Raw genomic sequence first — 115,343 nt, forward strand, 5'->3', positions numbered from 1 at the left:
CAAATGGCATTTTTGTGTTGGCGCCGTAAACGGAGGATGACGAGGCGTAAACGAGATGACGACAGCCGCTGTTGCGGCAGCCCTCGAGCACGTTGAGAAAGCCCACCAGATTGGAATCGACATAGGCGTGCGGCTGCTCGATCGAGTAGCGAACGCCGGCCTGCGCCGCCAGATGCACGACCTCGGTGAAACGATGCCGCGCAAACAGCGCCGCCATCGTCTCGCGGTCGGCAAGATCGGCCTCGACGAAGGAGAAACGAGGGTCGCCCTGCAACAGCGCCAGGCGCGCCCGCTTCAGCGCCGGATCGTAATAGGCGTTGAGATTGTCGAGCCCGACGACGGACCGGCCTTCGCCCAGGAGCTGCCGGGCGACGTGAAAGCCGATGAAGCCGGCGGCCCCGGTGACCAAAATCGCCTGATCCGTCATCCTGTTCCCCGGAGATCCCCTCGCCCGATCCTGTTTAGCCGTCCGTTCGAGGGGGTCGCAATAGGGCCCGCGGCCTGAGCGCTCCATAACGCCCCCCACGAGGGCTCACGAGGACCTCTCACGACGGCTATTGCAAGATCGGCGCCAAAACCATACCAAAGCGGCCGAATTCGGCGCTCGCGTCGGGTTGCCTCAAATCATCGCAAACCCAGTTCATGCGGGCGAGATGCGCCGAATCCTGCTGTCGACGGCCAAAATCCTGATTTCCGTGGCGCTGCTCTATCTGGCGCTGCGCAAGGTCGATCTGTCCGAATTGTTTTCGCGCTTCACCGTGACCAGCCTGTTCTGGATCGGCGCCGCGATCGCCATCACTTTCCTGCAGATCTTCGTCGGCGTGCTGCGCTGGCGCGAGATCAGCGCCGTCTGCGGCGCGCCGCTCGAGCTCGGCCGCGCCATGCGCTACAACGTGATCGGCTCTTTCTTCAACCAGACCCTGCCGTCGGCGATCGGCGGCGACGCGGTCCGGCTGTGGCTGGTCGCGCGCGCCGGCGCCGGCTGGCGTGCGGCGACCTACTCGATCTTCGTCGACCGCGCGATCGGCTTGATCGCGCTCGCGATTCTCATCGTCGCGAGCCTGCCCTGGAGCTACACTCTCATCACCGATCCGCACGGGCGCTCGGCGCTGCTGCTCATCGATCTCCTGGCGCTCGCCGGCGGCCTCGGCTTCCTGGTTTTCGGCGCGCTGAAATGGCGCTGGCTGAAGACTTGGTGGGCCACGCATCACATTCACGCCTGTGCCGTGATCGCGAACCGCGTGATCTTCAGCCGCAGCCGCGGACCGATCATCGCGGTCCTGTCGGTGCTCGTTCACGTGCTCGCCGTCGTCATCGCCTGGTGCGTCGTACAGTCGATCGCGGCCCCGGTCCGCTTCAGCGACGTCTTCCTGCTGGTGCCGCCCGTGATGCTGATCACGATGATGCCGATCTCGATCGCCGGCTGGGGCGTGCGTGAAGCCACGATGGGCCTCGCGTTCGGCTTCGCCGGACTTGCGGCCAACGAGGGCGTCAACGTCTCGCTGCTGTTCGGCGCCGTGTCCTTCATCGTCGGCGCGTTCGGCGGCCTGGTCTGGATCCTCAGCGCGGAGAAAGCCGCGCAGGGGTCGGCGCCGATCGGAGTGCCGGAGTGACGACCCTCGTCGCGGGTCCGGACCTTGCGGCCGGACTGGTGCTGTTTGCGCTTGCGCCGGCCGTGCTGGCCGCACTGATCTCGGCCTGCATCACCTGGCAGAGCATGCCGCTGCTGCAGCGTTACGCGTTGGCGCGTCCGAACGCACGCTCGTCACACAGGATACCGACCCCGCAGGGTGCGGGCATCGCGGTCGTCGCGGCCACGCTGCTGGTGGCTGCGTGCTGGGCGTACGGCGCGATTCCCCTGCCCCTGATCGTCTCCGCCGTCCTGATCGCGACGGTCGGGCTCGTCGATGACATCAGGCCCCTGCCCGTGCTGCTCCGCCTCGTGCTGCAGGCGGGAGCCGTGGCCGCCGTCGTCTTCACGACACCGGAGACGCTGCGCATCGTGCCGGCCGTGCCTCTCGCGCTGGAGCGCGGCCTCATCCTGCTCGCCGGAATCTGGTTCGTGAACCTCGTCAATTTCATGGACGGGCTCGACCTCATGACCGTGGCGGAGGTGGTGCCTGTCACGGCCGCGCTCGGACTGTTCGGATGGTATGGCGACCTCTCGCCGTCAGCGGCGCTGCTCGCCACCGCGCTGTGCGGGGCCATGCTCGGCTTTGTGCCGTTCAACAAGCCTGTCGCAAAAGTGTTCCTGGGCGATGTCGGCAGCCTGCCGATCGGCCTTTTGCTCGGCTGGTGCCTGCTGGAGCTCGCCTGGCACGGACAGCCCGCCGCGGCGCTGCTGCTGCCGGCTTATTATCTTTCGGATTCCACCATCACGCTGTTTCGGCGCATCGCGCGGCGCGAACCATTCTGGTCGGCGCACCGCACGCACTTCTATCAGCGCGCCACCGACAACGGCTTCACGGTCAAGCAGGTGACCGCCGAGGTGTTCGCGCTCAATCTCGTGTTGGCCTTGCTTGCCGTCGTCAGTGTTCGCGCCGGCTCGATGCCGGTCACGATCGTCTCCCTGTTCGCAGGCGCGGCCGCAGTCGCCTTCGTGCTGCGGCGGTTCGCGCGCCCTCAGGCGTCCTGAGCCGCCAGCGCCAGCCGCAGCCCCTCGTCGAGGGAGACCTCCGGCTGCCAGCCGGTCGCGAGCGCCTTGGAGATGTTGAGCTCGAGCGAGCCGATCAGGCTGTCATGCGTATCCTGCCGGCCCATCACGCTGAGCAGCGTGCTGAGCACGCCCGACGGCACGCCGAACAGCCGCCGCCCCTTGCCGGACGCTTCGGCCAGCCGCGTGATGAATTCGGGCGTCGAGACCTGCTCCCTGTCGGCGACGAGGAAGATCTCGAAATTGCTGACGGGATCGGGATGGCCGAGCCGGTGCAGGATGAACGACGACAGGTTCTGCACGGCAAGGAAGGCGCGCTGGTTGCGGATCGCGGCAAAGGGCAGCGGCACCCCGAGATGGACCGCGCGCGTCAGCAGCGCGAAATTGCCCTTGGCGCCCGCGCCATAGACCAGCGGCGGCCGGATCACCGAGATATTCATGTCGTTGTCGCGCGCCAGCGTCCTCAAGCCCGCCTCGGCCGCAGCCTTGGACATGCCGTAGAGGCCGCGCGGCGTCAGGATGTCGTCCTCGCTGAACGGCGGGCGGCCCTCATTGCTGCGGCCGTGCACGAGAACGGTGCTTACGAAGATGAACTGGCGCACGCCGGCCGTCGCCGCGCAGCGCGCCAGATGCAGCGTGCCGGCGATATTGACGTTGCGGTAGAGCTGGACCGCGTGCTCCTCGTTCTTGTGATGCACGCGCGCGGCGAGATGGACGACGACGTCGACGCCTTCCAGCGCGGCCTGCCAATCGGTCTCCGGACCGATCGTCTCGATCACGACCTCGTCGTCGACACCTTGCGGGCTGCGGACCGCGCGGCGGACCGACCATCCCTCGCGCGCCAGCGCAGGGGCGACGTGACGGCCGACGAAACCACTCGCCCCCGTCACCAGCACGACCGGCTTCTTCTCGCTCATCGTTGCTCCGAAAGGTGCGGGGTGCGCAGCAATTCGTCGATCACGCCGGCATAGGCGTTCATCGCCGTCGTCCGGTCGAATCGCGCCGCCGTCTTCACCGCGCGCGCCGCAATCGCATCGTCGTCGGAACGGGACGCCGTGCGGATCGCCGCGGCGAGCTGATCGGCGCGGCCCGGCGTCACGACCCAGCCAAGCCCGTTCTCCACCACCGTCAAGGCCGCCTCGGCCTCCGGCTCGGAGACCAGCAGCACGGGACGGCCGACCGCCAGCAGATTGTAGAACCGGCTCGGCACCGACACCCCCGCCACGTCCTTCCGGTACGGAATGATCCAGAGATTGGCCGCCGCCAGGAACGCCTCGAGCTCGGTATCCGCGACGCGCGCCACAAAGGAGACATTGGAGAGGTTTGCTTCGGCCTGCAACTGCTTCAACCGCTCGAATCCGATGCCCCAGCCGGACAGCAGGAAGTGAATGTCGGCCTCGTCCTTTAGAAGCCGCGCCGCCTCGAACACGATCTCCGGATCATGGGTGAAACCGAGATTGCCCGACAGGCCGACGATGAAGCGCGCGGAAAATCCTTTGCGGAACGGGTTGTCCGAATTGACCGGCCGCGGCGCGGGCACGAGCGTCGCCCAGTTCGGGATGAAGCGGATCTTGTTCCGCGTCATTCCGGCATAGCTCAGCAACGGCCGCTCCGCATCGCGGCCGATGGTGATGACGGCATTGAGCGCGCGGAACATCAGGCTGTTGACAGCGCGCATCGTTCGCGTCACGAGCGAGCCCGGCTTCAGCAGGCCCGCCATCACCAGCACGTCGGGAAACAGATCGTGCATGATCAGCGCCGAGCGCGCGCCCTTGAACCTGGCTGCCGCCGCCACCGCGTAAGGCAGCATGAACGGGGCGGTGACCGTGAGCACGACGTCACCTCGCCTCAGCTCCCGCATCAACGCGACGAACGTGCGCGCCGCGAACAGCAGTTCCGACAGCCCGCGCCGCACCAGCGCCGCCTTGCCCGCCATACGGTTCTTGATTGCGATCACGCGCGGCTTGCCCGGTCCGGTCTGCGAGGCCGGCGATGCGCTCGGCCAGCCCGAGAGCACGACGACCTCGTGCTCGATGGCGAGACGGCATGCGATCTCGGCCATGATCGCGGCCGTCGTGCTCGTATCCGGCGGATAATGCTGGCTCGCGACGACGATCTTGCCTCGAGGCTGCATGGTCAGGCCGCGGTCGACCCGAATTCGGGCACCGCATCCTTCAGGATGGTCCTGATGGTGGCGCGATCGTCGCGCGCGATCGCCTGCTCCAGCGCCACGATCCATTTGCGCAGCGTCTGCATCGGCGGCTCGTTCGGCTGCGCGGCCATGATGCCGGCAACGCCGATCTCGCGGGTCGGCTCCTCGGTGGCGAACAGGATCTCGTGCAGGCGCTCGCCCGGCCGCATGCCGGTGAACACGATCTCGATGTCGTAGCCGGGCTGCAGTCCGGAAAGGCGGATCATGCGCTCGGCGAGATCGACGATCTTCACCGGCTGGCCCATGTTGAGCACGTAGACCGAGACGTCGGGACGGTGCGTTCCGAGCGCATGCGTGGCCGCGGTGATGACGAGATCGCAGGCTTCGCGGATGGTCATGAAGTAGCGGACCATGTCGGGATGCGTCACCGTCACCGGGCCGCCGGCCTCGATCTGGGCCTTGAATTTCGGAACCACCGAGCCGTTCGAGGCCAGCACGTTGCCGAACCGGACCGAGATCAGCCGCATCGGAGACCTGGCGCCGCCGCTATCTGCCGCAAGGTCGTGATCCAGCGCCTGGCAGTACATCTCCGCGAAGCGCTTGGTCAGGCCGAGCATCGACACCGGCTCGATCGCCTTGTCGGTCGAAATCATCACCATGGCTTCGGCGCCGGCGGCAACGGCGGCATCCGCGACGTTGATCGAGCCGAAAATGTTGGTCTTGACGCCCTCGCTCCAGTCACGCTCGAGGATCGGCACGTGCTTGAGCGCAGCGGCGTGGAACACGATGTCCGGCTTGAACCCGGCCATCAGGCGCATGATGCGCTCACGGTCGCGGATGTCGGCGATCCGCCCCTCGACCTCGGCGGCGGCGCCTCGCGCGGCAAGCGCCTCCGTGATGGCATAGAGCGCGGGCTCGGAGTTTTCCACGATCAGGAGCCGCGCGGCGCCGAAGGCGACGACGCGCTCGCAGATCTCTGACCCGATCGAGCCGCCGCCGCCGGTGACGATCACCGCCTTGCCGTTGATCAGCGCTTCCAGGCGCGCATAGTCGATCGTCTCGCTCGGCCGCAGCAGGAGGTCCTCGACCGCGACGGCGGTGAGCCGCGGCGCATCGCCGCTCTCGAGCGAGGGCATCCGGTTGACGATCACACCCAGCTTGCGCGCCCGCATCAGGATCGATTCCGGACGCGCTTCCGGCTCGAATGCCGACGGCGTCATGACGAGGCGCGCGATCGGCTTGTTGCGCTTGGCGAAGTCGGCGACGACGTCCTCGACGTCGTCGAAGCCGCCGAGCACCGGCACGTTGCGGATGAACTGACCTCGATCCGAGATCGACGGCGACAGCACGCCGACCGGCCAGATGCGCTTGATCGCGCCGCTCTCGATGCCGCGCAGGAGCACCTCCGCATCCGCGGCGCGACCGATCAGCAGCGTCGGCGCGGCCTCCTCGCCCCTGGCGTGACGCCGCACCCGCGTGTAGCGGAAGTAGCGGTAGGTCATGCGCAACGCGCTGAGGAAGGAGATCTCGAGGAACCAATAGAGGACGATCGTCACCTTGCCGAGGAAGAAGGCGCCGCGGACGTTGGGGGCGACGAAGATGTAGTCGAGTATGAGCAGGGCGACCGTCAGCACGGTCGCGACGCGGATGATGTTCAGCGCGTCAGGCAGCGAGATGAAGCGCCATTTCGTCGTGGTCAGGTTGAAGATGAAGAACACGACCACGCTGAAGGCGAGGAAGTAGGGCAGGATCTGGAACAGCAGCGGCAGCCGGTCGTAGAAGCCATCGCCACCCTCGAATCGCAGATAGAAGGCGGCAAAAAGCGCCGCCGCGGTCGCCAGCAGGTCGTGGAGCGCGATCAGGAAATTGCGCAAGGTGAGATGCGAAAGACGCGTCATCCGCCGACCGATGAAAACCCAGTTAGGTGCAACCTGACCGCGCTGATAGCCCATCTGGACAGGACTTGCCAGCCGCGCGGCCGCTCAGGAACCGGCTTCCCCCATCTTCGCCTGGGGCTGTTGTGCCCGGAGCACCATGCCGCCGGCAACGCCGACCCCGATGACGTACATCCAGCCCTCGTGGAAGTCGAACAGATGGGAGTTGAACAGCGAGGTGAAGACGTTCTGCACCACCACCAGGAGCCCGATCCAGTTCGCGAGCCCGTCGCCGCGAAACAACCGCAGGTGCAGGATCCAGATCGCGTAGAGAACGGCGATGCCGATCAAGCCCCATTGCACGGCAACGTTGAGCGTCTGGTTATGCGGGTTGCCGATCACCTCGGCTGAGGCCTGGTACAGACCGCCGGGCGTCGCGACCCGTTCGAACAATCCGCGCGTCGAGCCGGTGCCGTGTCCCTTGATCGGCGCCTCCGCGAAGAAGCCGAGCGACTTCCGCCAGAATTCGAGCCGCAGGCCGAGCGAGGTCGGCTCGCCCTTTTCGACATAGCGCGTGTAGTCGTCGGAAAACCTGTCGGCCGTATGGCGCAAATACGGCGAGGCCTGCCAGGCGAGGACGGCAACGGCGAGCAAACCGGCGGAGATGAGTGCGATGCTGCGCCCTTTGAGATGCAGCAGCGCGAACACGCCGAACATGATCGGGATGGTGACGAGCGCGGTACGTGACACCACCACGAAGGTCATGTTGATGAAGAATCCCAGTGCCAGTGCCGTCAGCAGCCCGGCCAGCCAGTATCGCTTCTCACGCAGCAGCATCACGATCGGATAGGCGAGCGCGACCGCGCACAGCGCGAATTCCTGGCTCTGGTCGATGTAATTCTTGACGAAGATGCCGCGCTCGGCCGGATCGGTCTTGAGCGCGAGGTTCGGATAGAAGGCGACCAACCAGGACATCACCGACAACAGAGCGCAGGACACCAGGAAGGCGACGAATATCCAGCGGCCGCGCGGCGAACGCTCGAAATGATAGAGCAGCACCGGCAGCACCAGCAGCTTCATGGTCGGATTGACCGCATGGAAGCGCGCGCCCCAGGCCGCGTCCGACCACAGCGTCCCCACCAGCGCGAGCAGCACCAGCGCAATCGGAGCAAGACAGATCGGACGCTTCAGGGATTGCAGGAACGCGCGGACGTCGAGGAACGGCACCATGCAGAGCAGCATCAGCACGTTGAAGATGCCCGCCAGCGAGGTCGACCAGGGCAGCGAGGCCGCGGTCAGGATCGCAAATATATCGACGGTCTCGCGCCAGGCCGCCGGGCTGCGCAGGCGGCGAAGCATCATCTCGCCGGTCGTCTCGCGTGCCAGTGCCGTCACTTGCCCCCTCCCCGGGCGCGATGGACCAGCGCCGTCGTGCTGAAGCCCTGGAGGATGTCGACGAGCACGACCGTTCCACCCGCTTGCTCGACGACCTCGTGGCCGACCACCTGCCCCCGGGTGTAATCGCCCCCCTTCACCAGCACCCCGGGCTTGATCCGCGTGATCAGATCGATCGGCGTGTCCTCCTCGAAGATGACGACGAGATCGACAGCCTCCAGCGCGGCGAGCACCTCGGCACGCGCGCGCTCGTCCTGGACCGGCCGCTCGGCGCCCTTGAGCCGCCGTACCGAAGCGTCGCTGTTGAGCCCGACGATCAAGCGGTCGCAAGCGGCGCGCGCCGCAGTCAGCACCTTGACGTGGCCGGGATGCAGGATGTCGAAGCAGCCATTGGTGAAGCCGACGCGCTGCCCTTGCTTTTGCCATTCGGCGAGGTGCGCATCAAGGGCAGCCGGCTCGAGCACGATCTTCTCTTCGGCCGCCAGCGTGGCATGCGGCAGGATCTTTCGGCGCAACTCGGCCGCACTCACGCTTGCGGTGCCCTGCTTGCCGACGGCAACGGCTGCAGCGGCATTGGCCATGCGCAATGCCGTATCCCAATCCGCGCCGGTCGCAAGCGCGACCGCGAGCGCGGCAGCGACGGTGTCACCAGCGCCGGAGACGTCGCGCACCTTGACCGGGAAAGCCGGAACGTGAACCGCTGCGCCATTGCGCGGCACCAGCGTCATGCCGTGCTCGCCTTGGGTGACCAGGATCGCCTCGCAATCGGCGAGCCGCATCACGTCCTCACTGGCATCGACGATGCTCTGTGGCGTGTCGGCGCGGCTGCGCGTTGCTTCCGAGAATTCCTTGCGGTTGGGCGTGAGCAGCGTGGCGCCACGATAGATCGCCCAGTTCAGGCTCTTGGGATCCACGATTACGGGCTTGCCGAGCTTACGCGCGGCGTCGATGGTGTGGCGGATGACGCGCGCCGTCAGCACGCCCTTGGCGTAGTCCGAGAGCAGCACGATGTCGGCGCGCGCGATCTGCGGCAGGATCGCCTCGATCAGCTTCGTCTCGATGTCATCGGACGGAGGCGCCGCCTGCTCCCAATCCGCGCGCAGCATATGCGTGGAAAAATGTTCGGAGACGAAGCGGACTTTTCGCGTGGTCGGCCGCGTGGGGTCGCGCACCAGCACGTTCTCGACGCCGGTAAGCTCATCCAGCGCCGCCTCGAGCCGTGCACCGGCATCGTCCTCGCCGACGAGGCCGACGAAGATACAGCGTGCACCCAGCGAGGCGACGTTGCGCGCGACATTGCCGGCGCCGCCGATATGGATCTCGCTGCGCTGGGCCAGGATGACGGGCGTCGGCGCTTCCGGCGAGATCCGCGACACCTCGCCATAGACGAACTCGTCCAGCATGATGTCGCCGATGCACAGCACCGTGCGGACTGAGATGGCCTTCGCGAGGGCGTCGAAATCGAGAATGGGCGTCGGCATGGTGAAATGGCCTCAGCGGAAGCGGTCGGGCCGGTCGAGGTAATCCCCGACATAGGCCTTCACCGCATCCTCGAGCGTCGTGAAGCCGCCGTTATAGCCGGCGCGGTGGAGGCGATCGACCTCGCTCTGGGTGAAGTACTGGTAGGCCCCGCGGATCTGCTCGGGCATGTCGATATATTCGATGTTGGGCCTAGTGCCGAGCGCCGCATAGGCCGCCAACATCAGATCCCTGAAGCTGCGCGCCTCGCCGGTTCCGACATTGAAGAGTCCGGACACCGATGGTGTCGCAAGCAGCCACATCACGACGCGCACGACGTCGTCGACATAGATGAAATCGCGGCGCTGATCGCCGTCGGCAATGCCCTCGCGGTGCGACTTGAACAATTGCACGACGCGGCCTGCCTTGACGTCGTCGAAGCGCCGCGCCAGCACGCTCATCATCGAGCCCTTGTGATATTCGTTGGGGCCGAACACGTTGAAGAATTTCAGGCCCACCCATTGCGGCGGGAGCATCTCGCCGCGCGCGGCACGTTCGGCGACCGCGAGATCGAACATGTGCTTGCTCCAGCCGTAGAGATTCATCGGCCGCAGTTTCTTCAGCGCCGGCAGCGAGCCGTCGTCGTCAAAACCCGCCTCGCCGTCGCCATAGGTCGCCGCCGAGGAAGCATAGATGAAGGGCACCGCGCTCGCCGCGCACCAATCGAGAAGGCGCATCGACAGGCGGAAATTGGTCTCGAACACGAGGTCGCCGTCGGTCGCGGTGGTCGCGGAAATCGCCCCGAGATGGATCACGGCGTCCAGCTTGCGGCCTTTCAGCCAGTCCATCAGTTCAGCGGGCGGGACGATATCCACAAGCTGGCGCTTGGCGAGGTTCCGCCACTTCCCTTCGTTACCCAGGACATCGCAGACCACGACGTCACTGCGGCCGGCGTCATTGAGCGCGGCCACGACATTCGACCCGATAAAACCGGCCCCGCCGGTCACCAGCAACATTCAGAAATCCCTGCCCGATCTTTGCGGCCCGGTCCTGCCCTAGCGCATGAGCCGCCAAAGTGTAAGCGGTTTTGGGATTGAACGGTCTGCCGGCTTTACCTGCCGGCCCGGAGCGGCTACCGAACCGCCATAATCGGATCGCCGCGGCCCCATTAACAGATGAACAAAGATTCGCAATTTAGTGGAGATGCCGATCGGGACGACACACGCCCGATCCTGATCATTCCCTACATGTGGATCGGTGACTTCGTGCGGAATCACACCGTGGTCCGCGTCCTGAAGGAGCGCTGGCCCAACCGGCCGGTCGATCTCCTCACCACATCCCTGTGCGCCCCGCTGGTCGATTACATGCCCGGCGTGCGCGAGGGGATCGTGTGGGACCTGCCCCGCGGCCGCCTCGCCATCGCCCGCCAGTTCGCCCTGGGGAAACTTCTGCGCGAGCGGAACTACGGCACGGCCCTGGTGCTGCCCCGGACCTGGAAGGCGGCCATTGCGCCGGCGCTGGCCGGTATCCCTGAACGGGTCGGCTTCGTCGGCGAATTCCGGTTCGGCCTGCTCAACCGCTGGCGCTGGGGCGAGAAGAAGCTGCCCCGCTTCATCGACAAGAATGCCGTCCTCGCCCAGCCCGATGGCGCGCCCCTGCCTCCGGAATGGCCGGTGCCGCAATTGCGGGTCCCTGCCGAAGACATCGCCCGCTGGCGACAGGCCAACGGCCTCGGCGCGGGAGCAGCCGTGGCGCTGGCGCCCGGCTCGGTCGGCGTGTCAAAGCGCTGGACCTACTATCCGGAGGCCGCTCGGCTGCTGGTCGAGCGCGGCTTCGAGGTCTGGGTAGTCGGCGGCCCCGGGGAAAAGGGGCTGGCGCAGGAGATCGTCGCCGCTGGTGGCTCCGGGAACGCTGGCGGCCCGGGGACCGCGGGCGGCCCTGGGGTACGCGACCTCACCGGCACCGATTTGCGCAACGGCGTGCTCGCTATGGCCGCCGCCGGCGTCGCCATCTCCAACGATTCCGGCCTGATGCACATCGCGGCTGCGCTGGGCACGCCCACCATGGGCATCTTCGGCCCGACCAGCCCCTATCTCTGGGCCCCCCTCAACGGCCTCGCCGCCACTGTGGTGCAGGACAAGGAAGTGCTGTCCTGCCAGCCCTGCCAGAGCACGATCTGCAAGATGAACGACCACCGCTGCATGCGGAATATCGCGGCGAGCGAGGTGGTGGGGATTGCGCAGCGGGTGTTGGAGACATCGCGCGCGGCGACATGAGATGCTGGTCTCTTGAGACTATCGATTTCCGCCGGTGGTTTTCCAAACGTATCGACGGGCGCCAAGATTCGAGCCGCCGCGCCGGCATCCAAGCCGTTGATTTCACTACGACCTTCTACTGTGCATGGGGTTGTTTTCGCTAAATTTGCGTAGGTCCGCGACGCCAAGCCTCACAGCAGCGGGCGATAGACCTCGCCGATCCGCGCCGCTTCCGCATCGAGGCTGAATTTTTCGAGCACCCGGGCCCGGCCCCGCTCGCCCATCGCCGTCGCGGCGTCGACATCGCGCATCAGCGGCTCCAGTGCCGCAGCCAGCGCCTCCGCATCACCCGACGGGATCAGCACGCCGCTCACGCCATCCTCGACCACCAGCTCGGCCGCGCCGGCGCGTGCGGCGACGAGCGCGCTGCCCGCCGCCATCGCCTCGATCAGCGTTAGGCCAAAACCTTCGTTGCGCGAGGTGAAGGCGTAGATCATCAGCCGCTGATACCAGCGCTGCACCGCTTCGATAGGCAGCTCGCCGGTGATGACGATGCGCGATTGCAGGCCGGCTGCTTCGATCCTTTTTTTCAGGTCATTGGCAAAGGAGGTCTGCTCGGCCGTGACCTGACCAACGATCACGGCGGTGAAATCGGGATAGCGCGGCAGCAGGCGGCACATCGCATCGACGAACACGTCCGTGCCCTTCTGCGCGCGCACGCGACCGAAGCAGCCGATGGCGTAGCGGCCCGGCAGCGCGGCCTCCGTGAACGCTGCCGCGCGATCGATCGACGGCACATAGACGTCGGTGTCGACCCCATGCGGGATCACCGTCGCCTGAACTTTCAGGAACGAAGCCGAGAGATCCGACGTCGCGATGATCGCGTCCATGCGCCGGATCAGCCAGCGCGTGATCCAGCTGTGATGCCGCTGCGCCGCCGAGGTGAACACGAGCTTCAACGGCCAGCCGAGCGCGCGCAGCACGACGCCCGCGATCATCTCGTTGTTGCGCCTCGCGTGCCAGATCAATGGCGCCTTGCGGCGCCACAGCTTCAGAAAATCGGCAACACTCAGGCGCGCGATCCCGGCCGGCGCGTGCGAGCCGAACCAGGCGGCGCGGTATAGTTTCGCCAGCCGCGGCGCCACCATCCGGTTGGTCGCGGTGACCCCGGAATAGCGCCTGTGCAGATTTGGCACGATCACTTCGAGATCGCCCGGGTGATTCGCCACGTCACGCTCCGTTTCGGAAACCCCCTATACGCAACATTAAGCATAGTGACCAGTTCAGCCACGCCGAAACCCCCTCTTCACCGCGCAAACGTTAACTTGGCGCGTTGATCGAAGACGGGTGAGATCATGACTGTGCTAGTCACCGGCGGCGCCGGCTATATCGGAAGTCATACGGTCCTCGCGCTGGCGGAAGCCGGCGAGGACGTCGTCGTGATCGACGATCTCTCCACCGGTTTCTCGGCCTATCTGCCCGAGGGCGTGCCGCTGTTCATTGGCGATGCCGGCGACGAGAACCTGCTCGAAGGCGTGATCGCGCAGCACAACATCGAGAGCATCATCCATTTCGCCGGCTCCGTCGTCGTACCGGATTCGATGCGCGATCCGCTCGGCTACTATCGCAACAATTTCACGACCGCGCGCAATCTGCTCAACGTCGCGGTCAAGCGCGGCATCAACCGCTTCATCTTCTCGTCGACCGCCGCCGTCTACGGCAATCCGGACCAGGTGCCGGTCCCCGAACACGCGCCGACGCGGCCGCTGTCGCCCTACGGCTCGTCGAAGCTGATGACCGAGATCATGCTGCACGACGTCGCCGCCGCCTACGGCATGCAGTACGTCACCCTGCGCTATTTCAACGTCGCCGGCGCCGATCCGCAGGCCCGCATCGGCCTTGCCACCGCCGGCGCCACGCATCTGCTCAAGATCGCGGTGGAAGCCGCGACCGGCCAGCGCGCCAAGATCGACGTGTTCGGCACCGACTATCCGACCCCCGACGGCAGTTGCATCCGCGACTTCATCCACGTCACGGACCTCTCGCAGGCCCATCGTTCGGCACTCACGTACCTGCGCAACGGTGGCGCCTCGACGACGCTCAATTGCGGCTACGGCCGCGGCTATTCGGTGCTGGAGACCATCGACGCCGTGCGCCGGGTGTCAGGCCGCAGCTTCGCCGTGCAATACGCCCCGCGCCGGCCCGGCGACATCATGACCATGGTCGCCGATACCAGCCGCATCCGCGGCCTGCTCGAGTGGAAGCCGCAATACGACGACCTCGAGACCATCGCCGCGCACGCCTTGGCGTGGGAGGACAAGTTGTTCCACGAGCGCCATGGCGAGCTCCGCCACGCGGCCTCGGCCTAGATTCCCTCTGAGCGCAAGCCCTTAATTGGGCTTGAAAAACTCCGCTTGAGCGGGCACAGAGGCCGTTCGATCCCTGACGCGCGGGCAGGCTTTGTCCCGTGCCGTCAATGGACTGCGGATGGCCCAGTTTCCAAAGAAAATCACCGACGATCCCTATGCGGCAATGGTCCTGGTTCGCCGCCTGGTCACGGAACAGGGGGTCGTCTATTGGCGGCGCTACCTCGTCGCCTTCGCGTTGATGGCGCTTGCCGCCGGATCGACCGCGGGCGCGACCTACGTGCTGGGCCAGGTCATCAACCAGGCCTATGTCGACAAGAACATCCCGGGCATCGCGATGTTCTCGGGCATCACGGTGATCCTGCTCTTCATCAAGGGCGTGGCGACCTACGGCCACATGGTGATCCTGACCAAGATCAGTAACGCCATCCTCGCCACCAACCAGCGGCAATTGTTCGCCAAGTTGATGCGCGAGAGCGTCGGCTTCTTCTCCGAACGGCATTCGTCCGAATTTCTGGCGCGGCTGACGGCCGGCGCAAAATCCATCACCGACGTCCTCAACATGCTGGTTAACGCGGTCGGCCGCGACCTCATGATGCTTCTCGCCATGATCGGCGTGATGGTGTGGCAGGACCCGGTGATGTCGTTCATCGGTCTCGTCGTGGTGCCGCCGGCAATGCTGGTGCTGCGCAAGCTGGTCAAGCGCATCAAGGGTCTCGCTTTCAACCAGTTCACCGGCACCGCCGACATCATGGAGACGATGCAGGAATCGCTGCAGGGCATCCGCACCGTCAAGGCGTTCACGCTGGAAGACACCATGCAGAAGCGCATCGACGAGAACATCGCGATCGTCGAGCGCAACGCCAACAAGATGGCGCGCGTCGCCAACCGCTCCAACCCGCTGATGGAGATGCTCGGGGGCTTCGCGGTCGCCGGCTGCCTGCTCTATGGTGGCTACAGCGTGGTCGCGCTCAACGCCACGCCCGGTGCGTTCTTCTCCTTCATGACCGCCTTCCTGATGGCCACCGAGCCGGCCAAGCGGCTGGCACGGCTGAACATAGACCTCAACAGCCAGCTCGTCGGCGCCCGCATGCTGCTCGAAGTCGTCGACAGCCCGGCGAGCGAGCACTCCGACGACGACAAGCCGGCGCTGAAGCTCACCGACGCGCGGATCGAGCTGCGCGACGTCAGCTTCTCCTATCGCTCGGGCGAGACCGTGCTCAACCGCATGAGCTTCGTGGCGGAGCCCGGCAAGGTCACCGCGCTGGTAGGCCCGTCCGGCGGCGGCAAGTCGACGGTGCTGGCGCTGCTGCTGCGCTTCTACGAGGTGACGCAGGGCGACATCGCGATCGACGGCCAGTCGATCGGCGCGATCTCTCGCAAATCGCTGCGGGCGCAGACCGCCTATGTCGGGCAGGACGTCTATCTGTTCCGCGACACCATCCGGAACAACATCGCGTTCGGCAAGCCGGGCGCGACCGAGAACGAAATCGTCGACGCTGCCAAGGCCGCCTGCGCGCATGACTTCATCATGGGCTTCCCGCTCGGCTACGACACGCCGGTCGGCGAGCACGGCACCCAGCTGTCGGGCGGCCAGCGCCAGCGCATCGCCGTCGCGCGCGCGCTGCTCAAGAACGCACCGATCATCCTGCTTGATGAGGCCACCGCCGCACTCGATTCCGAATCCGAACGGCAGGTGCAGGAGGCGATCGAGCATCTCTGCCAGAACCGCACCACCATCGTGATCGCGCATCGCCTGCACACCATCATGCACGCAGACAGCATCCTTGTGATCGAAGGTGGCGAAATCGTCGAGCAGGGCCGACATGACGAGCTGCTCCGTCGCGGCGGGCGCTATGCCTCATTCTTCCGCCTGCAACATCACGATGCCGGCGCTCTGGCGCCGATCAGCGCAACCGCATAGAGTTCCCTGTCAACCTCAAGAGCCGCGAGACCCGCATGAACGCCGCCTCCTACGTCATCCCGCTTCCGCCCCAGGCTTCGCTTCCCGTCGTCGGCGAAAGCGGCCGTTATCCGGTGCGCCGCATCTGGTGCGTCGGCCGCAACTATCTCGAGCACATCCGCGAGATGGGCAATGACGAGCGTGCCCCGCCGTTCTTCTTCGCCAAGCACGCCGATATGCTGGTGCCCGATGGCGCCACCATTCCCTATCCACCATTGACCAAGGATTTGCATCACGAGGTCGAGCTGATCGTCGCGATGAAGAGCGGCGGACTCAACATCCCCGCCGACAAGGCGCTGGATCACGTCTACGGCTATGCCGTCGGCATCGACCTCACCCGCCGCGACCTCCAGATCGCCTCGCGCAAGAAGGAGCGTCCCTGGGAGATCGGCAAGTCGTTCGACGGCTCCGCTCCGTGCTCCGCGATCCAGCCGGCCTCCAAGATCGGCCATCCCGCCAAGGGCAAGATCTGGCTCACGGTCAACGGCAAGGAGGCTCAGAAGGGTGACCTGACCGAGCTGATCTGGAACGTGCCCGAGATCATCTGGCAGCTCTCGCAGCAGGTGAAGCTCGCCGCCGGCGACATCATCATGACGGGCACGCCCGCCGGAGTGTCGCAGCTTCAGCCCGGCGACAAGCTCGAATGCGGCGTCGACGGCGTCGGCACGCTGAAGGTCTCGATCGGCCAACCGGAATAGGCTGCACGACATCTCGAAAATCAAAAGGCCCCGGACATTATCCGGGGCCTTTTTGATTCCGATCACATCTACCAGGCTTTTACCGGTCGATTGGCGTGGCTGGCCTGCGGCACACCACGATTGAGTGACATGTGCGAATGCACGCACAGCCAGCCATCACCTTCTCTCGAAAATACCATCGTCGCGCGACCAGGGCGCGGAAACGCGCTGCCATCGGCATGATAGCCCGTGCTCGTCCATGGCGCGATGACCGTCGCCATCATGCCGTCAGGGGATGCCAGGATCGAAACTTGCTCGAGCACGAAACGGAAGTCGCTTGTCTTGGGCCAGACGTTATTCCATTGACTCGTGACCCATTGGTCGAGGCCGGGGATGACATCGTTATGCGTGCCGAATGCAAGCACGTCGGGATGGAACAGCGGCCTCGCCGAAGCGTAGTCGACCTCGCGGACATAGCCTGCGAAGGTTTCCAGCCACCGGCGGAAGAACTGCACGATCTCGGTGTTCGCAAGCGGCAAGGAAGCCATTTCGCCGCCCGTCACCGTATTGCCGAATAGACGATGAGGCCGAGGATCAGCGCCGTCAGCGAGTACTTCAGCGTGTAGTAGACGTTGCGGTTCCACGCCTTGACCTTGCGGCTGGCGAGGTGGATCTCGTAGAGCTTGCCGAACACCTTGTTGAGCACGCCGACATTCTCGCCCTCGACGTTCTGGGTCGCCGACGCCTTGACGATGTGATGGCTGACCCAGCGGTTGATCGCGGTCATGAAGCCATACTTCATCGGGCGCTCGACGTCGCAGAACAGGATGATGCGGTTGACGTCGGTGGCGTTCTCGGCGCTATGGATGAAGGTCTCGTCGAACATGAAGGCCTCGCCGTCGCGCCAGACGCATTCGACGCCGTCGACCAGGATGCGGCACTTGTTCGAGTTCGGCGTGACCAGGCCGAGGTGATAGCGCAGCGAGCCGGCAAAGGGATCGCGGTGCGCGCCGAGCTTGCCGCCCGGCGGCAGCATCGCGAACATCGCGCCATGCACGCTCGGGATCGACTTGAGCAGCTCCACCGTCTTCGGGCACAGCGTGTTCGCCGACGGCAGGAAGTCGTCGTACCATTTCAGGTAAAACCGCTTCCAGCCGCTCTTGAAGAACGAGTAGAAGCCCCAGTCGTTGTTCTTCGCGGCCGCGCGGATGAAACCTTCGTCGAACAGACGCACGGCCTCGTCGCGGATCGTTTCCCAGTTCTCGCTGAGGGGTTTCAGCTCGGGAAACTGCTCGACCGGGATCACCGGTTTGTTCGGAACGGCAGAGCCGGCGTACATCAGCACATTGTAGGGGGCGAGGTAGGTCGAGTGATCGCCGAGCTGGCGCGCAAAGCGCAGCCGCTGCTTGCCGCGGAAGTGCACGTAAATCGTCGAGGCCGCAAGCACATAAAGGATGACAAGTTGCGGTGCAAAAAGCTGTTTCACCATTTCCCCAGCTCCCAACTGACCCAGCCGGGAACGTGATCTACCTCGGCCAGGCCCAAGCGGCAAGATATTCACCGCTGGGTTGCAATCACGCTGGGGAGAACGGCGGTGCGGAACCTGGGTTGAAACTGGCCGAAACGAGCTGAATCACGCCCGGGACAGCGCCTGGAGACCCTTGAAGGTCAGGCGCTTGGGATCCGTGACGCCGGCGAGATAGAGCCGGCGGATGAAGGCGATGACGGCGTCGCGGTCGCAATCGGTCAGCGCGACGACGGCGTCGACCGCGATCTTTTGGGCTTCCATTGGGCTCACCTCGGCCTTGCGAGTAACCCGGCCAAGACAGGCTAGGACTCACCGGTTAATCCGGCGTTAACCGTTCGGGCAGCATGGCTGATTCAGCCCGGTGCCCGTATACGCAAAACAACGCATTGCCGAGGGTGCAGCGGCTCATCGCGCAGCCATGCTCTTCTTGAGCTGGGCAAATTGCTTCTTCAGCCGCGGCACCGCAAAGTCGGTGAAGGCACGCACCTTGGGCACCGAAAGCCTGCCCTGCGGGCAGATCAAATGCGCGGGCATCTCCGGATCCTCGTCGCCGGCCAGTACGATCTCGAGCTCGCCGCGCGCGACCTGCTCCGCCACCTGGTAGGAATACATCCGCGCCACCCCGCGCCCGGCCACGGCGGAGGCCACCGCCGCATAGGTACTGTTGACGACGAGGCGCGGAGTAAACTGCACCGTCCGGGCCGCCGACGAGCCGGCCTGCGGCACAAAGGTCCAGGAGTTCGGAAGATGCGCCATCGCCACGATCTGATGCTTGGCAAGATCGCCGGGCTCGGTGATGCGCGGGTGCTGCTTGAGATAGCGCGGCGCCGCCACGACGACGCGGCTGATCTCGCCGACCCGCATCGCCACCATCGCTGAATCCGCGAGAGGCCCGATGCGGAGCGCGACATCGACGCCTTCCTCGATCAGGTTGACCGCACGGTCAAACAGCAGGAGCTTTGCCGACACCGTCGGACAGGCATCGAGAAACGCATCCAGGATCGGCCGCAGCACCATCTCGCCGGACACAACTGGTGCGGTGATCGTAAGCAGGCCTCGCGGCGCCGAGCGCGGTCCGGCGGCAATGTCGTCGGCCTCCTCCAGCTCCGCGAGTACGCGGCGGCAGATCGCGAGATAGCGCTCGCCCTCCTCGCTCAGCTTGATCGATCGCGTCGTCCGGTGCAGCAGTTCGGCGCCGACCCGCTCTTCCAGAAAAGCGATGGCGCGGCTGACCGCTGCCGGTGAGCGGCCAAGCTTGCGCCCTGCGGCCGCGAGGCTTCCCTCGTCCACCGCGAGGACGAACACATTCATCGCATCCAGACGATCCATGCCTTCCCGTCGCCCCATCAAACTCCGGTGACAAGCTAGGCGCTCGTCCCCACCGCGACAACCGCCGCCAAGGCCAGATCCGGCATTCGTTCGCGCCACGTAACAGTGTCTGCCGGACAACGTGTATTCGCAGCCGGGCCGCTGGAGCGTACCTCACACGCGGGGCCGGCCGCTGCTGGCTCAGGTTCTGAAGCCAACAACAGGAGCCCGTCATGGGTATCGAACAGAAGGTCGCCATCATCACCGGGGCATCGCAGGGCATCGGCTCCGCCCTGGTCAAGGGATTTCGTGATGGCAACTACCGCGTCGTGGCAACGGCCCGCTCCATCAAGCCGTCGGGCGACGACGATGTTCTCGCCGTCCCCGGCGACATCTCGGATAGAGCCACCGCCGAGCGCGTGATCTCGCAGGCCGTCGCCCGCTTCGGCCGGGTCGACACGCTGGTGAACAATGCCGGCATCTTCGTCGCAAAGCCGTTCACGCAGTACACGGCCGAAGACTATGCGGCGGTGATGGGGACCAATGTCGCAGGTTTCTTCAACGTCACGCAGCTCGCCATCGCCGAGATGGAAAAGCAGGGTTCTGGCCACGTCGTCCAGATCACCACCACCCTGGTCGAACAGGCGAACTCGAACGTGCCCTCGGTGCTGGCCTCGCTGAGCAAGGGCGGACTGAGCGCCGCGACCAAGTCGCTCGCGATCGAGTATGCCAAGCGCGGCATCCGCGTCAACGCGGTGTCCCCCGGCATCATCAAGTCGCCGATGCATCCGGTCGAGACGCATGCCCAGCTCAGCGCGCTGCACCCGGTCGGCCATATGGGCGAGATGTCCGACATCGTCGATGCCGTGCTCTATCTCGAGGGTGCTTCCTTCGTCACCGGCGAGATCCTGCATGTCGACGGCGGCCAGAGCGCCGGCCACTGAGCCGAGGATAAACACGATGCCCATCGTCACCATTCAAGTGACCCGCGAGGGAACGACGCCGGGAGCGGCGTCGATCACCGCGGAGGAAAAGGCCGCCCTGATCAAGGGATCGAGCCAGGTCTTGCTCGACGTGCTCGGCAAGCCGCTCGATTCCACCTTCGTCGTGATCGAGGAAGTCGACCTGGATAATTGGGGCTGGGGCGGCCTGCCCGTGCCGGAATTCCGGCGCCGCCGCGCCCAGACCGGATGATCCGCGCGCCATTGAGCGCAGGAGGATGAAATGATCAACGCAGATACGAAGCAACACATCGAGACCCGGCTGCACCCGCAGCCGGGGTCAAACTCTGGCTCAACGTCCCAAAGAACCTGGCGATATGCCGTGGCAGGATTGTCCGCGTCACTGGTCGGCCTCGGCCTCGCCCGCTTTTCCTATACCCCGCTGATCCCGGCCCTGATCGCGGCAAGATGGTTCAGCGCATCAGACGTCGTCTATCTCGGTGCGGCGAACCTTGCCGGCTATCTCGCCGGCGCGCTCGCCGCACGGGCCGTCGCTTCGCGCATCGGCGCGGTCCCTGCGCTGCGAGCGATGATGCTGCTGGCGACCCTCTCCTTCTTCGCCAGTTCGGCACCGGTGTCGTTTACCTGGTTCTTCGCCTGGCGCTTTCTGTCAGGTCTCACCGGCGGCATCATCATGGTGCTGGCGGCTTCCGTCATTCTGCCGCACACCTCACCCGCACGGCGCGGCATCGTCGGCGGCGTGATCTTTGCCGGCGTCGGCCTCGGCGTCGCAGCATCGGGCACGCTGGTGCCGCTCTTGCTGCAACAGGGCCTCCAGCAGAGCTGGTATGGCCTTGGCGCGCTCTCGGCCCTCCTCACCCTCGCGAGCTGGTGGAACTGGCCTGCTGACGCCAAGGGCAATGCGGCTCCTTCGCATCAGGCAAAGCCCCATCGAGCCTCGCCCGCCGCCCGCGCGCTGCTGGTCCAGTACGGTCTCAACGCGGTAGCGCTGGTGCCGCACATGGTTTTCATCGTCGACTTCGTGGCCCGCGGCCTTGGCCAGGGAATTGCCGCGGGATCGCACTACTGGGTGCTTTACGGCCTTGGCGCGATCGTCGGTCCGCTCGCCACCGGCCATCTCGGTGACCGGTCCGGGTTTGGACCGGCATTGCGCGCGGCCTTCCTGATCGAGGCGGCCGCTGTGTTGCTGCCGACGGTGAGCACCGCGCCGGTCTCGCTGATCGTATCAAGTGTTGTGGTCGGCGCCTTCACGCCAGGCATCGTGCCCCTGGTGCTCGGGCGCATCCACGAGCTCGTGCCGCATTCGGCCGAACAACAGCGCGCGACCTGGAGCCACGCCACTACGAGCTTTGCGCTGTTCCAGGCGGCAGCGGCCTACGGGTTCTCGTGGATCTATGCGCAGACCGGTGGCGACTATCTGGTCCTGTTCGGACTCGGCGGTGCGGCGGTGGTGCTGGCACTGGCGATCGACCTTGGCCTCGCGCTCACTACGCGCAAGGCATAGATGCAGCCCGCGGCGTGATCAGGAATATCGCATCACGCCGTCGTCGATCCGGCCGAAGCGCAAGGAGACGATGTCGAGCGCGTAGTTCTGGTACAGCCGCCACGGCTGCTTCGAGCCCTGCTTCGGCATCTTGGCCACCGAGCGCTGCACATAGCCCGAGGTGAAGTCCAGCGAGGGCTGTGCCGTGATCTCCGGGTCGTCATTATGCGGCATGCACTGGCGGAAATTGTGCCGGTCCATGTAGTTGATGAGCCGGCAGACATATTCGCAGGTGAGGTCGCATTTCAGCGTCCAGGACGCATTGGTGTAGCCGAACGCCGAGGCCATGTTGGGCACGTCGGCATACATCATGCCCTTGTAGGTCAGCGTATTGGCGAAATCGACGGCACGGCCGTCGACACTGACGTCGAGACCGCCGACGACCTGAAGCACCAGCCCGGTCGCCGTCACGACGATGTCGGCGGCCAGTTCGCTGCCATCCTTCAGGCGAATGCCGTCGCGCGTGAACGTGTCGATCTCGCTCGTGACGACGGAGGCGCGCTGCTCGCGGATCGCCGCGAACAGATCGCCGTCCGGCACCAGGCACAACCGCTGGTCCCAGGGATTGTAGCGCGGCGTGAAATGAGTGGCGACGTCGTAGTCCGGGCCGAGCGCCATCTGCACGCCCTTGAGGACCAGCTCCTTGACCTTCGCAGGACGGCGCCGGCTGAGCTGGAAGAAGAACATTCCCCACATCACGTTGCGCCAGCGGATGACATGATAGGCAAGCCGCGTCGGCAAATTACGGCGGATCTTGTTGGCGACGGGATCCTGCGCCGGACGCGACACCACATAGGTCGGCGAACGCTGCAGCATGGTGACCTGTGCCGCCTTCTTGGCGAGCTCCGGCACCAGCGTCACCGCGGTCGCGCCCGACCCGATCACCACGACGCGCTTGCCCGCGTAGTCGATGTCCTCGGTCCATTTCTGCGGATGGACGATGCGCCCGGCGAAATCGGCGGAGCCCTTGAACTCCGGCGTGTAGCCCGCCTCGTATTTGTAATAACCCGAGCACATGAAGAGGAAATTGCAGGTGAAGCGCACCAGCTCGGTCGCGCCCTCCCCCGTGATGCGTTCAGCCTCGATGGTCCAGCGTGCGTCCGGCGTCGACCACGAAGCGCGCTTGACGCGATGGCGGAAGCGGATGTGCTTCTCGATGCCGTTCTCGGCCGCGGTCTCACGCACATAGTTCAGGATCTGCGGCCCGTCTGCGATCGCCTTCGGATCGGTCCACGGCTTGAAGGAATAGCCGAGCGTGAACATGTCGCTGTCCGAACGGATGCCGGGATAGCGGAACAGGTCCCAGGTGCCGCCGATGCAGTCGCGCCCCTCCAGAATGACGTAGCTCTTGCCCGGGCACTTCTTCTGCAAATGATAGCCCGCGCCGATGCCGGACAGGCCGGCACCGACGATGAGGACGTCGAAATGTTCTTTGGCTTCGGTCATGGCGTCTCTCCCCCGGTACAGGATGGGCGGCGCCGCGCCGAATTGCAACCGTCAGGGCATGGTCGCGGCGTAGACACAGGCAGTGTCGAAGTACTCATGAAACTCGACCGCCCTGCCGTCCTTGAAGCGCCAGAAATCGACCTTCGGTGTCTCAGCGAGCTTTCCGGTCTTCTTGTTGGTCCACGCGCATTTGCCGCGCGCGACGACGGCGTCGCCTTCCGCGACGTATTCGTTCATCGTGTAGTACTGCATGCTCCAGTCGGCCAACAGTCCGTCAAAATAGCCACGCAGCTCGCTGCGATCGTCATAGCTCTTGGCAAAGGGCACCGCCGCAGCCCCACGCGGAATCGAATCAAACTTGATCTGCGGACCGATGACGTTGTCGAACCAATGGTCGACGCTTTGGCCCTTGCTCTCGCTCCACTGGCGATAGGCTTCCTTCAACAATTGAACGTTGGCTTCGCTGGACTGAGCTGCTGCCGGTTTGATGGACACCAGGTTAAGCTAATCCCACCTTACGCTCGAACTCAACGGGGCTGAGATAGCCGATGGTCGAATGACGCCGGACGGCGTTATAGAACCGCTCGATGTAGTCGAACACATCTGCTCTTGCCTCGTTCCTGGTGCGATAGGTCTTGCGCTCGGTGCGCTCGGTCTTCAACGACGAGAAGAAGCTCTCCATCGCCGCGTTGTCCCACACATTGCCGGATCGGCTCATGCTGCAAACGATCCCGCTGTCGGCCATCAGGCGCTGGAACTGTTCGCTGACGTATTGGCTGCCGCGATCGGAATGATGCATCAAAGCATCCGGGTTGCCGCGGCGCCAGACTGCCATCAACAGGGCATCGGCAACCAATTGCGCTGTCATACTAGAGCTCATCGACCAGCCGACCACACGGCGCGAGAACAGGTCGATCACGGCCGACACGTAGAGCCAGCCCTCGGCGGTCCAGATGTAGGTGAAGTCGGCGATCCACTTCTGGTTCGGCCGCTCAGCCACAAACTGACGATCCAGAAGGTTCGCCGGCACGTTCGCTATCTGCCGGTCGCCTTCGTCCTTCGGCAGGCGCCGGCGCCTTGGTCTCGCCCGCAAGGCCTGCAGGCGCATCAGCCGCTCGATTCGATGCAGGCCGCAGTCGACGCCGTCTGCCAGAAGGTCTCTCCAGACGCGCCGTGCGCCATAGGTCCGGTCGCTGGCAACGAAGCTCGCCTTGACCCTCTGGCCTACCGTCTCGTCGCTTCGGGATCTGGCGCTGGGCGATCGGTTCAGCCAGGCATGGAAGCCCGACCGCGATACGCCCATTGCTTCGCATAGCCATGCCACCGGCCAGATGGTCCGGTGCTTCGCGATGAAGCCGAACTTCATGTCGCTTCCTTCGCGAAGTAGGCAGCGGCCTTTTTTAGGATGTCCCGCTCCGCCTTCAGCTTGGTGACCTCGCGCCGCAGCCGCTCGATCTCCAATTGCTCAGGCTTCATTTGCCCGTGGCCGGGGAAGGCCTGAACGGGATCGGAGCCGAACTCCTTCACCCATTTGCGCAGCACGTTCTCATGAACCCCCAGGTCGCGGCCGGCTTGCGCCACCGACACCCCTCGTTCCCTGACAAGCTTGACCGCCTCGACCTTGAACTCTCGACTGAACTTCCGTCTCTGCATGACCACCTCCGGCTTCATGAAACACCCAATCTCGGTGTCCATCAAACCGGCAGCAGCTCAGACATCGCATTCCCTCCCTATGCATTCTGACAATGAACGTTGGAAAGCGGCCGCCCGCTGCAAAGTGGCAGGCTTGTTTCGGCTCTACCTGTAAGCGTACCACAAGGCAGACCGATAAAAAAAGACCCCGGATCGCTCCGGGGCCCTTTGTGTCGCAATTGGGTCAGGATCAATAGCGGTAATGATCCGACTTGAACGGGCCTTCCTGCTTCACGCCGATGTAGTCGGCCTGGTCCTTGCGGAGCTCGGTGAGCTTGACGCCGATCTTGGCGAGGTGAAGACGCGCGACTTTCTCGTCGAGCGACTTCGGCAGCACGTAGACTTCCTTCTTGTACTTGCCGTCCTTGTTGTTGGCGTAAAGCTCGATCTGCGCCAGCGTCTGGTTGGTGAAGGAGGCCGACATCACGAAGGACGGATGGCCCATCGCGTTGCCGAGGTTCACGAGGCGGCCTTCCGACAGCATGATGATGCGGTGCTTGTCGGGGAATTCGATCTCGTCGACCTGCGGCTTGATGTTGGTCCATTTCAGGTTACGCAGACCCGCGATCTGGATCTCGTTGTCGAAGTGACCGATGTTGCAGACGATGGCGCGATCCTTCATCGCGCGCATGTGCTCGATGGTGATGATGTCCTTGTTGCCTGTCGCGGTGACGAAGATGTCGGCACGGGGAGCCGCATCTTCCATGGTCACGACTTCGTAGCCTTCCATCGCGGCCTGCAGAGCGCAGATCGGATCGACTTCCGACACCATGACGCGGCAGCCGGCCTGGCGCAGCGAGGCGGCCGAACCCTTCCCGACGTCACCAAAGCCGGCGACCATCGCGACCTTGCCCGACATCATCACGTCGGTGCCGCGGCGGATGCCGTCGACCAGCGATTCACGGCAGCCATAGAGGTTGTCGAACTTCGACTTGGTGACGCTGTCGTTGACGTTGATGGCGGGCCACAGCAGCGTACCGGCCTTCTGCATGTCATAGAGACGATGCACGCCCGTGGTGGTCTCCTCGGAGACGCCCTTGATGCTCTCGGCAATCGCGGCGAAGTAGCCCTTCGGCTTCTCCTTGAGCTGCTTCTTCAAAAGCGCGAAGAAGACTTCCTCTTCTTCCGAACCGGGCTTGTCGAGGAAGGCGGTATCGCCCTTCTCGGCGCGCAGGCCGAGATGGACGTACATGGTGGCGTCACCGCCGTCGTCGAGGATCATGTTCGGGTGACCGCCGCCGTGCCAGTCGAACAGCTTTGCGGTGTAGTCCCAGTACTCCGCCAGCGTCTCGCCCTTGACGGCGAAGACGGGAATACCGGCGGCCGCGATCGCGGCGGCAGCATGATCCTGCGTCGAATAGATGTTGCAGGAAACCCAGCGGATATCGGCGCCGAGGGCTGCCAGCGTCTCGATCAGCACGCCGGTCTGGATCGTCATATGCAACGAGCCGGCGATGCGCGCGCCCTTCAGCGGCTGCTTCGGGCCGTACTCCTCGCGGGTGGCCATCAGGCCGGGCATCTCGGTCTCGGCCAGCGAGAGCTCCTTGCGGCCGAAATCGGCGAGCGTAATGTCCTTGACGATGTAATCGGTGAAGCCGGGCTTCGCGTTCATGGGAGGTTCCTGTTTGTTTGGGCTCGTCATTCCGGGACGCTCGTGAAACGAGCGAACCCGGAATCCGGAGGTTCGAGATTCCGGGTTCGCCGCTATCGCGGCGCCCCGGAATGACGCGAGAGAACTAGAGCGCGCGCTTGAGCTGCTCGACGAGGTCGGTCTTCTCCCAGGAGAAGCCGCCCTCGTTGTCGGGCGTGCGACCGAAATGACCGTAGGCCGAAGTGCGCGCGTAGATCGGGCGGTTGAGATCGAGATGGCTGCGGATGCCGCGGGGCGTCAGATCCATCGCTTGCGCCGCCGCCTTCTCGAGCTGGTCCTCCGACACCTTACCGGTGCCGTGGGTGTCGATGTAGATCGACAGCGGGCGCGCCACGCCAATGGCGTAGGCGAGCTGGAGCGTGCAGCGGTCGGCAAGACCGGCGGCAACGATGTTCTTGGCGACGTAGCGCGCGGCATAGGCCGCCGAGCGGTCGACCTTGGTCGGATCCTTGCCGGAGAACGCGCCACCGCCATGCGGAGCCGCGCCACCGTAGGTATCGACGATGATCTTGCGGCCGGTCAGGCCGGTATCACCATCGGGGCCACCGATGAAGAATTTGCCGGTCGGGTTGATGTGCCAGATGGTCTTCGGCGTGATCCAGTCCTTCGGCAGCGCCTCGCGCACATAGGGCTCGACGATGTCGCGGATCTGCGTGGACGAGATGTCCTCGATCAGGTGCTGGTGCGAGACCACGATCTCGCGCACGCCGACCGGCTTGCCGTTCTCGTACTGCACGGTGACCTGGCTCTTGGAGTCGGGGCCGAGCACCTTCTCCTTGCCGGAGTGACGGGCTTCGGAGATCAGGCGCAGGATCTTGTGGGCGTAGAAGATCGGCGCCGGCATCAGATCGGGCGTCTCGTTGGTGGCGTAACCGAACATGATGCCCTGGTCGCCCGCGCCCTCTTCCTTGACCTCGCCCGGCTGAAGCGCATCGACGCCCTGCGCGATGTCGGCCGACTGCGGATGCAGGAGGATCTCGATGTCGCAGGTCTTCCAATGGAAGCCTTCCTGCTCGTAGCCGATATCCTTGATCGCGCCGCGGACGACGCCCTCGATCTGCTCATTGGTCACCGACTTCGGACCGCGGGTCTCACCGGCGATCACCACCTTGTTGGTGGTCGCGAGCGTCTCGCAGGCGGCGCGGATCTGCCAGGGGTCGATGCCGGCCTTCGGCCCTTCGCGGTAGAACAGATCGACGATCTCGTCGGAAATCCGGTCGCACACCTTGTCCGGATGACCCTCGGACACGGACTCGCTGGTGAAGAGATAGGACGCGCGCATCAGTAACCCCTTGTTCCGCCACTAAGCCGGCGGGCGTTTGCGATTTTTACCTGTGAATGAAGTCAATCACGCCGGCGCGAGATGACGTAGGATTCGTCGAGAAACCAGAGCCCATTGTACTTCCGCAGCACGTCCCTGGCGGCATCCAGAGTGCGGCCGTTTTGAGTCATTTCTGTCAACCGGTCGTCCTCAATCTGAGCGACATACACCGCCGCATTCCACGCTGCAAAGGCCGTCGAGGTTCCGATAGTGCCGGTTACCTCGTTGGGCAGCGCTTCCATATCATACCTGAAGATCGAGCGGTTATCCGCATATGCATTAAAATTTAAGTCGCGGCCCAACGAGCCAAGTTCATACTTAACGGCGCGCAATAGCTCATGACGGCTCACGGCGAAAGGATTTTCTCCGGGCCAGATCGCCTGGATCATTTCCATGCCCGGATCCTGGCCATGGGAGTGGATTCCGATCAGTCGCCCTCCCGGCCGAAGCGCCTTTGCCAAGGGGGCGATGATCCGCTTGGCCCGGAAATTGACCGAGGACAGGGCCCGGTAGGGCTGGGACGCGATGACGAGGTCGAAATTGGCCTCGGTCTGGCCCGGCCGCGGAATGGTCGAATCCAGCAAGAATCGGTGATCCTCGCGATAAAGCACGAGGACCACGGGCCGTTCGTACAGCGGCATGGCGGTACGCGGGCTGATCGCGGCACGCCAGTTCTGCTCCAGGAATGGCCGGAGCTCCGCGATCTGCTGCTCGAACTCGCCTGACGAGGCGCCCCGCAGCGGCACCTCGTGCCAGACGGTCGCCGCCGCCGCGGCTGGCGATGCCGGCGTCAGCCAGGGCGCCTCCGAGTAGAACATGTTGGTGAAGACGAACACCGATGCCGGATGCTCGAAAATGCGGTCCGGCACCTTCTCCAGCGTCAGGCGCAGATCCTCCAGGCTGAGCTCCTTGCCGGCAACGTAGAACGGCATGTGGGGGTAGCGTTGGTGCGTCGCGCGCAGCACCCGCGCCAGCACCGTGCCGTCGCCGACGCCGGCGTCGAACAGGCGCAGGGCCGGTGGGCGCGGATGGATGGAGGCGAGCTCCAGCGCGACCCTGTCGGCGACCACCCGCTTTTCGCTGCAGGTGTGGACGAACAGCAGGTATTTCTGCCGGTTCTCGAAGAAGCGGAAATTGCCGCGCGGGTCGCGCTTTTCGGGCGGCACCTGAAGCCCCCGCGGCGGCGGCACTCCCCCGGCCATCGATGCCGCCATATAGGCCTGGATCCGGTCCAGCGTGTCGATGGTGATGCGCTTGCCCTCGCGCAGGCGATGCACCAGCTTCCCATCGTTCACCGCGCGCCGGCCGAACGTCGATTCCGCCATGTCCGCCTTACGGCAGAACTCGGTGATCTGGCTGAGGATTTCGTCGTTTTTCATGAGTGGGACGCGGTGGGCAGAAAAATTGGGCTTCGCCTCCTAGCAAAATCTGCCCACCAAAGGAATAGCAGCTGTCTGACTTTTCCTCGTCTGCTCACGCCAGCGTGGCCCGTGAACCCCCACGGCAAGCCGGACAACAAACAAGCGCCTTCCTTTGATGGGGACCTTCGCCATGCGCCGCCTGCTCGTCGCGCTCAGTCTGCTTGCCGCAATCCTGGGGTCGGCGCCCGCGGCCGCGCAGGCCCGCAACCAGCTCGGGCCGCTCTGCACCACCGACACGACGCCGGCCGACAAGATGATCGACGCCTGCACCAAGATCATCGCTCTGAAGGCGTTTCGGGGCGAGCAGCTTGCGACGATCCATTTCTGGCGCGCCGTCGGCTGGAACAAGAAGGGCGACTACGCGAAAGTCGTCACCGACGCCACCGAAGCGATCCGGCTCCAGCCGAGCCAGGCAGCCTACAACCTCAGGGGATCGGCCTATTACGACAAGGGCGACTACGACATCGCGATCGCAGACTTCGACGACGCGCTGAAGCTCGGACCACCCAGCGGCACCATCTTCCACAATCGGGGCAACGCCTGGCGCGGCAAGCACGACTATGCGAAGGCCATTGCCGACTACGACATGGCGATCAAGGCCGATCCGAAAGCGACGTTTTCGTTTCAGAACCGGGGCATCTCGAAACAGGCCCTCGGCGATCTCGACGGCGCGCTTGCCGATATCAACCAGGCGATCCGGCTCGATCCCTCGCTGCCGCAGCCGCTGATCAACCGCACCGCGATCTGGCGCGCCAAGGGCGATCTCGACCGCGCCATCGCCGACGGCAGCGAGGCGATCCGGCTCGCCAGGGAGAAGCCGCCAGCCAATATCATGACGCCGCCGAACAGCGTGCTGATCTCCGGCTACACCCATCGCGCGCTGGCCTTTGAAGCGAGGGGCGACTACGCAAGTGCTCGCGAGGACTACAAGGCGACGCTCGCGATCGCAGCATCCGATGCCGGCAGCAAGGCCAACCAGGCCACAGCAAAGGTGCGGCTGTCGCTGGTGACCGAGACGAGCGCGCCGATCCCCCGCGATGCGCCCTCGCCAGCGACGCAGCCGACCGCGGCGCCTACTCCACAGCAGACCGGCGCAGCGCAGCTTCCCTCACCTGCGCCAGCCCCTCGCGACACACGCGTGGCGCTGATCATCGGCAACGGCGCCTATGCGCACGTCAAGGCGCTGGCCAATCCGGCCAACGACGCACGCGCCGTCGCAAAGAGCCTGCGCGATATCGGCTTCACCGTGTCGGAAGGCATCGATCTCGACCGCGCCGCGATGCAGAAGATGACACGCGACTTCCTGCGTGAGGCCGCACGGGCGCAGGTCGCGGTGGTCTATTATGCCGGCCACGGCGTCCAGGTCGACGGCCGCAACTATCTCATTCCCATCGACGTCGAGCTCAAGCCGGGCACGGCCATGACCGAGGCGATGATCGACATGGACACGATCATGGCCGGCCTCGACGACCAGGTCCGCACCAACATTCTGATATTCGATGCCTGCCGCAACAATCCCATGGCGCCGAAGGTCGCATCCGCCGGGACCAATCGCAGCATCGAAGGCGCCTCGGGCCTCGCGGCGCCAACGAGTCTCAGCACCGGTGCGACATTGGGCGCAGGCACATTGATCGCCTTCGCCACCGCGCCGGGCCAGGTCGCGCTCGACGGTGAAGGCGCCAACTCGCCGTTCTCCGCCGCGCTGTCACGCCACCTCGGCACGCCGGGGCTGGAAGTGCAGCAGATGCTGACGCGGGTCCGGGCCGAGGTGGTCTCGAGCACGAAGAGCAAGCAGGTGCCGTGGTCGAACTCGTCGCTGCTGGGCGAGGTTTATCTGGCGGAGAAGTGAGGGGTTAAAGGTAGCCCGGATCCAGGGAAGCGACGTCCGATGCAACTGATCCCGCATGTCGCTTTGCTCATGCGGGCTACGACTGCGTCCCAACACTCAACCGTCATCGCCCGGCTTGACCGGGCGATCCAGGACGTAGAGACGGCGTGTTTCAATCGAGAAGCTGCGGCGTACTGGATTCCCCGCCTTCGCGGGGAATGACAGCAGCCGCGCGGTAACTCAGTTACCCCACACTTCCTTTGCGATCTCGACCGCAAGGCTCAGCTTCGCCCACTGCTCTTCCTCGGAAAGGACGTTGCCCTCTTCGGTCGAAGCAAAGCCGCATTGCGGCGAGAGCGCGAGCTGCTCCAGCGGGGCGAACTTGGCGGCTTCTTCCAGACGGCGCTTGATGTCGTCCTTCTTCTCGAGCTCGCCGAACTTCGAGGTGATGACGCCGACCACGACGACCTTGTTGCCCTTGGGCAGGAAGCGCAGCGGCTCGAAGCCGCCGGCACGGTCGCTGTCGTATTCGAGAAAATAGCCGTCGTAATTGGTGCCGGCGAGCATGGTCTCCGCGACCGGCTCATAGCCGCCCGAGGAAATCCAGGTCGAACGGAAATTGCCGCGGCAGACATGCGTCGTCACCACCATGTCGGCGGGCTTCTCGGCCAGCGCGTAATTGATGATGCGGGCATAGATCTGCTGGAGACCGTCCGGATTGTCGCCGCGCTCGCGCGCCTTCTGCAACTCGTCCTGCGAGCAGAGATAGGCCCACACGGTGTCGTCGAACTGGAGATAGCGGCAGCCGGCGTCGTAGAAGGCCTTGACCGCTTTCCGATAGGTCTTGCCGAGGTCTTCGTAGAAGGCCTCGAGATCGGGATAGACTTCCTTCGAGATCGCCTTGCGGCCGCCGCGGAAATGCAGCACCGCGGGCGACGGGATCGTCATCTTGGCGGTGACGTGGGCCTGGTCGGCGACCTTCTTCAGGAAGCGGAAGTGGTCCAGCATGGGGTGATCGGCGGGGAAGTCGAGCTTGTCGATCACCCGCACAGCGTCGTGCCGGGTCTCCACGCCAGCGAACTGGATGCCTGCGTCGGGATGAAACAGCTCGCAGCCGGTGAGCTTGGCCAGGAAGTCGAAATGCCACCAGGAGCGGCGGAATTCGCCGTCGGTCGCGAGCTTAAGGCCGAGCGAGGCCTGCTTGTGCACGACCTTCTCGATCTCCACGTCCTCGATCTTGCGCAGATCGTCGGCCGAGATCTCGCCCTTCTCGAGCCGGCTACGGGCTTCCTTGATCTTGGCCGGACGCAAGAGGCTGCCGACCTCGTCGGCGCGGAAGGGGGCTCTGTTTCGCTGCATGTCTTACTCCCTGGACATTTTAGTTTAGTGAGCTGCGGCCCCGGCGACGCCGAGATGGCGTTCCAGAACCGAAGGGTCGGCTTTCAGCGCGGCGCTCGTAGCGTCGTGGACGATCGTTCCGCGCTCCAATATCACAACGCGGTCGGCCAGCCCCAGAATCTTTTGGGCATTCTGTTCGACGATGATCGAGCAGATGCCGCCTGCCCGCGTGATACTGCCGATCGCCTTCAAGAGCTCCTCGACGATGATGGGAGCAAGGCCCTCGGTCGGCTCGTCCAGCAGCAGCACTTTCGGGTTGAGGGTGAGCGCGCGGCCGATCGCCAGCATCTGCTGCTCGCCGCCGGAGAGCTGGTTGCCGAAATTGCTCCGCCGCTCCTTCAGCCGCGGGAACATCTCGTAGACCTTCTCGACCGTCCATGGACCGGGCTGCGCGACCGCGGTCATGTTCTCCTCGACCGTCAGCGAGCGGAAGATGTTGCGCTCCTGCGGCACCCAGCCGATGCCGGCGCGTGCCCGCTGGTCGGGCCGGAGCGAAGTGACATCGGCGCCGGCGAGCGCCACGCTGCCGGAAAAGCGGCGGGTGACACCGACGATCGAATTGATCAGCGTGGTCTTGCCGGTGCCGTTGCGGCCCAGCAGCGCCAGCACCTGCCCCTCGGCGAGGCGCAAGGACATGTTGGGCAGCACCACCGCTTCGCCATAGCCGGCGCGCAACGCCTCGATCGCGAGCAGGTCAGACATTGACCGCCTCCTCGCCGAGATAGACGGCCTTGACCTGCGGATCGCGCGCGACCTGCTCGGGCGGGCCCTCGGTGAGCAGCCCGCCCGAAACAAGCACGGAGATGCGGTCGGCGAAGGAGAACACGAGGTCCATGTCGTGCTCGATCAAGAGCACGGTGACGTCGCGCGGCAGGCTGCCGACGACCGCAAGAATGTCGTGGCGCTCGCTCTCGGGCACGCCGGCAGCGGGCTCGTCGAGCAGCAGCACGCGCGGCTTGGCCGCGATCGCGACCGCGATCTCGAGCAGGCGCTGCTTGCCGTAGGGCAGCGTTACGGTCTGTTCGTTCATGACGTCGAGCAGATGGAAGCGCGCGAGCAGATCGGCGATCTCACCGTTGACGTCGCTGCGCGTACCCATCCGCCGCCACCAGTCGCCGCCATGGCCGAGGCGCTCGGAGACGGCAAGGCCGATGGTCTCGAGCGGCGTCAGGTCAGGATAGAGCTGGTTGATCTGGAAGGTGCGCGACAGGCCGCGCAGCACGCGCTTGTGCACGGGAAGATCGGTGATGTCCTGGCCTTCGAGCAGAATGCGGCCCGAGTTCGGCTTGAGCACACCGGTGAGCTGGTTGATCACCGTGGTCTTGCCGGCGCCGTTGGGACCGATCAGCGCGTGGCGGGCACCCTGCTCGATCTTCAAGGAGAGGTCGCGGGTGACGCGCAGGCCGCCGAACTGCTTTTCGAGGTTCTGGGTTTCGAGCGCGATGGTCATGTGTCGCTCTCCGGCACGGCGACGACCGCCTTGCGACCGGCAATCTGCTTGATGATCAGGTTCGGCACGTACAGCACCCAGCGATGCAGGCGCTGGCGCCCGACCAGCACGATCACGACCAGCACCAGGCCGATCCAGAACTGCCAATATTGCGGGGTGATCGTGGAGAACACTTCCTGGAGCATGCGGAAGATCACCGCGCCGATCAGCCCGCCGTAGAGATAACCGGTGCCGCCGATGACGAGCACCAGCATCAGATCGGCGGAGCGTTCGAAGGCGAAGACGTCGAGCGAGGCGATCGCGGTTGTCTGGGTGAACAGCGCGCCCGCGACGCCGGCATAGAATGCCGCGAGCGTATAGATCGCGATCAGGCGACGGTTGACGGGAATGCCGATCGCGGCGGCGCGCAGCGGATTGTTCTTGATTGCGCGCAGCGACAGGCCGAACGGCGAATGCACGACGCGGCGGGCGAACAGGAACAGCAGGAACAGGACGGCGAGCGAATAGAAGAAGCCGGCCTTGCCGAACATGTCGAACGGGATCGCGCCGAGGATCGGCTGCATCTCGATGCCCTGCAGGCCGTCGGTGCCGCCGGTGATGCTGGAGAAGCGTTCGGCGAGCGCTTCCAGCAGCAGCGCGATGCCGAGCGTCACCATCAAGCGGGTGAGATCGACGCCGCGGATCACCAGGAAGCTGGTGGCAAAGCCGAGCACCATCGCGGCAAGGCCGGCGACGATCAGCGCCAGCACGGGCTCGTTGACGATACCATGAAGCGCGAGCAGCCCCGCCGCATAGGCGCCGACGCCGAAGAAGGCGGCGTGGCCCAGCGAGACGATGCCGGCATAGCCGAGGATCAGATCCAGCGACATCGCAAACAGCGCCAGCCGCAGGATGTCGGTCATGATCAGATAGCGCGTGGGAAACGCGAAGCCGCAGGCCAGCACGATCAGCCAGAAGGCGACTTCGCCATAGTGCCAGCGCGCCTGGCGCTGGGCGTGATGACCGACGTCGGAGGAAGCGCTCATCGGCGAACTCAACGCGCGGCAGTGCGGCCGAACAGGCCGTTCGGGCGCCAGATCAGGATCACGATCATCATGGTGTAGATCACGAAGGGGCCCATCTTCGGCACGTAATATTTGCCGGCGACGTCGCCGATGCCGAGCAGGAGCGAGGCCAGGAACGGGCCGGTGATCGAGGACGAGCCGCCGACGGTGACCACGATCAGGAAGTAGATCATGAACTTCAGCGGGAAGTAAGGATCGAGGCCGAGTATCTCGGCGCTCAGCGCACCACCGAGGCCGGCGAGCCCGCATCCGAAGGCAAAGGTGAAGGCGAACACTTGCGGCACGTTGATGCCGAGGCCGCTTGCGGCGCGCGGGTCGTCGACGGCGGCGCGCAGGCGGCTGCCGAAGCGTGTCTTGGCCAGCACCATTTGGAGGCCGATGGTGAGCAAGCCGCAGATCACGATGATCATCAGCCGGTAGCGGCCGATACCGACCCCGAACAGATCGAACTGGCCCTGGAGCGCGGCCGGCAGGTTGATGAAGACCCGCGACGAGCCCTGGATATAGTCGACGGCGGCGACCGACATGAAGGTCAGGCCGATGGTGAACAACACCTGATCGAGATGGCTGCGCGCATAGAGGTGGCGGTAGAGCGTGCGCTCCAGCACGATGCCGATCGCGGCTGACGAGACGAAAGCGAGTGGCAGCGCTGCGAAGAACGGCCAGCCCATCCGGTTGACCAGCACCATGCAGACATAGCCGCCGGCCATGGCGAAGGCGCCGTGGGCGAGATTGACGAAGTTCATCAATCCGAGCGTGACCGCGAGCCCGCACGCCAGCACGAACAGCAACATGCCGTAAGCGACGCCATCGAACAGGTTGGTGAGGATAGAGGTCATTGAGGGTCGAAGATCATTTCAGGTGTAGCCCAGGGCCGTGCTGCGCTCCCTCTCCCGCTTGCGGGAGAGGGTTGGGGAGAGGGTGTCTCCGCAATGGGACAGTCCCCTAGTGGAAAGAAACCTCACCCGACGCTTCGCGTCGACCTCTCCCGCAGGCGGGAGAGGTGAAGCGAGCGCGTCACTTCTTGGTCTTGCCGAGATCCTTGACGGCCTCGAAGGTCTGGAACTCGACGTTGTAGAGCTCGCCGTCGACCTTCTCGACCTTGCGGATGTAGATGTTCTGCACGATGTCGCGAGTCTCGGGATCGATCGAGATCGGGCCGCGCGGGCTCTCCCACTTCTGCCCCTTCATGGCCTCGACCAGCTTGGTGCCATCGGTGTCGCCGTTCGTCTTCTTGAGCGCCTCGTAAATCAGGTGGATGCCGTCATATCCGCCCACCGCCATGAAGCCCGGACGATTGCCGAACGCCTTCTTGTAGGCAGCGACGAAATCCTTGTTCATCTGCGATGGGTGCGCTGCGGAGTAGAGATGCGCGGTGACCGTGCCGAGCACGGCGTCGCCCATGTTGTTGAGCAGGTCGTCGTCGGTGACGTCGCCCGGTCCGATCACCTTGATGCCGGCCTTGTCGAGGCCGCGCTCGGCATATTGCTTCATGAAGTTGCCGCCCTGGCCGGCCGGCACGAACACGAAGATCGCGTCCGGCTTGGCGTCCTTCATGCGCTGCAGGAACGGCGCGAAGTCGGGATTGGCGAGCGGCGTCTTGACCTCTTCCACCACCTCGCCGCCACCGGCGGTAAAATGTTGTTTGAAGAAATTGAGCGCGTCATTGCCCGGCGCGTAGTCGGAGGTCAGCGTCGCCACCTTCTTGATGCCGTTCTTCACCGCCCAGTCGCCGATGATGGTCGAGGATTGTGCCAGCGTGAAGCTGGTGCGTACGATATAGGGCGAGCGCTCGGTGATGATGGAGGTGCCGGCCGCCATCACGACCTCCGGAATCTTGGCCTGCGTCGCCAGCGGCGCCGCCGCGAGCGCGGCCGGCGTCACGCCGAAGCCTGCGATGAAGTTGACCTTGTCGTTGACGATCAACTCCTGCGCGGCGGTCTTGGTCTTGTCCGGGATCGCGGCGTCGTCCTTGAGGATGATCTCGATCTTCTTGCCGGCGACGGTGTCGCCCTTTTGCTGCATGTAAAGCTTGATCGCGTTTTCGATCTGCTTGCCGGTCGAGGCCTGGCCGCCGGTCATCGGCAGGATCAGGCCGATCTTGACGCTGTCCTCCGCCTTGGCAGGCGCAAAACCTGCAACGCCCGCGATGGCGGCTGCTGCTACGGTGCGTGAAAAAATTCTGCGTTCGAACATCAGATGTCCCTCCCCTTCATTCCTGACCTGTTGTGCGCCAGACCGAGTACCCGGTCCTTGCCGCGCTCTAACCCACGGACAAGCCATGCCGCGCGGCCACATGGCGTCCTCCGCAACCCCGTTGTCAATCGGACGTTGGGCGACCATTCGGCGCAAGCCGCGCGATCGGATTGACGGCAGGGGAGATATTTGTACGATTGTACAAATAAAATGGTCCTGTCAACAAAAAAGCTTTTCGATGCCTAGCCTAACCCTCCGCGCCATGCCGTACTCTAAGAGCGCCCGGCGGCGCCGTGGTTGGATGAATCCGCCTCTGCTTTGCAGAATTCGAACATTCGCCGGGCACGACTCAATTGAAGTCCCCGCCCCAAATCATGAATACGAACTGTATACCGTATCAACTGGCAAGAGGCGATCGACATCAAATAAGATGTATTATTATACCAATTTGTATACAGGCAAATTCGCCGCTGAATAGGCCAATTTTACTTGTTGAGGACTAGAGTGCGCCGCTGGCGCCCATTGAGCGTCCCCGTCATCCGCGCCCGGTCCAGTTCGACCCAGAAGAGGCTCATGCGTATCCGTTTGCCTTCGACCGCTGCCGTCGTTGCCTTGCTGGCCTCCAGCCTTGCGGGCTGCGGCACCGTCAACGAAAGACTCTCCGCCGGCATGGGCGACTACGTCCCGCAATGGGCCGGCGGGCTGCCGGCCGATGCCCCGCCGCGGGCGGGCACGCCGCAATACGACGCCTATATGAAAGAGCGCGAACGCAAGCGGCTGCTGCCGGCGGCGGATCGCGAGAAGGAAGAGCAGGCGCAGAAGGGCGCGACGGGGACGACGTCGGGCAGCGCGGTACGCTGAGGGGCGAATGGCGAATAGGGAGTAGCGAATATACCCCTCTTCCATTCGCTACTCGCCACTCCCCATTCGCTAATCCATGAACACCACGGTCTTGCGGCCGTTGAGGATGACGCGGTCGTCGAGATGGTAGCGGATCGCGCGGGCCAGCACGCGCCGTTCGATGTCACGGCCCTTGCGGACGAGATCCTCAGGCGTGTCGCGATGGCTGATGCGCTCGACGTCCTGGTCGATGATCGGGCCCTCGTCGAGGTCACGCGTGACGTAATGCGCGGTGGCGCCGATCAGCTTGACGCCGCGCTCGTGAGCCTGGTGATAGGGCTTTGCGCCCTTGAAGCCCGGCAGGAACGAGTGGTGGATGTTGATGCAGCGCCCCGAAAGCTTCGCCGACAGGTCGTCCGACAGGATCTGCATGTAGCGGGCGAGCACGACGAGATCGGTCTTCGTGTTATCCACGAGGTCCATGATCTGGCCCTCCTGCTCGCGCTTGGTCTCCTTGGTCACGGGCAAATGGTGGAACGGGATGTCCCCGAAATCGAGCCCGCCATAGACCTCGCGCGGATGGTTGGAGACGATCGCAGCAAGCGTCATCGGCAATTCGCCGGTGCGCCAGCGATAGAGGATGTCGACCAGGCAGTGGTCCGACTTCGACACCAGCAGCATCACCTTGCGGTGCGAGGCCCGATCGCGCATCTGCCAGTCCATGCCGAAACGCTCGGCGATCGCGGCAAAGCCGGTCTGCAGCGCCGATAGTTCCACGGCGAGATCGGCCGCGGTGAACACCACACGCATGAAGAACTTCTTGGTCTCGATGTCGTCGAACTGCTGGGCATCGAGAATGTTCTGTCCATTATGGGCCAGGAAAGTCGACACCGCCGAGACGATGCCGGGGCGATCCGGACAGGACAGGGTCAGAACATATTGATGATCGGGCATGTTGATGAACGGGCTTGGCTCTGATGAAGGTTTATGCGGCAGCTACGGAACGCGCCGCGATTTGCGCCCTGCTCTAGCACCGACGCGCCCCTTGCGCCAATCCCGGGGCTTGCTTCGACGTAAAGCGTGGAGTCAGGATGAACGGACGATTGCGATTTATCCCGGAGCATTCCCATGGCCGACCGTTTGAACGGCACCCGCATCCTGATCCTGGAAACGCGCGAGGAGGCGCAGTTTTCCAAGCTGCTGGCCGAGCAAGGCGCAGAGGTCGTGCAGTGCCCGATGTTCACCATCCACGATGCGCCGGATCCGGCCCCGGTCGAGGCCTGGATCCGCTGCGCCATCGACAAGCCGTTCGACGATCTCGTGCTGATGACCGGCGAAGGCCTGCGGCGGATCATGAAGCTCGCGCGCGCACGCGGGCTCGACGCAGCCCTCGTCGCGGCCCTCTCCGGATCGCGAAAGTTCATCCGCGGCCCGAAACCAGGTAAGGCGCTGCGCGAGGTCGGCCTCGAACCGCATCAGACCACCGAGAAACCGACCACCGAGGGCGTGATCGAGATGCTGGGCAAGCTCGACTTGAGGGGGCACCGTATCGGCCTCCAGCTCTATCCGGACAAGGACCATAGCGCACTGACCGGCGCGCTGGCCGCGCAAGGCGCCGAGGTCGATGCGGTGCTGCCTTATGCCTACGATGCCAGTGCCGCAGATGCCAACATTGTCACCGCCATCGACGAGATGGCCGAGGGGCGGATCGATTCCATCGCGCTGACCAATCTCGGCCAGGTCCGCCGCCTGATCGAGGCAGCGAAGGCGCATGGCAGTGAAGCCAAGCTGCGCGCAGGCTTCGAACGGACGTTGATTGCGTCGGTGGGCCCGGCGGTCTCGGGCGAGCTTGCCGCGCACGGCTTGCGCACCGACGTCTCCCCGGCCGATGACGCCTATTTCATGCGGCCGCTGATCTCGGCGATGGCCACGGCTCTGGCAGAGCGGAAGCCGGCGACGACCAGATAAGAGCTGAGCGCGGGAGCGGCATGCGGCGGCTCTGATTGACACGTGCGCCCTCGGCCCTACGGTGCCGGAAATGAAAAGAAACCACACGGCAGGGAATCGTCGTGACACGAGCCATCGCGCCTTGAGCACAGCCGCACGACCTTCTGCGCTCGCGCCGTTCCGCATCCGCAATTATCGCTTCCAATGGCCATCCGATCTGCTCACCTCCTGGGCGTTCGAGGTGGAGACACTCGTGCTCGGCTGGTACATTCTGGTCGAGACAGGATCGGTGCTGTTGCTCACCGTGCTTGCCTCGCTTCAGTTCGTCGGAACATTGGTCGCGCCGGTGTTCGGCATGATCGGCGACCGCATCGGCCATCGCGACCTGCTGGTCGTGATGCGTCTTGCCTATACGGTGCTGTCGTCGACCATCATGGTTCTGGCGCTGAGCGGTCATCTGTCGCCGCTGAGCGTCATGATCATCGTCGCGGTCATGGGCCTGATCCGCCCCTCTGATCTCGGCGTCCGCGGCGCGCTGCTCGCCGAGATCATGCCGGCCGAGCAGCTGGTGGGCGCCATCAGCGTTGCGCGCACGACCCAGGACAGCGCGCGCATCGCCGGAGCGCTGACGGGCGCCGGCCTGTTCGCCGTCCTCGGCATCGGCCTCGTCTATGTGGCGATCGCCTGCCTCTATTTCGTGGCCGCGCTTCTGATGCTGTGCCTGACCCGGCCCAAGAGAACCATCATCACGAGCGATCTTCCGGCCAACAGCCATGCGGTGTCGCGGCTGCTGGGAGACCTCAAGGAAGGGATCGTCTTCGCCTGGAGCGGCCCGGGAATGCGTGCGGCGCTGTGCGTCGCCTTCCTGGCCAATCTCACCGCATTTCCCTTCACCGGCGGATTGCTGCCCTATATTGCCCGGGAGATCTTTCACACCGACCAGACCGGCCTCGGTTACCTCTCCGCGAGCTTCGCCGTCGGCTCGCTGATCGGCTCCATCACGCTGAGCCTCGTCAGCGGACTGCGCATTGCCCGGCTCCTGATCGGCGCAACGCTGGCCTGGTACGCCATGCTGCTGGTGTTCGTCGAAATCAGGACCATGCCGGTAGCGATGGCCTGCCTCGTGCTCGCCGGCATCGCCCAGAGCATGTCGATGATATCGGCTGCGGTGATCCTGATGCGGACGGCCAGCGCGCATCTGCGCGGCCGCGTGATGGGCGTGCGCATGATGGTGATCTACGGCCTGCCGATCGGGTTGCTCGCCGCCGGCAGCCTGATCGACGTCATCGGCTATTCCGCGACCGGTTCGCTCTATGCCGCCGCCGGCTTCATCGCCATGCTGGCGATCGCGATCCGCTGGCGTGCCGATCTCTGGCCGGTCAACGCTCCCGCCAATGCGCGCTAGGGCGTGCACTCATGAATTGGAGATGCCGTTGACGTCCGCTCGTTGATGCGCTGCTAGGTCGGGCGTCTAGCCGTGATGGAGGGCGGGAGCGCGATTAGCGTTCTCATCACCGATAGAAGCCAAAGGCCGCTCGATGACACCGGGATCGTAGCATGTGTCCTGTATCGAACATATGTTCCCTAGTGTGCACAGCAAAAAATTACTTCGGCCGGTCGGCCCGGAAGAGGCAGCAAATTGGAGGACTCATATCGGAACAACGCCATCTTTGAGAACTTGGCCCTCTAGACGTTGAGAGGTTGCCAATGCCCCGCTACTTTTTTGATGTTGAGGATGGTCACAGGCTTTTTGATTCCACGGGCTTTGTTTGCGATGACGATGTAGCGGCCCTCATCAGAGCGAGCGTGCTCGCCGTTGGTGTTTCACTCGATAGGCCCGAGGATGATCCAGGGCGTCGCATCGCCATAATCAGCGACGATGGGCGCGAGATTGGCACCGTTCCCGTGTATTCAAGGCCCTCGTACGAAAACCCGGCCCGATGACGTGCGACTGCTAAGTAGGCGCTTGCAATTGACCGTGAAGCCAGCCGGTTGTTCGTGGGGATTTCATCGGATCTGCCAGATCGGCTTCGGCCACACGCTGGTGGACGTCCTTGCACGACGGGCACTCAAACGTCCGGATTTCGAAGCCAAATTGGCCGGGCGTAATTCGGGCGAGCACCGCTTCTTTTCGGCACGCTGGGCATAGCGTCCGAGGATAGTGGAACATTTCAAACGCCCTGTTGAGGCGGGAGCGTTACAGAACTCTCAGCCACCGTTAGTTGCCGTATTGGGACGGTGGTGACCAACTGTGGAGCTGTGCCAGGTTCAGCGCTGGTCAGTATTGCTCATCGCCAAGGCGAATTAACGTATCGTAAGTGAATTGGGTCGCCACTCGGTTCAATTTGCGCAATTTGCCTCAGCCAAGTGGTTGCCTGACAAGAAGGTAGCGCCTGTTGTTGCAATGGGCTGCACCTCTTCGGGTCTGCTAACGCGATTCTTCCTCCCACGTCGCGTTGATCAACTCGCGGACAGCATCGATGATTTGGTCCGGCCGGTAAGGTTTGGGAAAAAACCGGGCGCCTTCGGGAAGGTCACCGGCTTGCACTTTGTAATATCCAGACGTCACAACGATCCTGACAGGCGGCCAACGTTTTCGGACAATTGTCGCCAACTCCAAACCGTTGATAGAACCCGCCATATCAACGTCGGTAAATATCAGCCGGATATCGGAATGCAGTGCCAGCAGCCGAATGGCCTCGTCCGCGTTGACGGCCTCCAGGATGTCGAATCCAGCGTCGCGAAGCATCTCGACCGCATCCATGCGAACGAACGTCTCATCCTCAACGACAAGAATCCGGACAGCTTTCATGATTGATTGCATCAGGCAGAACGCTCACAAAACTCGGGTGCAGTTGCTTGGCGTTCTCGACTTGGCCCTGAAAGTTGGCTTCGGCGCCCGATGTTGCTCAGGGCGGATCGAGAGAAAACTTGATTGTAAAAAGCGCCCCTATTGGGGTGTTTCTTGAAATTTTCAACTCGCCCATCAACTGCCGGACCAGACCATTGATGACGCGGAAGCCAAGGCTGTTTCGCGGTTGATTGATGTCAAACCCTTCGGGCAATCCCATACCTTCGTCGGAAATCTCGACGATCAGATGTCCATCGATTTCCCGGGCATCCACCCGGATGACGCCAGGCCCGTCGACATAGGCATACTTGACGGCGTTGGTGACCAGCTCATTGACCAGCAACCCCAACGGAATGGCTTTGTCGGCGGAAATGATGACCGGGTCGGAATGATATTGAAGCTTGTGCTCGGGCGCGGATCGCTGCAGATTTTCGCAGAGATGACCGACAAAATCCGAGAGATCGACAAATCCGACCTTGCTGCCGCGCCATAAATGATCATGCACCTCGGCTATCGAAGAAACGCGCATGGCTGCATTTTCCAAAGCGTTCTTGACGTCCAAGGACTCTGAAGCGCGCGCCTGAACACGCAGCAAGCCAACGACCGAGGTCAGGCTGTTTTTCACCCGATGACTCATTTCCCGTGTCAGCAGAGCCTCGTGATCGCGGGCCTCTTCGAGCTTGGCATCCGCATGCTGACGCTCGATCGCAATACCCAGCAAGCCGGCGAAACCTGCAAGGAAGTCCGCATCGGCGTCGTCGAACTGGCCGGGGTCCGGACTGTCGGCTTCGAGGACGCCAAAGGGCGTGTTGCCCTCGCCCCCGCGTCTGATGAGAACGTTGATCGCACGTTTGATGCCATGATCAGCAAGGAGTTTGGGCGTCCTAAAGCGCGTCTCATCTTGCAAATGATTGGAGACGACCGATTGCCCGGTCTGAAATGCAAAGCCGGCGGGAGACTCGATATCCGCACCGAGGGACACGCGATCCACAGTACCCGCGGGCCAGCCGATGCCCGCACGCACGATCAGGCGATGATCGTCGGGGAGATATTCGAGGACTTTGGCGTATGAACACCCCAAACCTCGCGCGCTAAGTTCTGCGGCATTCTGGAGAATTTGCCGGAAATCTCGGGTCTGTAGCGCAGCGGTGCCAAACTCTCGCAGCAGAGCCTGTTGGCGACGACGATACGGAAGTTCATCCTGAGGATTGACAGGAGCATCCGAGACGGTCTGAAGGACCGGCTTCGGTTCGCTAGGCATGATGCCGCCCGTTCTGGATGGTCATTTCACCGGAAGTTGGATCATGCGAGAGCCAGCCATGCCAATCTACCTGAATAACCCAAGCTCACAACGCTTGCTGTGCCTGTTCGTTCCACGTAAGCGGATAGCGTTGTCAGGGCTCTGGAGCCGTCCACTTCTTCAAGGGCGTCCGCGCGCTAATCCCCATACCCGCGCAGCTTCTCCACATCCAGGATGGTGACGCCACCATATTCGAGCCGCAGCAGCCCCTCCTTCTCCAGCCGGTTCAGCGCGCGGTTGGCGTTCTGGCGGGACATGCCGGAGAGTGCCCCGATCTCTTCCTGGGTGATCTCCAGATGCGCGGTCGATTCCGGGTAGAGGATCGGGTTGAACAGCGAGGCGATGCCGCGGGCGAGGCGCGCGGTGGCGTCCAGCGTGCGATTGACCTCGAGCATGCCGATGAACTGCCCGAGCCGCTCGTTGAGCTGGCGCACCAGGAAGCGGTTGAAGCCGACGCTGTTCTCGAACAGCCACATGAAGGCGCTGCGTTCCATCAGCGCGACGCGGCTGTTGCGCAGCGCGACCACGTCGTAGCGGCGCGGCTCGTTCTTGAGCACGCTGCCCTCGCCGAACCAGGCCCCTGCCGTGAGACCGGCAAGGCTCGTTTCCTTGCCATCGCGCGAGACACCGCCCATCCGGGCGAGGCCAAAGACCATGCCGGCCCAATAGTCGAACGTGTCGCCGCGCATGAACACGGTCTCTCCGGTGCCATAGGACCGCTCGGTGATGCCTGCGCGAGCGACCTCGATCTCAGCCTGCGTGAGCTCACGCGACCAGGCGGCGACGCGCTTCAGTTGATCCTCTGAAATCATGATCCCGAAGCCAGACGCACCGTTTCGTCACCCAAGCCTTCTGCTGCACCGCAATAAGATCGTCTCGACAGGCCATTCGACGAAAGACGAAAGCTGCGGCCCCGAAAAACTTTGTCGCAGAATTGTCAGCCAAGAGACATTTCAAAATAGCGCTTTCCCCTATTGAGAGCCACCTCGGGCGATGCGGCTTTTGATCCCAAGCGGGAATGAGAGCGGTACGGCTCCGGTGGAGACCAACTGCTGCATGGCCTCACCGGCACGGCCGTACTAGGATCGCCCGGCAGGAACCGACGAAGAGCGCCGCTGAACGCGCCATCACCGGGAGGGATTTGTTTGGTGGCTACCAGTCTTGAAGTGCGCGGCGTGTCCTTGCGATTCGGCGGCGTCCGGGCGCTGACCGATGTCGGCTTCGCCATCAGGGAGGGCGAGCTGTTCTCGATCATCGGTCCTAACGGGGCCGGCAAGACCTCGATCGTGAACTGTATTTCCGGTCGCTACAAGCCGACCGAAGGCCAGCTGTACTACCAGGGCCGCGACATCACCGGCCTGACGCCGAATGCGCGGGCCTCGCTTGGGATTGGCCGCACCTTCCAGAACCTGGCGCTGTTCCACCACATGAGCGTGCTCGACAACGTCATGGTCGGCCGCCATCACCTGCTGAAGAACAATTTCCTCACGGGCTCGCTGTACTGGCTCACCGGCGCGCGCAAGGAGGAGCTCGATCATCGCCGCAAGGTCGAGGAGATCATCGACTTCCTCGATCTTCAGTCGGTACGTAAAGCTCCCGCTGGCACCCTCTCCTACGGCCTGCGCAAGCGCGTGGAGCTCGCCCGCGCCATGGCGCTGGAGCCGCGTCTCATCCTCCTCGACGAGCCGATGGCCGGCATGAACTTCGAGGAGAAGGAGGACATGGCCCGCTACATCGTCGATCTCAACGAGGAATTCGGGATGACGGTGGTGATGATCGAGCACGACATGGGCGTGGTGATGGACATCTCCCACCGCGTCATGGTGCTGGATTTCGGCAAGAAGATCGCCGAGGGCGATCCGGCGACCGTGCTCGCCGATCCCCACGTCAGGCGCGCCTATCTGGGCGAAGAAGACGAGGTGCTGGTCGATCCCGATGACGCGGCCCCCGCGCAGGAGAGCGCGGCATGATGGATTACGCAGGCCGCGTCGCCCAGGCCGACACCTATCCAAAAATGCTCCGGCTCAACGCCAGGGAGCACGGCAACGAGATTGCCCTGCGCGAGAAGGATCTCGGGCTCTGGCGCGTGTTCACCTGGAACGACTACCAGACGCGGGTGCGCGATTTCGCGCTCGGTCTTCTCGAAATGGGCCTTGGCCGCGGCGACGTCATCGGCATCATCGGCGACAACCGGCCGGACTGGGTCGCGGCGGAAGTGGCGACGCACGCCATCGGCGGCCTCAGCCTCGGGCTTTATCGCGACGTGCTGGATGAAGAGGCCTCCTATCTCCTCAACTATGGCGAGGCGCAGCTCGTCTTCGCCGAGGACGAGGAGCAGGTCGACAAGCTGCTTACCCTCGCCGACCGCGCGCCGAAGCTGAAGCACATCATCTATTCCGATCCGCGCGGGATGCGGAAATACAACGATCCCAGGCTGATGTCGGCGGAGAAGTTCGCGGAGCTGGGCCGCGCCCGCGCCGCGCGCGAGCCCGAGCTGTACGACAGACTGGTGGATGCCACCAAGGGCGAAGACGTCGCGATCCTCTGCACGACCTCGGGCACGACGTCGCATCCCAAGCTCGCGATGCTGGCCGCCGGCCGCGTGCTCGGCCACTGTGCGACCTATCTCACTTTCGATCCGAAGGGACCGGACGACGAATACGTCTCGGTGCTCCCGCTGCCGTGGATCATGGAGCAGGTCTACGTGCTTGGCAAAGGTCTGCTTTGCCGGATGAAGATCAACTTCGTCGAAGAGCCCGAGACGATGATGAACGACCTGCGCGAGATCGCGCCGACGTTCGTCCTGTTCGCGCCCCGCGTATGGGAATCGATCGCCGCGGACGTCCGCGCCAAGGTGATGGACGCCACGCCTCTCAAGCAAGGCCTGTTCGATCTCGGGATGAAGTCAGGCCTTGCCGCGCTCGAGCAAGGCAAGCGCTCGGGCCTTGCCGACGCCATCCTGTTCCGCGCGCTGCGCGACCGCCTCGGCTTCACCCGGCTGCGCTCGGCCGCGACCGGCGGCGCGGCGCTCGGGCCCGAGACCTTCAAGTTCTTCCAGGCCATGGGCGTGCCGCTGCGCACGCTCTATGGCCAGACCGAGCTGCTGGGGGCCTACACGCTGCACCCCGAGGGCAAGGTCGATCCTGATACCACCGGCGTGCCGATGTCCGACCAAGTCGAGATCCGCATCGACAATGCCGACGTCCATGGCGTCGGCGAGATCGTGGTGCGGCATCCCAACATGTTCCTCGGATATTACAAAAATCCCGAGGCCAGCGTCGCCGACATCAAGGACGGCTGGATGCTGTCGGGCGATGCCGGCTATTTCAACGCCAACCAGCAGCTCGTCGTCATCGACCGCATCAAGGATCTCGCCGAGACCTCGCGCGGCGAGCGCTTCTCGCCGCAGTTCATCGAGAACAAGCTGAAGTTCTCGCCCTATATCGCCGAAGCGGTGGTGCTCGGGGCCGGTCGCGACGCGCTCGCGGCGATGATCTGCATCCGCTACTCCATCATCTCGAAATGGGCGGAGAAGAGCCGCCTTTCCTTCACGACCTATAGCGATCTCGCCTCGCGGCCGGAGGTCTATGCACTGCTCCGCAAGGAGGTCGAGACCGTCAACGCCACGCTGCCGCCGGCCCAGCGCATCTCGCGCTTCCTGCTGCTCTACAAGGAACTGGACGCCGACGACGGCGAGCTCACCCGCACTCGAAAGGTTCGCCGCAGCGTCATCAACGAGAAATATGAAGGCATCATCGATGCCATCTACCGCGGCGATGCCGACATCCCCGTCGACACCGTGATCCGCTTCCAGGACGGCACCACGCAGCGCGTGCGGACGACGTTGCGCGTGGTGGATCTGGGTGGGCACGGGCACATGGCGGAGGCGGCGGAGTGAGTTTGAGCGCAAGCACCGCTGCCCTTCGCCTCTCCCGCTTGCGGGAGAGGGAGCCGACTGCCAATGCCGCCGCATCGTGCGCACCATATGCGATAGCCCTGCCGCGAGCGGGGAGAGGCGAAGGACAGCATATCACATGAACACCGCCTTTCTCATCCAGCTCCTGGTCAACGGCCTCGTGGTCGGCACGCTCTATGGCGTGGTCGCGATGTCGTTCGTGCTGATCTACAAGGCGACGCAGGTCGTCAACTTCGCGCAAGGTGAATTGCTGCTGGTCGGCGCCTGGGTGTGCTGGGCACTGCTCGCCAAATACCAGGTGCCGTTCTGGATCGGCATGCCGATGACGCTGGTGTTCATGTTCGTGTTCGGCATCGCGATTCAGGTCCTGATCCTGCGGCCGATGATCGGCGAACCCATCATCTCGGTGATCATGGTGACGATCGGCCTCTCCACCGTGCTGCAGGCGACGCTAAAATGGATGTTCGGCGTCAACCCGCAACCGTTCCCGCGGGTGTTCGAGAGCCAGTCGATCAGCCTGTTCGGGCTCCAGATCCAGACCGTCTATGTCATGAGCCTCGTGGTGTCGGTCGCCATGATGATCGGCATGGCCTGGTTCTTCCGAGCCTCCAAATACGGCCTTGCGATGCGCGCCACCGCGTTCAACCAGCAGGTGGCGCAATCGCTCGGCATCTCCGTGAAGAGCGTGTTCGCGCTGGCCTGGGCGATCTCAGCGACGGTGTCGGCCGTTGCAGGCGTCGTGGTTGCCGTGGTGAACGGCGTGTCGTCGGGCTTGGCGGCCTACGGCATCAAGGTGTTTCCGGCAGCGATCCTGGGCGGGCTCGACTCCGTCGGCGGCGCCGTGCTCGGCGGCATCATCATCGGGCTCCTGGAAAACATCGCGCAATATGTCGACAGCGAGTATCTGCACTGGGGCAATCTCTACGAGGTCGCGCCGTTCTACGTCCTCATCATCGTGCTGATGATCAAGCCCTATGGCCTGTTCGGCACCCACGACATCGAGCGGATCTGATCCATGGCCGGCCCTGCCCTCATTCCTGCTGGTGATTTCCGCACCTCCTATGCGGCCGACACCACGATCTTCCCGACCACCACGAGCCGCAACTTCGCGATTGCGGGCGTGCTGTTGCTATGCCTGGCGCCGCAGTTCTTCAGCGGCTACTGGCTCAGCGTCCTGATCCAGATCGGCATCTTTTCGATCGCGGCGCTTGGTCTCAACATCCTGGTCGGCTTCACCGGACAGATCTCGATCGGGCATGCCGCCTTCTTCCTGCTCGGCGCCTTTACCTCGGCATACATCTCCAACAACGCGCCGATCCCGGTTTTCTTCGCAATCCCGCTCGCGGGCGTCATCACCGCGCTGGTCGGACTGATCTTCGGTATCCCGGCGGCACGGCTGAAGGGGCTCTATCTCGTCATCGCGACGCTGGCCGCGCAATATATCCTGCTCGACTTCTTCTCCCGCGCCGAGTGGTTCACCGGCGGCTCGGTACCGGCGAGCGCCAATCCGTTCTCGATCTTCGGCTACACCCTTCGCGGCGACAAGCAGTATTTCTACGTCGTGCTGGCCTATGTGCTACTCTGCTACATTCTGGTCACCAATCTGATGCGCACGCGCGACGGCCGGGCGCTAGTGGCGATCCGCGACCATTATCTCTCCGCCGAGATCATGGGCATCAATCTCACGAAATATCGCACGCTGTCGTTTGGGCTGGCCGCCTTCTTCGCCGGCATCGCCGGCGCGCTCTATGCGCATTACCAGCTCGTGGTGTCGCAGGAAGGTTTCGGCATCGAGCGCTCGATCCTGTTCCTCGCCATGATCATCATCGGCGGCACCGGCTCGATCATGGGCACGCTGATGGGCACCGCGTTCGTCGTGCTGCTGCCGGAGTCCATGGAATTCCTGAGCAGCCACCTGAAGGGCGGCGCGATCGACAAGGCTCTATCGCTCAACAACAATCTCACCTTCCTGCGCGAGATCGCCATCGGGGTGATCATCATCGCCTTCCTGATGTTCGAGCCCGACGGGCTCGCGCATCGCTGGCGGCAGATCAAGGCATACTGGAAGCTCTATCCGTTCTCACATTGAGCACGGCAACTTCACTTAAAAACGATAAAAGGAGGAACGACCCATGAAGACCAAGTCCTTTTTGAGCACCGCGTCGCTCGCGCTTGTCATCGCAGCTTTTTCCGCGGGGGCACAGGCGCAGATCGCGGTTGGCCACCTCGAGGATCGCTCAGGCGGCACATCCGACGTCGGCACCCCCTATGGCCAAGCTGTTGCCGACACATTCGCCTGGGTCAACAAGAACGGCGGCGTCGGCGGCAAGCAGCTCAACGTCGACACCAACGACTATGGCTACCAGGTGCCGCGCGCGATTGCGCTCTACAAGAAGTGGTCGGCGCCGGACAGCAAGGTCGCCGCGATCATGGGTTGGGGCACCGCCGACACCGAGGCCCTGACCGGCTTCCTCGCCCAGGACAAGATCCCCGATATGTCCGGCTCCTATGCCGCGGCCCTCACCGATCCCGAAGGCGTCAGCGGCAAGGCCAAGCCCGCGCCCTATAATTTCTTCTACGGCCCGAGCTATTCGGACTCGCTGCGTGCGATGCTGATCTGGGCAGCCGAGGACTGGAAGGCCAAGGGCAAGTCCGGCAAGCCGAAATTCGTGCACATGGGCGCCAACCATCCTTATCCGAACGCGCCGAAGGCGGCGGGCGAAGCCATGGCGCAGGAACTCGGCTTCGAAGTGCTGCCGCCGCTCGTGTTCGCGCTCGCGCCGGGCGACTACAGCGCCCAGTGCCTGAGCCTGAAATCCTCGGGCGCCAACTACGCCTATCTCGGCAACACCGCGGCCTCCAACATCTCGGTGATGAAGGCGTGCAAGACCGCAGGCGTCGAAATCCAGTTCATGGGCAATGTCTGGGGCATGGACGAGAACGCCGCCAAGACGGCCGGAGACGCCGCCAACGGCGTGATCTTCCCGCTGCGCACCGCGGTGAGCTGGGGTGGCGATGCGCCCGGCATGAAGACGGTGATGGAAATCTCCAAGATGTCCGACCCCACCGGAAAGGTCTATCGCCCGGTTCACTACATCGCGGCCGTCTGTTCGGCGCTCTACATGAGGGAAGCGCTCGACTGGGCCGCCAAGAACGGCGGCGCCACCGGCGAAAACGTCCGCAAGGGATTCTATCAGAAGAAGGATTGGGTCCCGGCCGGGATGGAAGGCGTCTGCAATCCTTCGACCTGGACCGAAAAGGACCACCGCGGCACGCTGAAGGTCGACCTCTATCGCACCAAGATCACCGGTGCGACCGACGGCGACCTCAACGATCTCATGGCCAAGGGCGCGATCAAGCTCGAGAAGGTCAAGACCGTCGAGCTACCGCGCAAGGCGGAATTGCTGGGCTGGTAGCGCAAATCGGGCGTCATGGCCGGGCTTGTCCCGGCCATCCACGTCTGACCACTCGGCATGAAGAACGTGGATGCCCGGGACAAGCCCGGGCATGACGAGAGAACCAGATTGGCGGCATGACCAATGACCGAAATCATCGAAGCACCACGGTCCTCCCCAACCGCCGTGGCACCTGCCGCACTCCTCGCCGTGCGCAACATCGAGGTGGTCTATGACGACGTCATCCTGGTGCTGCGCGGCCTCAGCCTCGACGTCCCCAAGGGTGCGATCGTGGCGCTGTTGGGCGCCAACGGCGCCGGCAAGTCGACGACGCTGAAGGCGATCTCGGGGCTGCTCAAGACCGAGGACGGCGAGGTCACGCGCGGGGAGATCCTGTTCGAGGGCGAGCGGATCAACGGCATCGATCCCGACAAGATCGTCCGCCGCGGCATCTTCCAGGTGATGGAGGGCCGGCGCATCGTCTCCGACATGACGTCGCTGGAGAACCTCAAGCTCGGCGCGTTCACGCGTCGGGACCGCGAGGTCGATGCCGATCTCGACATGGTCTTCACCTATTTCCCGCGCCTGAAGGAACGCACTGGTTTGGCCGGCTATCTCTCCGGCGGCGAGCAGCAGATGCTCGCGATCGGCCGCGCGCTGATGGCGCGGCCGAAGATGATCTTGATGGACGAGCCGTCGATGGGCCTGTCGCCGCTGCTGGTGAAAGAGGTGTTCGCGATCATCCAGAAGATCAACCGCGACCTCGGCGTCACCATCCTCCTAGTCGAGCAGAACGCACGCGCCGCGCTGTCGGTGGCAAGCCACGGTTACATCATGGAGCAGGGCAAGGTCGTGCTCGACGGCACCGCTGACGAGCTGCGCGACAACGAGGACGTCAAGGAATTCTACCTCGGCGGCGCCGGCGACCAGCGCAAGAGCTTCAAGAACCTCAAGAGCTTCAAGCGGCGCAAACGGTGGCTCTAACCCAGCACCTGCTCCGCTTCCGTGACTGCGCAGAGAACATGATAGAACGACGACGCAGGAATGGTGTCGATCAGCGACTTGCCGTCGCGATCGAACTGGTCGTACCAGCCGCCCCTCACGGGATGGCTGAGATAATGCCGTTCGAGCCGCACCAGCGCCGCACGTGCCTCGTCCGCTGCGCCCGCCTCACCGGACTCGGCCTGCGCGATCCAAGCCTTCGCGATCTCGGTCTGCGGCCAAAGTCGGCGCGTGCCGCGGCGAATGTTGCCGATGTCGTCCCCCTCGTCGATCAGGCAGCCCGTGGCCTCGTCGCGATACCGGAGCGCGGTCGCAAGCAACTCGGCGCGCCGCTGACCCGTCGGGCATCCCGTGATGCGTTCGAAACCTTTCAGCAGCCAGACCCATTCCGCCTGATGGCCCGGCTCGACGCTGACAGGCTCGATCTTCGACCAGTCCTCCTCGAAATACTCCGTAAGGATGCGCTTCTGCTTATCGTAGAGATTGGCGAGGAACAGCGCGAAAAACTCGCCGGCACGGTTCTGGAACGACAGATCGTGGGTCGCGTCGAAACACGCGATCATCGCCTCGAACAGATGCATGTGCGGGTTCTGCCGGCGCGGCAGCGAAACCGGAAGGCCTTCGTGCACGCCACCATGCGGCGAACGGAGATGGCCGTCGAGGAAGGCCAGCAGCGCGTCGATCTCGGCACGAATTTGCGCGTCCTGGTCGAGCGCGTAGACCGTCGCGAGCGCGAACAGGATGAAAGCGTGGTCGTAGGCATCGCGCCGGCCGTCCAGCACCGTCCCCTCCGGCGTCAGCCGGTGCACGTAGCCGGGCCGGCCGTCGGGCGCCTTCGCTTTGCTGAGCAGATGCTCCAGCCCCTTCAGCGCGATGGCGCGCCCCTCAGGGTACCAGCCCATTTGTGCGGCCTTGGCGTAGCAATAGATCTGGCGGGCCTGCACGAACACGCGCCGCGGCGCAGCCGCATCCGCAGCGCCGTCGCGGTGCAGCCGGTCGATGAAACCGCCTGCGGCAGGATCCCAGCCGACGGCCGACCACAGTGGCAGCGCCTCCTCGATCATCCGGCGCTTCAGGCGCGCGACGACGTCCGTCGCCTCCTCCGCCGCAATGATTCCTTCGTCCGCCATCGCGTCCTCTCCGGGCCTCGCCAATGGCCGTCTGATACCCACGCCAGCGGCGGCGCGCAACGGATGCCAACACGGAAAGAACAGCCATGACCGCCCACTACGACGCCCGCGAGACGCGCGACCAAGCCGCCCGCGAGGCCGATCTGTTCTCCCGCCTGCCGGAGGTGCTGCGAGCCGCAACGGCCGCCCCGGCCTATGCCGAGCGGCTGAGAGGTATCGATCCGGCCGTCGTGACCTCCAGGGCCGCGCTGGCGGGCCTGCCGGTCTTGCGCAAGTCGGAACTGCCCGCCTTGCACAAGGCCTCTGCGCCCTTCGGAGGCTTCGTGGCGGCGGCCCCCGGTTCATTCGCCCGCCTCTTCACCTCCCCCGGCCCGATCTTCGAACCGGAGGGACGGCAGGCTGATCCGTGGCGCGGCGCGAGGGCGTTGTTCGCGGCCGGGTTCCGGCCCGATGACATCGTCCTCAACACCTTCAGCTACCATCTCACCCCGGGCGGCTTCATCTTCGACGCCTCGGCCCGCGCGCTCGGCTGTGCCGTGATCCCGGCGGGGCCCGGCAATGCCGAACAGCAATTCGAGTTGATCGAAGCCTACCGCCCGGTTGGCTACAGCGGCACGCCGGACTTTCTGAAGATATTGCTCGATGCCGCGGCCAGTTCAGGCCGCGACGTCTCCTCGATCAAACGCGCACTGGTTTCCGGCGCGGCGTTCCCGCCCTCGCTCCAGGCTGAGATCAAGGCGCGCGGCATCGACGCCTACCAGGCCTTCGGTACCGCCGATCTCGGCCTCATCGCGTTCGAGACCGAGGCACGCGAGGGCATGGTCGTGAACGAAGACCTGATCCTGGAGATCGTCAGGCCCGGCACTGGGGATCCCGTCGCGTCGGGCGACGTCGGCGAGATCGTGGTGACGTCGCTCGATCCCCACCATCCCTGGATCCGGCTCGCCCTTGGCGACCTCACCGCAGCGCTGCCGGGTCCGAGCAAGTGCGGCCGCACCAACATGCGCATCAAGGGCTGGATGGGCCGCGCCGACCAGACCACCAAGGTCAAGGGCATGTTCATCCGCCCCGAACAGATCGCCGAGATCGGCAAACGTCATTCCGCGCTCGGAAGATTACGCCTCGTCGTCACACGGCAGGGCGAGACCGATGCGATGACACTGAAAGCGGAAACGGCGGCGGCCAGCCAGGCGCTGCACGAGGAGATCGCCAGCAGCTTGCGCGCTGTGACGAAACTCGGCGGAGCCGTCGAGCTGGTCAGCCCCGGCATGCTGCCGAACGACGGCAAGGTGATCGCGGACGAGCGGTAGCATCCCCGACAGGCGCCTGAAGCCGCCGTCCCCGCTCACCGCTCCGGCGAGGCATATCGCGAAAGGCGCGCCTTCAAATCCTTGCCGACGACGGTCTCGCCGCAAACGCTGAGATGATCGAAATCCCTGTACATCAAGCAATCGCCGCTCAGCAGATTCATCGCATCGGGATTGATGATATCGAAGAACGACACGTAGTCGAAGTTCCTGCGTTGCAGGTCAACGGTGCTGCGCAAGTGCTTCTCGAGCGCCGAAAAGATACCCGCCGTCACGGGACTGACGGGATACCCCTCTCGCGCGACCTTCTTCATCCCTTCAAAGTCGGCGAAATTGAGCCTCGGTTCGACGAAGGGACCAAGCCAGATTGTCCTGGTCATCCCAGACATGGCTTGCAGATAGCCGATCGTCTGGGTGATCGCGTTATCGTTGAAATGGTACTTGCCGCCAAATTTCAGCACCTCGCCGGGCTCTTCCTGATCATTTTCGTCGAGCACGAGATGGGATCCGGAGAAATGCAGGATGACCGTCCCGACAACTTCCCGATGCGCATCCATGAATTCGCCGAATCCAATATAGGGACATTCGCGTCTCGTGTTGTCCCAAGGGCGGCAGCCAGGGTTGACCAGCCCAACGACGAACTTGCCATAGTTGTTCCTGGATAGTGCGTTGTAGATGTTCATCGCGTGGGAGTCGCCGATAACGACTGTCCCGGGTCCAAACCTCTTCGAGCAATCGACGAGCCGGCCCCAGGCGGCAGGTTCGAGCTGTGTCATCCAGAAAACGCAATTGCCATCCGTGGCCATGTCGCGCGTGAGCTCGCCCCCGGTGTCACGCATGAGCAGTTGGTAGAGACGACGCGTATCGTCTCCGCTGAAGTAAAGACCTTGCTTTTCGAATCCGTTGGTGGCGATCGCAGCGATACTGGTGCCGGCGAGAGAGAATATGCCGAGCGAGCAAGCCGCAATCAGCGCCGGCTTTCTCAGCCATTTGCGATCTCTGGCCGGCTGCTCGACCAGGCGATAGGTCAAGACGGCAAGCACGAAAGAAACCGCCGTCAGCGCAAGCGCGACACCGACACTGGGGCGATCAAAGCCGCTCAATCTGGCGAAAACCAACACCGGCTGATGCCATAGATAGGCGCTGTAGCTGACGAGCCCGATTGCGACCGGGATCCGACTTCCGAGCACCCTTCCGACCGTCGTCCGAGTGGTCGCGAACGCAATGACGAGCCAGGCTCCGACCACCGGGGTCAGAGCGCGAAAACCTGGATATTTGAATCCGCCGCGCTCAAAAAGGCCGAACGCAATAAGCCCGATGCCGACGAGGACCAAAGTGTCGAGCGTTGCGTTTGACAGCCGGGCCCGCAACTTCGTGACGGGCCACAAGGCCAGAACAGCGCCCATGAGCAGTTCCCAGAGGCGGCTCGGAATCAAATAGAAGGTGGCTTCCTTGGTTTGGGGTCCCCATTGAGCGTAGCTGATGCTCGCGACGGCGATCGCGGCGAGCAGCACTCCGGCCCACTTCCGACCGAACTTCAGAGCGCCCATCAGGAGAATGGGGAAGATCAGGTAGAACTGCTCTTCGACGCCGAGGCTCCACGTATGCAACAGCGGCTTAAGTTCGGCTATCCGGTCGAAGTAGCCGCTCTGCGACCAGAAAAATACATTCGACACGAACGCGCACACCGCGATCACGCTCTTCGAGAACTCAAGCACCTCACGCGGAAGCATGAGAACGAAAACGAGGGGGGTGCACACCAGCACGACCACGATGAGTGCCGGCAATATTCTCCGCGCACGCCTTTCGTAGAACGCCGCGAATGTAAACCTGCCCTGCTCCATCTCGGTGCTGATGATGGAGGTGATCAGATAGCCGCTGATGACGAAGAATATGTCGACACCGAGATAGCCGCCCGGCAGAGCCTTGATGCCCGCATGGAAGAGCATGACCGAGAGAACGGCGATCGCTCTAAGTCCATCTATTTCGGGGCGATATTCCACTTAGGGTCAATTCGATTTCGACAGCCGGTAATTGCCGAGATAGAGCACGTCCAGCCCCGAGCAGAAATAGGTGTGCAACGCCTCCAGCGGCGCGTTCACCGTCGGCTGCTCGTTGATGTTGAGGCTGGTATTGATCAGAACCGGCAGCGAGGTCGCTTTCGCGAAATCGCCGATCAGGCGACTGTAGAGCGGGTTGCTGTCCGCGTGGACGCTCTGGATGCGCGCGGTGTTGTCGACATGGACCACCGCAGGCATGGTCTCGGCGACCTTCTGATTGACCGGGAACGTCACTACCATGAAGGGCGCGTCGAACGTGTCCTCGAAATACTCGGCCTGGCGTTCATACAATACCGACGGACAGAACGGGCGGAATTCCTCGCGATACTTGATGGTGAGGTTGATGCGGTCCTTCATGCCGGCATGCCTGGGATCGGCCAGGATCGAGCGGTTGCCGAGCGCGCGCGGACCGTACTCCATCCGCCCCTGGAACCAGCCCACCGTCTTCTGTTCGGTCAAATCGGTGACGCAGCGCGACACGGGATCGTCGAGCAGCTCGAACCGCGCCCCGATCTTGTCGAGCGTCTCCCGTATCGTGTCGTTGGAATAGTCCGGTCCCCAGTAAGCATGGGTCAGCGGTGCGATGGCGTGGCCCGCCTCCGCGCATTTCATCATTGCGGCGCCGAGCGCCACGCCGGCATCATGCGGCACCGGTGGGACGTAGAGACGCTTCACGGACGGCTCGGCCGCAATCTCCATGTTCATCTTGCAGTTCAGCCCGACGCCGCCGGCGATGCTGACGTCACCGCAGCCGGTTTCGGCGATCGCGGAACGGATCACTTCGGTGGCGACGATCTCGAGCTGCTTCTGGCCGCTTGCGGCAATGTTGGTCAGACGCTGGTCGAGCGGCGCGCCACGCAGCCGCCGCGGCCCCAAAATCTCCTCCATCTTCTCGGTGAAGATGCGCTCCTGCCGTGTCGAGAAATCGCTGGTGAAGATCTCGGCGTCGCGCCTGCGCTTGTCGAGTTCGGGATCGAGCTCGTAATTGATGCCGTTCGGACGCAGCAGCTGGGCGAACTTGTCGAGATAGTCCGGACTGCCATAGGAGGACAGGCCCATGACCTTGTACTCGTCATTGGTCATCTGATAGCCGAGATACTGCGTCAGCATCCCGTAATAGAGACCGAGACTGTTGTTGCGTCCGAACCGCGTCAGCACGCGGAAGTCGTTGCCGCGCGCATGCGCGACGAGGCCGGAACTGGAATCGCCCGAGAAGTCGAAGCAGGCCACTGTCGCCTCCGGAAAACCGGAGCCGTAGAACGAGCTCGCGGCATGACAGAGGTGATGGTCGTAGAGCTCGATCTTCGGGCTGTGGCCGAACTGATACTTGAAATATTCGGTGAGACGCTGCGTGTAGTTGGTATAGGTCTTCAACGGCGAGCAGATCCAGTCGACGTCGCGCATGGTGATACCGGCCTGCTTCAGGCAGAAGCCGATCGCCCCGCGCGGCAGCTCGCCGCGCGCATGTTTGGCCAGCGTGAAGCGCTCCTCCTCGGCAGCAGCGATCAGCTCCCCGTCGCGCAGTAAAACCGCCGCACCGTCGTGATGCCCGTGCTTGATCCCCGAGCTGATTCCGATCACATACATGTCGCGTAGACCCCTCGGGAGCCTTCTATAGAAACCGCGGCCAATGTAAATCGGCTCGGGCCGACCGAAGCGCTTGAGGCCGGCCATTTTGGCCCGATGCCGCCGGGCGCAGGAACCTTGCATCGCCCCTGCCGCTCCCGTATTACCAACCTTGCTGCGATATGGCCTGGAATTGGCCCTTCCTGGACCCCGAAACGTGCTTGAACGTACCCTCGTCACCATCGCCGAGACCGAGACCATTGAGGAAGCCTTCCGGCGCCTGAATGCGAACATGCTCGGCATCCTGTTCGCACAGGACGCGAGCGGACGAATCGTCGGCGCAGTGACCGACGGCGACATCCGCAGGCGCATGCTCGCCGGGACCACGATCCAGGACCGGGTTGCGACCTGCATCAATCGCAACTTCGTCTCGGCCAGGGCCGGCGGTCCGCGCGAGCAGATCCTCAAATTGCTGGATCAGCGCGTGCACGTGGTGCCTATCCTCGATGGCGAAGGACGGCTGGTCGACGTGTTCAGCCGCGAGCTGTTCAACCTGTCCGAAGAGAGCGAGGTGTTCGCGCGCGCCCGCTCGCCGGTGCGGATCAGCTTCTCCGGCGGCGGCACCGACCTGACGCACTATTTCGTCGAGAATGACGGCGGCGCGGTCATCAACGCCACGATCAAGATGTACGCTCACGCGACGCTGCGGCGCCGGAGCGATTCCAGCATCCGGATCTATTCGCACGATTTCCGCAGCACGATCGAGGCCGACAATCTCGCGGAGCTTGGAACGGACGGGGACCTAGCCCTGATCAAGTCCGTCGTGCGCCTGATCAAGCCGACTTACGGGTTCGAGCTCGAGGTCTCCGCCGATTTCCCGGTCGGCTCGGGCCTCGGCGGCTCGGCGGTGGTCACATCCGCCATCATCGGCTGCTTCAACGAATTCCGCGGCGACCAGTGGGACCGCCACGAGATCGCGGAGATGGCGTTCCAGGCCGAGCGGCTGATGCTCAACATCCCCGGCGGCTGGCAGGACCAGTACGCCACCGTGTTCGGCGGCTTCAACCACATGGAGTTCTTCTCCGACCAGAACACCATCGTGCCGCTTCGCCTCGACCCCAACATCATCGCCGAGCTCGAGGAGAGCCTGGTGCTCTGCTACACCGGCTCGGGTCGCGATTCCGGCGCCATCCACCGCGACCAGAAGGCACAGCACGAGACCAGCGATGCCGTCGCCGCAGCCGCCAAGCAGAAGGAAGTGACGCGCGACATAAGGCGGCATCTCCTGCGCGGACAGCTCCTGGAATGCGGCCGGCTGATCGACGAGGCCTGGCACGCCAAGCGGAAGCTGAGCTCGAAGATCTCGTCGGACGCGATCGATGCGATCTACGATTTTGCCAAACAGCACGGCGCGGTCGGCGGCAAGCTGCTGGGCGCAGGTGGCGGCGGCTACTTCCTGTTCTTCGTGCGTCCGTTCGAGCGCTACCAGCTCATCGCCGCACTGGAACAGCAGGGGCACAGCTGTTCGCGCATCATGTTCGAAGAGAACGGGCTGCGAACGTGGAAGTCGCGTTTTCCCGCGCGATTTGCCTGACGCAGTGAGACGAGAATGTTGATGACATCGCCAAAACAGACCGCTTCAGTCCGCATCGGCAACCGCCTCCTCGGCGACGGCGAGCCCTGCTACGTCATTGCCGAGATCGGCAACAACCACAATGGCGACTTCGATCGCGCCATTGCGCTGGTCGATGCCGCGGTTGCCGCTGGGGCCGACTGCGCCAAATTCCAGATGCGCAAGCTCGACGAGGTCTATCGCGCCTCGAGCCTGTCCGGAAAGGACGACGACCTCGCGGTCGAATACACGCTCGATCTGTTGCGCCGCTTCGAGCTTCCGACGGCGCAGCAGAAGAAGATCGCCGAATATTGTGCAGCCAAGGGCATCCAGTATCTCTGCACGCCCTGGGACGCCACCAGCGTCGCCGTGCTCGAAGGTTTCGGCGTGGAGGCCTACAAGGTTGCCTCGGCCGACCTCACCAACCTGCCGCTGCTCGCGCGCCTCGCCGCCACCGGCAAGACGCTGATCGTCTCCACCGGCATGAGCACGACGGACGAGATCAAGGCCGCGGCGAAATTCCTCGACGAGCGCAACGCGAGCTACGTGCTGCTGCATTGCCAGAGCACCTATCCGGCCGCGCTCCACAACATCCATCTGCGCTTCATGGAAACGTTGCGCGAGATCCATCCGGTCGTCGGCTATTCGGGCCACGAGCGCGGCATTGCCGTCTCGACCGCCGCGGTGGCGCTCGGCGCCGTCGTGATCGAACGCCACATCACCCTCGACCGCGAGATGGAAGGTCCGGACCATGCTGCAAGCCTGGAGCCGGAGGAATTCAAGGCTCTCGTCTCGGGCATCCGCGAGGTGGAAGTCGCGCGCGGCAAGAAGCTGGCCGAGCGCGCGCTGAGCCAGGGCGAACTGATCAACCGCGAAAACCTCGCCAAGAGCCTGGTGGCCGCGCGCGACCTTTCGTCCGGCACCGTGATCTCCGAAGCCGACATCGCGGTGAAGAGCCCGGGACAGGGCCTGTCGCCGCTGAAGATGCCGGCGCTGCTCGGCCGCAAGCTGACACGGACGATGGCGGCCGACGACTATTTCTTCCAGAGCGACCTCGATGAAGGCGCCGCAAAAGCACGGCGCTATCGCTTCGACCGCCCATGGGGCGTGCCCGTGCGCTATCACGACGCCGAGCGCTTCCTGGAGATCTGCCAGCCCGACATCATCGAATTCCATCTCAGCTACAGCGACATGGAGCGCGATCCCGCGGCCTATCTGTCCGGCAGCTATGATCTCGGCTTCGTCGTGCATGCGCCCGAGCTGTTTGCCGGCTCCAAGCTGATGGATCTGGCAACGCCCGACGAGGCGCTGCGGCGCTATTCGCTGGAGCAGACCCAGGCGGTGATCGACATCACCCGCGGCCTCAAGAAGTACTTCCCCAAGACCAAGCGTCCGCCCATCGTCGCCAATATCGGCGGCTTCACCATGGACGAGCCGCTGCCGCCGGAGGCGAAGGCCGAGCGCTATCGCATCTTCGCACAGAGCCTGACCGAGCTCGACATGGAGGGCGTCGAGTTGACGCCGCAGACCATGGCGCCGTTCCCCTGGCATTTCGGTGGCCAGCGCCACCAGAACATCTTCATCTTCCCGGACGAATCCGCCGCGTTCTGCGCCAGGCATGATCTGCGCATGTGCGTCGACATCTCGCACACGAAACTCGCCGCCAATCATTTCGGCTTCGACTTCGCGCTAGGCCTCGCCCAACTCGGTCCGCACACCGCGCATCTGCATTTTGGCGACGCCAAGGGGCTCGACGGTGAGGGTCTTCAGATCGGCGAAGGCGAGATCGACTTCGACGAGATCGGAAAGGTTCTGCGCAAGCACGCGCCGACGGCCTCGTTCATTCCCGAGATCTGGCAGGGCCACAAGAACATGGGCGAAGGCTTCTGGACCGCGTTCGAGCGTCTCGAGGGACACATCTGATGGCGCGCAAGACGCTGGCCGTGATCGCCGCACGCGGCGGCTCGAAGGGCATCCCGCACAAGAACCTTCTCGATCTCTGCGGCAAGCCGCTGATCGCCTGGACGGTGGAACAGGCACGCGCGGCGCGGGGCGTCGACGTGGTCGCCGTGTCTTCCGACAGCGACCAGATCCTCGCCGCGGCCGAAGCCGCCGGCGCGGTCGGGGTGCGGCGTCCCGACGACATTTCCGGCGACCTCGCCTCCTCCGAATCCGCCTGGCTGAATGCGCTCGATGCGATCGACGCGCGGATGGGACGGTTCGAGCGCATCGTCGCGCTCCAGGCGACATCGCCGATCCGCGAACCCGGCGACATAGAGAACGCGCTTGCGACCTTCGATCGCGACCATCTCGACAGCCTGCTCTCGGTCTGCGAGGTCGAGGATTATTTCAACTGGCGGATCGGCGCGAACGGACCGGAGCCGATCAACTACGACTATCGCAACCGCCGCATGCGGCAGCAGATCGAGAAGCGCTATTTGGAGAACGGCTCGTTCTACGTCCTGATCCCATCCCTGCTGCGCGAGCAGAACAACCGCCTCGGCGGCAAGATCGGCTTCCACGTGATGGAACGTCACAAGATGTTCCAGATCGACCGCCCCGAGGACGTCAAGCTTTGTGCCGCCATCATGCGCAGTTATGGCTATGCCTGATCTCAGCGCCTTCTCGCTCAAGCACAAGATCGCGGTGGTGACCGGCGCTTCGCGCGGCATCGGCGCTGCCATCGCGACCGGCCTCCAGGATGCGGGAGCGACAGTGTTCGGCCTCAGCCGTTCCGGGACCGCGCCGCAGGGCGTGACCGCGATTGCGTGCGATCTCTCCGACGACAAGGCGATTGAAAACGCGTTCCGCACGATCGCGGCGCAAGGCGGCCGTATCGACGCACTGGTCAACGCCGCCGGCATCAGCCTTCCCCCACAGAGCACCGAGAGCGAGCTCGCGCGCTTCCGCGCCACGCTCGCGACCGACCTCACCGGCGTCTACGCCACCATCGTCGCCGCCTATCCGCTCTTGAAGAAGGCGGGCTCGGCTGCGATCGTCAACGTCACCAGCATCAATTCGATCCGCGGCTTTCCCGGCAATCCGGGCTACGTGGCGGCGAAGGCCGGACTTGCCGGGCTGACGCGCGCGCTCGCCGCCGACTATGCCGCCGACGGCATCCGGGTCAACGCGCTTGCACCGGGTTATGTGGCGACCGAGATGACCGCAAAGAGTTTTGCCGATCCTGTCATGCACGAAGAGAGACGCCGGCACACCATGCTCGGCCGCTGGGGACAGCCCGCCGACATGGTGGGCGCCGCCGTTTTCCTGACCTCGGAAGCCTCCGCCTATGTGACCGGTCAGGAGCTCTTCGTCGACGGCGGCTGGATCGCCAAGGGCCTCGCCATCAGTTCGGATAGCAAATCGTGACCACAACGCTCGAACGCATCGGCTTCATGCAGGGACGGCTGTCGACGCTGGTTGACGGCAAGATCCAGGCCTTCCCCTGGGACGAGTGGCGGGACGAATTTCCACGCGCGAAAGAACTCGGTCTGACGCGGATGGAATGGACCATCGACCAGGAACGGCTGCGTGAGAACCCATTGACGACCGAGCCGGGGCAGCAGGAGATTCTGGCGCTGTCGCAAGAGAACGGCGTGCGCATCCCGAGCCTGACCGGTGACTGCTTCATGCAGGCGCCGTTCTGGAAGGTCGACGCCGTCGTGCGCGACGCGCTCGTCGCCGACCTCGATCTCCTGATCGCCGCCTGCAGCAGCGTCGGCATCGAGTTCGTCGTGATCCCGCTGGTCGACAACGGCAAGATCGAGCACGAGAGAGAGAGCGATACGTTGAAACGCGTGCTGCTCGCACGCTCCGGGCAGCTGACAAGAAGAAACGTCAAGATCGTCTTCGAATCCGATCTGCCGCCGCGCGATCTCGCCCGGTTCATGGAGGCGTTTCCGCCGGACGTGTTCGGCATCAACTATGACAGCGGCAACAGTGCCTCGCTCGGCTATGACAGCGAAGAGGAGATCGCCGCCTACGCGCCGCGCATTCTCAACGTGCACGTGAAGGACCGTATCCGCGGCGGCACCACTGTGCCGCTCGGCACCGGAAACGCGGACCTCGCCAAGACGATCCGTCTGATCGAGCGCTCCGGCTACAGGGGCCAATACATCCTGCAGACCGCACGCGCAGCTGATGGCGACCACGCCGGCGCGCTGGCGAGATATCGCGACATGACGGTTCGCTGGATCGAGGACGCCGCGCGATGAAGCTCGAGCTGAACGATCGTGTCGCTCTCGTCACCGGCGCCAGCCGCGGGATCGGGCTTGCGATCGCGACGACGCTCGCCGCAGAAGGCGCCAAGGTCGCGCTCGCCGCGCGTGGTGCCGCGGCGCTCGACGCCGCGCGCGCGACCGTCGGGGGCATCTCCTCCGTCCACGTCGCCGACGTCACTGACCCCGCCGCTGCGAAGGCGCTGGTCGAGGGCGTCGAGACGCAATGGGGCCGGCTCGACATCCTCGTCTGCAATGTCGGCAGCGGCGCCTCCGTGCCGCCGGGCAAGGAGACCGCGGTCGAGTGGTCGCGGGTGATGGACCTCAATCTGTTTGCCGCGACCAACATGATCGAGGCTGCCCGGCCGCTGATGGCGCGCGGCAGCGGCGACCGGGCCATCGCCTGCATCTCCTCGATCGCAGGCATGGCGGCGCTTGGCGCGCCCGTCACTTACCATGCGGCGAAGGCCGCGCTGAATGCGACCGTGCGTGGCCTGGCGCGGCCTCTGGCGCTCGAAGGCATTCGCATCAATGCGGTTGCGCCGGGCAACATCCTGTCGGCGGACGGCACCTGGGCGCGCAAGCTTGCGGAAAACAGTGCCGCGGTCGAAGAAATGCTCGTACGCGACGTGGCGCTGCGCCGCCTGGGCAAGCCGGAAGAGATCGCCGACCTCGTCGCCTTTCTCGTTTCACCCCGCGCAGCATTCATCACCGGCAGCGTGATGGTCGCGGACGGCGGCCAGCTCAGAAGCTGAACAGGAGCCTTCGATGGCAGACCCCTCCTCCCGCTACGACCTCACCGGCCGGACCGCGCTCGTCACCGGCGCCGGCGGCCTGCTGGGCAAGCAGCACGTCGCAGCGCTCAGCGAAGCTGGCGCGCGCGTGGTCGTCACCGACATCGGACTGGCGCAGGCCGAAGCCGCCGTCGCGGCGCTGAAGCAGATCACGCCTTCAGCCGATCTGATCGCGCTTGAGATCAACGTCACCTCGCTCGACTCGGTGCGGGCAGCCAATGAGCAGCTTGCAAGCCGCAGCATCATCGTCGACATCCTCGTCAACAACGCCGCGATCGATCCGAAGGTGACGTCCGCGCCCGGCGTGATGCACTCCTCGCGCTTCGAGGCGTTTCCGTTGCCGCAATGGCAGACCGAAATCGCCGTCGGTCTGACCGGCGCGATGTTGTGCGCGCAGGTGTTCGGCGGCGAGATGGCCAAACGCGGTCGCGGCGTGATCCTCAACATCGCCTCGGATCTCGGCGTGATCGCGCCGGACCAGCGGCTCTACCGCCGGCCACAGGTGACGCGCGAGGAGGAACAGCCGGTGAAGCCCGTGACCTACTCCGTGATCAAGCACGGTTTGATCGGGCTGACGAAGTATCTGGCGACCTACTGGGCCGATCACGGCGTCCGCGTCAACGCGATCTCCCCCGGTGGCGTCTTCAACAACCAGGACCCCGCCTTCGTCGAACGACTGACGCGCCTGATCCCGATGGGCCGCATGGCCGACGTCGACGAATACCGCGCGGCAGTGCAGTTCCTCTGCTCGGACGCATCGAGCTACATGACCGGGCAGAATCTCGTCATGGATGGCGGGCGGAGCGTCTGGTAGCCACGCAAAGCCGACAGGAGGACGGCGAGACCGCGCTCGCCGCGCCTTCAGCCGTGGAAGGCAGCACCAGCTTCAGCCGCTACCGGGTTGCGCCTCGCTCTTGCCTTCCAGCAATTTACCAAGTCCTTCGCTGGCGACGAACACGAGCCCCGCCAGCCCGGGTATGATGAGCCGCGTCTCGGAGAAATCCGCTATGAAAAAGACGAGCCCCACATGGACCAAGCAAGCCGAACCGACCACGGCGATCGTCCGGGTCAAGGCAACCGTCCTCACGATCGCGATCGCGAGCACAGGACTGGCGATCGCCACCACGAGCTTCATGGCTTGAAGATTGCCGACCAGCTTGCTGAAGTCGCCATTGGTGACCAGGAATGATCGGTAATCCGTTCCAGGATGCATCCAGATCAGCATCTTCGGCACGGCCAGCGAGATGCCGATCAGCAACCCGAACACGACCCATTCTTTCAGTGTAGGCCATCGCCGCTCGAAAGCTGCGAGGGCCAGCAGCGAGAACGCTGACGCGAACACGACGTCGGTCCGACCGAAGCTGATGATCAGCCCCGAAATGATCGCGGCTGGATATCGCCGCGACGTCAGCAGAAAAAGCTGCCAGAACAATCCGCCCGCGATGAAGACGGGGCCCATGCGTCCCGGATACATCGCGGTCTGCGTGTAGAATGCAAAGGTCAGCAAGCAGAGCCACGATGCAGTCGGTGAAAGAAGCAACGTCGCCAGCGCGAATACTGCAAGAAACGACAGGGAATCGAATAAATAGTTCGCAATGATGTGGGTGTGGTACGTCGAGCCCCCACGCGTGTGATCGTCGCCGAATAGCTGCACATAGGCCTCGGTGATCTTGGCGAGCAACGGCCGCATGACGCCTTCGACAGCATCCATGTGGGCAAACTCTCTCTCGTGGTCGAGGCTGAACTGCATCTGCTCGCGCAGCAGGTTGGCTTCGTGCGCGGTGATGGACAGTGCGAGGCAGCAGCTCACCAGCAGCCCCAGCGTGACTGGATTGAAGAAACTGCGTCTGACCTTGTACAAGACCAGCAGCGGAACGACGGCAACGACCACGTAGAAACCTATTCCGGCATATCGCAGCAAACCGGGGAGGTATCTATCGGAGATGTTGACCCAGTACCAGGCGATGACCAGAACGTTGGAAATCACCCAAAACCCCAGCACCAGGCCGAGGGATGGAGTCTTCATCTGATCGTCAAACTTCAGCAAGCGGCCAAGACCGCCGGACCATGACAGCATTGCCCCGTGCTCCGACAATCAATTTCCTTGATCAATGCTGGAGAATGCCGGCGAGGTTCATGTGCGCAGGCCGCGAATGCTCGATACCCAGCAACGTCCGCCGATTGTCGTTGGTGCGCTGCAAGTGCAGGCTCGCGAGCGTCATTCCAGTGCAAGTGGTAACCGTAGTCCCGCGACCGCCGAACGGCTTGAGGAAGTCGAACACGCGACTGCCGAACATGTCGACGACCGATACCTCTCGCGCACCGAGCGGCGGAATCTCGCCGAAATCGCCCTCGATCTGCTCGCCGTCCTCGCGGATCAGCTTCGACGTCGGTCGCGCCGCATGAGCATATTCGGGATCGGAGGAGTGATTGATCAGCATCACGCTGCTGACGATGTCGCTGGTCGCAATGATCTTCGGATTGATCCCGGTGAACCCGACATGCGCCTTGAGCCTGCCCTCGTTCAAGGGCCGGGCAAACGCGCCGGTGCGGTAGATCGCGACGTTATCCTGATCGACATAGGTCATCGAATAGCTGGCAGGCGATGAACGGAAGCCGTCCATGCGTCCGCGCGACATTACGGCGATGACCAGGTAATCGTGCTGCGGCAGCTTGAGCGAGGCGAAAAGCCGCGACAGCTCGATCTCGACGGAGGCGCCCGGCGCGTAGTCTTCCGGAAGCTCGTAGGTCGCCCGGTACTCGCCGTCACGCGACAGGATGTGCAGTTTGAACCTGAGCTTCTTGCTGAAGCCCGAAGCGACCAGGCTGGCGAGCTCGGGAACGAGATCCTTGACCGTTTCGCGAAAATTCTTGCGCAGGCTGCCTGCGACGAGGCTGCGGAGATACCTGATGTCGACCGGACGATACCAGACAGGAATCGAAAAGCCCATGCGCGACTCGACGCCCGCGAAAGTCGGGAACATGAATCTTGGCTCGTAGGGCTTCCAGGGGCTGGACGAGAAACGTGTCACGGACGCGCCTCTAAAAATGATGCAGGCTGAACTTGCCGTTGGCAAATTCGTAATAACTGAACGGACTGGCGATGTTGGTGCCCTTGAATTCCAGGGCGAAACCTTCGGCCGCGCCGACCAGCCGTTCAGCCTCGGGGAAAAGGTCCAGCGTGCTGATCCGGACGGCGCCCATCGGCGCGATCTCCGGTATTTCACGCTGGCCTAATGCGGTGCCGTCGAGGGCCATGAGCCGCGCCGTCCCGACCGAGACGCCTTCGGACGCCATGCAGGAGTTCACCAGCACCACGCCGGACTCCTTCAGGAATCGCGTGAGATAGGACTGCATCCAGGCGGAGGTCGGGAACGGCGCTGCCGCGACCGGTTCGCGTTCGTGAGACAACGTTATCGCACCGTGCTGCGAGAAATATTGTGCGTAATAGCCGGTTGTCACCTTCCGTCCGGGACGAAGCTTGGTCTCGTGCTTCGGGACCAGCGCCATCGCGACCGTTCCCGAAACGCGCGGACACAGCTCCGACGTCTGCAATTGCATTTGTCCGTTGACGCCGAGTTCCCTGTGGAAATATCCAGCCGGCTTGCCCGCTCCATCGAAGAGCCAGACATGAGCATCTACCTCCGGATGATCCTTCATGAAAACCGAGAAGTAGTTGAACGCGCAGACTTCCGTCGTGACGGTCTCGTCGTTGCGCAGGTAGAGCACGGCGGGCGGATAGCCCCTCGCGACCGCCTCGCCAATCAGCAATTCACCGGGCATTCGACAAGACTCGGCGGGAGAGCGATGGATCGGCACAGGCCGAACCGGCCGGCGGCTTTGGACAAATCAGACGCGATGTTCTTGCCCGCTTGCTCAAACCTCGACGCGATTTCAGGGCTTGTTTACGCTGAGCCGACAGCAGAATCAACCGGGAACGGGGTCGCGTCGAGCGGCCCCAAAGAGACGGTGCGAGCATCGTGGTCATGCTCGATAGCCCCAGTCTCTGCGGCCACGTGGCAGCCGGACAATGCGTGGCAACCAGACAAGATGATGCTCCGCTTCGGTACGGATACCCGCGATCCTGCCTGCCCCTGGGATCCTTGCATTGCCGCTGCGGCTCCCGTATGACCGAATCCGGCTACGTGACCTGGTACCCGCCTGAAAACAGGCCGGAACATCGGCCATTTCCTGGATCCACACCGTGCTTCAGCGACTGCTCCTCAGCATCACTCCAATCACGGCGTCCATTCCGCCGGGGAAACGCTGACGTGCGCTGGCAAACAAAAGCGCGGGCGTTCTCGGTGCTTTCGAATATCCCCCGGGGCGGAGACCTGCACTACGCGCTGCAGCGCTACGTCACACGCCGGCTGCCGCGCCCCGAAAAGCAGGTCAGATCCATCTACACCCTCGCGCAGCGGCTGCTGGCCGTTCACGAGAAGTACAGCTTGCGGCCGCTGCGGGATTCGACTTGCTTCGAATTCGGCGCCGGACGCGATCTGATCGTTCCGCTGGCTTTCAGCGCCCACGGGGCCCGACGCTTCGTCACCGTCGACATCGAGCGCCTGGCCAAGCTGGAGTTGATCCGCTCCAACGCCGCCATCGTTTCTCGACTGAGCAGCACCGATCACCCCGAGATAAATTCCCTGGAGGACCTCGAACCTACGTGGAGGATCGACTATCGCGCACCGGCCGATGCCCGGACGACCGGCCTGCCCGCCGCCTCGATCGACTGCGCCGTCTCCGTCGAAACGCTCGAGCACATTCCCAAGCGCGACATCGCGGCAATCTTGAAGGAGCTGCGACGCATCATGCGTCCCGACGGACTGGTCCTCATGCAAATCGACTATGGCGACCATTTCAAAGGCTTCGATCCGTCCATCAGTTCATTCAACTTCCTGACATATTCCGAGGAGGATTGGGCGCCTTTCCAGTCGCGCTTCCAATACGTCAATCGTCTGCGCCACAGCGAATATCTGCAGCTGTTCAGGGAGGCAGGGTTTCAACTGCTCAGCGACCGGCCCGACCGCCGGCCGCCGGAGCAGCACATCCTCGAACGACTGGCACCATGCTTCAGAGACTTCTCCGAAGAGGATCTGTTTACACTCGGCTCGCTGATCGTCGGCCGTCCGGCCGACCTATCGATAGGACACTGAACATCGCCATCTCCCGGTTGCTTGGCCGAAGCCCATTGTAGAGATATCCCGATGTGGACGACCACATTTGTCCTGACGCTCCTGTTCTTCCTGATACAGCTCGGCACCGGATTTTCGATCCTGACCATTGCGTCGACGAAATTCATCGAGGTATGCCGGCTGACGAAGGCTCAGTTCGTCGTTCTCGGATTCACGGTTGGCGCCTCGACAACCGGCATCCTGCTCGGACTACTCTCGCTATTCGTAGACGACATCTGGCTTCAGTTCGCCGCGATGCTTGCCGTCTCCGGCTTCGGCCTTGCTTGGTCATGGCCGAACTGGCGCCCGAGCACCGGCGAGACACGCGACGCGGCCGCTTGGTGCCTCCTGGCGCTGCCGATTGCGCTCCTGACATGGTGGTGGTCCTTCGGCGCATTTTCCAGCTTTCCCTACGGGGACATCGGCGCCGATGTTCACTGGATGAAGACCGCGCAAGAGTACGCCGACAGCGGCGTCATCAATCCCTACGCGGCCCAATCCTACGTCGACCTTCGGTCCGCACTCGCAGGCTCCCTCGCTGGAACGCTGGGCCTGGATCTTCTGATATTCAGCTGGACCTATCGCTTCTTCTCGATCCTGTTCTTCCTGTTGGCGTCCTATGCCTTCGTGCAGGGCATCTATTCCACGTCTCCGCGAAAATGGATTGCCTTCTTCTTCGCCGCGACCGGCAACGCCGTCGTCTTGATGACAAACGGCAGCCTGGCGGTCGTCAGCAGTGTCGTTTTTCTCGGCGTATTGATGAGCAATTCGAAGCGGAACGCAAACGATCTGTCGACGCGATCCGTCTTGCTGCTTGCGGTTACCGCCGGCGCGACGCTTCTGCTCGCGTTCGCATTCAACAACAACACGCTCGTGCTTACGTTGCTCATCGCCGGGCTACTCGGGGTCAGGATCCTGAGCAACACCGGAAAATATGCAGGGCTTCTCTTTCTTGGTTGCGTCTGGCCGGCAACGCTGCTGCTTGCACATCGCGGTTCCTTCCTGTTCGTTCCAACCGTCCTGGCCAGTTGGCTTCTGTATCTTGCCATCGTGCGGATGATCTCCGCCTGGCCGTCCGTCAGCATCGCGGCCCTGCGATTTTTGTCCTTCACACTACCCCTGATCATTGCCGGAATTGTCGTCTGCGTTGCGGGAATGCGCTTCGGCTACTTTCCGCCGATGAGCGGCAACGACACGTTCTCCTCGATTACGGGCCTGATCCTGGGCAGACGGATCGAGGGCGGCGAAGAGCTGTTCCTGGGCTCCGGACCACAGGTCGCCACGATTGAGGTTGGCCGGGCGATGGGGCCGCTTTTCACCATCTGCATCACACTGGGCGTTGCGTGGTGGTCGATGACCCGGCCTGTCTTCCGTGGCCCCTCAGGGGCGATCGGACTTCAAAGCAAAGGCTTCGTGACACTCGTGTGGTCCTGGATTGCCGGCTGCGGCCTGATGCTCGCCGTACTCTCTGGGTTCCCTTTCCTGTATCGTATCAGCACGATCATAATGTCGCTGTTCACGATCACGGCCGTTGAGACTTTTTGCCAGTTGCTGGTCGATTTCAGCCCTTCCCGATATCGACGGGTCCTGGTTGCCGCAACCGTTACACTGCTCGCAACCGTCCTCGTGGTAGTGGTTTACGCGTTTGCCTGGCGGACCGACCTGCCTTTTGCCCGCTACCAGGCGTTCCTGCGACCGACGGAAATCGCAGGCATCGTGCTGCTCGCGATACTCGCGCTATCGACCCTGGCCCGGTCGAGGCGGGTCTACATTTATGGTCTGGTGGGGGTCGTGGGATTGGGCGTGGCGGTCGACAGGATTGGCCTCTCCGGCATTGTCAGGAGCTACAGTTACGGCGCGCTTCCCGACCGCACGGCAGTCGTTTCACACTACAACGCCGAGGATCTCGAGGTCGCTCGCTGGCTCCGCGACAATCTGCGAAAGGGAATCATTCTTTCGGACCCGTATACGATGGGCATCGTCCAGGCGGTCACGGGCGCGCCGGCCGCCTATCTGTTCTCCAATCTGGACACTGTGAACGATGCGGTCGCGAAGCGGACAAAATCGATGGTGCGCACGATGCTGCAGCCGACCGAAGGACGTCAGCGGCTTGAAGACACTTGCAGCCTGATCGCGCCTCTGGTTGGTGCAATCAATTCGGAGACATTCTTTCAGATGGGACGGGCCGATGCTTTGGGCGGAATGATGCGATCTGTCCGCACCGTAACGGCACCGCTTCCGGAAACGGGGCAACCGCCTTCCCCAGGCGCCTGGGTGGGCCCGGAACTTACGGGTGAGGAAGCCAAGTCCACGATCCAGAACATTCTGGGAACTGGGGAAGATGCCTGGCACCTCGTCGCGATCATCACGCCCCGCACGATCGCCTGGACACATCTCGCGGCCAACCAGCGCCTCAGCTATTTTCCGCCCACCGAGTCGATCGAGCCTGCGATCATCGATGCGTTGCGCGCCGGCCCGTTTCCAGTTCTGTTTGCCAACAGGCAGGCTGCCGTCGTTCGCATTCCCTGCTCGCGCTGATATGAAGTGGACCGGACATTGATCCTCGCACGGTCGCAGATTGGCGCAACGGCCCGCCAACCATCCAGTGAGAAGGGCACCTCATGCTGAGACAGGCCGCGATCCTCGTCGGTGGGCTGGGTACCCGGTTGGGTGAGCGCACGAAGCAGGTTCCAAAGCCGATGCTCGACGTCGGCGGACGGCCGTTTCTCGATACACTGATCGACGAGCTGGTGCGCTATGGCGTGTTCGATGAAATTCTCCTGCTCGCGGGCCACAAAGCGGAGATCGTCGAGACACACTACGCCGCGGCCGTCCGGGGGCGGACGCGAATCGTCGTGTCGCGCGAGACCGAGCCGCTCGGCACCGCCGGCGCGCTCGTTCATGCGCGCGATCTGCTGCACGATCGCTTTCTGCTGCTCAATGGCGATTCCATGTTCGACTTCAACCTGCTCGACCTGATCGCCCGCGCGCATGACGGGCGCGTGCACATGGCGCTGCGTGACGGCGTCGTCGGAGATCGCTACGGGCGCGTCGTGCTCGATGGTGACATGGTGCGCGATTTCATCGCCCCGGGTGCGGGCGCTACGGGCCCGGTCAATGCCGGCATCTACGTCATCGACAAATCCGTTCTCGACGACATCGCGACGCTTCCCGCTTCGCTCGAGCAGGAGATATTCCCCGGCCTTGCCAGGTCCGGCGCGCTGCGTGGCACGGCCTATCGCGGTTACTTCATCGACATCGGCATTCCCGATGACTTCGCGCGCGCCGATCGCGAATTGCGCTGGCAGCTGCGGCGGCCGGCCGTTTTCTTCGATCGCGACGGGGTGCTCAACCACGATTCCGGATACACGTTCGAGATGCACAAGCTCGAATGGATCGAGGGGGCACGCGAGGCCGTGAAAGCCGTCAACGATGCCGGCTATTTTGCCTTCGTCATCACCAATCAATCCGGCGTCGCACGCGGCTATTACGAGGAGCATCACGTGGTCTCGCTGCACCGCTGGATGGCGGACCAGATGGCGTTGATCGGCGCGCATATCGATGCATTCGAATATTGCCCTGATCACCCCGACGGAACCGTCGCGCGTTATTGCCGCATCAGCGACCGCCGCAAGCCGGCGCCGGGCATGATCACCGATCTCGTCATGCGCTTCCCCGTCGACATGACACGCAGCATGGTGATCGGGGACAAGGAAAGCGACATGGAAGCGGCGGAGGCCGCGGGCCTTGCTGGCCATTTGTTCAAGGGCGGAAATCTGGAGACGTTCGTGAAGCAACGCCTTGTCCCGGCCGGAGACGCCTAGAGTCGCGCCCAAAAGTGCTGCATCCCCGGGCATTTGGCGAAAGCCGAGCGGTGCTCTGTTGCACGCAACCGCCAGTATGCTATAGCGCCATCCTATTGCGATGACTGAGCTAATCGCGTTGGGGTCCGACATGGAAGATCTGAAGGATGCCCGCGTCCTCGTCACCGGCAGCGACGGCTTCATCGGCTCGCATGTCGTCGAGGAGCTGGTCAGGGCCGGCGCACGGGTCAAGGCGGTCGTCTATTACAACTCCTTCAACTCCTGGGGCTGGCTCGACACGATACCGGCCGAGATCATGACGTCGGTGGAGGTGGTGGCTGGCGACATCCGCGACCCCCATTTCATGATCGCGGCCGCGAGCGGCTGCACCGACGTGCTGCATCTGGCGGCGCTGATCGCCATCCCCTTCTCCTATGTCGCGCCCGATTCCTATGTCGAGACCAATGTGCGCGGCACCGTGAACGTGCTCCAGGCCGCGCGCATGGCCGGGGTGCGGCGCTTCGTTCAGACCTCGACCAGCGAGGTCTACGGCACGGCGCAGACGGTTCCGATCAAGGAGAGCCATCCGCTGGTCGGGCAGTCCCCCTACTCGGCCTCAAAAATCGCCTCCGACCAGATGGCGCTGTCATTCCAGGCTTCGTTCGACATGCCCGTCGTGGTGATCCGCCCCTTCAACACCTTTGGCCCGCGGCAATCGGCGCGGGCGGTGATCCCGACGATCATCAGCCAGGTCGCGACCGGCAAGCGCAAGATCCGCCTCGGCGCCGTCAGCCCGACGCGCGATTTCTCGTTCGTCACCGACACCGCGCGTGGCCTGATCGCGGGCCTCACCGCACCTGCGGAGCAAGTCGTCGGCCAGACCATCAATCTCGGCAGCGGGTTCGAGATTTCGGTCGGCGCGACCGCGCAGATGATCGCGGACGTCATGGGAACGGCGATCGAAATCGAGACCGACGAGGCGCGGCTGCGCCCCGCCAATAGCGAGGTCGAGCGGCTTTGGGCCGACAATTCCAAGGCACGCCAGCAGCTCGGCTGGAGGCCGGAATTCGGCGGCATCGAGGGCATGCGCCGCGGCATGGTCAAGACGGTGAACTGGTTCACCAATCCTGCAAACCTCCGCCGCTACAAGGCGGACGTGTACAATGTCTGAGCCGATGGTGGACAGTCACTTGACGAGGTCAGGCTTCGACCAAAAGACGATCGTCGATGCCGTGCGGCGTGCAGTGGGAACGCCGAACGGCATCCTCGGCCTGCACGAGCCGGTGTTCGCCGGCAACGAGATCGCCTATCTCGAAGAGTGCATCAAGAGCACCTTCGTTTCCTCAGTCGGTCCCTTCGTCGATCGGTTCGAGCGCATGCTCGAAGAGGTCACCGGCGCCAGGCGCGCGGTTGCCGTCGTCAATGGCACGGCCGCGCTGCATGCCTGCTTCATCCTCGCCGGAGTCGAGCCCGGCGACGAGGTCATTTCGCCGGCACTGACCTTCATCGCGACGACGAACGCAATCGCCTATTGCGGCGCGACCCCTCATTTCGTCGACAGCTCACTCGAAACACTCGGCATGGACGCGCGCGCGCTCGCGACGCGCCTCGATGCAATCGCACAAAAGACCGCGACCGGCACCATCAACTGCGAGACCGGCCGCCGCATCGCAGCGATCACCCCGATGCACACGTTCGGGCATCCCGTCGAGCTCGACGAGATCGCAGCACTTGCGAAGGATTGGAACATCGCGCTGGTCGAAGACGCCGCGGAATCGCTCGGATCAACCTACAAGGGCCACCCGGTCGGATCGCGGGCACGCCTTGCAGCACTCAGCTTCAACGGCAACAAGATCGTCACCACCGGCGGCGGCGGCGCCATCCTGACCAATGACGAGGAGCTTGGCCGCCGCGCCAAGCACCTGACGACGACGGCAAAGCTGCCGCATAAATGGGCCTTCGTCCACGACGAGATCGGCTTCAACTACCGCCTGCCGAACTTGAACGCGGCACTCGGCTGCGCCCAACTCGAGCAGCTCGACGGCTTCCTGGCGAACAAGCGCAAATTGGCCGCAGCCTATCAGCGCGCCTTTGCGGATGTGCCCGGCGTCCTTTTTTCGCACGAGCCGAAGGACACCACGAGCAATTACTGGCTGAATGCGATCCTGCTCGACGAGGAAAATGCCGGCCGCCGCGACGACGTCCTCGCCGCGCTCAACGACGCCGGCTTCGGCGCGCGTCCGGCCTGGACCTTGATGCACAGGCTGCCGATGTTCGCACAAAGCCCTCGCGGCCGTCTTTCCACCGCCGAAGCCATCGAACGCAGGCTGATCAACCTGCCCAGCAGCGCCAGCATCAGGTCCCGCGATGAATAATGGTGCGCGCAAGATCTGCTTCGTCACCGGCAGCCGCGCCGATTTCGGGCTGCTGGTCTGGCCGATGCGCGCGATCCGGGCAACGCCCGCACTGACACTACAACTCGTCGCCACCGGCATGCATTTCGCGCCGGAGTTCGGCTACACCTTCAACGCGATCCGCGACGAGGGATTCGAGGTCGACGCGCGCGTCGAGACGCTGCTGAGCAGCGACACCGGCGCCGGAGTCGCAAAATCCGTCGGCCTTGGTGTCATCGGCTTTGCCGATACCTTCACACGCCTACAACCGGATCTCGTCGTCGTGCTCGGCGACCGTTTCGAGATGTTTGCAGCTGCACAGGCCGCCATGTTCATGCGGCTGCCGATGGCGCATCTGTTCGGCGGTGACGTCACCGAGGGCGCGGTCGACGAATCGACCCGCCACGCCATCAGCAAGATGTCGCACCTGCATTTCACCAGCAATCAAGGCTCGACGCGACGATTGATGCAGCTTGGCGAGCATCCGTCCCGCATTCACACCATCGGCTCGGTCGGCATCGACGCCATCAAGCATCTCGATCTGATGAATCGCGACGACATCGGCGGTGCGATCGGGATGCCGCTCGGCGAACGCAATGCGCTCATCACTTTTCACCCCGTCACGGTCGAAGCCGGACGCTCGGCGGCTGAGCTGGATGAATTATTCGCGGCCCTGTCGACGCTCGATCCCGCCTTTCGTTTCGTGTTCACCCTTGCGAATGCCGACGCCGAGGGCCGCGCCTTGAACGCAGGAATCGAGGCTTTCGCGGCCAGCCGGCCGAACACGATCGCGGTCGCCTCGCTCGGGCAGCTTCGCTATCTCAGCCTGATGAGCCAGGTGGATTTGGTGATCGGCAACTCCTCGAGCGGCCTGCTCGAAGCGCCCTCCTTCGGCGTTCCCACGGTCGATATCGGCGACCGCCAGAAGGGACGCGAGCGTGCGGCCTCGGTGTTTCACGCTGCGCCCGAGCGCGGGGCCATTGCCACCGCCATTGCGGCGGGGCTCGCGCGCGGCCGTCAAGCCGCCGTCAACCCCTACGGCGACGGCGAATCCAGCCGACGATTTGCCGAGATCATCGCCGGCATCCCGGATTTCAGGCCGCTTCTGGTCAAGGGCTTTTACGAGCTTCCTCCAGGTGGGGCGCAGGCATGACCACGCACACGCTGATCATCGCGGAAGCCGGCGTCAATCACGACGGAAGCCTGGACAAGGCATTGGCCCTCGTCGAGGCGGCCGCCGACGCTGGCGCCGACATCGTCAAATTCCAGACCTTCAACGCGAAGGCATTGGCCGGCAACGCTGCGAAGAAGGCGGACTATCAGCAGCGCACGACGGCCGCTGATGAAAGTCAGCTCGCCATGCTGAAACGGCTGGAGTTGCCGCAGGCTGCGCATCACACGCTGATCGAACGTGCCAGAGAACGCGGCATCGAATTCCTGTCGACGCCGTTCGACGACGCTTCGCTCGCCTTCCTGCTGTCACTGAAGCTGCCGCGCATCAAGATCGGATCTGGCGACCTCACCAACGCGCCGCTGCTTCATGCGGCGGCGAGGGCCGGCGCGACGCTGATCCTGTCGACTGGCATGGCAACGCTCGGCGAGATCGAGGAGGCGCTGGGCGTGCTCGCCCATGGCTACGGCCCATCCTGCGGGACACCCGGCATTGCCGCCTTCCGCGCGGCGTGGCGCGATCCGGCAGCGCGCACGGCGCTCGCACAGCACGTCAGCCTGCTCCATTGCACGACTGAATATCCCTGCCCCGTAGGCGACGTGAACCTCGCTGCAATGGCGACGATGCGATCCGCGTTCCAGCTTCCGGTCGGCTATTCCGATCACACCGACGGTTTCGAGGTTTCGGTGGCCGCCGTCGCGCTCGGCGCGACGATCATCGAAAAGCACCTGACGCTCGATCGCAAGGCGCAAGGCCCCGACCACGCGGCCTCGCTGGAGCCTGACGATTTCAAGCGCATGGTCGTCGCCATCCGCAACGTCGAACGCGCGCTTGGCGACGGCGTGAAGGCGCCGAAGGACTCCGAGATCAGGAATGTCCCTGTGGCGCGCAAGAGCATCGTTGCGGCGCGCGCGCTCGAGGCCGGCGAGACCATCGGCCCCGCCGACATCACCGCCAAGCGACCGGGCACCGGCCGGCCGCCGATCGACTATTGGTCGCTGGTCGGAACGGCCGCGCCCCGCGCGCTCGAGCCTGACGATCCGCTTTAGCCTTGCGGCTTTGCCGGAACGCCGCGAAGGACGGCACCTGCCGGGCATGGAGCCGTGACCACCGATCCCATTGCGACCAGCGTGTCGTTGCCGATCACGATGTGGTCCCTGACCCGGCTGCCGAGACCGACGAAGCAGTTCTCGCCGATCTTCGCGCCGCCGCCGATCACGGTTCCAGGCGACAGATGCGTGCAATCGCCGATCCGCACGTCATGCTCGACGACGACAGCTGAATTGACGATGCAGTGATCGCCGACCCGGCTTCGCGCGTTGACGATTGCGCCCGGCATGATGACGGTGCCAGCGCCGATCGTGGCCGACGGCGAGACGATCGCACGCGGATGAACCACGGACGCCCAGCGCTTGACCTGTATTCGGCCGATCATCTGCCGGCGTGCGGGCCCCGCCTGCATCGATCCGATTCCCATCACGAAGGCGGCATTCGGATACTCTGACGCCGCGTCGTCGGTTCCGAGATAGCTGATGTCACCGAGCGTTCCGGGCTGGCGATCGAGGAAGCCGACGACCTTGAACTGGCCGGACAACAGCGCCGTCTCGCAGACCATGAAGGCGTGCTCGCCGCCGCCTATGATGATGAGATCGTCCATCGCTGCTCCCCTTCGCGGGGCAATCTTAGCGGGGGGATCGCGGGTCTCCAAACTGTTGATTCGGACCGCGAAATGCCTGGGTTAACGGGGCTGTTCAGGAGGATGCCGTTGGGGTTGACGCCGCCTCTCGCAGCCGCGATATAGCAGGCTCAGCCGTGGGCCGCCCCCAATATCTGGCGTATACGAGGCAGATTGCCATGAAATCCTGGCGTAAGGCCGTCGTTGGAACGCAGGCGACTGTGGGCGAGGCCATTGCTGCCATCGAGAGCGGAAGCATCCAGATTGCGCTCGTACTCGACGACCAGAACCGCCTGCTCGGCGTGGTCACCGACGGTGACGTGAGGCGCGGCCTGCTGCGCGGCATCCCTCTCACCGGACTTGCGACCGACATCATGAACCGTGCGGCGGTGTCGGCTCCAGCGACACTGCCACGCGAGGATCGCCTGCAGCTGATGCGGCAGAAGTCGATCAAGCAGCTTCCGCTTGTCGACGAGAGCGGCCATCTGGTCGTGGTCGAGACGCTCGACGAACTGCTCGAACCGGCACACTATCCGAACCCTGTCCTGATCATGGCAGGCGGCCTCGGCGAACGCCTGGGCGCGCTGACACGCGACCTGCCGAAGCCGATGCTCAATGTCGGCGGCCGGCCGCTGCTCGAGACCATCGTCCGCAACGTCGTGCAGCAGGGTTTTGGCAACATCTTCATCTCGGTCAACTACAAGGCCCAGATGATCAAGGACTACTTTGGCAATGGCACGGCCTTCGGCGCCAATATCCAGTACGTCCACGAAACGGAACGGCTGGGAACTGCAGGCGCGCTCGGACTCTTCCGGGCCCCGCCGGCCCTGCCCATGATCGTCACCAACGGCGACATCCTCACCACGATCAACTACGGCGCCCTCCTCGACTTCCATAACGCAACTCCGGCGGAAGCGACGATGGTGGTGCGCGAGCACAAGGTCCACGTCCCCTATGGCGTGGTTTCCACGTCGGACGGTTTTCTCGATGCCATCCGCGAGAAGCCGACCGAGAGCTGGTTCGTCAGTGCCGGCATCTACGTGATCGGCCGGTCCGTCTTCAGCCGTGTCACGCCCGGCGTCAGCATCGACATGCCGACCTTGCTGGAGCGCGTCATCGCCGACAAGGGGCGGGTTGCGGTCTATCCCATTCGCGAATACTGGCTCGATATCGGCCGCCTGGAGGATTTCGAGCAGGCGCATGCGGAGTTTCACGAGGTCTTCCCGTGACTTCGACAAAAGCCGTCGTGGTTGGTCTCGGCTCAATCGGCACGAGGCATGCGCGCGTCCTGCGCGAGCTCGGCCTCGAGGTCGCGACCGTCAGCCGCCGCGAAGGCGGCGACTACGGATCGATCACGCAGGCCGTCGCGACGGCGCATCCGGACTACGTGGTGATCGCCACCGAGACTGCGCGCCATGCGGAAGATCTGAAAGAGCTCGCGCAGGCCGGCTTCGATGGCAAAGTCCTTGTCGAAAAGCCGCTGTTCGCGACACCGATGCCTCCGCCGAAATATCCGTTTGCCCATGTCAGCGTCGGATACAATCTGCGCTTCCACCCCGTGATGACGGCGCTGGCCGAGAAACTGCGCGGGCGCGATGTGATCACGGTCGCGGCCTATGTCGGCCAGGACATCAGGGACTGGCGACCCGGCCGCGATCATCGCGCGACCGCATCCGCCACAGTCGATGCCGGAGGTGGTGTGCTGCGGGATCTCAGCCACGAACTGGACTATCTGCTGTGGCTGTTCGGTCCGTGGCATCGCGTCGCAGCGCTCGGCGGTGCGTCCGGCGCGCGCGACATCGACGTCGACGACCATCTCGACCTGCTGCTCGATATGCAGCGCGCGCCATCGGTCCACGTCCACATGGACTATCTCGACCGGCAGGGCATCCGCCGCATTCGCGTCAATGTCGACGACGACACCATCGAGGCCGATCTCGTCGGCAGCCGTCTTGCGATCAACGGCAAGGCAACGGAGATCCCCAGCGACCGCGACCAGAGCTATCGCGACATGCATGTCGCGGCGATGCGTGGCGCGAGCCCGGCCTGCTCGCTGCCCGAGGCGCTCGGCGTCGTGCATCTGATCGATGCCAGCGAGCGTGCTCTGCGCACCAAGACCTGGATATCGCCATGAGTCTCCTCTGCACCATCTGCGCACGCGGCGGCTCGAAAGGGGTCGTCGGCAAGAATGCGCGCGATCTGCTGGGCAAACCCGTGCTGGCCTGGAGCATCGCGCAGGCACGCGAGACCGGCCTGTTCGATGCAATCGCGTTCAGCAGCGATTCGGACGCGCTGCTCGACGCGGCCCTCAAGGCCGGTGCCGACATCGCGGTCAAGCGTCCCGACGAGATGGCGACCGACACAGCACCGAAGCTTCCGGCAATCCGCCACTGTCTCGAGCGGGCCATCGCGCAAACGGGCCGCACGCCGGAGATCTTCGTCGATCTCGACGTCACCTCGCCGCTCAGGCTGGCGTCCGACATCACCGGTGCGGTCGCGCTGCTGCGCGAGAGCGGCACACGCAATGTCGTTACGGGGGCACCGGCGCGACGCTCGCCCTATTTCAATCTGGTCGAGCAGCGCACCGATGGCAGCGTCGGCCTCTCCAAAACTGCCGATCCTCCAATCACCCGCCGTCAGGATGCGCCGCGCTGCTTCGACATGAACGCGTCGATCTATGTCTGGCGCGTCGCGCCGTTCCTGGAGCAGCCTGCGGTGTTCTATCCGGACACGCGCCTGTTCGAAATGCCGGAAGAACGCTCGATCGACATCGATTCCGATCTCGATTTTGCGTTGGTCGAACTGTTGCTGCGCCAACGACTACCGGCCTGAGGAGGCCCAAGCGATGACCACGAGCTTCAAGGCCCTGTTCGATCTGACCGGTCGAACCGCCGTCGTCACCGGGGGATGCGGCATCCTCGGACGCCGCTTCGCCGAAGGCCTTGCCGAGTTTGGAGCCAACGTCGCGATCGTCGATCTCGATCAGGCCGCGACCGATGCTGCGGCAGCCGACGTCGCCTCACGCCATGCCGCGCGCGCCAAAGGCTATGGCTGCGACATCACCGAGCCAAGCTCCGTCCGCAACACGGCCGAGGCGATCGAAGCGGACCTCGGACCGGTCTCGATCCTGCTCAACAACGCCGCGAGCAAGACCGGCGATGTCGACGCCTTCTTTGCACCGGTCGAAAAATTCTCGCTGGACACATGGCGAGAGATCATGGCGGTCAATCTCGACGGCATGTTCAACGTCGCGCAGGTATTTGGCGGCCAAATGGCCGAGCGTGGCTACGGCGCTATCGTGCAGACCGCCTCGATCTACGGCCTGATGGCGCCCGACCAGCGCATCTACGAAGGCTCCGAATATCTCGGCCGCGCCATCAACACGCCCGCGGTCTACACCGCGTCCAAAGCCGGCGTCATCGGCCTGACCAAGCACCTGGCGACCTACTGGGCGGCGAAGGGCGTTCGCGTCAATACCCTCACCCCCGGCGGGGTCGAGAGCGGACAGAACGAGACCTTCAAGGCGCGCTATGGTGCCCGTATCCCGCTCGGCCGCATGGCTCGCGCGGACGAGATGGTGGGGACGATGCTGTTCCTGGTGTCGGATGCTGCGTCCTACGTGACTGGGCAGAACGTCGCCGTCGACGGCGGTCTGAGCGCCTGGTAGCAAGACATCAATGATCAAGCGCCTGATCCAGAACACGGTGATTTCGGCGCTGGCCTTCGGCGTGGCCGCCCTGCTGGGTCTTGCGGTCATTCCATTGATCATTGGGACCTGGGGGGTGACCGAGTTCGGCCTCATCGTCATCTCGCGACTGCTGCTTCCCAGCGGCATGATGGCGGTGCTCGACCTCGGTCTGTCCGAGGTCGCTACCCAGGTCGTCGCCCGCGCGCGCGAGCACCGCAATTGGACACAGGCCAGTCGCCAGCTCGCTTTCCTGGGGGCGGTCTCCTTCGCTCTCACCTTGATGCTGAGCGCCGTCATATGGTTCGCGACGCCACTGTTCGTCATCGTAATGAAGGTCGACGCCGCACATGTGGAGACGTTCACGCGGATCATGCACTACACGGCCCTCGCGAATCTGATCTTCGTTCCGGCACTGGTGTGGGAAGGCACCGTCAAGGGCTTCGAGCGCTACAACCTGCTCCGCGTTGCGGAGGTCACGTCAACGGCGGCCTATGTCGGCCTGACATTCGCAGCCTCGTGGGCGGCGGCAGGCTTTGAAGTGGTCGCCTATATCTATCTCGCCACGCTGGTGGCCCGCGCCGTCGTCATTGGAATTGCCGCGTTCGTGGCCCTGCGGCACAAGCGCGTGCGATTGCTGCCGTGGACCCCGGACATCCGGCAGGATATTCTGCACCGCTGCCTGCTGCTCCTGCAGGGCAAACTGATGGGCGGCATTTCCGGACCGCTTCAGCCGTTCCTGATCGGATTGCTGTTCGGGCCCAAGGCGGTCGGCACCTACGACGCGCTGGTGCGATTGTCGCGGGTTTCCAAAGTCGTCGTCAGCCTTCTGACATCCGCCCTGCTTCCCGTCGCCAGCCGCCTCGACGAGCGCGGCAGCGCGACCTCGTTCCAGCGCCTCGGCGACCTCGGCCTCGTCATGATGCCGATGTTCGTGGTGCCGCCGCTGGCTGCGACCGCGATCCTTTCGCCGGAGATCATGAACATCTGGATCGGCCCCCTTCTCGCGCCCTACGCGTTCTGGATGGGCCTGAGCTTCCTGGTCCCGATCTGCGCCCAATACGTCGCGATCGGCAGCCTGATCTTCATGACGCGGCCGGAGGTGCAGGCCAGGCTCAACAGGCTGATCGCCGTTCAGCTCCTGATCTGGGCGGTCGTCTCCGCCGCGACACTGCACCTGTTCGCGGAACGCGCCCTGATCCTCGGCCAGGTGATCGGTAGTATGCTCATCCTGCCCTTGCAGCTCGAAGCGTTGCGCGGCGCACTCGAGCTCGACCGCAATCGCTTCGCGAAGGTCATCGGAACCCAGTTCGCAATCCTGGTCCTGGCAAGCATTTTTCTAGCGGCAATTGCAGGTTACATTCGGTTCGACAGCGTGCTAAAGCTCGCCCTTGGTTCCATGGCTTTCTGTCTGATCACCTGGACGCTCCAATACTTCCTCGTGCTCGAAAAGCGGCACCGGACTGTATTTCCAGCCGTCGGACAACTGATGGGACTGACATCCAGAAGCAGTTGAATGAACATCCACGCGACAGACACGAAGGCCGTCATCACGGGTTTTGCTCCGGCATCGTTGTCGGACCGGGCGACGACCTATGCTCTGGACGCGGTCAGGAGTATCGGCCGTCTTGCGATGCGCCGCGTGAAACGCACGGCCGACATCGTCGATTCCGAATACAATCTGCTGCACTGGCAGCGGACGCTGTCGGAAAAGAACTGGACGAAGGCCGCAAGCATCCAGGACTTCCTGATTCCGAAGAACCCCGCGCTGGGTCTTCGCAAGGTCGACAATCAGATCTGCAGGGTCGCGGCCGACGACTATTATCGCTATCGCGCCAGGGCGCTCGGCGAATTGCTGGCGCGGCACACCGGCGGCGCCACCGAGATCGTCGAGCTTGGCGCCGGCTGTGGCATCAACCTTCTGTCGCTTCACCTCAACCATCCCGATTGGCGGCTACGCGGGTTCGACATCGCGCCGAACGGCATCGCTGCCGGCCGCGAGATCGCGGCGCATTATGGGCTGTCGGACCGGATATCGCTCGACAGGATCGACCTGACCGACGGCAACGACCCCAGCTACGCCGCGATCAGGGACCAGGTCGTTTTTACCTACTTCTGCATCGAGCAAATTCCCTACGACGTGCACAAGGTGGTGGACAACATCATTGCGGCGAAGCCCAAGCGCGTCATCAACATCGAGCCGACGACGGAGCTTCTGAATCTCGCAAATCCGCGAGACATGGTCAGCTTCCTCTACATCCGGTCGGTGGACTACCAGACGCAGCTGTTCTCGACGCTCGACGATTACGAGCAGCAGGGCCGCGTCCGCATCTTGGCGCGCGAACGCATGCCGTTCGCGCCGACGATCCACAATGATGGTTTTTTGTATTGCTGGGAGCCCACATGACAACCGTCGATACGACGGCTGATCGGCCTGCCCCGAAGAAGGCGAAGATCAGCCAGTTCCGCCGCCTGCTGTGGCACGTCAACCGCACCGATCTCGGATGGGTGCTGAAGGCTGCACTGACCAGCCTGCAACTGCCGGCTCGTGCCAAACGGATCGCGTTGCTCAAGCAGCTTCCGACCAAACCCGAATGGGCCGAGGCCAGCCGCAAGCTGGAGACAGACGGCTACGTCGACGTCTCCTCGATCGTGGACCGCGGACTCGCGGAAGCCGTCGCGTCGTTCGCGGACGGCAAGGTGAACCGCCTCCAGGAGCTGGTCGGCCGGCAGAAGGAAGGACACAAATCGTTCTGGGTCAGCCTGCTGGACGAGGACCTCGTCAACGGTGCGTTTGCCACCGATCATCCGTTCGTCCGCTACGCCCTGCAGCCGGCTGCACTGCGCATCATCGGCGACTTCATGCACGACCTGCCGCAATTGTCGGACGTGGTGCTGACATTGTCTCAACCCACGCCGAACCAGGCGTTGAGCTTCTCCCAGTTGTGGCATCTCGATCACGACGACAAGCGCGTCTGCAAGCTCTTCATCTATCTGACCGACGTGCAGGACACTGCCGATGGCCCGTTCACCTTCATCCCGGCCGGGCCGTCAAAGGCGTTCCGCAACTCGCTCAAGAGCCACATGAGCGATGCGAGGGTTTTTGCCAAGACCGGTCCCGACGCCGTCAAGGAGATGATCGCGCCCCGCCTGTCGTCCTTCATCGTCAACACGGCGCGCTGCCTGCACATGGGAAGCAGGATCCAGTCGGATCACAGCCGCCTGCTGTACACGGCAACCTACATCCAGCAGCCGCGCATCTTTCCCGAACCGCCGGCGCGCTTCCGCGCGGTCGGTGCGCTGACGGAGCTCGAGCGCACCGTGATGCGGCTCTGACACGGACCTGCCGGGAGCTCACATCTTGCGTATAGGCCTGGTGGTCGATCACCCCAAGCGTGACCTGCCGGGGGCAGTCATGCTCGGTTATCAACTCGCGCGGCGCGGCGTCTCCGTCGCACTGGTGCCGATGTACGAGCAGGCCGTCGATGTCCCGCGACTGGGGCTGGACGCGCTGGTCGTCAACTACGCGCGTCCCGTCAATCTCGACCTGATGCGCAGCTTTGCCGGAGCGGGCCTCGCCCTGTACGTGCTTGACACCGAGGGCGGCGTGCTCGCGGAGAAAGGCGGCAACTCGCCTCCTGCGATGGCCGCTCACATCAAGGGCAGCGGCTACGCCGATATCCTGGCGGGCTATTTCTTCTGGGGGAGCCGGCTGCACGAGGCCTTCCTCGCGGCCGGAACCATGAAGCCGGAGCAGCTTCACCTCACCGGATGCCCGCGCTTCGATTTCGCGGCCCCGCACTGGCGCGCGCTGCTCGACGGAGAGCCGCACGGCTATCTGCTCGTCAACGCCAACTTTCCGCTGGTCAATTCGCGCTTCACCGGCAAGCCGGGCGGCGAGCGCGAAGCGATGGTGCGGGCCGGTTGGGACGGCGCCTATGTCGATCGCTTCATCGCCGACCTGAAGCAGGTCTTCGCCAATTATCTCGTCGAGATCGACCGGCTCGCCGCTGCGCGGCCCGACCGAAACATTCTGGTGCGTCCGCACCCCTTCGAGAGCGATGACGTCTATCGCAACGCCCTTTCGCGCCACGCCAACGTCCTGATCGACGGCAGCGGCAGCGTGCTCGACCGCATCCGCAATGCAACCGCAGTGATCCATCTCAACTGCGGGACGGCCGTCGAATCGGTCTTGCTGGGAAAGCTGCCGCTGCAGCTCGAATATCTGAACACGCCGACCACTGCCGGCCATGCCGCGCTGCCGGCGCGCGTGAGCCGGCGGGTCGCCTCGTTCGACGAACTGCTCGACGCGATCGACCACATCGAGCGCGAGACCGAGACCTTCGATTTCGCTCGCGTTCACGCCGCCGATATCGAGGCATTCTTCCATCTCAACGACGGACAAGCCGCCGAACGTGTCGCCGAAGTCCTGACCCGTGCGACGCGTTCGCGCCGACCTTACGTCTCGCTGCTCGCGACCGTGAAGGGAACGCGTGCCAGGCCGAGCCTTGGCCAGATTGTCAAAGGAGCCGCCAGCGCCGCGCTCGGCTCCGCCGTCACGGAGCGGCTGCGCAGCCAGTTCAATCCCGCCCGGCGCGACAAGCGAATCGCACCGCCCTTCGTCCAGACCCTGCTTCAACGCATCGCCACTCACGATCAGGCGAGCCCGTCTCAATTTACGGCAAGACGCGCGCATTGCGCGGTGACGGGCTTGCCCCTCGCAAGTATTGCGATCGAACCCGCCCGATAGAGCCATGGCCACACCCGCAAAGACCATTCTCATCACCACGCTCGCCGAATACCAGACCCGGTTCTGGATTCCGGTTGCGCAACGGTTGCGCGCGGCAGGCCATGACGTCGAGTTGCTCGCCTTCGACGATCGCAGCGCGGAGATGTCGACGGCCGAAGGCATTCCGGTCACGAACATGTATCGCGAGGGCCTCAAGGCCGCCCCCTCGCCCGACGACAGCACGGCTTTCGACACGCGGGTTGCGGCCTACGGGCTCGACGGAACCAATTTCCTGTTCAGTCATGAGCGCTTCACTTTCGGCATCCGCGACACCGCGGCACTGCGCCGGCGCTTCATGATCTATGCCAATGCGATGGAGACAGTGCTCGACCGGCTGGAGCGGCAAGGCAAGCGCGCCGAGCTGGTGCAGGAGCTCGGCGGCTTTCTCTCGGTACTCGCGAGCTTTTACGCCGCCAGGCGCCGCGACATCCGCAACTGGTTCATCGAGCCCTCGTTCTTTCGCGGCCGGATGTACTTCACGCCTGACACCCTCGGTGCACCCGACGTGATGTCGACGCCGGCGGACGCCGTCTCGTCGGAAGTGCGCGCCTATCTCGACGACACGCTGAGGCAGCGCGCGATCGTCATTCCCAAGAAGGATCAGCACCATTATTCCGCGGCCTTCAAGAAAGTCGTCAATTTGCGCAACGCACGCCGCCTCACCGAAAAGCTGTGGGACCAGTTCGCGCTCGGCAAGCACCAGGAGTTCGGGCACAATCTGCGCCACGCCCGGGTCCATGCCGCGATGGCGCTCAACGCGACGCGGCTGCGCACGCTCTATAGGCCGATCCCCGAGGCGCCCTTCGTCTATTATCCGTTTCACGTTCCGGCCGACATGGCGCTGACGCTGCGCTCGCCGGACTATCTCGACCAGGTCGCGACCGTCGACTTCCTGCTGCGCACGATCCCGGATTCGCATGTGCTCGTGGTGAAGGAGCATCCCGCCCAGATCGGAGCGATCGCGGCCTCCCGGCTGTTCGAGCTCGCGCGCCGGTTCGACAATTTCGTGCTGCTGCCGCCGCAGACCAACAATTACACCGTGCTCAATCGCGCCGATGCGGTCATCTCCGTCAACAGCAAATCGGGCGCCGAGGCGCTGCTGCTCGGCAAGCCGGTCGTGGTGATGGGCGATGCGTTCTACCGCTCCTGCCCGCTGGTGTATGCGGTCGATCGTCTGGCCGATGTGCCCGCACGCCTGCGCGCGGCACTCTCCGCCGGGCCGTTCGATCCGGCCAAAGGCGCGCCCTATTTCGAGTCTGCCTGGCGTCAGTCATATCCGGGCGAGCTCTATATCAGCGATCCCAAGCTGCTCGACATTTTTGCGGCCTCCCTGCGCGCGGCCGTCGCCGAGCCGGCCGGCGTGAACTGAACGGACCCATCATGCCGCTCGTCTCGATCATCACGCCGTCCTGGAATGTCGAAGGCCTGATCGAGGAGACGATCCACTCGGTGCAGAACCAGACCTTCGCCGATTGGGAGTTCCTGATCGCGGACGACTGCTCGACCGACCGGACGCCGGCGATCATCGCCGGCATCGGCGAGCGCGACCCGCGCGTCAAGCTGATCCGGATGCCGAAGAACGGCGGGCCGGCGCTAGCGCGCCAGGCGTCGATCGACGCAGCGCAGGGCCGCTATCTCGCCTTCCTCGACAGCGACGATCTGTGGCTGCCCGAGAAGCTGGAGCGGCAGCTTGCCTTCGCGAAGGCAAGGCAGGCCGCTCTCAGCTACACCGCCTTCCGCCGCATCAACGAGACCAACACCGTCACCGGACGGCTGATCGAGGTGCCGGCCTCGCTCACCTATGGCCAGCTCCTGGAGAACACCGCGATCGCGACGCTGACCGCAATGGTCGACCGCGAGATCGCCGGCCCCATCGCGATGAAGAACGAGGGCTACGATGATTTCTGTCTATGGCTCTCGATCCTCAAGCGCGGTCACACCGCTTACGGCCTCAACGAGGATCTCGCGCGCTATCGCGTGAGGGGCTCCTCGGTCTCCAGCCGGCCGGCACGTTCGGCCAAATGGGTCTGGCGGATCTACCGCGATGTCGAGCACCTCTCCCCGATCAGGTCGGCCTGGTGTTTTGCCCATTGGTCTACGCGGGCCTGGCTGAAACGGCGGGAGTTCTAAAGCGCGATGAAATCAGGGTGAATCGTCATCGCGCTTTAGGTTGTTGTTTGGGCATGATCTTTTCGGAAAACCGCTGCACACTTTTTCGGGATCATGCTCCAGCGATTCCGACGGCGCGGCACACGCAGCCACTTGCAACAGCTGGAATTGAACATTGCGACCTTGACGGGTTGTCTTTAATCTGCCCCGGATCGGAGGGGGCTTTGCGTGTACAATCAAGGTGTTATTCCACTGGCAGCGCGTCCCCACGCCGATCGCCGGTCCTGGATCGGCTGGACGCTGTGCAGCCTGTTTCCTGCAATTTTTCTGTTGTGTCTGTTTGCACTCACGTCGCTTAGCGCGCCTGAACATGACGACTTCTGCTTCGCGGAACTGTATGTGCGTCACGGCTTCGTCCACACCGTGTCGATCTTCTATCATACGCAGTCGGGCCGGATCCTGGCACTGTGGCTGACCCAGCTTCCGCCGGCGATATCGGCCGCGACGGGTGTCAGCTTGCTGTCTGCCTATTCACTGACGATGGCTGCGAGCGCGGCGTTGTTCCTGGCCGCCACGGCCCTCGCCATGGTCCGGGCCTGGCCCCGCACCGCCGCCCTCCAGTTGGTTTTCCTCACGCTCGCATTCGCGAGCGCCGTGGTCAGCGCCGCACCGAGCGTGCGCGATCTGCTGTACTGGCTCTCGGCCGTGACCTGTTACGTCCCGCCCGCCTTGATCACCATCCTGATCCTCGGGGAGTGCGTTCGGGCGCTTGACGGGGAATCCGGCTTCTCGTGGCCGCTCAGCCTCGCGATGGCCCTGGGCGGCTTCGCTGCTGCGCTGTGCAACGAATTTACCGGGGCATGGCTGCTGCTGATCGTGTCGGCCTCGCTGGTCGCGCACCATCTCCTCGGCCAACAGCGCCAGATCGCGCAGCACCTCCTGATCGCGACCGCCATTGCAATCGGATGGATCATTGTTGTCTCGGCCGGCGGCAACAGCACGCGCATGGAGCAACTCCCGAACGGCGGGCATGTGACGTGGTCGGTTGTTCAAGCACTGGTCGATTCGCTCGCCGGTCTCGGCCGCTTCCTTAGAGAGCCTGCCGTCGTCGCCTGGCTCGCCGCCGTCGGCCTGATCGCACTGGCCGAACCTCAAGCGACGCAACCAGCGCCGCAAAGAGGCAAGATGCTGGCTCTCGGCACGATCGCGATCTGCCTGGCGTGCTGTTACTTCGAGTATTTCGCTCATCGATATGCGACGGGCATGCGGCTGATCGAGCGGGCGCAGAACCAGGCGCTCATCCTGCTGCTGTTCGGATCGACTCTGGGCGTCAGGCTGGTCGTCGGTGCCTACAGCCGGCAATTGCGCGAACGGTTTACGGCGGGCGCGTTTCGTGGCCTGCTCGGTCCGGTCGGGATGCCCGCGAGCCTGGCGCTGCTCACGATCGTCTCGCTCAGCCTGAGCTCAACGGCGTTCCAGTTGCGCGCGCAATGGCAGGGCCTGTATCCCTACTGGCGGGAGAGCGCCGATCGGCATGCCCTCCTGACGACGAGCCCCGAACCGGTTGTCGTGGTTCCCCGGCACAAATGGACGCCGTCTCTGCTGATGACCGCCGATGTGACGGCCAACGCCGACAGATTGCCGAACGACTGCGTCGCCAGATACTACCACAAATCCGCCGTCTACGGCGCCGACACGCCGCGATGACCATTTGCCCTGCTTCAGAGATGCGAACGTGAAAACAATCAGCGTCATCACGCCCTGTTACAACGAAGAGCTCAACGTCAGGGATTGCTACGAGGCAATCCGGAAGATCTTCGACGGCGAGCTTCAGGGCTATCAGCGCGAGCACATCTTCTGCGACAACGCCTCCGACGATCGCACCATGGAGATCCTGCGCGAGATCGCAGCGCGGGACCCGGCGGTCAAGATCATCGTCAATGCGCGCAACTTCGGACCGCTCCGCAACACCTACAACGGCGTGATGGCCTCGCGCGGCGACGCCGTCCTGCTGTTCATGCCGGCGGACCTTCAGGATCCGCCCGAATTGCTTCCCGAATTCGTCAAGCTGTGGGAAGCCGGCTACGAGATCGTCTATGGGATCCGCGCCGCGCGCGAGGAAAGCCGTCTGATGCGCGGGCTCCGCAACACTTACTACCGCGTGCTGACCCGGTTCTCCGAGCTCAAGGTGCCTCCAGGAGTCGGTGACTTCCAACTTGTCGACAGGCGTGTTGTCGAGGCCATGCGTCACGTCCGTGACGCCTATCCGTTCATGCGAATGATGACGTTCGAATGCGGCGGTCGCATGGTCGGCGTGCCGTACATCTGGCGCGAGCGCAAGAAGGGATTTTCCAAGAACCGCGCCAGCGCGCTGATCGATCAGGGCCTCAACGGGCTGGTGTCCTTCACCACCGCGCCAGTCCGATTCGGCCTGCTCGCGGGCTTTCTGATCTCGGCCGTGAGCATCGCATACGCGATCGTCAACTTCATCATCGGCCTGGTGCTTTATCAGAAGCTCGCCGAACCCGGCATCCTCACACTGATCGTCGCCATGTTCTTCTTCGGTGGCGTACAGCTGTTCTTCATGGGCATGATCGGCGAGTACGTTCTCGCGATCTACGGACAGGTGCGCGAGAAGCCCGTGGTGTTCGAGCGCGAGCGCGTCAATTTCGACCCCTCACCGCCGCCCGGCGCGTGACGCGCAGGCGGCGTCAGCGCTTCGCCAGCGATTGCTCGATTCGCGCAACGATCGCCTGAGCCGAGAGACCGGCGGCATCGAGCAGCGCCTCGCGCGACCCCGCGCTCGAGGTCTTGCCACCCTGCTCCGGAATGCCGAGGCCTGTGACCGGCGGTCGCCGCGGATCGCCGGCGAATAGGCCAGCTACCAGGCTGAACAAGCCGCCGCGCAAGATGTGCTCTTCAAGCGTCACGACGAGCGAGGCGTCGCGCACGGCGTCGCGGATCGCGACCTCGTCGAGCGGTTTCAGGCAGGAGACGCTGACGACACCGACGGCGCGGCCCCGCCCGGCGAGTTCGCCGGCGGCCTCCAGCGCGCGGGAGGCAATCGGCCCCGACGCGAGGATGACGACATCCCGTCCGTCACGCAAAACCCTGGGCTTGCGCAGATCGGTCACGGCTGCGCCGAGATTCGGCTCCCCCTGACGGCTGAGCCGCAAGTAAGACGGCTTGCCGCTCGTTGCGATCAGACCCGTCGCAGCCCGTACCTCCATGGGATCGCAGGGCACGAACACCTCGATGCCCGGCAACATCGACATGATCCCCGCATCCTCCAGCGCGTGGTGGGTGTAGCCCTGGCTGCCATAGGCATAGCCGGCGCCCACCGCCACGACCTTGACGTCGGCACCGTGGTAGCAGACGTCGTTGCGGAGTTGCTCGAGGCAGCGCAGCGTCGGGAAATTGCCGATCGAGTAGATGAAGACGGTCTTGCCCGACAGCGCAATGCCGGCGGCGATCCCCGCCATGTTCTGCTCGGCCACACCGACATTGAGATAGCGATCGGGAAACTTCGCCGCGAACGGCTCCAGCACGGAGTAGCCGAGATCGCCGCAGAGCAGCCAGATATCGGGGTTTTCGCTTGCGGCCTGCGACAGGCTCTCGATGAACGTCGTCCTCATGCGCCGACCTCGGCCAGCGCCTGCGCGAGCAGTTCATCCGATGGCGAGCGATAATGCCATTCGAGCTTGTTCTCCATGAAGCTCACGCCTTTGCCCTTGACGGTGTGGGCGATCACGACGGTCGGCCGGCCCGATGCGGCCGGCACGCCGCTCAGCACACGCTCGAGCGCAGCGAGGTCGTGGCCGTCGATCTCCTCGACCTGCCAGCCGAACGCTTGCCATTTCTCGGCAAACGGATCCAGGTTCAACACCTCGGCGACCGAGCCGAAACTCTGGATCTTGTTGAAGTCGACGATGACGCAGAGATTGTCGAGCTTGTGATGCGGCGCGAACAGGATGCCCTCCCAGTTCGAGCCCTCGTCGCATTCACCGTCGCTGAGCAGGCAGAACACGCGACTGCCTGCGCCTGCATGGCGTGCGGCCAGCGCCATGCCGATCGCGATCGGCAGGCCATGGCCGAGCGAGCCGGTCGAAACCTCGACGCCGGGCACGGCGTGGCTGACATGCCCGGTGAAGATCGACCCGTCGCGGCAATAGGAGTCGAGCTCGGTGAGGGAAAAGAAACCGCATTCGGCAAGCGTTGCGTACATGATCGCCGTGGCGTGGCCCTTGCTGAGCACGAAGCGGTCGCGGCTCGGGCTTTGCGGCTCAGCGGGATCGACGCGCAGGATCCGCGTGTAGAGCACCGCCAGGATGTCCGCCATCGAGAGGCAGCCGCCGATATGGGACGCCTTCGCGGCATGCACCATGCGCAACGCGTGCGCACGAATCCGTCGCGCGAATTCTTTCGGCTCAGGAAGATTTTGTCGCGTCATGCCACTCTACCGTCTCGCGTAGTCCCTCATCCAACGGCACTTCGGGCTTCCAGCCCAAGGCAAGCATGCGCGAAACGTCCGCGGCCAGGACCATAACCTGATCGGGCCGATACGCCAACTCGCCGAAGCCGAGAGCGGCGCCGGGGTCTACGAGATCGCGCAACCGCGTCACCGTCTCGCGCAACGGCGGGGCGTCGGCGCTGCCGACATTGAAGATGCCGCTCGCCGCTTCGTGCGTGATCGCCAGCCGGAAAGCGCTCGCGGCATCGCGCGCGTGCAGAAATCCCCAGCGCTGCTCGCAGGCCGTCAGCGCCATATGGTGGCCGGAGCGCAAGTTCCCGATCGTGCTCGGAATCAGCCAATGATCGGCATCTTTCGGGCCGTAGGTCGAGAAAATCCTGAGCCAGGCGGCACGCAGGCCCCGCTCCTCGCACAGGCGCATCGCCATCGATCCGGCTGCGAGCTTGGCCATACCGTACAACGTCGTCGGCCGTGGCACGTCGTCCTCCCGGATCGCGCGATCATAGGGGCCGTATTCCGCCTGCGATCCGGCCCCGACGAAGATCCTGGCGCCGGCTTCGGCCGCGATCTCGGCGAGGCCCACCGTGTCGGCCACGTTGGCGGCCTGGACCGGGCTGTTGCGATCGCTGCCTGCGACACCGCGCCAGGCCATGTGCACGACCACCTCCGGCGCGAACGCCCCCAGCGCTCCGCGCAGCCCATCCGGATGCTCCAGACTGCCCGGGATCACGTGCAGCCGGTCATGTAGCTGCGCGAGGCGCCAATAGGAACTTGCCGGCCGCAGCAGGACGGCCACCTCGTGCCCCCGCGCCACGAGGTCCGCAACGAGATAGGAGCCCAGAAAACCGCTCGCACCGGTGGCAAAGACACGCATAGCCCCGGGTAGATCAGCTACCCCGGCGTCGTCAATGTCCCGCTTCGGCAAGGCCCCCTGCCCATGCCACGTTCCCGGCATGGCGGAAGGGGCGATCCGAACTTGATTATCCGGCCCATGCGGCTAAACGGAGGGTCAGATCGAGGTTCGACGACGTTAGGGGTAGGCGCATGAATGACTTCCGGCTGGCCATGGTTTCCGCAGGCTTCGAGCACGGCGGAAACGTCACCCATCGTCACTTCGACGGTCATCCCGATCTGCTCGTCTATCCCTTCGAATCTCAGCTCGGCAACCGCAACTTCAACGACTTCCTCGCCTCGGTGGAGCGCGTCCAGTACCGCTATCCCGAATTCCCGGAAGGGCTGACGGCCACCGAGCTCTATGAGCAGATGATCGACGAGGAGTTGAAGACCTTCCTGCGCAAGCGCAACGGCTCCAAGTTCCGCGATGCGGACTGCGTGATGGACGAGAAGAAGCGGGTCGCCGAGTTTGCCCGCATCGTCGGCGAGCCGCCGATCTTCCGCCGCCAGGTGATCGAAGCCTTCTTCCGCGCGACCTTCGCGGCCTGGGAGAACTATTACGTCAAGCCGCGGCCGGGCATGGTCCATGTCGGCTACTCCCCCGCCATCGGGATCGATGCCGATCGCATGGTGCGCGACTTTCCCAACATCCGCATCCTGCACATCGTGCGCAATCCGTTCTCGGCTTACCGCGACACCAAGCGCCGCCCGTTCCCGCAACCGCTGACCAAATACCTGATCACCTGGAACATCTATCATTCGACGGTCGAGATGTTTGCCAAAATGTATCCCGAGAACGTGCGGATCTTCCGTTACGAGGACCTCGTCGACGACAAGCGCAAGTTCATGACCGAGGCGGCCGGATTCATCGGCGTGCCCTTCGCCGACTCCATGCTTTATCCGAGCTGGAACGGCGTCGAGATCAAGGACTCCATCGCACCCTGGGGAACCGTGCTCAAGAGCACCAAGGACTACAACCAGGCCGTGATCCAGGAGCTCTCGGACCAGGAGCGCAAACAGATTGCACAGGGCACCGCGGCACTGGCCCGTCATTTCGGCTACGACCGGATCGACTATCTGAGCCCGCTCTATCGTGCTGAGTAAGATCGCATTCTTCGAAACCGACGACCGCCCCGACATCGCCGCCGATCGCGCGCGCCTCCTGCCTGCGCTGCGACAGCACCTGCAATCCCTAAGCCGTGATGTCACCGTCGCGCCGGCGCCGGGCGGTACGCTGGGTGCCTGCTACGATGCAAATATCTCCGGCGAGAAGCGGTTTCTGAAGACGCATCTGCCAGGGACGCGTGCGCGCGCCAACCTCGCCAAGGAAGCCGACATCCTCGAGCAACTCCATGGCAACACGATCGTGCTCGACCGTTTCGAGATCCCGCTCGCGGATGGAGCGGCGCGGCTGTGCCTCATGATGCCCGCGCTCGTGCCACAGCCCGCCCCGATGCCGCCCGCTGATGCCGCCGCAATGGCATCCGCGTGCAGTGAGCGGCTCAAGGACTGGCAGCCGGATGGGCTTGCCTCGTTCGATCACTATCTGGCGTCCGCCGCAGGGGCACTGGAGACGCTTTCGAGCCGCGGCCTGCTGGATCGGGCCGGCGCGACCGAGGTGCGCAGGCTGATTGCGCTGCTCGGGGATGGTCTGGCGGATTTGCCCGAGGCGCTCTGTCACGGCGATTTCGGGCCGAAGAACATCATGCTCCAGGGCGGCGTGCGGCGCGTCATCGACTGGGAAGACGCATTCCGCGGCATCGCCGGCTACGACTACCTCTACTGGTTGACCTTCATGGAGAACCGGCCGTTCCTGCAAGAGGCCGCCTTCGGCCGAACCGGTCTTTCGCCCGACGTCGAGCGCGCCATCCTCGTGCTCGTCGTCCTGCTCAAATCCTATCTGGCGGTCTTGTCGGGCGAGCACCTGAAGCACGCGGTGTCGGCAGAGGACCGCATTGCCGAGATCCTCGATCTGCCGGTCTGATCAGGCCTGCACAGCGCAAGCGACCTGGTCGAGCTGATCGAGCGAGAAGCTGCGCAGGTCCCGGCCCTCGCGCAGCGCCTTGTACCAATCGACGGTCAGCTGAAGGCCTTGCGCCAGATCGAGCCGGGGCGTCCAGCCGAGTTCGCTCCGCGCCTTCGCGCAATCGAGCCTGAGATAGGCAGCTTCGTGCGGATGCGGGCCGGAATCGGCCGTCCACCGCGCGCCGTCGCCCCAAAGCGCGATCAGACGATCGACCACGGTCCCGACCGGCACCTCGCTTGCGGTATCCGGTCCGAAATTCCAGCCCCCGACGAAACGCTCATCGCCCGCCAATCGCTCGACCAGCGAGAGATAGCCGAGCACCGGGTCGAGCGCGTGCTGCCAGGGCCGCACCGAATTGGGATTGCGGATACGGAGCGCCTCGCCGGCCAGGAACGCCTGCATCGCATCGGGCACAAGGCGGTCGCGCGCCCAGTCGCCGCCGCCGAACACGTTGCCGGCCCGTGCAGTCGCGACGCGCGCCGCCCCCTTCGCGTTGAAGAAACTGTGGCGGTAGGAATGCGTCACGAGCTCGGCGCAGGCCTTGCTGTTGCTGTAGGGATCATCACCGCCGAGCCGGTCGCCCTCGCCGAAGGCGGCGCCCATGCCGTTGTTCTCGTAGCATTTGTCGCTGGTGACGTTCAGGATCACCTGCACCGAGCGCAGAGACCGTGCCGCCTCCAGCACATGCACCGTGCCCATCACGTTGGTCGCAAAGGTCTCGACCGGCTCTTCATAGGACGGACGCACCAGCGCTTGCGCCGCCATGTGGATGACGATGTCGGGCTCGGCTTCCGCCATTGCGGCGCGCAAGGTGGCGAGATCGCGGATGTCGGCGATGCGGTGCTTGATGTCGTCGGCGATGCGCGCCGTGACGAACAGCGCGGATTGGTGGGTCGGCGGCAACGCATAGCCGTAGACGTCGGCCCCGAGGCGGCGCAGCAGCAGCGACGCCCACGCGCCCTTGAAGCCGGTGTGGCCGGTGAGAAAGACCTTCTTGCCGCGCCAGAATGCCGGATCCGTCACCAGACCCTCCATTTGGCACGGTTGCCGGCCCACTCACCCTCGAGGAAGTTACGATCGCGCAGCGAGTCCATCGGGTGCCAGAAGCCGGGATGCACGTAGGCGCGCAGATCATCGCCGCGCACGAGCTGCTCCATCGGCTCGCGCTCCCAAATCGTGTTGTCGCCTGCGATCAACTCGCCGACCGACGGCGACAACAGAAAGAAACCGCCATTGATCCAGCCGCCGTCGTCATTGGGCTTTTCCTCGAAATTGACGACCCGGTCGCCCTCGATCGCGATCGCGCCGAAACGCTTGGCCGGCCGCACCACCGAAACGGTGGCGCGCCGCCCATGCGCCTTGTGGAACGCGATCTCGGCGGCCAGGTCGATGTCGGCGACACCGTCGCCATAGGTCAATGCGAAGAAGGGCTCGTCCGCGACATAAGGCAACACCCGCTTCAGCCGGCCACCGGTCTGGGTGTCCTCGCCGGTGTCGACGAGCGTAACCCGCCACGGCTCGGCCGTCTCGCGATGCACTTCCATCCGGTTCTCGGCGATGTGGAAGGTCACGTCGGACATGTGCAGGAAGTAGTTCGCGAAGTACTCCTTGATCATGAAGCCCTTGTAGCCAAGGCAGATCACGAAATCATGGAAGCCATAACGGCTGTAGATCTTCATGATGTGCCACAGGATCGGCCGCCCGCCGATCTCCACCATCGGCTTCGGTCGCGTGGTGGTCTCCTCCGCGATTCGCGTGCCCAGGCCTCCCGCAAGAATTACGACTTTCATTCACCTGCTCCGAACGGAGGCACGCTCCCCGCGTACTCCAGACGGCTTCTATACGAAGTGGCGGGACCTGGAAAATCCATCGGTCTCAAACCACTTCCGATATCAAGTGGTATTTTGTTACCCACAAAGCCCTTGGCGTTTTCACCCGTAGCCGATACCACTCTGCCGCCGCACCGGGAGACCGTCCCGAGATCCAGCTGGAACCCGATCATGCCGTTTGAAAACTACAGGAACAGCCGCATCCTCGTCACCGGGGGCGCCGGGTTCATCGGGTCGCATCTATGCGAGCGACTGCTCGATGCCGGAGCCGAAGTGGTATCCGCAGACAATTATTTCACCGGCAGCCGGCGCAACATCGCCCATCTGATCGCAAATCCACTGTTCGAAGCTATCCGGCACGACGTCACCTTTCCGCTCTACCTCGAGGTCGACGCGATCTTCAACCTGGCCTGCCCGGCCTCGCCGATCCACTACCAACGCGATCCCGTGCAGACCACCAAGACCTCGGTGCACGGCGCCATCAACATGCTGGGGCTCGCCAAGCGGCTCAAGGCGCGCATCTTTCAGGCCTCGACCAGCGAGGTCTATGGCGATCCGCTGATCCATCCGCAGACCGAAGATTACTGGGGCAACGTCAACCCGATCGGCATCCGCTCCTGCTACGATGAGGGCAAGCGCTGCGCCGAGACGCTGTTCTTCGACTATTGGCGCCAGCACGGCCTGCCGATCAAGGTCGCGCGCATCTTCAACACCTACGGTCCGCGCATGCAGCCGAATGACGGCCGCGTGGTGTCGTCCTTCATCGTCCAGGCGCTCCAGGGCGAGCCGATCACCGTGTTCGGCGACGGCGGGCAGACCCGCTCGTTCTGCTATGTCGACGACCTCGTCGAGGCCATCATGCGGTTGATGGTGACGGCGGAAGACATCACCGGCCCGATCAACCTCGGCAACAATTCCGAGTTCACGATCCGTGAACTCGCCGAAAAGGTCATCAAGCTCACGGGCTCGCGGTCCAAGCTGGTGTTCAAGCCGCTGCCGCAGGACGACCCGCGCCAGCGCCAGCCCGACCTCGCCAAGGCGAAGGCGATGCTGAACTGGGAGCCGAAGGTCGCACTCGAGGACGGGCTGAAGGAAACGATCGCCTACTTCAAGCACTCGCTCGACATCGCCTGACCTGCTCGCAACCTCCATCGTCCGCAGCGAGCTTCCACAATGAGCGCACTGGCCGGCATCATCAGCGATCTGCGCACCCGCCTGGACACGAAAGCCGCGCTGACGAGGTTGGTGCTGCTGCACAGCGCCGTCACCTGCCTGTCGCTGATCGAGGTTGCGACCTTCCAGCTTTCCATCGACTTCAACCCGAGGCGCCTCTGGATCGCGGTCATCATTGCGGCCGGCTTTTCCCTCGTCTCGCTGCTGTTCGCCTCCGTCCGCTTCTGCTTCGGCTATTTCGTCGGATTCTATTTCTACACGATGATCCTGGGCTTCCTCTGGATCGACGTCTTCTCCGACTACAATTACCCGCGATTGCTTGCCGGAGTTTCGGCGGCACTGGCGCTGCTGCTATGCCTGATGCCCATGCTGTTCATCCGGGCACCGCTGCGGCAGTTCGTGATCCTCTCCAACGTCCGCTTCGAGCAGTTGCTCACGCTCATTCTGGCGATCTCCGTAGCCACGATCGCGGTGGCCGCGACCTACAATTTTCGGCTGGTCTCGATCTCGCGCATTTACGACTATCGCGACACCCTCGAATTTCCGGGAGCGCTGCGATATCTCATCGGCTGGGTTTCCAGCACGCTGCTGCCGTTCGTCTTCGCGTGCTACTGGCTGCTCGGCCACCGCATCCGCGCCGTCCTGGTCCTGGTCCTGCTCCTGCTGTTCTATCCCATCACCCTGACGAAGTTCGCGTTCTTCACGCCGGCCTGGTTGATCGCGCTGGTCGTGCTGTCGCGGCTCCTGGAGGCGAGAGCATCGGTCATCGCCTCGATTTTCGTTCCGATGCTGATCGGACTGCTCGTGATCTGGCTGACGGAGGCGAGCCTGCGGAGCATTCCCGGCAGGTATTTCGATATCGTCAACATCCGGATGATGGCGACGGCATCGGGCGCGCTCGAGCTCTACAACGATTTCTTCGCCAGCCACCCGCTGACCTGGTTCTGCCAGATCTCCGTTCTCAAGCCGCTGATGCATTGTCCTTATGATGAGCCGCTCGCGGTGGTCATGCAGAACGCCTACGACTTCGGCAATGTGAATGCGTCGCTGTTTGCGACCGAAGGCATTGCGTCGGTCGGTCCCTGGCTCGCACCGCTGACCGCGCTCGCGGCAGGCTTCGTGCTGGCGCTCGGCAACCGCACCTCCGCAGGGCTTCCGCCTCGCTTCGTCCTGATGTCATCAGGCGTGCTGCCGCACGTCCTGCTCAACGTGCCGCTCTCCGTCGCCATGCTCACCCATGGCACCGCGATCCTCTTCCTGCTCTGGTACGTGATGCCCCGCACCCTGTTCGAAGAAAAGCCGTGACGCCGTGCGCATCCTGATCCTCAACGCCGACTATCCGCGCTTCCTCGCCTGGCTCTACCGGCGTACGCCCGGCCTCGAGAACGAGCCTTACGCGGCGCAGATGGCGGCGCGGAACGCCAGCCTGTTCGGCGTCGCCGATTTCTATTCGCGCAATTTTGCCGGCCTCGGGCACGCCGCCGCCGACATCCATGTCAACAATCCCTGGATGCGGGCGGCCTGGGCGCGCGAGCACGGCCTTGCCGTCACCGAGCCGCCGCCGCCCGGCACGCCGGCCGCGCGCGATGCCGTTCCCGGCTGGCTGCAACGCGCGGTCGCCCCCTTCAAGCCGGTGCTGCGGCCGCTCGCGCGCAAGGTCGGCCTCAGCCCGCGCCTGGATGCCGAAGCGGAAAAGATCCTGCTGGCGCAGATCGAGGACTTCAAGCCAGATCTCGTCCTCAACCAGGATCTGTTTCACGTCGACACGCGCCTGGCGCGCCGGATCAAGGGGATCGGCCGCCCGATCCTGATCGGCCAGATCGGCATCTCGCCCTCACGCGGCGAGGACTGGTCGGTCTATGATCTCATGATCTCGCAGATGGCTGCGGTGGTGGATTTCTTCCGTGCCCATGGAGCACGCGCGGAAGTGATCCATCTCGCCTTCGAGCCCGGTATCCTCGACGTCCTGCCTCCGCCACCCTCGCAGGCGTTCGACGTCACCTTCGTCGGTGCGGTATCGGCCGATCACCAGCTTCGCGTCGCGCAGCTCGAAGCGGTGGCGCGGCGCTACGATCTCAAACTGTTCGGCAGCGGCCTGCATTCCCTTCCCGCCTCCTCGCCGCTGCACCGCTGCTACCAGGGCGAGGTGTGGGGCGCTGAAATGTACCAGGCACTGCGCGCCTCCCGCGTCACCCTCAATTCGCACATCGACATGGCCGGTCGCGAGGCTGGCAATGCCCGCTTGTTCGAAGCGACCGGCGTCGGCGCGTTTCTGCTCACCGACTTCAAGGACAATCTGCACACGCTGTTCGCTCCCGAGCGCGAGGTCATCGCATGGCGTAGCGTCGAGGACTGTCTCGCGTTGATCGATCGGTATCTTGCCGACGATACGGCGCGCCAGTCCATCGCCAGGGCGGGACAGGCAAGGACGTTTGCCACCCATATCTTCCGTCGGCGTGTCGAACAGATCCTCGGATACATCGGCTGAATTCCACACCGGCGGGCGAACCGAGCGCCACGCCCGTCCGCCCTTGACGGTCCCGGCCAAAATGGCCAAAGTGCAGAGTGAGACAGCTATCTCACTCTAATCACAGCGATTTTTCGAGGCTCACGATGGAACACGTCGAACAGGTTCGATTCGGCGACCAGCTCTACGCGATCATCGTGCGGGCCTCGTTCCGCGAGCCGGGCATCCATTTCTTCTCGACGCCGGAGCTGTCCCAGCAGCTCGCCTTCATGAGCCATCCGCAAGGCAAGACCATCGAGCCCCACCGCCACAACAAGGTGACGCGTGAGGTGCACTACACCCAGGAGGTCCTGCTGATCCAGAAGGGCAAGCTCCAGGTCGACTTCTACACCGTCGAGGAAACATATCTCGAAAGCCGCGTGCTCGGTGCCGGCGACATCATCCTGCTCTGCAGCGGTGCTCACGGCTTCCACGTGCTCGAGCCGCTCGAGATGTTCGAGATCAAGCAAGGTCCCTATTCCGGCGAGAACGACAAGACCCGGTTTGCCGAAGCCTCCCCGTCCGAGATCCGGATCAAAGGCCCAAACCTGTGACTGCACCGTTCATTCCCGTCAACACGCCGCTGCTCGACGGTAACGAAGCCGACTATCTCGCCGAATGCATCCGGACCGGATGGATCTCCTCGGAGGGGCCGTTCATCAAGCGCTTCGAGCAGGCGATGGCCGCGGCCGCGGGGCGACGACACGGCACCGCCGTCACCAACGGCTCGGTCGCGCTCGACATCGCCGTCCATGCCCTTGGGCTCGATGAGGGGTCGGAAGTCATCATCCCGACCTTCACGATCATCAGCTGCGCCGCTGCCCTGGTGCGTGCCGGCCTGGTCCCGATCGGAGTCGACTGCGATGCCGCGACGTGGAACATGACGGCCGAGGGCGTGGAAGCCGCGATCACGCCGCGCACGCGCGCGATCATGCTGGTCCACATCTACGGTCTGCCGGTCGATCTCGATCCGATCCTGACGCTGGCCCGCAAGCACGATCTGAAGGTGATCGAGGACGCCGCCGAGATGCACGGCCAGACCTATCGCGGCACGCCCTGCGGCAGCTTCGGCGACGTCTCGACCTTCAGCTTCTATCCGAACAAGCACGTCACGACCGGTGAAGGCGGCATGATCCTCACCGACGACGACGCGCTCGCCGATCGGCTGCAAGGCTACCGCAATCTCTGCTTCCAGCCGCAGCAACGCTTTGTCCACGAGGAGCTCGGCTGGAACGCGCGCATGACCAACCTCCAGGCTGCGCTTGGCGTCGCCCAGGTCGAGCGCCTGCCGCGCACGGTCGAGATCAAGCGCCGGATCGGCCGGCTCTATGACGAACACCTCGCAGGCCTCAATCGCATCCGCCGCCCCGTCGCCCGCACTGGCTATGCCGACAACATCTACTGGGTCTACGGTGTCGTGTTGAACGACGAGGTGCCGTTCGACGCCAAGGAGGCGATGCGGCGCCTCGGCGAAAAAGGCATCGGGACGCGGCCGTTCTTCTGGTGCATGCATGAGCAGCCGGTGCTGCGCCGGATGGGCCTGATGCGCGACGAAAGCCATCCGAACGCGGAATACATCGCCCGGCGCGGTTTTTACTTGCCGAGCGGGCTTGCCCTGACCGACGACGAGATCGCGCGATCGGCCGCGGCGCTGAAGGAGATCCTGGCGTGACGGTGTTCGCCGACTACGCGCCCTGGTACGATCTTCTCTATCAGGACAAGGACTACGCGGCCGAGACGGCATTCGTCGAAGCGCGCCTGCGCGACCACGGCGTTTCCTCGGGCAAGCTGCTAGATCTCGGTTGCGGCACCGGCCTGCATGCGCTCGCCTTCGCGCGCCAGGGATGGAATGTTGCCGGCGTCGATCTCAGCGACGAGATGATTGCGCGCGCCAAGACGCGCGCCGGGCAGGCCGGACTGTCTATTCCATTCCGGCAGGGTAATGCCTGCGAGACGGGTCCCGAACGCGACTTCGATGCCGTGGTGTCGCTGTTCCACGTCGCAAGCTATCAGACCAGCCGCGATGCGCTGACCGCCATGTTCCGCACGGCCCACGCGGCGCTGAAGCCGGGCGGCGTCTTCTTCTTCGATTATTGGTACGGCGGCGCCGTGCTGGCGCAAGGCGTCGAGACGCGCGTCAAGGTGATCGAGCAGATGCCGCTGCGCCTCACCCGCATTGCGCAATCCGATCATGACGAACAGGCCGCGACCGTCACCGTGAACTACACCCTGTTCTGCGAGGACATGGATCGCGCCACGATCCGGCGTGTCGATGAAGCGCACCACATGCGCTACTGGTTTCCGTTCGAGATCGACGCGGCGCTTGCGGCGAGCGGCTTCGAGCCCGCCGCTCACGCCGCATGGTTGACGCAGGACGCGCCGAACTCGAAGAGCTGGGCGGCCTATGCGGTCGCCAGAAAGAGTGTTGCACCGTGAGACCGCTGCGGCTCGCCGTGATGCTGGAACAGGCGCTCGAGGTCGGCGGCGGCTTTCAGCAGCCGCTCAACGACCTGCTCTGGCTGCGCGACTGGGCGGCCAAGTCGGGCAACGAGATCGTGGTGTACTCGCCCTATCCGAAGACCCTGGACATCCTGAAGGAGTTCGCCGTCACGGCGCGTCTGCTCAAGTTCGGCCCGCTCGACCATGCCTTCCTTTTCCTGAAATATTGCGGGCCGTTCGATCTCGTCCAGATCGCGCTGAAGCTGAAATCGCCCTTCGAGCGTGCGCTGATCCGCGACGGCATCGATGTCGTGCACTTCACCTCGACCTCGAAGCGGCACCTGCTGCTCTACGAGTTGCCGTTCATCATCACGATCTTCGACGGCTGCCACCGCGACGCGCCGGAATTTCCGGAAGTCAGGACGTTCGGCGAATTCGAGCGCCGCGAGATCCTGTTCGGCCTCGCCAGCACCAAGGCGGCGGTCGTGATCGTCAACGCGCCGGAGCTGATCGACGATCTCAGCCGCCGTTATGCCATGGAACAGGAGCGCGCGGTCTGCATCCCGTTCTCGCCCTCCACCTATGTCAGCCAGTCCACGTCCGACGCCGCCGACGACGAGGTGGTGCTGTCACGATACCGGCTCAAACCCGGCTATCTGTTCTATCCGGCGCAATTCTGGCCGCACAAGAACCACATGACGCTGCTCGCGGCGCTGGCAAGCTTGCGCGAGAGGGGCATCATTGAACGGCTGGTGCTGTGCGGATCGGATCGCGGCGGCCGCGACAAGATCGATACGGCGATCCGCGCCTACGGCCTGTCGGACCAGATCTCCATCATCGGCTTCGTCGAGTCCGCCGAGCTCGGCGCACTGTATCGCGGCGCCGCGGCGCTGGTGATGCCGAGCTATTTCGGCCCGACCAATCTTCCGCCGCTTGAAGCCTGGGCGGTCGGCACGCCGGTGATCTATCCCGAGGCCTTCAAGACCCAGGCCGGCGACGCCGCGATCCTGTTCGACTATGACGACCCGCGTTCGCTGGCGGATGCGATCGTGAGCCTGCGCGCCGACGGCACGCGCGAGCGGCTGCGTGCGGCCGGTCACCTCCGCCTCGCGCAGTTTGCCGAGGAGACCAAGGCCGGCCACGCGCAATTCGCGCGTCATTTGGAACGGCTGAAGCACCGGCTGGCATTGACCGCGCGCTGAATCGTCCTATGCCGGAATGCGCGCCCTCAGGCGTTCGCGCAGCGCCCCGCTCAACAGTGGGCTTGCGAGCGTGCCGACTGCGGCCAGCCAGATCGCGCATTCCACGATGAAGTGCACGAGCCCGCTTCCCGGTACCAGCGCGATGATCGCCTGCCCGATCAGCCAGCCTGTTCCCACGACAATGACGGCCATGAGCAACAGGAAGGCAATGTGCCTGAACGGATGGTGCAGAGTCTGCCGCATGACGATCAGCGCGAGCAATCCGAACTGGATGAGGATGTCGCTCGCGACCACGGCGAGTGCTGCGCCCAGCGGTCCGAGCTGTGGGATCAGGACGAAGGACAGCGCCAGGAAGACCACGAGCTGGAGGCCCTTGGTCCGGATCAGGAGATCGCCGCGATTGCTATGATTGGCGAAGACCAGAGCCAGCAGCGACGGCGCGACGGCCGCCGAGCCGAGCAGCAGCGTCACGGTGAGCGGCGCGTCATAGGGGATGCTGCCATGGGTCCACAACGCGAAGAAGTCCGGCCAGAACGGCAGCAGGCCCGCGACGATCAGACAGGCGAGGCCGGTCACGAACACCGAGCCGTGGGCATAGAGCCGGCGCAGCCGATCCTTGTCGCCGACCGCATGGTCGTGGCCGAGTTCGGCGGCGAGCGGTAGGGTCACCTGCAGGCAGAGACCGCGCACCAGGCTCGCGATCACGCGCGTCAGGCCCCATTGCGCCACCGCGACGCGGTTCGTGACCAGCGCGGAGACCAGCAGCACCGGAACGTTGATGAGCGCAAGCTCGGTGATGTTGGCGACCGCGAAGGGCACCGCGCGGCCGAACTGCCCGACGCTCCAGCGCAGCGATGGCGGCACCAACGGCGGCTTGCCGGCGCGGCGCAGGAACGGAAACAGTCGCGGCGCGTCGAACGCGGCGAGCAGGATCGCGAACAGCAGCTGCATCGACACGAAGGCAATCGCAACCGCAAGCAGGCTGCCGAACCATGCGAGCGCCGCGAGCTGGGCGATCTGTCCGAGCAGCAGCGCGGCGTTTTGCAGCCAGACCGTCCGGCCGTAATGGCCGCGCACCCGGTAGAGGCCGGAGACGAGGTTGGCGGGCACGGTCAGAAGCATGCCCAAAATCATCACCAGCATCGCAGCGTCGAATGTCGGCGTGGCCTGAAAGCCGAGCACCGCCGATGGCGTCGCGAGGACTACCGCTGCGCACAGCAGGACACCCAGCACCACCACGATGGCGAGATAGATCCGCAGCAGCGCCGCATAAAACTGCGCCGTGCGCCCGTCGCAATCGGCGCAAGCCTTGAACGCGAGAAAGCGGTTGATCGCGCGAAGCTGCAGTCCGGCATCCGCCACGACGACGAGGCTTCCCGCCGCATAGATCGCGAGCCAGGCCGCGAGCATGTCGCCGGTCCAGACATGCAGGAAGGCCGGGATGAGCAGGAGCTGCTGAGACAGCCCCAGCGCCATCTGGACCAGGTTGGCGGACCAGCCGTGCATGAGGCGGCGGGCGCGACCGATGCCGCCAGGCCTGCTCGAACCGTCGGCCGTGCCGGGCGCGTCAATTTGCTTGTCGGTCAAGCCGCGTCCTTCCCGTCGAGCAATCGGCCGCGCGCCCGCCAGCGCTCAGAGCCCATCCGACTCGCCGTTCTTCGGCGTCGAGCGCGGCACGAAGGGGGAGAACGACGGATCGGCCGGGCCCGGCATCGCCAGCTTGCCCCCGGCATCTGCGGGTGGGCTCGCGGCAGCGGATCGGTACATGCAGAGCGTGGCCAATCCTATCGGCCTCAGCCACCCGGACATCGATATTCCCCTGCGACCGGCCGCGCCACACGACGGCGAGGCATCAGCGCCAAACTAGTTCCGATCCGCGGCATCATCAACCCACACCATCCGGCCCACCCCGGGCGAGATGGCCAGGATGGCCTGAAATGCAGAACAGAACAGGAAGAAGCGGGCGCGATTGGATAATCGTCATTGCGGACCCTGCTCACATCAAAAATTGCGAAAACAACCCCATGCACAGTAGACGGCGGCTGCGTTATCAATGGCTTAGAGAGTGCACTCACGACGGTTTTGACCGGCGATTTGACGCGTCGGGCGAAACACCGGCATCGCGTCTTCGTGTGACGCTCCGCACCGCTCCCTCCGAACACCCCGAGCCCGCAGGCCTTCAGGCCGCAGTACTGCCCCGCTCGGCGAGCGGGATGAAGATGCGGGATGCCGTGACGTAGTCCTGACGATGGAAAGCGGAGACGCCCTGGTGGAACGATTGGGCATGAGCCGGGATTGCGAAGTCAGCGTCAGCAGAATGGCGGCACATCCCCACCCACCCGTCGCCAAAGACCAGCACTGTCAGCTCAGCAGAAAGCCGTGTCCCTGCAAGTTGTGAACAAAATCGGCCAGAATGTCGTTCACGGCCGAATCGTGGCTAGCCAACTGTTGTGTCCACAGCTCTGACGCAGTCGGCAAATTGACCGGTGCGGGCATGGCGTCCGGTACCTCGGATACGGTGGCCAACGAAGTCTCGCTCTGCACGAAATTGAACGCAAAGCCGTCACCGGAGCTCCCGAGCCCCGCAGTCGCGGGCGGCGCTGCGCCGATGGTGCCGTCGCCATTGAGATCCTGATGAAGCGTCGGCTCCAGCGCCTTCAGCGCTGCATCGCTCCCCAGCATCTCGGGAGCCGAGCCGAGCGTCCGGATGAAGTTGCCGTTGCTGTCCGTGCTCCACACCGAGTAATGGCCGCTCGACGAGTCCTTCCAGACCGCGTCATAGCCGCCGCCGGACACCTGCTCGGCCCCGATCACCTTCCACGTGCCCCAGTTCGCCGCGATCACCGCAGAGCCCGCATATTTCAAGACAGGTCCGGTACCGGTGGCGATGCTGTCCATGTGGTAGTTGCCGCCGGAAAGGACCAGACGAGTCGATCCCAGGGACTCGATCGTGGTGCCGCTGGCAACGGGGGTCGCGATCGTGCCGTCGCCGTTGAGGTCCTGTTGCAGCGTCGGCTCCAGTGCCTTCAGCGCTGCATCGCTCCCCAGCATCTCGGGAGCCGAACCGAGCGTGGTCAGGAAGTTGCCGTTGCTGTCCGTGCTCCAGACCGAATAATGGCCGCTTGTCGACTCCTTCCAGACCACGTCGTAGCCGCCGCCCGACACCTGCTCGGTGCCGATCACCGTCCACGTCCCCCAATTCGCCGCGATCACCGCAGAGCCCGCATATTTCAGGATAGGCCCGGTGCCGGTCGCGATGCTGTCCATGTGGTAGTTGCCGCCGGAGAGAACCAGGCGGGTCGATCCGAACGCCTCGATGGTGGTGCCGCTGACAACAGTGGCGGTGATCGTGCCGTCACCGTTGAGGTCCTGCTGCAGCGTCGACTCCAACGCCTTAAGCGACGGATCATTTCCCAGCACGTCGGGAGCCGACCCGAGCGTGGTCAGGAAGTTGCCGTTGCTGTCCGTGCTCCAAACCGAATAATGGCCGCTCGTCGACTCCTTCCAGACCACGTCGTAGCCGCCGCCCGACACCTGCTCGGTGCCGATCACCGTCCACGTCCCCCAATTCGCCGCGATCACCGCAGAGCCCGCATATTTCAGAATAGGCCCGGTGCCCGTCGCGATGCTGTCCAGGTGATAGTTGCCGCCGGAGAGAACCAGGCGGGTCGATCCGAACGCCTCGATCGTCGTGCTGGAGGCAGCGGGGACGCCGACGGTACCGTCGCCGTTGAGGTCCTGCTGCAGCGTGGTCTCGAGCGCCTTCAGCGATGGATCGGTTCCCAGCACTTGAGGAGCCGCAGCGAGCGTGGTCAGGAAGTTGCCGTTACTGTCCGTGCTCCACACCGAATATTGGCCGCTTGCCGAATCCTTCCAGACCGCGTCGTAGCCGCCGCCGGACACCTGCTCGACGCCGATCACCGACCACGTGCCCCAGTTCGCCGCGATCACCGCTGAGCCCGCATACTTCAGGATGGGCCCGGTGCCGGTCGCGATGCTGTCCATGTGGTAATTGCCGCCGGTGAGCACCAGGCTGGTCGATCCGAACGTCTCGATCACGGTCGTCATCAGGCTGGAGCTTGCGACCGTGCCGTCCGCAAACTGGAAATACTCGATGCTCGCGAGGCTGTCGGTGCCGTCAGGCGCGCCGCTACGCTGGTCCGTCACGGTGAACGTCTGGGTCGCCACGTTATACGCGACGAAATAGTTGGCCCGGCTGCCCGAATACACCGCGGTGTCGGTGCCCGAGCCGCCGATGATGGTGTCGTTGCCCGCTCCGCCGGTGATCGCGTCGTTGCCGCCGCCGCCGTTCAGCGTGTTGGCGATGGCGTTGCCGACGATGGTGTCGTTGCCGGATCCGCCGATGGCGTTGTCGATGTAGGAGCGTGCGTCGCCGTTATAGAGATAGGAGTTGTAGACGTTGCCCGACGCGTAATGGCCATCGCCGAGATAAGCCAATTGCACGGAGGAGAACACCGACGAGGCGCCGGGATTGAGATTGATGCTCAAATTCGTCGTGTAGTTCGACAGGTCGAAGGTATCGACGCCGCCGCCGTCCCAGACCGTCTCGTAGATGCGGTTGGCCGAGCCACCGACGCCGCCGCCCGGCGCGAGCTGCCCGACACCGTTGATGAGCTCCTGCCCCGTGGTCGGATTCCAGGTGTAGACGGTGTTGCCGCTCTGGGTCGTGTAGTCCGCACCGTACATCGTCTGCAGCGCGAGGATATCGTTGGCCATATAGGTCTGCGAATATCCGTAGGCTTCGTTGGTGTAGCCGGACGTGGTCGAACCGCCGACATAGCTGCGATAGCTCATGACGGTGTATTCGCTGTCGTCATGCGCGCTCGGCACCGCGACGTTCGCCGGGCCACCGGTCTCCTGGCTGTGCTTGAGGCCGAGGGCGTGGCCGAGCTCGTGCAGCGCGGTGGTGAAGTAGTAATTGCCGAGCTTGGCCAGCGAGAAATTGTACTGGGTGCCGAACCAGACGTCGCCGCCGGAGGCGTAATTGCCGGGATAGTAGGCGTAGGCGGTCGGATTGGCCGCCGGCGACTGCGCGACCATGATGTCGGCGCCGTTCGTGCCCGCGTACTGGATGTCGGCGTTGGTGTAACTGAGGATCAGCCCGATCGCGTAATTGATCGCCGCCTGAATCTGCGTGGGCACCGCTGAGAGGCCGGACGTCGTCGGCTCGCCGTTGCCGCCGCTATAGGGATTGGCATAGTCGCTCGTTGCATCGGGAAAACTGTAAGTGATCGTGCCGGACCATTTGGCACCCGACAGCAAGCCGTCGATCTCGGCGTTGTTGGTGGCACTGACGTTAACAGCGGTAGCCAATGGACTCTCCAGAGCAACGCATCGCGCGTGATTCGCCGCGACGGCACATAATTCTAGCTTGAGAGTTGAACGTTTGGTTTAAATTGGGCAGCGGCGCCCGCGCTCTTCCATAGGGCTTCGTTAGCCATCAAATCCCGTAGTCATACGGGACCCCGGCAGCGGCCTCCGGGTCCCGCGGCACCCGTAGTTTGCAGGGCTTTTCATGCCACGATTTTCACTCCCGGCCGGCTTGTTCGGCGCCCTGATGGCGCTCGCAGGCCTGGACCATCAACCCTTCGGAGGACTGCCTGTCATGGTGGAAAAGGCCAAGGCGGACGACAGCGGCAAGGCGGCCCGTGCGCCCACCATGCCGATGGCCCGCGATCCCGCCGTTGCGGTGGCAGAGGAATACGAGGCCGCCCGGGGGAAAGGAACGCGGGAAGCCCTCGAGCTCTTCATTGCGCGCCACGGCGACGCCCCCCTTGCCGAGCAGGCGCGCGCAGAGTTGAAGCGCTTGTCGCGGTGATCGCTCGGACACCGCATCAGGCTTGGTATCAGGCATGGCATTTCGGCAGGCGGCATCGGCGCCGGGCCGGCTTGCGGGGTGATCTTTCGGCACTATGGTAGGCCCGCAATCTGTCCCGGAGCCTCAAAATGCCCTTTCCGCATGCCTCCGAAGCGCTGTCGCGCTTCACCGTGCTCGATCTGACCCGTGTCCGCTCCGGCCCCACCTGCGTGCGGCAACTGGCGGACTGGGGGGCCAATGTCGTCAAGATCGACGCGCTGACCGAGGATGCCGGCGGCGAGCAGCCGGGCGGCCCTCGCCGGGGTTCCGACTTCCAGAATTTGCACCGCAACAAGCGGGCCATGACGCTGAACCTGAAGGACGCGCGCGGGCTCGCCTTGTTCAAGCGCCTCGCCGCCAAGGCCGACGTCGTGGTCGAGAATTTCCGGCCCGATGTGAAGAAGAAGCTCGGCATCGACTATGACAGCCTTGCCGCGATCAACCCGCGCATCGTCTATGGCAGCATCTCCGGCTTCGGTCAGGACGGCCCCTATCACAAGCGGCCCGGCTTCGATCAGATCGCGCAGGGCATGGGCGGGCTGATGTCGATCACCGGGGCGCCGGGCGAAGGCCCGATGCGGGTCGGCATTCCCGTCGCCGACCTCACGGCGGGCCTGTTCTGCGCCATGGGCATTCTCACCGCGCTGCTGGAGCGCGAAGTTTCGGGTAAGGGACAGTGGGTGCAGACCTCGCTGCTGCAGGCGCAGATCTTCATGCTCGACTTCCAGGCCGCGCGCTGGCTGATGGAGAAGGAAGTCGCCAAGCAGGCCGGCAACAACCACCCGACCAGCATTCCGACCGGCGTGTTCAGGACCTCGGACGGCTATATCAACATCGCCACCACGGGCGGACGGATCTGGGAGCGCTGCGCCCAGGCGATCGGCGCGCCCGAGCTCTACAGCCATCCGGACTATGCGACGGCACCGGCCCGCTCCAAGAACCGCGACGCGCTCAACGCCGAGATCGAGAAGCGCACGCTGACCAAATCGACCGATAGCTGGGTCCGCGAACTCAACGAGGCCGGCGTACCCTGTGGACCGATCTATGCCATCGACCAGATGTTCGAGGACGCGCAGGTCAAGCATCTCGGCATCGCCCAGGACGTGCCGAACGACGAGGACCGCCACATCCGCCTGGTCGGCCAGCCCGTGACGCTGTCGCGCACGCCGAGCAAAATGGTGGCGCGGCCGCCGGATTTCGGCGAGCAGACCGAAGAGGTCCTGAAGGAGTTCGGCCTCAGCGCGGACGAGATCGCACAGCTGCGGGATGCCAAGGTGGTGTGAGCGCCGCGCTGACGTCACCACCGACAACAGCCCGGCGCTCGCGCCGGGCTTTTGACTTCAAGAGCCATGTGGCGGCTCACGTGCCGCTGAAGCGGTAGTTCAGGCCGAAGCGCAAGACGTTGTCGGTGACGCGCGAGCGATAGCTGACGACCAGCGGCGCGCCGCTAAGCGCGATAACGGGCGTTGTGAGCGAGCCGGACACCGTTCCGAGATCGACATAGAGATATTCGAGCCGGGCGCTCCAATTGTCGGCGAAGGCGCCTTCGACGCCGGCACCCGCGCTCCAGCCGAATTTGGTCGTGCTGCTGCTGAAGCTTGCTGCAACCGGTGTGAACGTTCCGCCGTCTGCGCCGGGGAAGCCGCCGACATTGATTGCGCTGACACTGCCCGAGGTGGAGACGCGGCCATAGGCAAGGCCGCCGGTACCGTAGAGCAGCACACGCGGCGTCACGGCGACGCCGAGCCGGCCGCGGACGGTGCCGAACCAGTCGAGCTTCTGGGTGAGATCGAACGTCACCGGCAGCGCGGGATCGAACGTGTTGTCGCCGCGATGGCCCGGCGTGCAGACGCCGTCCTGCACACCGTCGGGCGCGCCGGCGCACAACGCGTCGAAACGGCCCTTCTGTCCGCCGCCCTGAAAGTCGGCTTCGAGACCGACCACGAACATGTCGCGCTGCCAGTTGTAGCCGATCTGTCCGCCGCCAATGGCGCCGTTGAGATCGAACGCTCCAGCGCTCGAGCTCAGCCTGTGCCGGCCCTGCTGTCGATGAAATTTGCTGTCGTGGAAGAGCGGCCCCAGCCGTAGCCGATATTGATGCCGGCATAGAAACCGCTCCAATTGTAGCCGGGATCCGCGGCCACCGGCGGCGCTTTGGTATAGATGTGCGGCACCGCCAGATCGGCGGCGAAAGCTCGCGGCGCGAGCAGCATGGCGATCGCGGACGCAACCAGCAGAGTTCGTGTCATCAATCTTCCCTCGAGAAACGGCATTGCCTGACCGCGGACGCGAAGATGCGCGAGCGATTCAGTGCGGCAACACTAGGGAAGAGCCGTTCGGCTCGCGTCCTGCGATCGAATGTCGGTCGTTTGGAGGAGCGGCTCGCGATCGCAGCAAGGCGACTGCGGGGCGAGGCCGATCAAAGATCGGACAGAAACGACAAAGCGCGGCACGAGGCCGGGCTTTGCTTGTTGTTTGACGCCTTTGTTGGTTCAGTATCTGCTCAATATCTCGCGACGACCGGACCGCCGAACTGGTAATTGATGCCGGCGCGCAGGATGTGGTCGGTGAAGTGCGACGAGACGTTG

103 protein-coding genes (2 of these 103 only partly in view) are annotated in these 115,343 nt (G+C 64.1%); 57 read left to right on the top strand and 46 right to left on the bottom strand.

Annotation, left to right across the window (positions count from 1 at the left end; translation table 11 throughout):
- Nucleotides 1-427, bottom strand: the 5' end (the start) of a protein-coding gene (locus IVB24_RS28810) for an NAD-dependent epimerase (RefSeq protein WP_094891568.1). It extends 563 nt beyond the left edge of the window; only the first 427 of its 990 coding nucleotides appear in the window; it begins with the start codon at nt 425-427; its stop codon lies beyond the left edge, outside the window.
- Nucleotides 428-653: 226 nt separating this feature from the next.
- On the opposite strand from IVB24_RS28810, the gene IVB24_RS28815 reads away from it, so the two are divergent.
- Nucleotides 654-1,613, top strand: a complete 960-nt coding sequence (locus tag IVB24_RS28815; RefSeq protein WP_247769846.1) for a lysylphosphatidylglycerol synthase transmembrane domain-containing protein — start codon at nt 654-656, stop codon at nt 1,611-1,613.
- A 35-nt stretch (nt 1,614-1,648) separates the two neighbouring features.
- Complete coding sequence (locus tag IVB24_RS28820) at nt 1,649-2,635, top strand: glycosyltransferase family 4 protein (RefSeq protein WP_247774188.1); 987 nt, start codon at nt 1,649-1,651, stop codon at nt 2,633-2,635.
- Here IVB24_RS28820 and IVB24_RS28825 read toward each other — a convergent pair.
- From IVB24_RS28825 to rfaD, 6 genes are all read right to left on the bottom strand, one after another.
- Complete coding sequence (locus tag IVB24_RS28825) at nt 2,623-3,570, bottom strand: NAD-dependent epimerase/dehydratase family protein (protein WP_140480515.1); 948 nt, start codon at nt 3,568-3,570, stop codon at nt 2,623-2,625. The genes IVB24_RS28820 and IVB24_RS28825 overlap by 13 nt on opposite strands.
- Nucleotides 3,567-4,787, bottom strand: coding sequence for a glycosyltransferase family 4 protein (locus IVB24_RS28830; protein ID WP_247769848.1), 1,221 nt, complete (start codon nt 4,785-4,787; stop codon nt 3,567-3,569). Before IVB24_RS28830 ends, IVB24_RS28825 begins: the two co-directional genes overlap by 4 nt.
- 2 nt (nt 4,788-4,789) lie before the next feature.
- Nucleotides 4,790-6,703 carry an SDR family NAD(P)-dependent oxidoreductase gene (locus IVB24_RS28835; RefSeq protein ID WP_162308645.1) on the bottom strand — a complete coding sequence of 638 codons (1,914 nt, stop codon included), beginning with the start codon at nt 6,701-6,703 and terminating at the stop codon, nt 4,790-4,792.
- Nucleotides 6,704-6,787: 84 nt separating this feature from the next.
- Entirely contained in the window at nt 6,788-8,074 is a 1,287-nt protein-coding gene (locus tag IVB24_RS28840) for an O-antigen ligase family protein (protein WP_247769850.1), read from the bottom strand.
- On the bottom strand, nt 8,071-9,555 hold the full coding sequence (gene rfaE1, locus IVB24_RS28845) for a D-glycero-beta-D-manno-heptose-7-phosphate kinase (RefSeq protein WP_247769852.1): 1,485 nt from the start codon (nt 9,553-9,555) through the stop codon (nt 8,071-8,073). The genes IVB24_RS28840 and rfaE1 overlap by 4 nt, the downstream gene beginning before the upstream one ends.
- Nucleotides 9,556-9,567: 12 nt before the next feature.
- On the bottom strand, nt 9,568-10,548 hold the full coding sequence (gene rfaD / locus IVB24_RS28850; protein WP_247769854.1) for an ADP-glyceromanno-heptose 6-epimerase: 981 nt from the start codon (nt 10,546-10,548) through the stop codon (nt 9,568-9,570).
- A gap of 159 nt (nt 10,549-10,707) precedes the next feature.
- On the opposite strand from rfaD, the gene waaF reads away from it, so the two are divergent.
- Nucleotides 10,708-11,808, top strand: coding sequence for a lipopolysaccharide heptosyltransferase II (gene waaF, locus IVB24_RS28855; protein ID WP_247769856.1), 1,101 nt, complete (start codon nt 10,708-10,710; stop codon nt 11,806-11,808).
- A gap of 170 nt (nt 11,809-11,978) precedes the next feature.
- On the opposite strand, the gene IVB24_RS28860 is transcribed toward waaF, so the two are convergent.
- On the bottom strand, nt 11,979-13,016 hold the full coding sequence (locus tag IVB24_RS28860) for a glycosyltransferase family 4 protein (protein ID WP_247769858.1): 1,038 nt from the start codon (nt 13,014-13,016) through the stop codon (nt 11,979-11,981).
- Nucleotides 13,017-13,142: 126 nt separating this feature from the next.
- Here IVB24_RS28860 and galE point away from each other — a divergent pair, with 126 nt between their 5' ends.
- The 3 genes from galE to IVB24_RS28875 all read left to right on the top strand — a co-directional run bounded on the left by galE (nt 13,143) and on the right by IVB24_RS28875 (nt 16,814).
- Nucleotides 13,143-14,156, top strand: a complete 1,014-nt coding sequence (gene galE / locus IVB24_RS28865) for a UDP-glucose 4-epimerase GalE (RefSeq protein ID WP_247769860.1) — start codon at nt 13,143-13,145, stop codon at nt 14,154-14,156.
- A gap of 118 nt (nt 14,157-14,274) precedes the next feature.
- Complete coding sequence (locus IVB24_RS28870; protein ID WP_247769861.1) at nt 14,275-16,077, top strand: ABC transporter ATP-binding protein; 1,803 nt, start codon at nt 14,275-14,277, stop codon at nt 16,075-16,077.
- A gap of 35 nt (nt 16,078-16,112) precedes the next feature.
- On the top strand, nt 16,113-16,814 hold the full coding sequence (locus IVB24_RS28875; RefSeq protein WP_028137558.1) for a fumarylacetoacetate hydrolase family protein: 702 nt from the start codon (nt 16,113-16,115) through the stop codon (nt 16,812-16,814).
- Between the two features lie 68 nt (nt 16,815-16,882).
- Here IVB24_RS28875 and IVB24_RS28880 read toward each other — a convergent pair whose 3' ends face one another.
- The 4 genes from IVB24_RS28880 to IVB24_RS28895 all read right to left on the bottom strand — a co-directional run bounded on the left by IVB24_RS28880 (nt 16,883) and on the right by IVB24_RS28895 (nt 19,650).
- The gene (locus IVB24_RS28880; protein ID WP_140480523.1) at nt 16,883-17,341 is read right to left on the bottom strand and encodes a nuclear transport factor 2 family protein; all 459 of its coding nucleotides are present in this window, start codon (nt 17,339-17,341) and stop codon (nt 16,883-16,885) included.
- 11 nt (nt 17,342-17,352) lie between these two features.
- Nucleotides 17,353-18,282, bottom strand: a complete 930-nt coding sequence (locus tag IVB24_RS28885) for an aspartyl/asparaginyl beta-hydroxylase domain-containing protein (RefSeq protein ID WP_247769862.1) — start codon at nt 18,280-18,282, stop codon at nt 17,353-17,355.
- Between the two features lie 144 nt (nt 18,283-18,426).
- Nucleotides 18,427-18,582 carry a hypothetical protein gene (locus tag IVB24_RS28890; RefSeq protein ID WP_014493894.1) on the bottom strand — a complete coding sequence of 52 codons (156 nt, stop codon included), beginning with the start codon at nt 18,580-18,582 and terminating at the stop codon, nt 18,427-18,429.
- Nucleotides 18,583-18,726: 144 nt separating this feature from the next.
- Complete coding sequence (locus tag IVB24_RS28895) at nt 18,727-19,650, bottom strand: LysR family transcriptional regulator (RefSeq protein WP_247769866.1); 924 nt, start codon at nt 19,648-19,650, stop codon at nt 18,727-18,729.
- A gap of 212 nt (nt 19,651-19,862) precedes the next feature.
- On the opposite strand from IVB24_RS28895, the gene IVB24_RS28900 reads away from it, so the two are divergent.
- The 3 genes from IVB24_RS28900 (at nt 19,863) to IVB24_RS28910 (ending at nt 22,095) form a co-directional block, all read left to right on the top strand.
- Complete coding sequence (locus IVB24_RS28900) at nt 19,863-20,573, top strand: SDR family oxidoreductase (RefSeq protein WP_247769868.1); 711 nt, start codon at nt 19,863-19,865, stop codon at nt 20,571-20,573.
- A 16-nt stretch (nt 20,574-20,589) separates the two neighbouring features.
- A complete protein-coding gene (locus IVB24_RS28905) occupies nt 20,590-20,823 on the top strand; it encodes a 4-oxalocrotonate tautomerase family protein (RefSeq protein ID WP_166475625.1) in 234 nt (77 codons plus the stop codon).
- 129 nt (nt 20,824-20,952) lie between these two features.
- Nucleotides 20,953-22,095, top strand: a complete 1,143-nt coding sequence (locus tag IVB24_RS28910) for a YbfB/YjiJ family MFS transporter (protein WP_247769869.1) — start codon at nt 20,953-20,955, stop codon at nt 22,093-22,095.
- 18 nt (nt 22,096-22,113) lie between these two features.
- Here IVB24_RS28910 and IVB24_RS28915 read toward each other — a convergent pair whose 3' ends face one another.
- The 6 genes from IVB24_RS28915 to IVB24_RS28940 form a co-directional block, all read right to left on the bottom strand.
- Nucleotides 22,114-23,580: an NAD(P)/FAD-dependent oxidoreductase gene (locus IVB24_RS28915; RefSeq protein ID WP_247769871.1), complete on the bottom strand. Its 1,467-nt coding sequence runs from the start codon at nt 23,578-23,580 to the stop codon at nt 22,114-22,116.
- A 51-nt stretch (nt 23,581-23,631) separates the two neighbouring features.
- Nucleotides 23,632-24,075 carry a nuclear transport factor 2 family protein gene (locus tag IVB24_RS28920; protein ID WP_247769873.1) on the bottom strand — a complete coding sequence of 148 codons (444 nt, stop codon included), beginning with the start codon at nt 24,073-24,075 and terminating at the stop codon, nt 23,632-23,634.
- Between the two features lie 4 nt (nt 24,076-24,079).
- Nucleotides 24,080-25,233, bottom strand: a protein-coding gene (locus IVB24_RS28925; protein WP_247768201.1) for an IS3 family transposase whose coding sequence is annotated in 2 segments (ribosomal slippage) — nt 24,080-24,984 and nt 24,984-25,233 — 1,155 coding nt in all. Because the reading frame shifts where the segments join, the coding sequence is not laid out codon by codon here.
- 229 nt (nt 25,234-25,462) lie between these two features.
- Complete coding sequence (gene ahcY, locus IVB24_RS28930; RefSeq protein ID WP_247769874.1) at nt 25,463-26,884, bottom strand: adenosylhomocysteinase; 1,422 nt, start codon at nt 26,882-26,884, stop codon at nt 25,463-25,465.
- A gap of 124 nt (nt 26,885-27,008) precedes the next feature.
- Nucleotides 27,009-28,205: a methionine adenosyltransferase gene (metK, locus tag IVB24_RS28935; protein ID WP_094972429.1), complete on the bottom strand. Its 1,197-nt coding sequence runs from the start codon at nt 28,203-28,205 to the stop codon at nt 27,009-27,011.
- A 62-nt stretch (nt 28,206-28,267) separates the two neighbouring features.
- Nucleotides 28,268-29,623, bottom strand: a complete 1,356-nt coding sequence (locus IVB24_RS28940) for a hypothetical protein (protein ID WP_094891512.1) — start codon at nt 29,621-29,623, stop codon at nt 28,268-28,270.
- 172 nt (nt 29,624-29,795) lie between these two features.
- Here IVB24_RS28940 and IVB24_RS28945 point away from each other — a divergent pair, with 172 nt between their 5' ends.
- Nucleotides 29,796-31,514, top strand: coding sequence for a caspase family protein (locus IVB24_RS28945; protein ID WP_247769879.1), 1,719 nt, complete (start codon nt 29,796-29,798; stop codon nt 31,512-31,514).
- A gap of 219 nt (nt 31,515-31,733) precedes the next feature.
- Here the strand turns inward: IVB24_RS28945 and IVB24_RS28950 are convergent, their stop codons facing one another.
- The 6 genes from IVB24_RS28950 to IVB24_RS28975 form a co-directional block, all read right to left on the bottom strand.
- Nucleotides 31,734-32,852 carry a cobalamin-independent methionine synthase II family protein gene (locus IVB24_RS28950; protein WP_094972431.1) on the bottom strand — a complete coding sequence of 373 codons (1,119 nt, stop codon included), beginning with the start codon at nt 32,850-32,852 and terminating at the stop codon, nt 31,734-31,736.
- A 24-nt stretch (nt 32,853-32,876) separates the two neighbouring features.
- Nucleotides 32,877-33,593, bottom strand: coding sequence for an ABC transporter ATP-binding protein (locus IVB24_RS28955; protein WP_247769880.1), 717 nt, complete (start codon nt 33,591-33,593; stop codon nt 32,877-32,879).
- Nucleotides 33,586-34,341 (bottom strand): ABC transporter ATP-binding protein, encoded by a 756-nt coding sequence (locus IVB24_RS28960; RefSeq protein WP_166468720.1) that lies wholly within the window; start codon nt 34,339-34,341, stop codon nt 33,586-33,588. Before IVB24_RS28960 ends, IVB24_RS28955 begins: the two co-directional genes overlap by 8 nt.
- The gene (locus tag IVB24_RS28965; protein ID WP_247769882.1) at nt 34,338-35,366 is read right to left on the bottom strand and encodes a branched-chain amino acid ABC transporter permease; all 1,029 of its coding nucleotides are present in this window, start codon (nt 35,364-35,366) and stop codon (nt 34,338-34,340) included. The genes IVB24_RS28960 and IVB24_RS28965 overlap by 4 nt, the downstream gene beginning before the upstream one ends.
- Nucleotides 35,367-35,374: 8 nt before the next feature.
- Nucleotides 35,375-36,244, bottom strand: a complete 870-nt coding sequence (locus IVB24_RS28970) for a branched-chain amino acid ABC transporter permease (protein WP_007601971.1) — start codon at nt 36,242-36,244, stop codon at nt 35,375-35,377.
- Between the two features lie 178 nt (nt 36,245-36,422).
- Nucleotides 36,423-37,601: an ABC transporter substrate-binding protein gene (locus IVB24_RS28975; RefSeq protein ID WP_094972435.1), complete on the bottom strand. Its 1,179-nt coding sequence runs from the start codon at nt 37,599-37,601 to the stop codon at nt 36,423-36,425.
- A gap of 573 nt (nt 37,602-38,174) precedes the next feature.
- On the opposite strand from IVB24_RS28975, the gene IVB24_RS28980 reads away from it, so the two are divergent.
- Nucleotides 38,175-38,462, top strand: a complete 288-nt coding sequence (locus IVB24_RS28980; protein WP_181955111.1) for a hypothetical protein — start codon at nt 38,175-38,177, stop codon at nt 38,460-38,462.
- A gap of 69 nt (nt 38,463-38,531) precedes the next feature.
- On the opposite strand, the gene purU is transcribed toward IVB24_RS28980, so the two are convergent.
- On the bottom strand, nt 38,532-39,395 hold the full coding sequence (purU, locus tag IVB24_RS28985; protein WP_247769884.1) for a formyltetrahydrofolate deformylase: 864 nt from the start codon (nt 39,393-39,395) through the stop codon (nt 38,532-38,534).
- Between the two features lie 174 nt (nt 39,396-39,569).
- Between purU and IVB24_RS28990 the strand changes: the two genes are divergently transcribed.
- Together IVB24_RS28990 and IVB24_RS28995 are read left to right on the top strand one after the other, a co-directional pair.
- Nucleotides 39,570-40,409 (top strand): uroporphyrinogen-III synthase, encoded by an 840-nt coding sequence (locus IVB24_RS28990; protein ID WP_247769886.1) that lies wholly within the window; start codon nt 39,570-39,572, stop codon nt 40,407-40,409.
- Nucleotides 40,410-40,530: 121 nt separating this feature from the next.
- On the top strand, nt 40,531-41,793 hold the full coding sequence (locus IVB24_RS28995) for an MFS transporter (RefSeq protein WP_247769887.1): 1,263 nt from the start codon (nt 40,531-40,533) through the stop codon (nt 41,791-41,793).
- A 1,023-nt stretch (nt 41,794-42,816) separates the two neighbouring features.
- Here IVB24_RS28995 and IVB24_RS29000 read toward each other — a convergent pair.
- The 3 genes from IVB24_RS29000 to IVB24_RS29010 form a co-directional block, all read right to left on the bottom strand.
- Complete coding sequence (locus IVB24_RS29000) at nt 42,817-43,200, bottom strand: response regulator (RefSeq protein WP_244607442.1); 384 nt, start codon at nt 43,198-43,200, stop codon at nt 42,817-42,819.
- A 97-nt stretch (nt 43,201-43,297) separates the two neighbouring features.
- The gene (locus IVB24_RS29005; RefSeq protein ID WP_247769889.1) at nt 43,298-44,500 is read right to left on the bottom strand and encodes a histidine kinase dimerization/phosphoacceptor domain -containing protein; all 1,203 of its coding nucleotides are present in this window, start codon (nt 44,498-44,500) and stop codon (nt 43,298-43,300) included.
- Nucleotides 44,501-44,676: 176 nt separating this feature from the next.
- Nucleotides 44,677-45,351 carry a Crp/Fnr family transcriptional regulator gene (locus IVB24_RS29010; RefSeq protein WP_212285113.1) on the bottom strand — a complete coding sequence of 225 codons (675 nt, stop codon included), beginning with the start codon at nt 45,349-45,351 and terminating at the stop codon, nt 44,677-44,679.
- A 336-nt stretch (nt 45,352-45,687) separates the two neighbouring features.
- On the opposite strand from IVB24_RS29010, the gene IVB24_RS29015 reads away from it, so the two are divergent.
- From IVB24_RS29015 to IVB24_RS29040, 6 genes are all read left to right on the top strand, one after another.
- On the top strand, nt 45,688-46,509 hold the full coding sequence (locus tag IVB24_RS29015; protein WP_094972545.1) for an ABC transporter ATP-binding protein: 822 nt from the start codon (nt 45,688-45,690) through the stop codon (nt 46,507-46,509).
- Nucleotides 46,506-48,437, top strand: coding sequence for a long-chain fatty acid--CoA ligase (locus tag IVB24_RS29020; protein ID WP_247769891.1), 1,932 nt, complete (start codon nt 46,506-46,508; stop codon nt 48,435-48,437). The genes IVB24_RS29015 and IVB24_RS29020 overlap by 4 nt, the downstream gene beginning before the upstream one ends.
- Before the next feature lie 136 nt (nt 48,438-48,573).
- Nucleotides 48,574-49,467, top strand: a complete 894-nt coding sequence (locus tag IVB24_RS29025; RefSeq protein ID WP_140480537.1) for a branched-chain amino acid ABC transporter permease — start codon at nt 48,574-48,576, stop codon at nt 49,465-49,467.
- Nucleotides 49,468-49,470: 3 nt separating this feature from the next.
- Entirely contained in the window at nt 49,471-50,544 is a 1,074-nt protein-coding gene (locus tag IVB24_RS29030) for a branched-chain amino acid ABC transporter permease (protein ID WP_094972444.1), read from the top strand.
- Between the two features lie 43 nt (nt 50,545-50,587).
- The gene (locus IVB24_RS29035; RefSeq protein ID WP_094972445.1) at nt 50,588-51,871 is read left to right on the top strand and encodes an ABC transporter substrate-binding protein; all 1,284 of its coding nucleotides are present in this window, start codon (nt 50,588-50,590) and stop codon (nt 51,869-51,871) included.
- Between the two features lie 123 nt (nt 51,872-51,994).
- Entirely contained in the window at nt 51,995-52,834 is an 840-nt protein-coding gene (locus tag IVB24_RS29040) for an ABC transporter ATP-binding protein (RefSeq protein ID WP_094972446.1), read from the top strand.
- Here the strand turns inward: IVB24_RS29040 and IVB24_RS29045 are convergent.
- Complete coding sequence (locus IVB24_RS29045; RefSeq protein ID WP_247769893.1) at nt 52,831-53,982, bottom strand: AGE family epimerase/isomerase; 1,152 nt, start codon at nt 53,980-53,982, stop codon at nt 52,831-52,833. The genes IVB24_RS29040 and IVB24_RS29045 overlap by 4 nt on opposite strands.
- An 86-nt stretch (nt 53,983-54,068) precedes the next feature.
- On the opposite strand from IVB24_RS29045, the gene IVB24_RS29050 reads away from it, so the two are divergent.
- Entirely contained in the window at nt 54,069-55,292 is a 1,224-nt protein-coding gene (locus IVB24_RS29050) for an AMP-binding protein (protein ID WP_247769895.1), read from the top strand.
- 35 nt (nt 55,293-55,327) lie between these two features.
- Here the strand turns inward: IVB24_RS29050 and IVB24_RS29055 are convergent, their stop codons facing one another.
- Nucleotides 55,328-57,292, bottom strand: coding sequence for an acyltransferase family protein (locus IVB24_RS29055; RefSeq protein WP_247769896.1), 1,965 nt, complete (start codon nt 57,290-57,292; stop codon nt 55,328-55,330).
- 6 nt (nt 57,293-57,298) lie between these two features.
- Nucleotides 57,299-58,936, bottom strand: a complete 1,638-nt coding sequence (locus IVB24_RS29060; protein WP_247769897.1) for a carbamoyltransferase C-terminal domain-containing protein — start codon at nt 58,934-58,936, stop codon at nt 57,299-57,301.
- A 196-nt stretch (nt 58,937-59,132) separates the two neighbouring features.
- Between IVB24_RS29060 and IVB24_RS29065 the strand changes: the two genes are divergently transcribed.
- The 7 genes from IVB24_RS29065 to IVB24_RS29095 are packed head-to-tail and all read left to right on the top strand — an operon-like array spanning nt 59,133 to nt 66,352.
- A complete protein-coding gene (locus tag IVB24_RS29065; RefSeq protein ID WP_094972449.1) occupies nt 59,133-60,509 on the top strand; it encodes a CBS domain-containing protein in 1,377 nt (458 codons plus the stop codon).
- A 21-nt stretch (nt 60,510-60,530) separates the two neighbouring features.
- Nucleotides 60,531-62,450, top strand: a complete 1,920-nt coding sequence (locus IVB24_RS29070) for an N-acetylneuraminate synthase family protein (RefSeq protein ID WP_247769901.1) — start codon at nt 60,531-60,533, stop codon at nt 62,448-62,450.
- A complete protein-coding gene (locus IVB24_RS29075) occupies nt 62,450-63,139 on the top strand; it encodes an acylneuraminate cytidylyltransferase family protein (RefSeq protein WP_094972451.1) in 690 nt (229 codons plus the stop codon). The genes IVB24_RS29070 and IVB24_RS29075 overlap by 1 nt, the downstream gene beginning before the upstream one ends.
- Complete coding sequence (locus IVB24_RS29080) at nt 63,132-63,896, top strand: SDR family oxidoreductase (protein WP_162406659.1); 765 nt, start codon at nt 63,132-63,134, stop codon at nt 63,894-63,896. Before IVB24_RS29075 ends, IVB24_RS29080 begins: the two co-directional genes overlap by 8 nt.
- Complete coding sequence (locus IVB24_RS29085) at nt 63,893-64,741, top strand: sugar phosphate isomerase/epimerase family protein (protein ID WP_247769903.1); 849 nt, start codon at nt 63,893-63,895, stop codon at nt 64,739-64,741. Before IVB24_RS29080 ends, IVB24_RS29085 begins: the two co-directional genes overlap by 4 nt.
- The gene (locus tag IVB24_RS29090; RefSeq protein WP_247769904.1) at nt 64,738-65,499 is read left to right on the top strand and encodes an SDR family oxidoreductase; all 762 of its coding nucleotides are present in this window, start codon (nt 64,738-64,740) and stop codon (nt 65,497-65,499) included. The genes IVB24_RS29085 and IVB24_RS29090 overlap by 4 nt, the downstream gene beginning before the upstream one ends.
- A 13-nt stretch (nt 65,500-65,512) precedes the next feature.
- Nucleotides 65,513-66,352 carry an SDR family oxidoreductase gene (locus tag IVB24_RS29095; protein ID WP_247769905.1) on the top strand — a complete coding sequence of 280 codons (840 nt, stop codon included), beginning with the start codon at nt 65,513-65,515 and terminating at the stop codon, nt 66,350-66,352.
- A gap of 72 nt (nt 66,353-66,424) precedes the next feature.
- Here IVB24_RS29095 and IVB24_RS29100 read toward each other — a convergent pair whose 3' ends face one another.
- The 3 genes from IVB24_RS29100 to IVB24_RS29110 are packed head-to-tail and all read right to left on the bottom strand — an operon-like array spanning nt 66,425 to nt 69,321.
- On the bottom strand, nt 66,425-67,615 hold the full coding sequence (locus IVB24_RS29100) for a hypothetical protein (RefSeq protein WP_247769907.1): 1,191 nt from the start codon (nt 67,613-67,615) through the stop codon (nt 66,425-66,427).
- Between the two features lie 31 nt (nt 67,616-67,646).
- A complete protein-coding gene (locus tag IVB24_RS29105) occupies nt 67,647-68,522 on the bottom strand; it encodes a hypothetical protein (protein ID WP_247769908.1) in 876 nt (291 codons plus the stop codon).
- Between the two features lie 58 nt (nt 68,523-68,580).
- Complete coding sequence (locus tag IVB24_RS29110; protein WP_247769910.1) at nt 68,581-69,321, bottom strand: hypothetical protein; 741 nt, start codon at nt 69,319-69,321, stop codon at nt 68,581-68,583.
- A 488-nt stretch (nt 69,322-69,809) separates the two neighbouring features.
- Here IVB24_RS29110 and IVB24_RS29115 point away from each other — a divergent pair, with 488 nt between their 5' ends.
- From IVB24_RS29115 to neuB, 7 genes are all read left to right on the top strand, one after another.
- On the top strand, nt 69,810-70,694 hold the full coding sequence (locus tag IVB24_RS29115; protein WP_247769912.1) for a class I SAM-dependent methyltransferase: 885 nt from the start codon (nt 69,810-69,812) through the stop codon (nt 70,692-70,694).
- 51 nt (nt 70,695-70,745) lie between these two features.
- Entirely contained in the window at nt 70,746-73,250 is a 2,505-nt protein-coding gene (locus IVB24_RS29120) for a hypothetical protein (protein ID WP_247769913.1), read from the top strand.
- Nucleotides 73,251-73,333: 83 nt separating this feature from the next.
- On the top strand, nt 73,334-74,536 hold the full coding sequence (locus tag IVB24_RS29125; protein ID WP_247769914.1) for an HAD-IIIA family hydrolase: 1,203 nt from the start codon (nt 73,334-73,336) through the stop codon (nt 74,534-74,536).
- A gap of 130 nt (nt 74,537-74,666) precedes the next feature.
- A complete protein-coding gene (locus tag IVB24_RS29130) occupies nt 74,667-75,686 on the top strand; it encodes an NAD-dependent 4,6-dehydratase LegB (RefSeq protein ID WP_247769918.1) in 1,020 nt (339 codons plus the stop codon).
- On the top strand, nt 75,679-76,890 hold the full coding sequence (locus IVB24_RS29135; protein ID WP_247769922.1) for a LegC family aminotransferase: 1,212 nt from the start codon (nt 75,679-75,681) through the stop codon (nt 76,888-76,890). The genes IVB24_RS29130 and IVB24_RS29135 overlap by 8 nt, the downstream gene beginning before the upstream one ends.
- Nucleotides 76,883-78,061: a UDP-N-acetylglucosamine 2-epimerase gene (neuC, locus tag IVB24_RS29140; protein ID WP_247769923.1), complete on the top strand. Its 1,179-nt coding sequence runs from the start codon at nt 76,883-76,885 to the stop codon at nt 78,059-78,061. The genes IVB24_RS29135 and neuC overlap by 8 nt, the downstream gene beginning before the upstream one ends.
- Nucleotides 78,058-79,128: an N-acetylneuraminate synthase gene (neuB, locus tag IVB24_RS29145; RefSeq protein ID WP_247769925.1), complete on the top strand. Its 1,071-nt coding sequence runs from the start codon at nt 78,058-78,060 to the stop codon at nt 79,126-79,128. The genes neuC and neuB overlap by 4 nt, the downstream gene beginning before the upstream one ends.
- Here the strand turns inward: neuB and IVB24_RS29150 are convergent.
- Complete coding sequence (locus IVB24_RS29150; protein ID WP_247769926.1) at nt 79,125-79,736, bottom strand: acetyltransferase; 612 nt, start codon at nt 79,734-79,736, stop codon at nt 79,125-79,127. The genes neuB and IVB24_RS29150 overlap by 4 nt on opposite strands.
- A 197-nt stretch (nt 79,737-79,933) precedes the next feature.
- On the opposite strand from IVB24_RS29150, the gene IVB24_RS29155 reads away from it, so the two are divergent.
- The 12 genes from IVB24_RS29155 to IVB24_RS29210 all read left to right on the top strand — a co-directional run bounded on the left by IVB24_RS29155 (nt 79,934) and on the right by IVB24_RS29210 (nt 93,035).
- Nucleotides 79,934-80,983: a nucleotidyltransferase family protein gene (locus IVB24_RS29155; protein ID WP_247769927.1), complete on the top strand. Its 1,050-nt coding sequence runs from the start codon at nt 79,934-79,936 to the stop codon at nt 80,981-80,983.
- On the top strand, nt 80,980-81,888 hold the full coding sequence (locus IVB24_RS29160) for a Gfo/Idh/MocA family oxidoreductase (protein ID WP_247769929.1): 909 nt from the start codon (nt 80,980-80,982) through the stop codon (nt 81,886-81,888). The genes IVB24_RS29155 and IVB24_RS29160 overlap by 4 nt, the downstream gene beginning before the upstream one ends.
- Nucleotides 81,885-82,586 carry an acylneuraminate cytidylyltransferase family protein gene (locus tag IVB24_RS29165; protein WP_247769930.1) on the top strand — a complete coding sequence of 234 codons (702 nt, stop codon included), beginning with the start codon at nt 81,885-81,887 and terminating at the stop codon, nt 82,584-82,586. The genes IVB24_RS29160 and IVB24_RS29165 overlap by 4 nt, the downstream gene beginning before the upstream one ends.
- A 13-nt stretch (nt 82,587-82,599) precedes the next feature.
- The gene (locus tag IVB24_RS29170; protein ID WP_247769931.1) at nt 82,600-83,421 is read left to right on the top strand and encodes an SDR family oxidoreductase; all 822 of its coding nucleotides are present in this window, start codon (nt 82,600-82,602) and stop codon (nt 83,419-83,421) included.
- Between the two features lie 10 nt (nt 83,422-83,431).
- The gene (locus tag IVB24_RS29175; protein ID WP_247769933.1) at nt 83,432-84,955 is read left to right on the top strand and encodes a hypothetical protein; all 1,524 of its coding nucleotides are present in this window, start codon (nt 83,432-83,434) and stop codon (nt 84,953-84,955) included.
- Nucleotides 84,956-85,846, top strand: coding sequence for a class I SAM-dependent methyltransferase (locus IVB24_RS29180; RefSeq protein ID WP_247769935.1), 891 nt, complete (start codon nt 84,956-84,958; stop codon nt 85,844-85,846).
- A complete protein-coding gene (locus IVB24_RS29185) occupies nt 85,843-86,775 on the top strand; it encodes a hypothetical protein (RefSeq protein ID WP_247769937.1) in 933 nt (310 codons plus the stop codon). Before IVB24_RS29180 ends, IVB24_RS29185 begins: the two co-directional genes overlap by 4 nt.
- Before the next feature lie 25 nt (nt 86,776-86,800).
- Nucleotides 86,801-88,189: a surface carbohydrate biosynthesis protein gene (locus IVB24_RS29190; protein ID WP_247769939.1), complete on the top strand. Its 1,389-nt coding sequence runs from the start codon at nt 86,801-86,803 to the stop codon at nt 88,187-88,189.
- Nucleotides 88,190-88,193: 4 nt separating this feature from the next.
- Nucleotides 88,194-89,597, top strand: a complete 1,404-nt coding sequence (locus IVB24_RS29195) for a capsule biosynthesis protein (RefSeq protein ID WP_247769940.1) — start codon at nt 88,194-88,196, stop codon at nt 89,595-89,597.
- Nucleotides 89,598-89,608: 11 nt separating this feature from the next.
- Nucleotides 89,609-90,358 carry a glycosyltransferase family 2 protein gene (locus IVB24_RS29200; protein WP_247769941.1) on the top strand — a complete coding sequence of 250 codons (750 nt, stop codon included), beginning with the start codon at nt 89,609-89,611 and terminating at the stop codon, nt 90,356-90,358.
- Between the two features lie 207 nt (nt 90,359-90,565).
- Nucleotides 90,566-92,044 (top strand): DUF6056 family protein, encoded by a 1,479-nt coding sequence (locus IVB24_RS29205; RefSeq protein WP_247769942.1) that lies wholly within the window; start codon nt 90,566-90,568, stop codon nt 92,042-92,044.
- Nucleotides 92,045-92,072: 28 nt separating this feature from the next.
- Nucleotides 92,073-93,035: a glycosyltransferase family 2 protein gene (locus IVB24_RS29210; RefSeq protein WP_247769943.1), complete on the top strand. Its 963-nt coding sequence runs from the start codon at nt 92,073-92,075 to the stop codon at nt 93,033-93,035.
- Between the two features lie 13 nt (nt 93,036-93,048).
- Here the strand turns inward: IVB24_RS29210 and IVB24_RS29215 are convergent, their stop codons facing one another.
- The 3 genes from IVB24_RS29215 to IVB24_RS29225 are packed head-to-tail and all read right to left on the bottom strand — an operon-like array spanning nt 93,049 to nt 95,733.
- Nucleotides 93,049-93,972, bottom strand: coding sequence for a transketolase C-terminal domain-containing protein (locus IVB24_RS29215; protein ID WP_247769945.1), 924 nt, complete (start codon nt 93,970-93,972; stop codon nt 93,049-93,051).
- Complete coding sequence (locus IVB24_RS29220; RefSeq protein WP_244607444.1) at nt 93,969-94,721, bottom strand: transketolase; 753 nt, start codon at nt 94,719-94,721, stop codon at nt 93,969-93,971. The genes IVB24_RS29215 and IVB24_RS29220 overlap by 4 nt, the downstream gene beginning before the upstream one ends.
- Before the next feature lie 43 nt (nt 94,722-94,764).
- Nucleotides 94,765-95,733, bottom strand: coding sequence for an NAD(P)-dependent oxidoreductase (locus IVB24_RS29225; protein WP_247769946.1), 969 nt, complete (start codon nt 95,731-95,733; stop codon nt 94,765-94,767).
- A 119-nt stretch (nt 95,734-95,852) separates the two neighbouring features.
- Between IVB24_RS29225 and IVB24_RS29230 the strand changes: the two genes are divergently transcribed.
- A complete protein-coding gene (locus tag IVB24_RS29230; RefSeq protein WP_247769947.1) occupies nt 95,853-96,806 on the top strand; it encodes a sulfotransferase in 954 nt (317 codons plus the stop codon).
- Complete coding sequence (locus IVB24_RS29235; RefSeq protein ID WP_247769953.1) at nt 96,796-97,686, top strand: phosphotransferase; 891 nt, start codon at nt 96,796-96,798, stop codon at nt 97,684-97,686. The genes IVB24_RS29230 and IVB24_RS29235 overlap by 11 nt, the downstream gene beginning before the upstream one ends.
- Here IVB24_RS29235 and rfbG read toward each other — a convergent pair whose 3' ends face one another.
- Both rfbG and rfbF read right to left on the bottom strand, forming a co-directional pair.
- Nucleotides 97,687-98,751: a CDP-glucose 4,6-dehydratase gene (gene rfbG, locus IVB24_RS29240; protein WP_247769959.1), complete on the bottom strand. Its 1,065-nt coding sequence runs from the start codon at nt 98,749-98,751 to the stop codon at nt 97,687-97,689.
- The gene (rfbF, locus tag IVB24_RS29245) at nt 98,748-99,518 is read right to left on the bottom strand and encodes a glucose-1-phosphate cytidylyltransferase (RefSeq protein WP_094972552.1); all 771 of its coding nucleotides are present in this window, start codon (nt 99,516-99,518) and stop codon (nt 98,748-98,750) included. Before rfbF ends, rfbG begins: the two co-directional genes overlap by 4 nt.
- A gap of 210 nt (nt 99,519-99,728) precedes the next feature.
- Here rfbF and IVB24_RS29250 point away from each other — a divergent pair, with 210 nt between their 5' ends.
- From IVB24_RS29250 to IVB24_RS29280, 7 genes are all read left to right on the top strand, one after another.
- On the top strand, nt 99,729-100,691 hold the full coding sequence (locus IVB24_RS29250) for a UDP-glucuronic acid decarboxylase family protein (protein ID WP_094972553.1): 963 nt from the start codon (nt 99,729-99,731) through the stop codon (nt 100,689-100,691).
- A 39-nt stretch (nt 100,692-100,730) separates the two neighbouring features.
- Entirely contained in the window at nt 100,731-102,035 is a 1,305-nt protein-coding gene (locus tag IVB24_RS29255) for a hypothetical protein (RefSeq protein ID WP_247769961.1), read from the top strand.
- 4 nt (nt 102,036-102,039) lie between these two features.
- Nucleotides 102,040-103,218 (top strand): glycosyltransferase, encoded by a 1,179-nt coding sequence (locus IVB24_RS29260; protein WP_247769963.1) that lies wholly within the window; start codon nt 102,040-102,042, stop codon nt 103,216-103,218.
- 125 nt (nt 103,219-103,343) lie between these two features.
- Nucleotides 103,344-103,790 (top strand): hypothetical protein, encoded by a 447-nt coding sequence (locus IVB24_RS29265; protein WP_094972556.1) that lies wholly within the window; start codon nt 103,344-103,346, stop codon nt 103,788-103,790.
- Nucleotides 103,787-104,908 (top strand): DegT/DnrJ/EryC1/StrS family aminotransferase, encoded by a 1,122-nt coding sequence (locus IVB24_RS29270; protein ID WP_247769964.1) that lies wholly within the window; start codon nt 103,787-103,789, stop codon nt 104,906-104,908. The genes IVB24_RS29265 and IVB24_RS29270 overlap by 4 nt, the downstream gene beginning before the upstream one ends.
- Entirely contained in the window at nt 104,905-105,672 is a 768-nt protein-coding gene (locus IVB24_RS29275; protein WP_247769966.1) for a class I SAM-dependent methyltransferase, read from the top strand. The genes IVB24_RS29270 and IVB24_RS29275 overlap by 4 nt, the downstream gene beginning before the upstream one ends.
- Nucleotides 105,669-106,877 (top strand): glycosyltransferase family 1 protein, encoded by a 1,209-nt coding sequence (locus IVB24_RS29280; RefSeq protein ID WP_247769967.1) that lies wholly within the window; start codon nt 105,669-105,671, stop codon nt 106,875-106,877. Before IVB24_RS29275 ends, IVB24_RS29280 begins: the two co-directional genes overlap by 4 nt.
- A 6-nt stretch (nt 106,878-106,883) precedes the next feature.
- On the opposite strand, the gene IVB24_RS29285 is transcribed toward IVB24_RS29280, so the two are convergent.
- The 3 genes from IVB24_RS29285 to IVB24_RS29290 all read right to left on the bottom strand — a co-directional run bounded on the left by IVB24_RS29285 (nt 106,884) and on the right by IVB24_RS29290 (nt 112,211).
- Nucleotides 106,884-108,464: a hypothetical protein gene (locus IVB24_RS29285; RefSeq protein ID WP_247769969.1), complete on the bottom strand. Its 1,581-nt coding sequence runs from the start codon at nt 108,462-108,464 to the stop codon at nt 106,884-106,886.
- Nucleotides 108,465-108,509: 45 nt separating this feature from the next.
- Entirely contained in the window at nt 108,510-108,644 is a 135-nt protein-coding gene (locus tag IVB24_RS40085) for a hypothetical protein (protein WP_256471526.1), read from the bottom strand.
- 594 nt (nt 108,645-109,238) lie between these two features.
- Nucleotides 109,239-112,211 carry a M10 family metallopeptidase C-terminal domain-containing protein gene (locus IVB24_RS29290; RefSeq protein WP_247769971.1) on the bottom strand — a complete coding sequence of 991 codons (2,973 nt, stop codon included), beginning with the start codon at nt 112,209-112,211 and terminating at the stop codon, nt 109,239-109,241.
- 202 nt (nt 112,212-112,413) lie between these two features.
- On the opposite strand from IVB24_RS29290, the gene IVB24_RS29295 reads away from it, so the two are divergent.
- Nucleotides 112,414-112,716, top strand: a complete 303-nt coding sequence (locus IVB24_RS29295) for a hypothetical protein (protein ID WP_247769972.1) — start codon at nt 112,414-112,416, stop codon at nt 112,714-112,716.
- Nucleotides 112,717-112,844: 128 nt separating this feature from the next.
- Nucleotides 112,845-114,038, top strand: a complete 1,194-nt coding sequence (locus tag IVB24_RS29300) for a CoA transferase (protein WP_247769974.1) — start codon at nt 112,845-112,847, stop codon at nt 114,036-114,038.
- A 76-nt stretch (nt 114,039-114,114) separates the two neighbouring features.
- Here the strand turns inward: IVB24_RS29300 and IVB24_RS29305 are convergent, their stop codons facing one another.
- The 3 genes from IVB24_RS29305 to IVB24_RS29315 all read right to left on the bottom strand — a co-directional run.
- Nucleotides 114,115-114,705, bottom strand: coding sequence for an outer membrane beta-barrel protein (locus IVB24_RS29305; RefSeq protein ID WP_247769976.1), 591 nt, complete (start codon nt 114,703-114,705; stop codon nt 114,115-114,117).
- Between the two features lie 74 nt (nt 114,706-114,779).
- Entirely contained in the window at nt 114,780-115,004 is a 225-nt protein-coding gene (locus IVB24_RS29310; RefSeq protein ID WP_247769978.1) for a hypothetical protein, read from the bottom strand.
- Between the two features lie 254 nt (nt 115,005-115,258).
- Nucleotides 115,259-115,343: the 3' end of an outer membrane protein gene (locus IVB24_RS29315; protein WP_247769983.1), read on the bottom strand. Its footprint extends 782 nt past the window's final position; only the last 85 of its 867 coding nucleotides appear in the window; its start codon lies off the right edge, out of view; the stop codon is at nt 115,259-115,261.

It is taken from the genome of Bradyrhizobium sp. 192, assembly GCF_023100965.1.
Taxonomy (GTDB): Bacteria; Pseudomonadota; Alphaproteobacteria; order Rhizobiales; family Xanthobacteraceae; genus Bradyrhizobium; species Bradyrhizobium symbiodeficiens.

Excerpts from the sequence above, each read along its gene's own strand:
- IVB24_RS28815 (WP_247769846.1), top strand. The coding sequence starts at position 654 with ATGCGCCGAATCCTGCTGTCGACGGCCAAAATCCTGATTTCCGTGGCG.
- IVB24_RS28825 (WP_140480515.1), bottom strand. The coding sequence starts at position 3,570 with ATGAGCGAGAAGAAGCCGGTCGTGCTGGTGACGGGGGCGAGTGGTTTC.
- IVB24_RS28830 (WP_247769848.1), bottom strand. The coding sequence starts at position 4,787 with ATGCAGCCTCGAGGCAAGATCGTCGTCGCGAGCCAGCATTATCCGCCG.
- IVB24_RS28835 (WP_162308645.1), bottom strand. The coding sequence starts at position 6,703 with ATGACGCGTCTTTCGCATCTCACCTTGCGCAATTTCCTGATCGCGCTC.
- rfaE1 (WP_247769852.1), bottom strand. The coding sequence starts at position 9,555 with ATGCCGACGCCCATTCTCGATTTCGACGCCCTCGCGAAGGCCATCTCA.
- rfaD (WP_247769854.1), bottom strand. The coding sequence starts at position 10,548 with ATGTTGCTGGTGACCGGCGGGGCCGGTTTTATCGGGTCGAATGTCGTG.
- waaF (WP_247769856.1), top strand. The coding sequence starts at position 10,708 with ATGAACAAAGATTCGCAATTTAGTGGAGATGCCGATCGGGACGACACA.
- galE (WP_247769860.1), top strand. The coding sequence starts at position 13,143 with ATGACTGTGCTAGTCACCGGCGGCGCCGGCTATATCGGAAGTCATACG.
- IVB24_RS28870 (WP_247769861.1), top strand. The coding sequence starts at position 14,275 with ATGGCCCAGTTTCCAAAGAAAATCACCGACGATCCCTATGCGGCAATG.
- IVB24_RS28875 (WP_028137558.1), top strand. The coding sequence starts at position 16,113 with ATGAACGCCGCCTCCTACGTCATCCCGCTTCCGCCCCAGGCTTCGCTT.
- IVB24_RS28880 (WP_140480523.1), bottom strand. The coding sequence starts at position 17,341 with ATGGCTTCCTTGCCGCTTGCGAACACCGAGATCGTGCAGTTCTTCCGC.
- IVB24_RS28885 (WP_247769862.1), bottom strand. The coding sequence starts at position 18,282 with ATGGTGAAACAGCTTTTTGCACCGCAACTTGTCATCCTTTATGTGCTT.
- IVB24_RS28890 (WP_014493894.1), bottom strand. The coding sequence starts at position 18,582 with ATGGAAGCCCAAAAGATCGCGGTCGACGCCGTCGTCGCGCTGACCGAT.
- IVB24_RS28895 (WP_247769866.1), bottom strand. The coding sequence starts at position 19,650 with ATGGATCGTCTGGATGCGATGAATGTGTTCGTCCTCGCGGTGGACGAG.
- IVB24_RS28900 (WP_247769868.1), top strand. The coding sequence starts at position 19,863 with ATGGGTATCGAACAGAAGGTCGCCATCATCACCGGGGCATCGCAGGGC.
- IVB24_RS28905 (WP_166475625.1), top strand. The coding sequence starts at position 20,590 with ATGCCCATCGTCACCATTCAAGTGACCCGCGAGGGAACGACGCCGGGA.
- IVB24_RS28915 (WP_247769871.1), bottom strand. The coding sequence starts at position 23,580 with ATGACCGAAGCCAAAGAACATTTCGACGTCCTCATCGTCGGTGCCGGC.
- ahcY (WP_247769874.1), bottom strand. The coding sequence starts at position 26,884 with ATGAACGCGAAGCCCGGCTTCACCGATTACATCGTCAAGGACATTACG.
- metK (WP_094972429.1), bottom strand. The coding sequence starts at position 28,205 with ATGCGCGCGTCCTATCTCTTCACCAGCGAGTCCGTGTCCGAGGGTCAT.
- IVB24_RS28940 (WP_094891512.1), bottom strand. The coding sequence starts at position 29,623 with ATGAAAAACGACGAAATCCTCAGCCAGATCACCGAGTTCTGCCGTAAG.
- IVB24_RS28945 (WP_247769879.1), top strand. The coding sequence starts at position 29,796 with ATGCGCCGCCTGCTCGTCGCGCTCAGTCTGCTTGCCGCAATCCTGGGG.
- IVB24_RS28950 (WP_094972431.1), bottom strand. The coding sequence starts at position 32,852 with ATGCAGCGAAACAGAGCCCCCTTCCGCGCCGACGAGGTCGGCAGCCTC.
- IVB24_RS28955 (WP_247769880.1), bottom strand. The coding sequence starts at position 33,593 with ATGTCTGACCTGCTCGCGATCGAGGCGTTGCGCGCCGGCTATGGCGAA.
- IVB24_RS28960 (WP_166468720.1), bottom strand. The coding sequence starts at position 34,341 with ATGACCATCGCGCTCGAAACCCAGAACCTCGAAAAGCAGTTCGGCGGC.
- IVB24_RS28965 (WP_247769882.1), bottom strand. The coding sequence starts at position 35,366 with ATGAGCGCTTCCTCCGACGTCGGTCATCACGCCCAGCGCCAGGCGCGC.
- IVB24_RS28970 (WP_007601971.1), bottom strand. The coding sequence starts at position 36,244 with ATGACCTCTATCCTCACCAACCTGTTCGATGGCGTCGCTTACGGCATG.
- IVB24_RS28975 (WP_094972435.1), bottom strand. The coding sequence starts at position 37,601 with ATGTTCGAACGCAGAATTTTTTCACGCACCGTAGCAGCAGCCGCCATC.
- IVB24_RS28980 (WP_181955111.1), top strand. The coding sequence starts at position 38,175 with ATGCGTATCCGTTTGCCTTCGACCGCTGCCGTCGTTGCCTTGCTGGCC.
- purU (WP_247769884.1), bottom strand. The coding sequence starts at position 39,395 with ATGCCCGATCATCAATATGTTCTGACCCTGTCCTGTCCGGATCGCCCC.
- IVB24_RS28990 (WP_247769886.1), top strand. The coding sequence starts at position 39,570 with ATGGCCGACCGTTTGAACGGCACCCGCATCCTGATCCTGGAAACGCGC.
- IVB24_RS29000 (WP_244607442.1), bottom strand. The coding sequence starts at position 43,200 with ATGAAAGCTGTCCGGATTCTTGTCGTTGAGGATGAGACGTTCGTTCGC.
- IVB24_RS29005 (WP_247769889.1), bottom strand. The coding sequence starts at position 44,500 with ATGCCTAGCGAACCGAAGCCGGTCCTTCAGACCGTCTCGGATGCTCCT.
- IVB24_RS29010 (WP_212285113.1), bottom strand. The coding sequence starts at position 45,351 with ATGATTTCAGAGGATCAACTGAAGCGCGTCGCCGCCTGGTCGCGTGAG.
- IVB24_RS29020 (WP_247769891.1), top strand. The coding sequence starts at position 46,506 with ATGATGGATTACGCAGGCCGCGTCGCCCAGGCCGACACCTATCCAAAA.
- IVB24_RS29025 (WP_140480537.1), top strand. The coding sequence starts at position 48,574 with ATGAACACCGCCTTTCTCATCCAGCTCCTGGTCAACGGCCTCGTGGTC.
- IVB24_RS29030 (WP_094972444.1), top strand. The coding sequence starts at position 49,471 with ATGGCCGGCCCTGCCCTCATTCCTGCTGGTGATTTCCGCACCTCCTAT.
- IVB24_RS29035 (WP_094972445.1), top strand. The coding sequence starts at position 50,588 with ATGAAGACCAAGTCCTTTTTGAGCACCGCGTCGCTCGCGCTTGTCATC.
- IVB24_RS29040 (WP_094972446.1), top strand. The coding sequence starts at position 51,995 with ATGACCGAAATCATCGAAGCACCACGGTCCTCCCCAACCGCCGTGGCA.
- IVB24_RS29045 (WP_247769893.1), bottom strand. The coding sequence starts at position 53,982 with ATGGCGGACGAAGGAATCATTGCGGCGGAGGAGGCGACGGACGTCGTC.
- IVB24_RS29050 (WP_247769895.1), top strand. The coding sequence starts at position 54,069 with ATGACCGCCCACTACGACGCCCGCGAGACGCGCGACCAAGCCGCCCGC.
- IVB24_RS29060 (WP_247769897.1), bottom strand. The coding sequence starts at position 58,936 with ATGTATGTGATCGGAATCAGCTCGGGGATCAAGCACGGGCATCACGAC.
- IVB24_RS29070 (WP_247769901.1), top strand. The coding sequence starts at position 60,531 with ATGACATCGCCAAAACAGACCGCTTCAGTCCGCATCGGCAACCGCCTC.
- IVB24_RS29075 (WP_094972451.1), top strand. The coding sequence starts at position 62,450 with ATGGCGCGCAAGACGCTGGCCGTGATCGCCGCACGCGGCGGCTCGAAG.
- IVB24_RS29080 (WP_162406659.1), top strand. The coding sequence starts at position 63,132 with ATGCCTGATCTCAGCGCCTTCTCGCTCAAGCACAAGATCGCGGTGGTG.
- IVB24_RS29090 (WP_247769904.1), top strand. The coding sequence starts at position 64,738 with ATGAAGCTCGAGCTGAACGATCGTGTCGCTCTCGTCACCGGCGCCAGC.
- IVB24_RS29095 (WP_247769905.1), top strand. The coding sequence starts at position 65,513 with ATGGCAGACCCCTCCTCCCGCTACGACCTCACCGGCCGGACCGCGCTC.
- IVB24_RS29100 (WP_247769907.1), bottom strand. The coding sequence starts at position 67,615 with ATGCTGTCATGGTCCGGCGGTCTTGGCCGCTTGCTGAAGTTTGACGAT.
- IVB24_RS29105 (WP_247769908.1), bottom strand. The coding sequence starts at position 68,522 with ATGTTCCCGACTTTCGCGGGCGTCGAGTCGCGCATGGGCTTTTCGATT.
- IVB24_RS29110 (WP_247769910.1), bottom strand. The coding sequence starts at position 69,321 with ATGCCCGGTGAATTGCTGATTGGCGAGGCGGTCGCGAGGGGCTATCCG.
- IVB24_RS29120 (WP_247769913.1), top strand. The coding sequence starts at position 70,746 with ATGTGGACGACCACATTTGTCCTGACGCTCCTGTTCTTCCTGATACAG.
- IVB24_RS29125 (WP_247769914.1), top strand. The coding sequence starts at position 73,334 with ATGCTGAGACAGGCCGCGATCCTCGTCGGTGGGCTGGGTACCCGGTTG.
- IVB24_RS29130 (WP_247769918.1), top strand. The coding sequence starts at position 74,667 with ATGGAAGATCTGAAGGATGCCCGCGTCCTCGTCACCGGCAGCGACGGC.
- IVB24_RS29135 (WP_247769922.1), top strand. The coding sequence starts at position 75,679 with ATGTCTGAGCCGATGGTGGACAGTCACTTGACGAGGTCAGGCTTCGAC.
- neuC (WP_247769923.1), top strand. The coding sequence starts at position 76,883 with ATGAATAATGGTGCGCGCAAGATCTGCTTCGTCACCGGCAGCCGCGCC.
- neuB (WP_247769925.1), top strand. The coding sequence starts at position 78,058 with ATGACCACGCACACGCTGATCATCGCGGAAGCCGGCGTCAATCACGAC.
- IVB24_RS29150 (WP_247769926.1), bottom strand. The coding sequence starts at position 79,736 with ATGGACGATCTCATCATCATAGGCGGCGGCGAGCACGCCTTCATGGTC.
- IVB24_RS29155 (WP_247769927.1), top strand. The coding sequence starts at position 79,934 with ATGAAATCCTGGCGTAAGGCCGTCGTTGGAACGCAGGCGACTGTGGGC.
- IVB24_RS29165 (WP_247769930.1), top strand. The coding sequence starts at position 81,885 with ATGAGTCTCCTCTGCACCATCTGCGCACGCGGCGGCTCGAAAGGGGTC.
- IVB24_RS29170 (WP_247769931.1), top strand. The coding sequence starts at position 82,600 with ATGACCACGAGCTTCAAGGCCCTGTTCGATCTGACCGGTCGAACCGCC.
- IVB24_RS29175 (WP_247769933.1), top strand. The coding sequence starts at position 83,432 with ATGATCAAGCGCCTGATCCAGAACACGGTGATTTCGGCGCTGGCCTTC.
- IVB24_RS29180 (WP_247769935.1), top strand. The coding sequence starts at position 84,956 with ATGAACATCCACGCGACAGACACGAAGGCCGTCATCACGGGTTTTGCT.
- IVB24_RS29185 (WP_247769937.1), top strand. The coding sequence starts at position 85,843 with ATGACAACCGTCGATACGACGGCTGATCGGCCTGCCCCGAAGAAGGCG.
- IVB24_RS29195 (WP_247769940.1), top strand. The coding sequence starts at position 88,194 with ATGGCCACACCCGCAAAGACCATTCTCATCACCACGCTCGCCGAATAC.
- IVB24_RS29200 (WP_247769941.1), top strand. The coding sequence starts at position 89,609 with ATGCCGCTCGTCTCGATCATCACGCCGTCCTGGAATGTCGAAGGCCTG.
- IVB24_RS29215 (WP_247769945.1), bottom strand. The coding sequence starts at position 93,972 with ATGAGGACGACGTTCATCGAGAGCCTGTCGCAGGCCGCAAGCGAAAAC.
- IVB24_RS29220 (WP_244607444.1), bottom strand. The coding sequence starts at position 94,721 with ATGGTGCATGCCGCGAAGGCGTCCCATATCGGCGGCTGCCTCTCGATG.
- IVB24_RS29230 (WP_247769947.1), top strand. The coding sequence starts at position 95,853 with ATGAATGACTTCCGGCTGGCCATGGTTTCCGCAGGCTTCGAGCACGGC.
- rfbF (WP_094972552.1), bottom strand. The coding sequence starts at position 99,518 with ATGAAAGTCGTAATTCTTGCGGGAGGCCTGGGCACGCGAATCGCGGAG.
- IVB24_RS29250 (WP_094972553.1), top strand. The coding sequence starts at position 99,729 with ATGCCGTTTGAAAACTACAGGAACAGCCGCATCCTCGTCACCGGGGGC.
- IVB24_RS29255 (WP_247769961.1), top strand. The coding sequence starts at position 100,731 with ATGAGCGCACTGGCCGGCATCATCAGCGATCTGCGCACCCGCCTGGAC.
- IVB24_RS29265 (WP_094972556.1), top strand. The coding sequence starts at position 103,344 with ATGGAACACGTCGAACAGGTTCGATTCGGCGACCAGCTCTACGCGATC.
- IVB24_RS40085 (WP_256471526.1), bottom strand. The coding sequence starts at position 108,644 with ATGTACCGATCCGCTGCCGCGAGCCCACCCGCAGATGCCGGGGGCAAG.
- IVB24_RS29295 (WP_247769972.1), top strand. The coding sequence starts at position 112,414 with ATGCCACGATTTTCACTCCCGGCCGGCTTGTTCGGCGCCCTGATGGCG.
- IVB24_RS29300 (WP_247769974.1), top strand. The coding sequence starts at position 112,845 with ATGCCCTTTCCGCATGCCTCCGAAGCGCTGTCGCGCTTCACCGTGCTC.
- IVB24_RS29305 (WP_247769976.1), bottom strand. The coding sequence starts at position 114,705 with ATGTTCGTGGTCGGTCTCGAAGCCGACTTTCAGGGCGGCGGACAGAAG.
- IVB24_RS29310 (WP_247769978.1), bottom strand. The coding sequence starts at position 115,004 with ATGACACGAACTCTGCTGGTTGCGTCCGCGATCGCCATGCTGCTCGCG.